This window comes from Polaribacter sp. Q13, assembly GCF_016858305.2.
Classification (GTDB): domain Bacteria; phylum Bacteroidota; class Bacteroidia; order Flavobacteriales; family Flavobacteriaceae; genus Polaribacter.
Genome location: NZ_CP074436.1, coordinates 1,115,761 through 1,231,103, shown reverse-complemented (window position 1 = coordinate 1,231,103; position 115,343 = coordinate 1,115,761). Strand labels below are relative to the sequence as shown.

The window sequence follows — 115,343 nt, the reverse complement described above, 5'->3', positions numbered from 1 at the left end:
CTTAAAATACATCGTTCTTATATTATCAATATTAAAAAAATTATAGATATTGAAGACAATAGTGTCTTAATAAAGAAAGACGTTATTCCTGTTAGTAGGTCTAAACGACCAGAATTAATGAAAAGATTAGATTTACTTTAATTATTTATCTAAACAAGCCTTACCACTCATCTATAGTTAAAGTGTAAGTGGCTAAAATTTAATAATTTTACTTTAGTTAGTGCTTATTTTTGTGGTATAATGAAATATATCATAAAAAATTTATTGCTAATTTCTACTTTTATAGTAGCTACAAACTTAAACGCTCAAACAAACAAAGCCGATGGATTTGGTGTTGGAGAAGGCGTAAGGTTTAATAAGAGTCAATTATCTAAAAGTAATATAACAAATGCTTTAATAGATTATTTACCAGAAACAGGAAGTAATCATACAGAAACGGCATTTGTTTTTAAACCTAAAGGACTCTCTAAAAATTTAAATATTAAAGAGACTTTTTCCGTAAGTTATTATCAGGGTAAAAATAAAGTATCTTCTGTTATAGCAACCAAATCGGATGGAGTTGTTTATGATCATTCAAAAATTATTTATGACAGATTAAATAATGATCGTTTAGATAGTATTAGTACTATACTTGTAAATGAGCATCAAGTAATTAAATCTAAAATAAGTAGTGTTTCTGGTCAAACTAAATATACATTACGCTTTTCTATTAGAGTTGATACAAAAGAAAATGAATTATTTAGTTTCTGGAATATAGACCAATACCCAACTGGTAATTATCATAACTATATAATTTTTGGAACATCCTTTTCTCAAGTTTTATCAATAGCAAATTTTATTATAGACAAACATTCATCTAAAGATGGATTAAAAAGTACCTTAGAAACAAGTGTTTTACCAAATGTTTTTGTTAAATCTGGTAGTTATGTTAATGGTATTCTAAACCTAAATATTGTAAATAGAACACAAGAAAAGTCAGTTAATTTTGTTGGTAATATTGCCGAAACAGAATTAACAGCACATATTAAAGCAGCCAATGTTTTTTCACTTTCAGGAAACTATAATGAAGTATTATCTATAGAAACAGGTGTTTTATTTGATATTGGTTTTTATTTAGAAACAACTTCTTCTAAGCAAAAAGATGCTTTATACGTGGCAGATGGACCTTGGGGTTTAGATTATTTGAAAGAGTATGTAACGGTTTCTAATTTTGAAGTAAACTTATCTGAAAGAGAAGAAGATGATGCTATTTATGAAGTGGATAGGAGCGTAAAGGTAATAGGAGAAGTAAAAGGAAATATTAATTTATTTAGACACCTTTTACCTAGAAATGAAAGTTTAAGTGTTGAGGGGTATAATTTTATAAATTTCAATATTAAAAATAATGAACCGGTAGAAGTCGTTATTATGACGAATGAAAATAGAGACTGGGAGCATAGGTTACGATATACGATTCCTGCAAATTCAGCAGAGAAAACATATACCATTTCATTGTTAGATTTTGTAGATGATGCGGGGAAGAAGGTTATGGTTTCAAGTATTAAAACAATAGTATTTTCAGTAATAGGTGATTACACATATTATAAGCCTTTTAGTTTAGATATAAATAAGATAGCATTTACTCTAAACAATAATTTAAATGAGGAAAGTTTTACAGAAGAGCTTAGCGAAAAATTATTAAACTATCCAAATCCTTTTACAAATTCTACAACAATACAGTTACCTAAAGTAGCTAAATATATTCAAATTAATGTATATAATTTAATGGGTAGAATTGTAGATGCTCAGAAAATTAATACAAATTCTTCTTCTTCTAAAAAAGTACAATACAATGCTCCTCAATTAAAAAAAGGAGTTTATAAATACAGGCTTATTGACGATGAAAATAATCAACATTCTGGAACCTTTATCGTCAACTAGTCCCCCAAAACAAAGTAGGAATGTAGTTGGGCAAAAGAGAAATCTTTTGCCCTTATTTTTTATACAAAGGTTTTTTTAAGAAGATCCATTTAAAACGTAACCCAAATTCTGTGTACGTAAAACTTGCTGAGGTTGTTGCAGATGCAGCAGTAGAAGCTATATTACTTTGCAAACCATAGATGTTTATTAATGCACGTTCAGAAAATTTATATCCTAATTTAGCCTGAACTCTATACGTGCTTTGAGCGTCATCATTTTCTATATATTGTAGACCAGTGGCTGCAGTTAAACCATAAAACCATTCTTTTTTCTTAGCGGCAGCTTCATCTTTTATTAGATCAACAAAAATCTCTACGGCATTAAATTTACTAGGACTAAAATAATTATCTTTAGAGTCTTTAAAAGAAATATTTTGATAATTAAGACCTGCTTTTATAGATGGTTTCGCAAAGATATTATAGTAAAGAGACGTAAATAAGAGGTTTCTAACGTTTTCATCACTTTGCCATGTATAATAATACTGCGTAAACCAACCGAGGTTAAAGTTTGTATTTAAACTATAATTTAAAATAAGATTATTTTGTACAATTTCATCATTTAATAACGCGGCATTAAAATTCTGAACATCTCTTTTGTAACCTAAATCTAAGCTTTGAAGCTTAAATGGTTTTATATTAACAGAAATATCTGTTAATAATTGAGTGTACTTTTCAGCTTCTGAATCGGAAGACGTAACACCAAAACTACCTTTTAAGGTAACATTATTTAATATTTGATAAGAAACACCTAATAATAAATTATTGGTAGTAGCTTTTAATGAGTCAATTTGATTATTAAGGGTTGTTCTATAATTATAATTGGCTGAAATTTTAAACTTTGTAGAAAAAGGAATTTCCGCTTTTACATCGTAAGCATTTGCTTCGTTATCTCCATTATCATAAGAATAAGAAAATTTGGTTTCTACAAAAGGGGTAAAGCTTACATCTAATTGTTTTATAAAGTTAGAAGCATCTTTCTGTTTTTCATAAAAAGTAAGTGTGTTTTCTGCACTTTTATAAGCATTGTTATAGTAACCAGAGGCTTTCAGGGCATTTGCTTTTCCAAGATTACCATCAAACGAAGCGCTGTCTTTTTTTAAGATTAAATTATAATCTGCTATACTCTTCTTAAAATCACTTTTATAAATATTAAGAGTAGCTCTTAAAGAAAGCATCCAGTTTTCTGGTTTTTCATTGTTGTCTAATAATTTATCAATTTCAGTTTCGGCAGGTGTATATTTTTTATTCCAAATTAATGCTTGAATATATCTTTCTGTGGTTTGATTTTTTAAGGTTTCAGAGGTGTTTTTATCAATGCTTTTTAGTGCTGTTTTACTTATAGTTAATGCCGTTTTATCATCAGTATCTAGGTGATAAGCTAAAGAAATTCCGTTTAAAGAGGTTAGTTTATCTTCTGGTTTTTTACCTATAATTTCATAAGTGCTTTTCGCTTTTTCTATTTGTTTAGAAATTAAATACAAATTAGCAAGGTTTAGTAATGTTTCCTTATCGTCTTTGAAAGAAGTGAAATTTTCTTTTAAAATTGTTTCTGCTTCCTCATATTTTTGATCCGTTACTTTTTTACTCGCCAATCCTAATCTCATATATTTCTTAGAAACCAATGCATTAGGGTTTCCAGGGAGTACTTCTAAAGCTTTATCTACGTAGATTAAAGCGTCTTCAAATTCTTTTAAATTAGATAAAGTATTCGCATAACCTAACAATGCAGGAAAGCTTTTATCATTTTCTTTTAGTAAAGTTTGATAAAAAGATTTTGCATCAGGATAATTTTTATTCCAAAGTAAAGATTCTGCATAATTCAGTTTCACTTCAAAATCTGTGGGATAATCTTTTAGTAAATTTGTAAAAAGTGTTACCGCAGCTGTTGCCTTTCCATTTAAACCAATGGCTCTTCCGTAACAAAGTCTTGCCGTTTTGTTTGTAGGGTATTCTTTTAGGATATCTTTAAAAAAAACTTCAGCTTCTTGGTATTTACCTGTTTCTAAGTAGGTAAAACCTTCTTGCATATCTTGACTAAAGCTTTGTATACTTAAGAAAAGAAAGAAGAAAAGAGTAGAATATATTATTTTCATAGGTTTAAATTTAGCTTTGGCAAGTTAAGCAATAGTAATTAATCTTTTATCGATATAAAAGTGTTTTTCAACGTGAAAAGGAATTATTTTTGAAGAAACTAGGTGATATTTGTTTTTAGTAAGATTTTGGGTTATCTAGAAAATAGTAATAGAATATTGATGATTGTAAAGAAATTTATGATTAATTTGAGAACGTAAAAATAGCTCAATAAAAAGAGGAATAATATGCAAGCAATTATGCGATTTGTGAAAAACGGAATTAAACCGGAACAGTTATTTATGTTAAGTGTTCTTCTTGTAAATGGAGGAAACTATTTATACAATTTGGTTTTAGGACGTGTTTTAGGGCCAGAAAAATTTGCAGATGCAGCTATCTTAATTACATTTTTATTGGTATTGTCTTTTGTGGCAATGACTTTTCAATTGGTAACAGCTAAATTTTCTGTACTTTTTGAAGATACTATTTTTACCGGCTTTATTTCTAAAATTTATAAAAATGCTTTATTTACCGGAATCTTTTTAGGGATTGCTATTATTGTTTTTTCAACGCAATTGCAGCATTTCTTTAAAACAACTTCTTCTACAATGTTTGTTATTTTTGGATTTGGAGTTCCGTTTTATTTTTTAATGAGTGTAAATAGAGGCGTTTTTCAAGGAAAACAAGAATTAAAATCTTTATCAATTACGTATCAATCAGAAATGATTAGTCGTTTAATATTAACCTTCGCATTATTATATTTTTTAGATATTGATTCTTCTTTAATTATAGCAATCGGTATTTTTTGTTCTTTTGTTTTTGGATTAATTCCGTTTAAAAGCAGCCATATTTCTTTACTTAAACCTTTTAGTTTAGAGGCAGATAATAAAAAGTTGGTAAAGAACTTCTTTGTTATTACAGCTTTTTACGAGTTAACACAAATCATTATTAACAACAGTGATATTTTATTAGTAAAACATTATTTTGAATCTTATGAGGCTGGTTTATACGCTTCATTAGCTCTTATTGGTAGAGTTGTCTATTTTATTGCTTGGATGTTTGTAATGTTACTTTTACCAAAAGTTGTTCAATTAAAAAAAGAAGGCAAAGATACGTTACCAATCTTGTTAAAATATGTTGTTTATATTGGTTTTATTGCTGCTGTAATTGTTATTAGTTGCTTTTTATTTCCTGATGAAATAATTAAAATTTTATTTGGTAGTGAATACTTATCAGTTGCATCATTATTATGGAAATATGCTTCTGCGACAGGAATTTTTGCCATCTCAAATATATTTGCATATTATTATTTGTCGTTAGATAAATATGTACCTGTTGTACTTTCTGGAATTTTTGGAATGTTACAAATAGTTTTGGTTGTGCTGTATCATGAAACATTAGAGCAAGTTGTTCATGTGCAAATTATAGCAATGGTTTTACTTTTAATAGTGCAACTTAGTTTCTTCTTTTTTAAAGATTCTAAAGCTACAAAAGCCATTAAAGAAACTAAAGAATAATAATATCTAAACCTATTTTCCAATCATCTATATATAATGGTATTTGAGCCGTTTTAGTATAAAAAATAAAAGTAAAAACCTGAAATTTGAATCATAATTAAAAATTCACAATATGAAATTAGCCCTCGTAACTGCATATCCACCAAGTAAAGTAACTTTAAACGAATACGCATATCACTTAGTAAAAAGTTTTAGGCAAAGTAAAAAAGTAACAGAATTAATTCTTTTAACGGATGAAACTCCAGAAGGAAAAGATATTAATTTTACGGAGAAAGGATGTAAAATTACGGTGAAAGAATGTTGGAAATTTAATAGCTACGGTAATACAAATAATGTTATAAAAGCAATTAATGAAACCAAACCAGATGCTGTTTTATTCAACTTGCAATTTATGAAGTTTGGAGATAAGAAAGTTGTTGCTGCATTAGGGTTAACATTGCCTTTAATTTGTAAAATGAAAGGAATTCCTACCATCGTTTTATTACATAATATTTTAGAACAAGTAGATTTAGATAGTGCTGGATTTACTTCTAATAAATTGGCTCAAAAAATATATAATTTTATTGGTACATCCTTAACCAGATTGATTTTAAAAGCAGATTTAGTTACGGTAACCATGGATAAATATGTTACTACCTTAGAAGATAAATATAAGGTTGATAATGTAAAAATGATTCCTCATGGAACTTTTGAAATTCCTGATAATCCATCACAAAAATTGCCAGAAGGTCCTTTAAAAATTATGGCTTTTGGTAAATTCGGAACCTACAAAAAAGTAGAAGCGATGATTGAAGCTGTAGAAATTGTAAGAAAAGAAACTGGCTTAGATTTAGAAATTGTAATTGCCGGAACAGACAACCCAAACGTACCCGGTTATTTAGAAAATGCTAAAGAAACGTATAAACATGTACCACAACTTACGTTTACTGGGTATGTAGAAGAAAATGAAGTAGAACCGTTGTTTACAGAAAGTGCTGTAGTTGTTTTTCCTTATACGTCTACAACAGGCAGTTCTGGAGTGTTACACCAAGCAGGTAGTTATGGTAGAGCAGTAGTAATGCCAAATTTAGGAGATTTAGCCACTTTAATTGAAGATGAAGGATATAGAGGAGAGTTTTTTGAACCAGAAAGTGTAACAAGTTTAGCAAACGCCATTAAAGCGATTGTAACTAATGATGCCTATAGAATTGAATTAGGTGAAGCTAATTATAAAGCTGCAACTGCTTTTCCTATGGAAAGAATTACGAATATGTATTTAGAAGAATTTGATAAAATTATAGCTAAAAAGAAGTAATCATTATTCTTTAGAAATATATTTATAAGATAATTTCTTTGCACCAGAACTGGTGATAAAACCAAATTTTTTCTGAGGGTTTGTTCTCCAAGGAAGACTTCCTAAAACTTCTTTGGGGACAACATCAAAATCATATAAAGTCCATGACATAAAAGGAATTGAGTTTTTTGTCATGATGCTTTGTATTTCTTTATAATAGTTTGCTTGTTTTTCTTCAGAGCCCACAAAAGGTCTCCAAAAACCACCATAAGAAGATAAACCAAACTCTTGTAAAACGATTGGTTTGTCTTTTATTTCTTCTTTTAATTTTAGGTATTCGCTTTCAAGTTGCTCTATATCTTCATAATAATGAAAAGAGACTACATCTACCTTATCTTTTAAAATAGTGGCACTTTTTGTATTAGACCAACCAATAGTTACAGGATGTTTTTTATCTATTTTTTTTATTAAGATAATCATAAAATCTAACCAAGCGGTTACATTTACTTCGCCTCTAGAAGCAAAATCTAAGTTCGGTTCATTTTTAACATCCCAGGCTAAAATAGCGGGATGATCTTTAAATGTTTCTACAATTTTTTCGGCATGTCTTTGGTTCAATGTCCAATCTAAAACATCATAATTTCCGTAAAAATCAAACAAAGTAACTACAACTTTTAAGTCTTCTGCGAACGCCGTATCTAAAACTTTTTTTAGTTTTTCTAACTTCTCAAATTTTACATTTGCTTTTCCAAAATCTTCGTAAGGCACAAATATTCTTATAGAATTTAAACCGGCTTTTTTAATAATTCTAAAATCGTTTTTAATAATATTGATGTCAAATGCATCCCCATACATATTCCAAGGAGTCGCTTGCGGATAGTAGTTAATCCCTTTTATATTTGTAAAATTTAATGGATTTTTTTGAGAGGTATCCTTAAATTTAGCAGTACTTTCTTTTACCATATGTCTTACCCGCCAAAAACCATCTTCTAGTAATAAAACGTATCTATAAGTGGAGACTTCAGTAGATTCTAAAATTAATTTTTTGTCTTTTAAAATTTTTTTATACTCTAAAGCATTAGAATCTTTTAAAACAATTAATTGCCCATCTTCACTAAAAAACTCGAGATCTAAGTTGTGTTCTAAGGTAGTAGACTCTATAGACGTTTTATGTAATTTATTGTAATCTAATATGTTGTATATGTTTTTTCGAGAGCTTTTAGTAAAATAGTCTTCAATTCCTACTCTAGTATTGGTTTTATAGGCAACTTGTTTTACGTACCAAGCGTCTAAATAATCATTCTGAACAGCAATTATTTTTTCTTGACTTATTTTTCTTCCTTTGTTTCCATCATTTTTCCAAGTAACTTTAGGTAAATATTGTTCTACTTGTTTTACCTCTGTGTGCAACATTTTACTTCTGTCTGCACCTGTATTTAAAAAACTGTACAAAGAGCTTACTAAGAATAAAAGAATTCCTATTATAAATAAATAAGTAAGCATTAAAACACCTCTAAGAATTCGTTTGTTCGTTTTTACCATAATTTAAAACTTTTAAATTCTTTTTTAATTCCAGCAGTTTCAATAACAATTTTATACAAATTATTTTCGAAAATATTGGGATCTAAATAAAACGTAGCAAACCCATTTAAAGATTCTTTAAAAAGCTCTTTAGTAAGAGTGTTATTTTTATAAATAGATAATTTTACAGAGAGTCCATCTGGAATTATTTGTTTCATAAAACTTTTTAAGGGTCCTATTTTTATGCTTCTATTATGTGCTGTAAAAGAAACAGTATAATCTTCAATTACTTTTTTGTACTTAATTGTTATGGCGTTACTTTCTGAAATACCTATAAAATATGCTTTCACTTTCCATACTTCTTCAAAATCTGGATGGATAATTTTTGCATGAGCAACACCATTTATTGTAGTACCAGTGGTTTTTAAAATATCTCCCTTTTTATTGGTGATATAAAATTCTATATAACTCCCATCACTTACAATATTTCTGTTTTTGTCTTTTATGATGGATGTGTAAAAGGTTGTAATTTGATTACCATCTGCATATTCATGATTTCTGCTTGCAAAAAGTTTAAAATTGGTAGCAATAGCAGGCATAATATTTACATCAAATTCTTTAGAATTTAAACCATAAGATTCTGATGAAATAATCATTCTTCCACTTTTTTTAGGAGAAAAGATGTTTTTATAGCCTATTAATTTATCGGTTAAAATAGGTTGAGATTTTTCTGATTTCAAAAATTGATACTTTACATCAACTTTACTATGATCTAAAATAGGGTTGTCTAAACTATCTGTGGGTATTACCACTAACATGGTGTAATCTAAACCACCGGCATCTATACTTGGTGGCCCTACATAGGTTTCTATAGTGGTTGGTTGCTGTTGCGAAAGAATGGATATATTACCAGAAATTTCTTCCGAAGAATTTATAATGCTCCAAGATAATACCCCTCTTTTTTTTGACATAAAAGAGGGGATTTTAAACGTGTTTTTTTTGGCTATAACTTTAGGTGTTAAAACGGTAGCACCATAACTATTAGCGCAATATAATTGAATAATCGAGTCATTTTTTACAAGAAACTCGAGCGTAATTTTATCACCCACAATAAAAGTTTTTTTTGTAGATATTAAAGAAATACCAGAATGCGTCGCAGTTGTTTCTTGTGCAAGAAAAGAAATCACTACGAACTGAAACAGTATCAGAAAAAAAACTTGTTTTAACTTCATTATTTTGGATTACCGATATACATACTTAATTCTATTCTTACATAACTAAAAAGTGGATGTGTTACTTTTTGTAAGTTACCAATGGTTTGATTTTTTATTCTTTTTGGCATTATTTTAAAGGCAATATCTTTATTTGGCAAACCGTTTACAAAACAAAAACTCATGTCATCATTAATGGTTTTTATAACTGGGTTTAGCGGTATTGGATAGTTAAAACGCAGTTTTCTTTCTTGTCGTATTCCTTCTTTTAAAAACAGGTTGTCTACCCAAATCATTTCTTTTTTCTCATTGTAAAATGTAATAATTAATTGAGGAACTGTAATTTCTTGAATTCCACTATTAAATAAAGTTCCGCTAATAACATTAGGTGTAATATTCATTTCACTTAAAACAATGTCTTTAAAAAGATCAGAATTTGTGGTGTTTCCTGCAGCTTGTAAATTAAATTTTGTGGGTTGTTCACTTAATTCTACAGGCGTAAATTCATCTGGATTAAATGTTTTTGGAATAGAATCTTTTGTTTTAGACCAGGCAATACCTTCAAAATTAATTCTAAAAGCACTAATTTCTTTAGGCATTAACTTGTGTTTTAAAATGTGTTTTGCATTGTAGGTTGCCAGCTCTTTATTATCATCATTATAAAGCGTTCCTTTTAAGACTACGTCTGATGGAACATTGTCTATATTTTGTACTTCACCAATAATAGCATACCGTTTGTTAAATTTTATCAGTTTAGCAGATACAATTTCTAATACAGGTTGTTTTAACACATCTTCATGATGGGTTTGTTCTGTGGTAATTCTTCTTCTTCCTTGGTTAAAATAACCCGTAGAATTCTTAGAGTATAATTGATCTGGCGGTAAATCTATCGATTTTCTTGTAGGTTTTAAATACCACTTACTGTTTCTTTTAACCGCTGTTTTAAATTCTGTTTTCGATAATTTTTCAAGAGGAGTAATCCATTTTGTTTCTACTTTTAAAGTAGCCATACTATCTGTTTGTTTTATAATTTCTGTAGTAATAGCATCTAATTTTGCATAAGAACTTAATAAACCATCTGTAACCGATATTTCTAATAAATATTGAGCACGTGTAAGTTGATCTTCTGGGTCTATATAGGTAAAACTTTTATTCAATTCTTTAAAATCGACAGCGTCATAATACGCTTTTACCACATTTTCTGGAGACCTTTGGGTATCATTTTTAATGTAAAACATATAGCAAGCATACGCAATAACAAGTATTAATACTACTGCCCAAATATGAAGTGCTTTTAAAACAATTCTAGGAAATTTATTATATTCTACTTTAAATTTAAAGTAAACCGGTACCGCTTTTATTTTTGTTTTTAAACTGTTTACAAATAAGGATTGTACATTTAAAATAAAGGCAATAAGCACGGTTAAAAAAGGAATAATTCCCCAAATTATTTTCACCCATGCAGGTACATCTTCTTTTGGTAAAATAGAAGAAATAGGAGGTACGTTTAGTTTTTCCCAAACCATAATACCATTTTCTAACTGAGATAAACGCTGCCATCCGCAGAAAAATAATACCGGATCATAAAATTTATCATTCGAAAAAATATATTTTAAATTGTATTTCTCTGGAGTTGTTAAAAACTGTTGCAAAGAACCAATACCAGCAACTCCTTTAAATTTAGAATTTTCTAAACGCTCTATGGGTCTTGTGGTTAATTCTGGTAATCGTCTTGCAGAGTGGTAATTACCATCTACACTTAAAGCATTTGTTTGTGCAGCTAACCATGCCATTTGATCTCCAAAACCTAACGTTAAATACCGCCATTGATCATGAGAATCTTGACTCAAAAAATTAACAATAGGCAACATTTTTATTTTTTGAGGTTGTGACGGTCTAAAGTATCCTAAGCTCATAGTAAAAATGACCATAGAAACGTAAGCGCCTGCTAAAAGGCCTCCTATTAATCTATGATAAACGGCGCCAAACCGATCTTGTATTAACGTTTTTAAATCACCTTCTACAAACCTATAAATAAATTCGCCAAAAATAGGAATAGACATAATGGTAGCCCAAAGTGTAAATCTATCTAGCGTTAAAATATTAAAGGCATTTTCACCTAAAAGTATTTTGGGTATTGGGGTTGTTCCTCCTGTACCTAAAATAACCAACATGGTAAAAGAGATACCAAAACAGATATATCTTTTACTAAAATATCTGTAGAATAAATAAGGAAGCACAAACAATAAAAGTCCCCATGGAATTGTAAAAAACACCAAACCAGATGAGGTTACTTCTATAAAACTATCTCTAGAACCATGCGGAATTGGTACTTGAGTAATTGGATTTAATTTAGAGTTCATCCAATAAGGAAAAATGCAAAATATAATAAGTAGTAAAGCAGAAAAACCAAATGTTAAGTTTCGTTTTAATTGTTTCATAAACGTTTTTAGAAACAATAAGAATGTAACATTTTTATAAGAACCTGCTTCTTCTTTAGCAACATCCATAATTACAGTACCAATTAGAGGAAAAATAAAAAATAACATTCCAAAAATGGGGGTAACATGATGAGAGGTTACGGTAACGGCAATTAAAGAAAGCGATGTAAAGAAAAATTTATATTTACCTGTTTTAAGCCATAAATAAATTTCTGGTAAGGAATGCATTAAAACGGAAACTCCAATAATACTGGGCAATTGCCCAAAAATATGCAAGGTTTCTACAAAAGAGGAAGAAAATACGGCTAAAATAGCCGCATAACCAGCAACAGTTCTATTTGCTGTTATTAGTAAAGAATATCTATAAGCACCCGTAACAAAGAGTAAAATAGCAATTAGGGCAACCGTAAACATTCCAAATTTTAGCCCTCCTATTAAAGATAATGCGCCAATTGTTTGATGTACTAAAGGCGGATAACTTTGTACCGTAAAACCAGTGTACCACTTATAGTTCCAAGGTTCAAACCAATGATGTGCATAATGATCTGCAAAAAATAAATGAATTAAAGCATCATAAGTAGTTTCTAGTGTAAAGAAAATAGTAGATCCATGAAAAAGTACTGCCAAAAGAATTGCAGTAATTAAGTATTTATTAGATTTTTCTTTCATTAACAGAAGTCGGGCTTATAATGATGTAAAGATAAATATTTTTAAGGATAATTTTTTATATTAGTCTAAAGTAAACTACCTTTCAACTGAGTTAAACTACCTTTAATAACTAATTTAAAAGTAAGGTAATAAAACTAAAGTATTTTTGCAGTGTAATTAATTAATAAAAAAACCCCAGACATGAAAATATTAGCAATAGATGATCAGAAATTAGTTTTAATTCCATTAGAAGTTAGATTAAAAGAAATGGGCTATGAAGTAATTACGGAAACTGATGGTGTAAAAGGAATTGAATTATTTAATTCTTTTCAGCCAGATTTAGTTATTGTTGATATTAATATGCCTACCATTTCTGGGTTAGAAGTTGTAAGACATATTAGAGAAGTAAAAAAATCTGACACCCCAATTATGATTTTATCTGGTAATACAGATGATGAAATGATTACCAAAGGTTTTGAGCTAGGAGTAAATGATTACATGAAAAAGCCATTAAGTTTAACAGAGGTTGGCTTAAGAACAAAAAGATTAATTGGTGCTCCAGAAAATATGGATAGCACAAAAAAATACTCAAACACCATTATTCAAGAAAGATGTGTAGGTGTTGTAATTCCTTGTTATAACGAAGAAGAAAGATTGTTAAGTAAAGAGTTTACAGATTATATAGATAAAAACTCTGGCTATCATTTGTGTTTTGTAAACGATGGAAGTAAAGATAAAACATTAGAAGTTTTAAATACACTAAGAAAAGGTAGAGAAGATTTTATTACCGTGTACGATTGTGAAAAAAATGGAGGTAAAGCAGAAGCCGTAAGACAAGGAATGTTATACATGGCTAAACAAGAAGATTTAGACTTTATAGGATTTTTAGATGCCGATTTATCTACAGATTTAGCCGATTTTGACGATTTAGTTACCACTATTGAAGGGAATGAAAAGTATAAAATAGTAAGTGGTTCTAGAATTAGTAGAATGGGGGCGAATATTACTAAAGAATCTGCAAGGAAAATTATTAGTATGACGATTAATTTTATCATCAGAAAAATACTTTCTATGGACTTTAAGGATACACAATGTGGAGCAAAAATATTTCATAAAGATGTTATTGATATTTCTTTTGGTGATAAATTTGTAACACAATGGATTTTTGATATAGAAATTTTTAGAAGAATAACACTTCATTATGGATTGGATAAAGCAAAAGAAATGTTATGTGAGCAACCCTTAAAAAGATGGATTCATGCAGATGGTTCTAAACTATCTATGAAAGATTCTGTAAAAATAGTGGGGCAATTAGGTCAAATAGCTTGGTTTTATAGAAAAGGAAAGAAAAAATAGTTTGTTAAAAATAAAGGAATTGTTGGTCTAAAATGCATTAACAGTGCTTAAAATTATAAAAAAAAGGAAATATGAAGAAAGGGATCATCGTTGTTTTTGGTAAGAACGATATGGATGTTTTAGAAAATTTCTATTTAAAATCATTCTTTAATAAACAATATAAAATATGTCTTGTAAATAATGGCAATGATAATAAAATATTAAAATTTCTTTTTAAGTTAAAAGAATCTTCTAAATTTGATATTTCTATTTTAAATTTACGAAAAGAAAAGACATCCATGTCTGCAGTAAAAGCGGGTGTACGATTTTTGTCTAAAACAGAAGATATTAATTTGATTGTTCACACATCACCAAAAAATATTTTCAACAAAACGCTAATGAAGAAAATGAGGAAGATATCTGCGGAAGATTTGGTTCATAAAATAGATGAAAGAGTACTATTAAGAAAAGTCTATGATCTTAAAGAATTAATAAACGGCTAATAAAAAAATATGGGGAATTTGGATACAAAAGACAATAGACTATTTAGAATTGAAGGACAAGTGCAAAATTATGATTGGGGGGGAGAAAGCTTCATTCCTAATTTAGTTTCACAACCGATAGTACCAAACACCACGTATGCAGAATATTGGTTAGGGGCGCATTTAAAAGCACCATCAAAAGTAATTACAGATAAAGGCAGCGTTTCTTTAGAGCAGTTTTTAGATCAAAATAGAACAGAGAACTTAGGGGCAGAGGTGGCAACCGACTTTGGTAAATTACCCTATTTGTTTAAAGTTTTAGATGTTAGTAAAATGCTTTCTATACAAGTACACCCTAGTATTGCTGCGGCTAAAATAGGGTATAAAAAAGAAAACGAACAAGGAATTCCTTTAACAGCAAGTAATAGAAATTTTAAAGACGAAAATCACAAGCCAGAAATAATGGTGGCTTTAACAGATTTTTGGTTGTTACATGGTTTTTTAGAACAAGAAAAATTAGTAAAAAACTTAAAAGAAACGGTAGAATTAAGTTTCTTATTAAACACTTTTTTAGAAGAAGGGTATTTAGGACTTTATAAAAAGGTAATGGAATATAGCCAAGAAGAGGTAAATACAATTTTAAGACCTTTGGTAAAAAGAATTCTACCTAAATATAGAAAGAATGAGTTAGCGAAATCTTCGCCAGCATTTTGGGCAGCAAAATCATTAAACAATAAAGATACTGAAGATATTGATAAAGGAATCTTTTCTATTTACTTTTTTAATATTTTAAATTTAAGCAGGGGAGAAGCTATTTTTCAGGATGCAGGTGTGCCACATGCGTATTTAGAAGGTGTAAATATGGAGTTAATGGCAAATTCAGACAATGTTTTAAGAGCTGGATTAACAAGCAAGCATATAGATGTTGCCGAATTGATTAAAAACACAAAATTCGAAGAAACGATTCCGAATATTTTACTTGGTGATGAAAATAAAGCAAACGGAGAAGTTGTTTTTAAAACCAAGGCTAAAGATTTTGAACTAAGTAAAATTGAATTGACAAAAACGGTCACTCATACTGCTACTTCAAATTCTGTAGAAATATTAATGGCTTTAAAAGGAGCTGCCACTGTTACCCAAAATAACGAGTCTATTTCCTTAGATAAAGGGCAGTCTGTACTTATAAAAGCGAATACAACTTATCAGATTACAACAACCTCTGAGGTAGAAATTTACAAGGCAAGTGTGCCAAAATAAAATTAGAATCTAATTTAAAATTGTTTTAGCGTTTTTTACTCTAAAACAATTTTCTGATCCTAAGAATTTCGGGTTTCCTGCTTCTTCAGACCAAAAACCTTCTAAAATATCTTTGTTTAAACATTTATAAACCACCACTCCTTTATATATTTTATCTTCAAAGCCTACATATGTAAAGTTGATCACAAGAATGTTATTTTTAAAAAATCCTGTACCAGATTGTTCTTGAGATTCACTAATATTCCATTTGGCAACAATTCTTTCATTTTCATCTAAAGATAAATGAAGTTCTCCTTTATACGTGTTTTTATCAGCATCTTGATTGCTGCCAATAATAGAAAAAGTGCCTACTACATCTTGAATTGTCATTTTTTAGAAAGATTAACCCTTTAAGGTAATTGGTTTATAGTAATAGAAGATCATTGCTATCACAATCTTGATAACTAACAGGAACTTCTTTATAATTATCATCGAATGCTACAGGATAGATATCCCATGTACCTAATACATCATTACTAGAAACAGATGTATTTACATTTGCATAAAGATGAGTGTCAAGGTCAAATTTAGAGTCTTCATTAGTGCAAGAAGTACATAAAAGATACGCTAAGAAGAATACATGGTAAAACCTAAATTTCATGTTTTTTTTAATTTTTTATAAATATAAAACTACTTTTTAAAAGAATAGATTCTTTTTCTGTATTTAGTGATAATTTAGGATCTAGAGCGAATGTTGCGTTAGTAGATGCTTTATTTGTTCTAAAAATTAGAACTGTTTGCAGATGTAAACATATTTCTACCTTTTTAAAAAATTGTTCTTGATGGGGAGCATTATAAATAAGGTGTTATCTAGATTTATTATAAGAAACCTGCTTTACGGCTAGTGTAAAGTGCTGCTAATTAAAAGAGTATTTTTGTTGTTATAATTGAGCTTTATTAGAAAAAGGTGAGGACAATTTTTAAAAATGAGTAGTAAATAAGTAGTTTTTTAAGTTAAATAATTAGCTTTTTATGTTAAAAATTCTATATTTGCGAAGAAAGAAAAAGGATTGCTACCCCCCTAAAGGTTCTATATAAGAGTTATATTACTGTAAATCTTATGGTTAACCAATTATCCAACTTTTTATTGAAAATGAGACTTTTTGTTATTAAAGAGTTTCTAATAACGTTGTCATTTTTAAGTATTAAATTTTAATTTACTACTGAAGTGTGATTTTCGGCGGCGAAGCCATATTTTTTGGGATAATTACTTCCAATTTTGGCTTTTAAATTTGCTAAAATTAACAGTAGCATACGTAGTTTAAAATTTAGAAATATCTTAGTTGTAATAGGTTCGGCTTGTTTTAAAAAAAAAAGATCCTCTGCTATAATCAATTTGTATTCTTTTATTTAAAAAAGATGCTTTAAGGTTGTTTTTAAGGTATTAATAGCTAAAACGATACGTTTTAGTGTTATAATTAAGCTTCATTAGAAGAAAATGAGGATAATTGAAAAAAAGAAGAAGTAAGTTAATAATTTACGGTAGTTAAAATAATTACTTTTTAGGTTAAAATAATTGCTATTTAAGTTTAAAGTTTTACATTTCTTTGTCTCGAATAAGGATTGCCACCCCCCTAAGGTTCCATTTAAGAATTATATTATTGTAAGTCTTTTGGTTAACCAATTTCCTATCTTTTTATTGAAAATGAGACTTTTTATTACCTAAAAAGTTCCTGTAAACGTTGTCGTTTTTATGTATTAAATTTTTATTTACTACTAAAATGTGATTTTCGATGGCGAAGCCATAATTATTTGGGAAAAGTGTTTCCAATTTTGTTTTTTGAATTTATTAAAATTAACAATAAAATAAATAGCTTAAAAATTAAAAGTAGCGAAGTCATAATATGTTAGGCTTGTTTTTAAAAAACAATGATTAAAATAAGATAGTATGAATTTACCAAAAAAAACAACAAAAGATAAGCAGTGGTTTGCCGTATTTACTAGACCTAAAGCAGAAAAAAAAGTAGAAGAAAGACTTTCTAAGGCTGGCTTCGAAGTTTTTTTACCTTTACAAACCGTAGTAAAACAATGGAGTGATCGTAAAAAGAAAATGCAAGTGCCCTTAATCAATTCTTATGTGTTTGTGCAAGCAACTCAAAAAGAATTATTAGCAGTTTATCCCATAATAGGTGTTGTTTCTATTTTAAAGTATTTGGGTACATACGCGGTTGTTAAGGATACCGAGATTGAAAATTTAAGAATTCTATCTAACAACACAAATCTTGTTTCAACTATTTGTACCAGAAGAAATAGAATGGCAAAAGGAACAAAAATTACCGTTTTAGAAGGCCCTTTTAAAGGATTACATGGTACCTATTTAACCCATGCAGGAAAAAACATGGTAATTATAGAAATGGAGACTTTAGGTACTTGTGTAGAAGTTACGTTACCTATACAGAGTCTAGAAAAGAATTTAATAAAGCAAGAGAATGCCGTAGTTTTAGATGGCAGAAACTAATACAATGCGTTTCATTTAGAAACATAATTTTTTGAATATTTTTAAATGGTAAATAAAAGAAAAGTATTATTTCTAAATAATTTAGGCAACTAAAACGATACATGAAAGAAGCAAAACGCGTAGCAAAAAATACTGGAATTTTATACGCTCAAATGGCCATCACAGTGTTGATGTCTTTGTACACAACACGTTTAATTCTAGCCGCCTTAGGTGCCGAAGATTTTGGAATCTTTAATGTAGTAGGTGGTGCAATTGTAATGTTAACCTTTTTAAATGCAGCAATGGCAGGAGCTTCACAGCGGTTTATGTCTTTTGCGCAAGGAGAAGGTAATTTTAAAAAACAAAAAAATATTTTTAATATTAGCCTGGTATTACATTTTTTTATTGCCATTATTGTGGTTGTTTTATTAGAAGTAGTGGGCTATTTTCTGTTTGATGGTATTTTAAAAATTGATATAGAACGGATAGGTGTTGCCAAACTTATCTATCAATTTTTAATTGTAAGTACGTTTTTTACCATAATATCCGTACCGTATGATGCAATTATTAATGCGCACGAAAACATGTTATTTGTAGCTATTTTACGCATAGCGGAAACGATATTTAAGTTAGGCATCGCCTTATTTATTACTTATACGAGTTTCGATAGATTATATATGTATGGGCTTTTAATGGCTTCACTATCTGTCTTGTTATTAATTATACGCCAAATTTATTGTCATAAAAAATACGAAGAAGTAGACATCAATATTAAAAAATATTTTAACAAGCCACTGTTTAAAGAAATGACTAGTTTTGCTGGCTGGAGTTTTTTAGGTTCTTCTAGTAGTTTAATTGCCAATTATGGGCAAGGTATAGTAGTTAATATGTTTTTTGGTACTGCGGTAAATGCTGCTCAAGGGGTTTCTAGTCAAGTAAGTGGGCAATTGGGGGCTTTTGCGAGCACTATGATGAAGGCATTAAATCCTTTAATAGCAAAAAGTGAAGGTGCTGGAGATAGAAGCTTAATGTTAAAAGCGTCTTTTATAGGAAGTAAAGTATCCTTTTTTCTGTTAACCATTTTTTATATACCAGTACTAATAGAAATGCCTTATATTTTTGGGTTTTGGTTGAAAAAAGTTCCTGAATACACCGTTATATTTTGTCAATTATTGTTAGTAAGAAATTTAATAGAACAGCTTTTTCTTACCTTAACATCTTCCATTGCCGCTGTGGGGAATATTAGAAAGTATCAAATATATAAGGCTATCATAACTTTTATGCCTTTAATAATAAGTTACATACTATTTTCTTTCGGCTATCAACCATACACCTTATATATCGTTTTTATTATATATGCCGTTTGTAATGCTGGTATTATTTTATATTTCGCAAAAAAAGAGTGTGGTTTATCTGTCACTAAATATTTAAAAGATGTGGTGTTTAAAAGTGTGTTTACTTTTATAATTTTAATTTTATTAACAGCCATTCCTAATTATTTCTTAGAAGAAAGTTTTATGAGGTTTGCAGTAGTCTTAACTGTAAGTACTTGTTTCTTTTTTGTCGTTGTTTGGTCTATTGGATTAACGATATCTGAAAAAAGTATGGTTGAGAACATATTTAACAATCTTCTTTCAAAATATAAAACAAAATAATAAATGAAAGAGTATTCGATTTTTATTAGTTCCTCAGATGCCTATGCTGATTTATGGCCGGTTTTTTTTGATCTATTCCACAAGTATTGGCCACAATATAAAGGGGATATTTATTTAAATACAGAAAGTAAAACCTATCAACACACTAAATTAAACATAATTTGTACGAATGTTGGGCAACATAACAGCTTTGGAAAAACTTTTAAAAAAGGGCTTGATAGAGTTGAAACTGATTACGTATTACTAATGATGATTGATCATATCTTTATGGCAGATGTAAACCATGCTAAAATGATAGAATATTTTAACTATTTTAAAGATCAAAATATAGACGCTATGTATTTAACACAGCAGGGTTATAGAGAATTAGAAAAAACTAATTTTAAGGATATTGATATTATAGTACCACCTACACAGTTTATGTTCTCTTTTCAAATTTCTTTTTTCAAAAAAAGAGTTCTTAAAAAAATGGTATTACCACATGAAAATCCATGGACTTCTGAAATCTACGGATCAAAACGAGTGAATAAAATGAAATTAAAATTCACTTGTATTTCTAAAACTGCACAATTACCTATAATTTATGATTTATCAGGATGTTTAAATAAAGGAAAGTGGTTAGCAAATGCTAAAGAACACTTAGACAGTATTAATTACTATGTTGATTATAGTAAAAGAGGATTTTATACCAAAACTCAAAGCCCCTTAAAACTTAGAATTAAAATAAGCCTAATTTATAAATTACACTATTTAAAAGGTCGTTATTGGGCTTTATTTCATCAATAGTTATGAAATAAAAAACGGATAAATACTCTATTTAATAAATTAGATCGTGATACAAAAAATAAAAAATAAATTATGGCTAAAGCTTGTAAGCTACGCCAAAAGCAAGAAATGGTATAATTATTTATACAGAGCATATTGGAATAATAATAATAATAATAATAATCCAGCTAGTGTTGAACAATATTTCACAGCGATACCAAATCCAGGAGCAGGCATAGGGCATCAAATGGCCAATTGGATTGCTGGTTATTGGTTTGCGCAACAATTTAACTTAAAATTTACTCACATTCCTTTTTCTTCAATTAAATGGGAAGAATTTTTAGGTTTTGGCGCAGGAGAAATAGCAATTGACGAATTAATAAAACAAGGGTATAAAAAAGTTCGTTTACCACTATTTAATGAAAATAATGTAAAAGAAATTTCTTTAATCAAAAATATTGTTAAGGCATACGCAAATAAAAAAGTTGTTTTTGTTTGTGAACAAGACCAGTTTTATAGAGATCAGTTTGGTGTACAAGAAAGTATTCAAGATAAATTTTTGGCATCAAAAGTTAGAAAAAGTGAAAAAATAATCTATTCAAAGGATAGCTATAATATTGCTATTCATGTGAGGAGAGGAGATATTGTGATTGGCCAAAAAAATAACAATCCCAATTTAGTAATGCGTTGGCAAAACAACGATTATTTTGTAAACGTATTAAGTAATGTTTTAAAGCAGTTAGAAACGAAGATGCCTATTGCTATTTATTTGTTTTCTCAAGGATCTGAAGCAGACTTCCCTGAGTTTAAAAATTTTAAGAATATTACTTTTTGTTTAGATATGAATGCGCAAGATTCTTTTGCTCATATGGTTTTTGCAGATGTATTAATTACCAGTAAAAGTTCCTTTTCTTATAACCCCGCTTTATTAAATAAGGGAATAAAATTAGTGCCAGCTAATTTTTGGCATGGTTATCCAAAGACAAAAGATTGGATTGTGGCCAAAGAAGATGGGACAATTAATAATAACTTAATGGTTGTAGAATGACTAAAATCTTAATTTTGTTTTTGAAATCTCTCCGTAAAATTTATGGAAAATTATGGAAAAAAGAACCACAAAAACCATTATCTGAACAAGACCCAAACAAAGCTTCACAAATCATTTATGATGCTTTAATAGCTGATAAACCTTGTATGATTGCTCGCTTTGGAAGTACTGAGTTAACAACATTGGTGAATTATTTGGGCGTTAAGCAAACTGATAAAAATATATTTAAATATGTTCAAGGGAAAACGTTGCCTTGGTGGTGGAATGAGGGCGTGTTAGAACAGATGCAACGATGGAGTGGTTTTTTCCCTCCAACAGTAAGTAAAATTGAACAGTTTTGTGAGTTAATGATTGCTGATATACCTCAAGTAGATGTTTTAGGTTCTTGGTTGGTGAACGAAAAATATTTTGATAATCTGTTATCTAATGCAGAAAAGATAGACCTCTTAACATTAGATCCTTTTTGGAGTGACTATTCTTGGACAAGGGGTTTAGAAGGAAAAAAAATTTTGGTTATACATCCTTTTACTGAAACAATTGTAAAACAATATCAAAAACGAGAATTGTTGTTTGAAAATAATTTGTTACCAGAATTTGAATTAAAAACGATTAAAGCAGTGCAGAGTATAGCTGGTGAAAAAACACAATTTCAGGATTGGTTTGAGGCCTTGAATTATATGAAGTCTGAAATTGACAAACAAGATTATGATATTTGTTTGATTGGAGCAGGTGCTTATGGTTTTCCATTAGCTGCTCACATAAAGCGAAATGGGAAAAAGGTGATTCATATAGGGGGAAGTCTGCAACTATTATTTGGAATTCGAGGTAAAAGATGGGAGAATTGGGATGAAACTACTAGGAATGGGAAAATTCTGGATTACAAAAAATTAATGAATAAACATTGGGTTTATCCGGGAATGAAAGAAACACCTAAAAATAGTAAAGAGGTAGAAAGTAGTTGTTATTGGTAAAAATAAGAATATAAATGAGAGTTTTGAGTAAAATTATATTAGTTCTATTCCAAATCAAATTGAAGTATCTTTTTTCGTATTCAATTGTGCGAGTAGAGAAAGGTGCAAAATTTGATATTGGGAGCAATGTGAAAATTAAAAACTCATTTATTTTAGTTAAAGCTAATTCTTTATTTAAAATGGAGAATAATGCGAGTTGTAGGAATTCAAATGTTATAGTTGATAGTAACAGCGTTTTTATGCAAGGAGAGTTCGCTATAATTAATCATGTTGATATTAAATTAACTGGGCAATTTGATATAGGTAGAGCATCTATAATTCAAAAAGGAAATGCTATTAAAGCTCTGCAAATTATAATATCAAATTCTAGCTTTACTATTGGTAAATGCAATATGATCAGATGTGAGCGCATTCTAGTCCGATTTGGTGGTCAAATAGTAATTGGTGATTACACCAATATAAATGAAGGGTCAGAGCTTAGGGCTGATGAAAAGATTCAAATAGGAAGTTATAATCAAATTTCTTTTAATTGCATGATTTGGGATACAAATACCCATAATATTTACCCTTATCAGAAACGTCGCTCTTTAACAGAAGAAAAGTTTCCTAATTTTGGGTATGAATACGAGAAGCCTAAAACGAGACCTATAACAATAGGGGATGACTGTTGGATAGGAAGGGAAGCAGCTTTATTAAAAGGGGCTGTATTAGGTGATAAATGTATTGTGGGATTCCGAACAGTAGTTTTGGGTAATACTGTTCCCGATAATCATACAATCGTTTCTGATACTACTAGTAGATTATTACTCAATAAGATATGATGTATGAAAATATCTAAATTTCCAAATGATCGTTCATATTGGGTATCTCAAATGACTCGGATTGCAGACCCTGTTTTAAAAAACTTGGCAAATGACACGCTAAAGCAAAATATGCCCTATGATTTTATTTTGGATCCTAAAGAAAAACGTAGAAAATTTTCTTATTTAGAGGCTATTGGTAGAGTTATTTGCGGAATAGCCCCTTGGTTTGAGTTAGAATCTGATAATACTGATGAAGGAAAATTACGGTCAAAATATTTAAAATTAGCAGTAAAAGGCTTATCAAACTTAGTGAATCCACAAGCTATGGATTATGTAGATTTTGGAAACGGCCAACAGTCATTAGTTGATGCGGCATATTTATCACAAGGCTTATTACGTGCCCCAAAACAACTATGGGGGCAGTTAGATAAATTAACTCAGCAACGTATTATCTATGAACTGAAGAAAACAAGAGTAATAAAACCCAATGATAATAATTGGTTATTATTTGCATCAATGATTGAGGCTGCTTTGTATAGATTTACAGAGCAATGCAATAAGAAAAGATTATTGTATGGCGTTAAAAAATTTATAAAAAAATTTTACAAAGGAGATGGAATATATGGTGATGGAAATATTTTAAATGTAGATTATTACAATAGTTTTGTAATACACCCAATGTTGACAGATATTTTAATGGTTATGAAACGATATAATTTGTCAGGTTCTAAATATTTGAATATTCAGTTAGCTAGACATATTAGATTTGCTGAGATTCAGGAACGTCTCATATCTCCCGAAGGAACTTATCCAATTATTGGTAGAACAATAACTTGTAGATTTGGAGTTTTTCATGCCTTATCACAAGTCGCTTTAATGGGAAGCTTACCAAATTCAATTTCACCAGAACAGGTAAGATCTGGATTAACAGCAATCATCAAGAGGCAATTAAAAAACCCTTTAAATTTTGACCAGAATAATTGGTTAGAGATAGGTTTAACTAGTATTCAACATTCATTGGCAGAGGAATATGTTAATCGTGGTAGTTCTTATCACTGCCTTACTATATTTCTACCATTAGGGTTGCCGAAAGAAGATGTATTTTGGTCTCAACCCTATAAAGAATGGACTAATTTGCAGTTGTGGAATGGAAAGGATGTGAAAGGAGATTATGCATTAATTGAAATAAATAAGATTTCATTTAAAAATTTACTTTTAAAAAATAGTCTTGTAAGGCGTATAATATTATTAAAAAATAAGTTTCATATATGAAAGAGTCAATTGATTTTTCAATAATTATTCCCCATAAGAATGATCCAGTATCACTACAAAGATGCCTTGATTCAATTCCACATCTAAATAATATACAGATAATTATTGTAGATGATAATAGTGATTCAAATATTGTAGATTTTGATTTATTTCCAGGTATTAATGGAAAAGATATAGAAGTATATTTTAATAAAGAAGGAAAAGGAGCTGGTTATGCAAGAAATGTTGGAATGTCTAAAGCTAAAGGTAAATGGTTAATATTTGCTGATGCTGATGATTATTTTACAAGTTCTTTTTACTCAACTATTTTAAAATATGTTAACTCAAATTCAGAAGTGATTTTTTTTAATATAGATTGTGATAAAGTAATGAGTAAGCAAGGAAATGCGTATCAACAAAAAATTGATGCTTACAATCCAAATATACAAGCTAGTATTGACAATCTAAAATATGGAGTATGGGTGCCATGGAGTAAAATGTATAAAAAATCTTTTATTGATTTTTTAGAATTATCTTTTGAAGAAAGAATAGTTGGTAATGATTGTTTTTTTGTATTGATAGCAAATTATAATACCAAAGTAATTGAAGTTGACAGAAATATGATTTACTATCATACCTTCAATAAAACGAGTTTATCACATGGGCATAATAATGATTGGGTTTATGATATTGAAAGGATGAAACTATTTATTTGGCGTGCACGATTCTATTCTAGCATAGGTCATTCAGATTGGCTAAAAGGTGCAGGGATTTATACCTTTCTCATAAATATTAAGGAAAAGTATGGCTTTTATATTTTCCTAAAATCTTTTGTTATCTCAATAAAACAACGTGCTAATTTTTTTCAACCTATTTTTTGGAAATTAAAAAATTATGCTTCACCAATAAAGAGTTAATAATTATGAAAGTTCTTTGGATAACTAATACTTTGTTTCCTGATGTTTGTAAAGAGTTGGGGATCTCTTCACCAGTTGTTGGTGGTTGGATGTACGCTGGAGCAAAAAGTATGTTAGAGGAAAATAAAAAAATAAAATTAAGTGTAGCAACATTGTATAATGGCTCAGATCTTAAGATATTGAACAGAGGTAATATTACTTATTTTTTATTACCCAATAAAGAATTAGAAAAATATTGGCGTTTAGTAAAAGAAAATTTTTTACCAGATATTATTCATATACACGGAACAGAATACCCACATGGTTTAGCGTATGTTAAAGAATGTGGCAATGATGGAGTAGTTGTTTCTATTCAGGGGTTGGTGAGTATATACGAACGTTACTATTTTGGAGGTATTGCAGAAAAAATATTAAGAAAAATGATTACACTTCGGGATAGAATCCGTTTTGATAGTATTTTTACACAGCAAAAGAATATGCGATTGCGAGGATTAAAGGAAAAACTATTAATTAAATCTGTAAATCATATTATTGGCCGTACACAGTGGGATCGGACTCACGCTTGGGCATTAAACCCTAAAATTAGCTATCATTTTTGTAATGAAACACTTCGAGAATCATTTTATGGGCAAAATTGGGCATTAACCACATGTCAGAAGCATTCAATTTTCTTAAGTCAAGCACATTATCCAATTAAGGGCTTGCAGCAAATGATTATAGCTTTACCATTAATCTTAAATCATTATCCAGATACGAAGGTATATGTAGCAGGAAATAATTTTATAACTAATAAAACTTGGCGTTTAAATGGTTTCGCAAAATACATAACCACTTTGATAAAAGAAAATGACCTAACGGATCATATCATTTTTACCGGACTACTATCTGAAGCTGAAATGTGTAAAAGATATCTAAAGTCGAATGTTTTTGTTTGTCCTTCTTCCATCGAAAATAGTCCCAATTCAGTAGGTGAAGCCCAATTATTAGGTGTTCCTTGTGTAGCTTCTTACGTTGGAGGTACTCCAGATATGATTACCCATGGAGAATCGGGCTTACTGTATCGTTTTGAAGAAGTGGAAATGTTGGCAAAGTCAGTATGTGATATATTTTCGGATGATGAATTTACAAGCAAACTATCAGTCAACGGAAAAAAAGCTGCTGTATTACGTCACAATGGAAAGCACAATGCTCAAAGGTTAAATGCAATATATCAAACAGTATGCAAAAAATTATAACTCTTCTATTTAAGTTATTCCGAAACCTATACGGTTCAGTAAGGAAGTGTGCTAATACTATTTGCACAAGGTTGCTACTTTATTGTAATAACGTGAAGTTTGGCAAAATAGATTCTAATGGAATTCCTTTTATAAGTGTTGCAAGGGGGGCATCTTGTAGTATTGGGGATAATTTTAAAATGAATAACGGTCTTTTAGGTAATCCTATTGGTCGGCCACAAAAATGTGTTCTTTTTGTAGATCGAAATGCATCAATTGTAATTGGTAATCATGTAGGTATAAGCTCTACTGCACTTGTAGCTCATAAAAGTATTACTATTGGTAACTATGTAAAAATAGGTGGTGGTGTTTGCATTTACGATACCGATTTCCATTCATTAGAAGCAAGTATTCGACAAAATGCAGCTATGGATACTAAAAACACAGCCAATGTAGCTGTAGAAATAAAAGATCATGTTTTTATTGGAGCTCATACTACTATTTTGAAGGGGGTAATTATTGGAAAAAATTCTATTGTAGGAGCATGTTCTGTGGTGACTAAAAGTATTCCTGCTAATGAAATATGGGCAGGTAATCCAGCTAAATTCATTAAAAAAGTGATTAATAATGAATAAAGCTACCATACTTAAACTTTTACCAATTAGTATAATTTTTATTGCTGTTCTTTCATTAGAACCATATACTTCATTACCAATAAAGAATACCACCATTTGGTGGCTTATTAAGTCATTAATATTGTATTTATTTTGGCGTTTCAAATATTATTTCTTTAAGCCAAGAAATGCAAAAGCCATGATAATTGTTATGGTTTATCTTTGGTGGAATATCTTTAGTTCTTTTCGAGGTGTATTTATAGCTGAAACCTATTGGGATTTTAAAGGTTTGTTTGGAAATGCATTGGCATTACTTCTACCTCTGCTGGCATTTGTAGCAACAGATAAACATATAGTACAATCTATTTTAAGGTTTTATATTATATACGGACTGCCCATTTTTATTTTATTTATACCTTTTATACCAACAGGGGCTTATGGGCAGTATCTGGTAGTTGTAAGTTTATTTCTTCTATTTTTACCAGTTTTGACAAAAAAGTGGCAAATCGGGATACTTACTCTTTCAATATTGGTAATTCTAATTAATCTAGGTGCAAGAAGTTATGTGATAAAATTTGTTGTAGCATTGTTTCTTATGCTTATTTATTATTTTCGATTATTTATTTCTAAATGGATTATAGATTCAGTACGTTTAGTCTTTTTATTCGCTCCTATAATTTTGTTTGTTTTTGCAACTATGGGAACCTTTAATGTTTTTAAAATGGGTGATTACATTGAGGGAGATTATATGGAAGTAAGCAGGAATTCGGAAGGTGAAATTGAGGAAGCTAATTTAAAAACGGATACGCGGTCTTTTTTGTATGTAGAGGTTTTACAATCTGCGCAAAACCATAATTCTTGGTTAATTGGGCGAAGTCCTGCACGAGGAAATGATACAGAAGCTTTTTCTGAAATAGCAGAGGTTACTGGTCGCAAGGAGCGATTGGGTAATGAAGTAGGTATTTTGAATATCTTTACATGGACAGGAGTTGTTGGAGTGATTCTGTATTTCTTAGTTTTCTGGAAAGCGAGCTATGTAGCCATAAATCAATCGAAAAATATTTTTAGCAAAATGCTTGGGCTATTTGTAGCATTTCGTTGGGCCTTTTCCTGGGTAGAAGATATTAATAATTTTACTTTAAATTATGTGCTTTTATGGTTGATGATCGGCATGTGCTTTTCAAAATCATTCCGTAAAATGTCAGACATAGAAGTTAAAATTTGGGTTCGTGGTATTTTTGAAAAGCGTTATCGTAAGCTAGAATACTTTATTAATAAAAGAAAATGAAATGGTTGTTAAACAAATAGCAATACTACTCGCTTGTTATAACCGGAAGGAAAAAACAATAGAATGCTTAAAAGGACTTTATTTAAATAAAATACCCGTAGGGTATATATTTACAGTTTTTCTGGTTGATGATGACTCTACAGATGGCACTAGAGAAGCAGTAAAAAATCAATTTCCAGAAGTTATTATTATTCATGGAAGTGGAAGTTTATTTTGGAATAGAGGTATGTATTTGGCTTGGTCTACAGCTGTAAAATCTAACGATTTTGATTTTTACCTTTGGTTAAATGATGACACAGAACTTAACAAAGATGTTTTAGAAGCATTAGCATCAACTTCTAAACAAAAGGATAACCAAGCCATTATTGTTGGAGCTACCAGTGCTTTAGATGGCAAACAAAAAGTAACTACTTATGGTGGGCGTAGTCTAATTGATGGATTGATAACTCCAAAAGAACAAGCAATAGCTTGTGATTATTTTAATGGAAATATAGTATGGATTCCAAAAGAGGTTTATCAAAAAGTAGGGTATAACGACCCTGTTTTCCACCATGCCCTAGGAGATTTTGATTATGGCTTACGTGCTTCTAAACTAGGAATTAAAATGTATGTGGCACCAGGCTTTTTAGGAAAATGCGATGTCCATGAAAGCTTAGCTACTTGGTGCAATCCTAAAAAAACTCTTAAACAAAGGTGGAAAGCTTTTCGATCTCCTTTAGGAAACAACCCCGAAGAGTTTTTTATTTTTGAGAAACGACATAAAGGTATAACCAATGCCATTTGGCATTATGGGACCAATCACTTAAGAGTTATTTTCCCATTTATATGGAGTTTAAAAAAATAAAATATTATGACTTTTAAGGAATGTAGACAAGATATAAAGTCTGATTTAGGGAGACTTACAATAGCAAACAAAAAGAACGCATTAAGATACTTACTTTTTAATGCCTCTTTTAAGATTACCTTTTGGTTTAGGTTAGATACGTATTTAGGGGCGAAAAAAAATATAATATTTAAAACCCTTTATGGGTTAACATATGTGATACATAAAAGGAATCAGTTAAAAACAGGTATACAAATAGATTTTATGACTACCTGTGGTAAAGGATTAAACTTTCCGCATTTTTCTTGTATAGTAATAAACGGGGGGGCACTTATAGGGGCTAATTGCACTATATTTCAAGGAGTCACTATTGGAAGCGTTAGAGGTAAAGGCACACCTATTATAGGAGACAATGTGGTACTAGCTCCCGGTTGTAAAATTGTAGGTAATATAAAAATAGGTGATAATGTTTTTATAGCGCCTAATACTGTAGTTATAAAAGATGTTCCTGAAGGTGCCACTGTTGCTGGTGTTCCTGCAAAAGTAATAAACTTAGATGGGGCCAAAAATGTATTAATGTATTTATAATTATGCAAAAAAAAGTTTGTTGTATTTTCAATTATCCACCTCATTATAGAAAATCTATATACGAATTGATGGACAAAGAGTTAGGATGTGATTTTTATTTTGGAAAAAACGTACCAGGCACATTAAAAGCTATGGATGTAAGTAGCCTTAATGGGTTTAGAAAAAAGTTCAGAAACATTGTTGTTAAAAAACGTATCATTTGGCAAACAGGGGTCTTAAAACTTTTGTTTAAAAATTACAAAAATTATATTTTAACAGTAGATACAGCTTGTTTGAGTAGTTGGATTTTTATTTATACAGCAAAATTACTTGGTAAAAACGTATTCTTCTGGACTCACGGTTGTAATGGCAAAGAATCTAGTTTACATCGCATAAAGAATAAACTTTATTTTGGGCCATCTAAAGGGTTATTATTATATGGCGAATACGCGAAAAGTATTTTAATGGAGATAGGGTATAAACCTGAAAAATTATATGTTATAGCTAATTCTTTGGATTATGAAAACCAATTAAAAATCAGAAAATCTCTTTCTAAAAATGAAACTTACAAAAAATATTTTAAGAATGATTTTCCTGTACTATTATTTATTGGTCGTTTAGAGAAAAAGAAAAAGTTATCGATGATTTTAGAGGTAATGAAAGTATTAGGAGAAGAAAACCTGAATGTTAATTGTATCTATATTGGAGAAGGGAATGAAAAAGACATTTTAGTAAATAAAGCAAAAAAAGATGGCTTAGAACAGTATAGTTGGTTTTATGGCGCTTGTTATGATGAGTATGAGGTTGGTAATCTTATTTATAATGCAGACATTTGTTTGTCTCCTGGTAATGTTGGTTTAACAGCTATACATTCTTTATCTTTTGGAACGCCCGTAATAACCCATTCAAATTTTAGTAATCAAATGCCAGAATATGAATCTATAACGAAAGGAGTTAGTGGTGCATTTTTTGAAGAAAATAATTTGGAGTCTTTAAAGAATTCAATTAAAGATTGGTTGAAAAAACACCCTACTAAAAATAATGAATTGGTTGATAATTGTTTTCAAATAATTGATGAGAAGTACAATCCATATTATCAGCTTAAAGTTTTAAAAAAAGCTATTTTTAATGAAGAGTAAAGTATTTCATATAATTACTCATTTTGATATGGGAGGAGCAGAGCGAGTAGCTATTAATATTGCTAAGTCTAAATCTGTGAATTTTGAGTATCATTTATTTGAAATTGTGCGTGCAAATTCTGAATTTTCTGATAAATTTATAGAAGAATGTAAGGCCAATAACATTCACTACCACCGTTCCAATATTTCATCTAAAAAATTAGCTATTTTATTTTTTCCTATAACTTTTCTGTTAAAATGTTTTAAAATAAGGCCTAATATTATTCATACTCATACAGAAATACCCGATTTAAGTGTTTTTTTGTTTTCAAAATTAGCTGGTTTATTTATGTTAAAACATAAATATGTTAGAACAATACACAACACCCAATTATGGAATGAATGGGGCAAAATAGGTGCTATTGTAGAACCTTTTTTTATAAAAAAAAATAGTAATGTGGCCATTTCAACTTCTACAAAACATAGTTATAAAGAACAAAATAAAGTAGAAAAACTCCCAATTATTTTTAATGGTGTAGAGAAATCAATCCAAAAAATATTTCCAGACATAAAAAATAATAAAATTAATATTTTATTTGCAGGGAGATTAGAATATCAAAAAGGTGTTGCTGAATTAATTTCGGTTATAAATGCTTTAAAAAATGATAATCGTTTTCATTTTCATATTATTGGGGAAGGTTCTTTAGAGGTTACATTGCTAAATGCCACTGAATCATTAAAACATGTTAGTAAATATGATAAAATATTTAATTTATCACAATATTTAGAATCCTTTGATTACTTATTTATGCCATCAAATTTTGAAGGCCTAGGTTTAATGTGTGTAGAAGCCAATATGAATAGGTTGCTATGTATTATAAATAACTGTTTAGGTCTAAAAGAAACCTTGCCTAATGATTGGCTTTTAAAAGTAGAAAATAATTCAATTGAAGCATATTTAAATATTTTTAATGAAAAAATTCAAAATATTGATAAGGAAAAAATGATAGATCAAGCCAGCAAGTTTGCAAATGAAAATTTTAGTTTGACGCAAATGCAAGAAAAATATGAGGCTTTATATATTCAAAAATTAAAATGATTTTAAAAAAAAAAAATATTCTATTTCTTTTACATCTTCCACCTCCAGTTCATGGTTCATCTATGGTGGGGAAATTTATAAAAGATAGCAAATATATTAATGAGCAAGTTAATGGCGATTATTTAAATTTATTAGCTTCTAACAATGTAAGTGAAACAGGTAAAATAAGTTTAAATAAAGTAATGGGCTTTGTTAACGTGTGGTTCGCGTTGTTTTTTAAGCTATTAAAAAAGAAACCTGCGCTTTGTTATTTTGCCATTACAGCAACTGGCGCTGCTTTTTTTAGAGATGTATTATTAATTAGTTTATTAAAAATTTTTAGAGTAAAATGCATGTATCATATGCATAACAAAGGCGTAAGTAAGTATCAAAATAGTAAGATTTATAACAGCTGTTATAAATTTATTTTTAAAAATGCAGAAGTCATTTTGTTATCTAAACATTTATATAAAGACATAAAAAAATATGTACCGTTAACAAAAATACATATCTGCCCAAACGGCATTCCAGAAATCGAATTGGATGAAAAAAAGAATGATGATGTTGATAAAAAAACTGTCAAAATTTTATTTCTTTCAAATTTAATAAAATCTAAAGGCGTATTTATTTTAGTAGAAGCTTGTAAGTTATTAAAAGAAAGAGGGATTGGCTTTAAATGCAACTTTATTGGTGGAGAAGGAGATATAACAGCGGAAATATTAAAGAATAAAGTGGATAGCTTAAATTTAAATAATGAGATTAATTATTTAGGCAAGAAATATGGTGATGATAAAACTGCTTTTCTAAATGAAGCCGATCTTTTTGTTTTTCCTACGTATTATTCAAATGAATGCTTTCCATTAGTTTTATTAGAAGCCATGCAATTTAATTTGCCAATAATATCAACTTTCGAAGGTGGAATTGCTGATATAGTAGAAGATGGTGTAACTGGTATTTTAGTGTCGCAAAATGATGTTGTTTCCTTAGCAGAAAAACTAGAATATTTAATTAATAATGCAGAAGTTAGAGTAGACATGGGGCTTAAGGGGAAAGCAAAATTCGATAAAGAATTTACATTAGAAGTATTCGAAAAGAAAATGCTTTCAATTTTATTAAATAGTATAGATACATAATAATTTCAAAATCTAAAGTCTTCAAATTAATTCACAAACAAAGTTCTTTCACATATGAATTTAACACATATTGTTAAAAATACCATTTTTAGTCAAGCGTTGTCAGACATAAAAACGGATAGCAGATGTTGTATAAACACCATTAATGCGTATTCTTTTTGTATGGCAAAAAAAGACAAGCGCTTTGCAGCGGTATTAAAATCTAGCGATGTTTTACTGCCAGATGGTTCTAGTATTGTATTAGCCTCTAAGTTGTTGGGGGGTAAGAAAATTCAGAAAATTGCGGGTTGGGACATACACCAACATTTACTTACGGAAGCCAATTTAAAAGGTCAGAAAGTGTTTTATTTGGGAGCTTCTGAAAGCACATTAAACCTTATTAAAAATAGAATTGCAAAAGAATTTTCTGCCATAAAAGTAGCTAGTTATTCACCTCCTTATAAAACCACATTTACCAAACAAGATACTGATGAAATGATAGCGCAGGTAAATGCTTTTTCTCCAGATATTCTTTTTGTGGGCATGACAGCCCCAAAGCAAGAAAAATGGGGGCATGAACATAAAGAAGTGCTAAACACTTCTGTAATTTGTTCTATAGGTGCGGTGTTCGATTTTTATGCAGGTACTGTAAATAGAGCTCCAAAATGGATGATTCATCTAGGTTTAGAATGGTTATATAGATTGGTAAAAGAACCAAAACGCATGTGGCGTAGGTATTTAATTGGGAATTCTCAATTTATATATTATGTGTTTTATGAAAAACTACAATTGCTACTTAAATAAAATAATTTATTATTACGACTTAAATTAATTAATATGCCGAAAGGAAGAATTAAATATTTACCCATTCCAGCTTTTTTTATAGATGGTTTATTATTTTTTGTATCATTTTTTACAGCGAATTATATTGTTTTTGATGGCGTATTTCCAGAAATAATATTATATAGATCTATCTTTTTATTTGGATTATTACTTTGGTTGGGGATTACTTTTCGATTAAAAATGTACGATATACCCAGAATTATTTACACGGATAAGGTGGTCTCTAAAAGTCTGCACGGGTTAACTCTTTTTACCTTAATTGGAGCAACCTTTTTATATTTGTTAATAGAATATAAATTTTCTAGAGATTTTTTTATCATTACTATATTGTTGTTTGGTGTTATGCATGCTATCTTTCAGATACTATTAATGTATGTATTTAAAAGGTATCGTAAAAGAGGACATAATATTAGAAAGGTAATTGTTTTAGGTTTCGATTCAAAAATAGAAAAATTAATAAAAAGTGTCTTAATGGTACCCGAAAATGGGTATGAGCTTCATAGTATTTTTTCAGATAATGAAGTACCCGAATCATTACAAACATTTTATAAAGGAAAAGAGTCAGAATTAATTCCTTATTTAGATAAAAGTAAAGAAGTAAATGCCTTATTTATCTCTTTACCTCCAGAGAAATCTGCTATAATTAACAAATATATTAGTTATGCAGATAATCATTTAATAAGGGTGTATATACTTCCTAATTTTTCTGAATATTTATTTCAGCACTTTAGAATGACCTATATAAATAAGGTGGCTACTTTGTATTTACGAGCAGAACCTTTAGAAAGTTTAACGAGTAGAATGACCAAACGTGCATGTGATTTTGTATTTTCGTTATTGGTGCTTATAGGTATAGGAGTCTGGTTGTACCCTTTGTTAGCAATTATTATAAAGTTAAATAGTAAAGGTCCGGTGTTGTTTAGTCAAATGCGCTCGGGTAAAGATGATAAACCTTTTAAATGTTACAAATTTAGAAGCATGACGGTAAATACGGAATCGGATTCTTTACAAGCAACTAAAAATGATAGTAGAGTTACTTCTATTGGAAGAATTTTACGTAAAACCAGTTTAGATGAATTACCACAATTTTATAATGTCTTAATAGGAAATATGTCTGTAGTAGGACCAAGACCACATATGTTGGTGCATACCGAATCGTATAGAAAATCTGTACAGAAATTTATGGTGCGTCATTTTGTAAAACCAGGCATTACAGGTTGGGCACAGGTTACGGGGTTTAGAGGAGAAACCAAAACAGTACAAGACATGAAGAATAGGGCACAAGCTGATATTTGGTATATAGAAAATTGGAACTTGATATTAGATGTAAAGATTCTATTTTTAACTATTTGGCAGGTAGTATTTAAAAAAGACAGCAATGCTTTTTAAAGTAATAAAAAGAATACAATTATAAAAAATAAAAAGAAAAATAGATAAATAAAAAAGAATGAAATACACAAATATTATTATAGTGCTATTTTTAGTACTAGCATCGTCTTGCGTTTCTAAACAAAAAATGGTCTATTTTGGAGACAAAGAAGGTTTTATTATGAAAAAAACCTTACGAGAGTATGAATCTACCATTCAAAAAGATGATTTATTAAACATAAATGTTTCTGCAACAAACGGAGAAGCTGTTATGCCTTTTAATATCTATGAAACTCCTATTTTAGGAACAGGTATGGGCACCACAGTAAAACCCTTGCCCTACCTAGTAAATGCTGAAGGAGAAATTAACTTTCCTGTATTAGGTAAACTAAAAGTTACGGGGATTACCACGGATGCTTTAAGTGTATTATTGGTTCAAAAACTATCAGAATACATCACCAAACCAATTGTAAATATTACAACGACTAATTTTAAAATTACGGTATTGGGAGAAGTAAATAGACCAGGTACTTATAGCATTGAAAATAAACGAATCACTATGTTAGAGGCATTGGGTTTGGCAGGAGATTTAACAATTAATGGAAATAGAGTTAATATAACGTTGATTAGAGAAAATGATGGTCGTCGCGTTTTTATTCCGATAGATATTACTAGTAAAGAATTGTTTAATTCGAGATTTTATTACTTAGCACAAAATGATGTTATTTATGTAGAGCCTAACAAGTCTAAAATAAATTCATCTGCGGTAGGACCAAATACAAGTATTATTTTTACGTCTATCGCCACATTAATATCCATTATTGCCATATTAAGATAGTAAAATTTAAAAAATTATGCAAGAAGAGAATCTGTTAAACCAATTGTTAGAGGAAGATAAACCGATTAATATACGTGAACAATTAGAAAAATATTTGTTTTATTGGAAATGGTTTGTAGTATGTGTTTTGGTTGCATTAGGCTTGGCCTATGCCATAGCATATTATACGCCTAACCAATATTTGGTAGCCACCACTATTTTAATTGATGATGAAAGTGGTGGTGGTTTACCAAGTGAACTTTCTGCCTTTGAAGACTTAGGCTTAATGGGAGGTGGTAAAAAATCGATAGACAATGAAATTGGGATCTTAAAATCTTACATGCTTATGGAGCGTGTTGTAAAAGATTTAGGTTTACAGACCACTTTTCATAAAGAAGGAAGAGTTCGAAATACAGAAATCTATAATAAAGAAGTGCCTTTTAAAATAACTTTTTCTGCTATAGAGAAAATTTATTCTTTAAGCACCACATTTAAGGTTCGTGTTATTTCTGATTCTAAATTTGAAATTATTTCAGAGGATGAGAAAGTAACGCCACATATATTTGGAGAAAAGGTAAAGATGGAGTTTGGTAACATTACTTTAACACCTTTGGCTGCCGAAGATATGCTTACAAACGAAGTAATAACGGTTCATATTACCCCCATAAAGAATGTTACACAAAGTTTAAGAGCTGCGGTGGAAGTAGGTTTAATGTTTGAGAAAGCTAGTTTATTAGAGATTAGTTTAATTGGGGAGAATAAAGAAAAGGTTACCGCTATTTTAAATGATTTGGTACATCAATATAATAAAGATGCTGTTGCCGATAAAAATTTAATAGGGAACAATACAAGTACCTTTATAAATGAACGATTGGCAGTGATTGAAAAAGATTTATCTGCTGTAGATAAAGGGGTAGAGGAATTTAAATCTAGCAATAGACTTACAAGTATTCCTGCAGAAGCAGCTATGGTCTTAGAAAGTAATGCCGAATTAGAAAAGAAAATTGTAGGTTTAAACACCCAATTAAGATTGGCTGATTATGTAACAGAATATATCACTGAAAATAAAGAAAATCTAATTCCGGCAAATTTAGGTTTAAGTGATGGTAGTGTGAATGCGAATAGTGCACAATACAATCAATTAATTTTAGAGCGAAATAGAATTTTAAATGGTTCCAGTGATAAGAATCCTGTAATTGTTAATTTAAATTCTCAAATTGCTCAATTACGTGGTAGTATTTCTCAAAGTCTTGTAAATTTAAAATCATCTTTAAGTATTTCTTTAAACGATGCCAAAAAAACAGAAAGTAGAGTAGGTTATAGAATGTCTACCGTTCCAAAACAAGAAAGGGAATTTAGAGATATTGAAAGACAACAGCAAATTATAGAAACGTTATACCTGTATTTATTACAAAAGAGAGAAGAAAATGCTATTTCATTGGCAGTTACCTTACCAAATGCAAAAGTAATTGATACCGCAAGAGGAAGTGACGATCCGATAAGCCCTAATCGTAAAAAAATCTATTTGATAGGTTTAGTGCTAGGTTTACTAATACCTTTTGCTATAATTTATATCTTGTTTTTATTAGATAATAAAGTACATAGTAGTAAAGATATAGAAGCCATTGTAAAGGCTCCTTTAATAGGGGAAATTCCTAAAACAAAGGATGCGAATAAAGTGGTTGTGCACAAAGATGGTAGAAGTGGTGTTTCGGAATCTTTTAGGATGGTACGTACCAATTTAGATTTTATGCTTGCAGGAGTTACGGATGGTGCAAAAACTATTTTTATAACATCTACAGTGCCAGGTGAAGGAAAGACTTTTATTGCCGTAAATTTAGCTTCTGTATTGGCGCTTTCTAATAAAAAAGTATTATTAGTTGGTGCAGATATTAGAAAACCTCGTTTAGCAGAATATTTACAAACGAAACTAGGGAAAGGTATTACAAACTATTTAACAGACAGATCTTTAAAAGTAACAGATGTTATAAAACATATAGACGCTCTAGATATAGATGTGGTACACTCTGGAGTCATTGCTCCTAATCCTTCCGAATTATTAAGTAATGGCCGTTTTGAGGATATATTAGCCTACGGAAAAGAAAACTATGATTTTGTAGTTGTAGATACAGCGCCGGTTAAATTAGTAACAGATACCATGCTATTAGGTAAAAATGCCGACTTGTTTATTTATACCATTAGAGCCAATTATTCCGACAAACGTTTGTTAGAAATACCAGCAAAACTTTATAAAGAAAAGCGTTTGCCAAACATGGCAGTCTTACTAAATGATATAGATATAGAAAGAGGCTATGGATACGGCTATGGCTATGGTTATGGGTACGGTGATACTGAGATTAAAAAGTCTTGGTGGAAAAAAGGGTAAAGGAACTAGGTGTTTTTAGAGATAAAGTGCACGAATTTTAACAGGTTAGACACCTATTTTGAGCAGTAGCTTTTTAGGTTACCATAAAAAAGAATTGGGTTTTTAGGTCCCTTTTTAATTGAAAAAAATCTCCGAGGCGCAGGCTTCGGAGATTTTTTGTTTTATAAAAATAGGAGTTAGAAAAGAAGCTTCCTTTTTCTTTTTTAACGAGTACTGCCAAATGAATTTAACTCATCATTTTGAAGTTTATTTTTACAAGCAAGAAAGTGTATTTAAGTTTGTTAGATGATAAGAGATGTCTAAAAGGGTTTGGTCTTTAGAAATAGATTATAAGATAAAATTGTGGTGTAAAATAAAGTTTAGAATAGAGTAAGAATTTTTTTTTTAACATATATAAACGCATCTAGTATCTCACAGGTAAAAAAAAGGAAACTTTAAAAGTCGAGTTTTTTCCTTCTTTCATGATTTTTGTTAAATAAAATATAAATTATTTTTTCAACATTTTTTTTGTTAAAAAACAGTTAAATGTGTGGTGTTTTAACTTTATTATATGCTTATTTACCTAGGTATAGATAGATGTAGCGCTGTATTAAGATCTATTTTTAATTTGTTTTTTGTAGTTTTTTGTTTTTTAAAAATGATAATATGTTTCTTGATAAAGATTATTTGTACTCCTAAAAAGTGAATGTTTAGTTGATATTTGAAAAATCTATAGTTAGATAAAAAAGCGTTTAACAATTAATCAATAATTAAAATGAAAAAAATGAAAAAAAAATTATTTTTGACTTTATGTCTATGCCTTATTGGGGCTTTTAATTTATCTGCCACAGATTACTATGTGAAGGCAGATGGTAGTAATTCAAATGATGGGCTAACAGCTGCAACACCTTTTTTAACAATTGGTAAAGCTCATAATACTGCTTCTGATGGAGATACAATTTATATAGTTGGAACCGTTGTGTCTGACGAAAATAAATCGTTAAATAAAAGTTTATCATTTGTTGGTACTTCTAGTGGAACAATAATTGCTGATAATACAGATGCAACTACATTGAAAAGAGGTTTTTTTGGCCTGTTTGCAGCTAAAGATATTACATTTACAGATTTAACATTTTCTGGAGTAACTGGTAGAACGGCTCCTGGAGGAGTCATAAATGCTAATAATTTAAATGTTGGTAATGTAACATTTACAAATTGTGCATTTACTAATAATACAGTTGCAGGTAATGCTAAAAATGGTGGCGCAATTAATTTTGTAGGATCTACTTCTGGTAATACTTTAACGGTTACTAACTGTACTTTTACTAGCAATTCTTCAGACAATGGAGGTGGAGCAATTTATGTGGCTGGAAATCAAAATTTAAATCTTACTAATTCAACTTTTATTACTAATAGTTCTATAGGAGCTGGAGGTGGAGGAGCTGTTGCTGTTTTGAATTCTGGTACCTCAATTATTTCAGGATGTCTTTTTGATGGAAATAGTACTACAGCTACTAATGGACATGGTGGAGCTTTGAATTATAATAGCAATAGTGCTGCGTCTCTTTTAACATTAACAAATTCAACTTTTGTTAACAATACTACACTAAATAGAGGTGGCGCAATCATATTTAATGGTGCTGATGGAAATGCTAATCTTACCAATGTAACGGTTTATAACAACTCTACAACCGGAGTAGTAAATAACGGAGGCGGTATCCGTACGCAAGGAGCTGCTACAAAGATTCTTAATTATACAAACTGTCTTTTTTATGGCAATACAGCAACTGGTGGAGCTGTATCAAATATTGCTGGTAATTCGAGTAATACCTCAACTTTTACAAATAGTTTAACTGATGCTGGTAATATTTTTGATACAGAAGTAGCATCAAACCGTTCTGCAGATTTAACAAATTCTAATTTATCTTTTGTTACACCAAATGTAACTTTTACTGCTCCTGCAACTTTAACAGATGCTACTCCAATTGATTTTGGAAGTGATATGAGTGATGTTGGTGCTTGGGATTCTAAAATAAATTTATTTAATCAAGGAGCAGATGCTTTTTGGGGCAATCCAGCAAATTGGTCTAATGGTGCTTTACCAACAGCAACAGACAATGTTTCTATACTTTCAAATAATGGCAATGTAAATATTAAAGCAGATGTTGCTGCTGTGGTTAATAATTTAGTAGTAACGGCACCAGGAACGTTAACCATTAAAAAAGGAGGTTCTCTAATAGTAAGTGGTTCTTCTACTGGATTAGTTAACTATAAAAGACAAGTACAAGACGCAGGGGCTGATGCGGCAAAAGGTTGGTATTTAGTATCTGCGCCTGTTGCAGCAGTAACTTATGATGATACTTTTGCTGGTATGGCATCAGGAACAGGAAATAATAGAGGCTTAGCTACCTATGATACTGCAAATGATAATTGGGAATATTTACAAGCAGGTGGTTCTGGTACTTTTATGCCAGGTCAAGGGTATTCTTTAAAAGTTGTTAATGGAGGAGCAAAAGCAGAATTTGGTTTTTTAGGAACTATTAATACCGATGATGCGGGAGTTAATATTCCTGTTGCAGCTACTGGAAATCGTTTAAATTTATTAGGAAATCCATACACATCTTACATTAGTAGTGCTACTGTATTAGACAATGCAGCACTTGAAAGTACTCAAATTTGGGTTTTTAATCGCTCAGTAGGTACTAATGGAGAATATGTTCCAAAAACGTATGATAGTAATTTCACATTAGCTCCAGGGCAAGGTTTCTTTGCACAAGCTGTTGTTTCTGCAACGGGTGATATAAACTTTGCAGAGTCTAATCAAATTGGTATTGGTGAAAATGGTACTACTGATACATTTCAAAAAACGGCGAAAACAGAAGTGAAACTTCAGATTTCTGTAGATGGTTACTATAACTACGCAGAGGTTTATTATTCAAACAATGCAACAAATGGTTTTGATGCTGGTTATGAAGGGTTAATGTTTCCAAAATCTAATGATAGTTTTTCTATTTACACAGAGTTATTATCTAATAATAAAGGAGAGAAATATAAAATTCAATCTTTGTCTAACTCAGATTTAGAATCAAAAGTAATTCCTGTTGGTGTAAAAGCAGCTGCGAATAAAGAAATTACTTTTTCTGCAGAATCTTTAAACCTACCTTCTGGTCTTAATGTGTTTTTAGAAGATAGAATAGCAAAAACATTTACTCGTTTAGATGAAGCAAATAGTACTTATAAAGTTACGTTAACAGAGGCTTTAGATGGAGTTGGAAGGTTTTATGTACACACAACAGCGCAACAAGCTTTAAGTGTAGATAACTTTAATACAGAAAACATAAGCGTTTATCAAGCTAATGCTTCTACTTTAAGAGTTGTTGGTTTAGAACAAGGTAATGCAACTATTAGTCTATATAATGTTTTAGGAAAACAAGTATTAAATAATTCATTTACTACAAATGGAGTTAAAGATATTAGTGTACCTAAATTAGCGAAAGGTTTATATATAGTTCAGATTAAGTCTGCAACAGGTAAATTAAACAAGAAAATTATTTTAGAATAAACCAAATTATAAAAGCGATATAAAATGAAAAAACAAATAAATAATACACCAGAAGATATTTCTCGTAAAGACGCTCTTAAAAAGATAGGAAACTACGGTAAATATGCAGCATTAACTGCGTTAGGTACTTACTTGATCTTAAATCCACAGAAAGCGCAAGCGCAATCTCCTGTAGCTCCAGGTACTGGGTTCTAAAGGTTTTTTAATTTATTGAAAAAGCCCTCTGAAAAGAGGGTTTTTTTTTGTTTAAATTCTAATATTGTAAAACAAGAGATAATTGTTTTTATTATAGTATATGTATTTTAAGTAAGGAGATTTCTACTCTAAGAAATAAAGAAGGATTGCGTAGTCTTATTGTTATTTTTATTGAAGTAAAGAGTGAATTTTTAACTGTAAAAAAGTTGGTTTTAAAGAGGTTTTATTTTCATAAATACGTCTAATTTTAGTAAAAATGTGGGGCTAGTTTTAGTCCTTTTTTTATGCTTTTTATTTTTTTAGATGTCTTAAAAAAGATGAATTTAAAGTTTTAAAAAAAATACAGAAAATAAGAGAAAGTAGCATTTTAAGGGATAATTTCTGCCGTTATCGCTTAATTACTCTAAAAACGAGTTGTTGTAAATCATTAATGATTCTATTTAGACCATATGTTATTCTATTGTGTTTTTGGTTGCAGTAATTTTAACGAGAAATAAAAACCAATCAAAAATGAATAAATTCTTAAGAGGCATTATAGCTGTTTTTTTAACGTGTATGAGTCTGCAAAATACGGCAGCTCAAAATAGAGAAACGGATTTTAATTTCGATTGGAAATTTACTTTGGTAAAAGAAACTAAAAAACCAACAAAATTTCCGATAAATGATACGAATTGGACACCTGTTCGTCTACCACATGATTGGAGTATTGAAGCTTCTTTTGATGAAAAATTAGATGGAGCAACAGGTTATTTACCAGGTGGAGTTGGTGTGTATCAAAAACATTTTGAAACACCTGCGAATCCTAAAAATAAAAGTACCTATGTTTTGTTTGACGGCGTTTATAACAATGCTACTTTTTGGTTAAACGGAAAATTGTTAGGCGAAAATCCGTATGGATATTCACCAACATACTTCGACTTAACAAAAGCATTAAAAACAGATGGCTCTAAAAATATCTTAACGGTTCATGTAGATCATTCTCGTTTTGTAGACAGTCGTTGGTATACAGGAAGCGGAATTTATAGAAACGTAAAATTAATAACGGTAGATAAATTACACATTCCTATTTGGGGAAGTTTTGTAACCACACCTAATATTACTAAAGAAGAAGCCCAAGTTAATGTTCAAGTAAAAGTGGTAAATCAAAATAGAAGTAAAGCTTCTTTTATTTTATCAACAAAAATAGAAAACCTTGCAGGAGAAGTTGTTGCAGAGGTTACGAGCAATACGAAGGTAAATGGAGGAAAAGAAAGTGAATTCAATCAAAAACTAACCATTAAAAATCCTAAACTTTGGGATATTGCAAAACCAAATCTTTACAAAGCTGTTACAAGTATTATTAAAAAAGGAAAAGTTGTAGACACGTATATAGCAACTTTTGGGGTTCGCTCTTTAAGACATGATAAAGACCAAGGTTTCTTTTTAAACGGAAAATCAACCTTTGTAAAAGGAGTTTGTATACACCATGATGGTGGTTTAGTAGGTGCTGCTGTGCCAAAAGGAGTTTGGAGACGTCGTTTGCAATTAATGAGAGATGCAGGTGTAAATGCAATTAGAACTTCTCATAATCCTTTTTCTGCAGAATTTTATGATTTGTGTGATGAAATGGGGTTTTTAGTGCAAGCAGAAATTTTTGATGAGTTTGACAATCCGAAAGACAAGCGCCAAAACATGCACGAAAGACATGATGATTATGTTTCTCGTGGTTATACAGAACATTTTCAAAAATGGGCAGAAAGCGATTTAAAGAGATCTATTTTAAGAGATCGTAATCATCCTTCAATTTTTGAGTGGAGTATTGGAAATGAAATTGAGTGGACTTATGAAAACTACAAACATGTAAGTGGTTTGTGGGACCCAGGAGCAGGGAATTATTGGAATAGAATTCCGAATATTTCTGCTAAAGAAATGCAAGATCGCTACAAAGCATTGCCAAATAGAAAACATAAATTAACAGAAACGGCTAAGAAATTAGTAAAGTGGACGAAAGAGATGGATTTAAGTCGTCCGGTAACGGCAAATCTAATTATCCCCGTAGCAAGTTTATCTTCTGGTTATGCAGAAGCATTAGATATTGTAGGGTTTAGTTATCAAACAAATCAATATAATTGGTCTAAAAAGAATTATCCGAACATGCATTTTACAGGAAATGAAAATGCTGGTAATTGGACGGAATGGAACTCTATTATAGAAGATCCGATGGTGTATAGTATGTATATGTGGACCGGAATTGATTATTTAGGGGAAGCACATAATAAATGGCCACAAAAAGGATGGGATGGAGATATCTTAGATTTTGGCGGATTTAAAAAAACGGGATTTGATCATTTTAAATCTATTTGGGTAAACAAACCACATATAGCACTAGGAACTTACAAGGTAAAAGACTCTTTAGTGGTAGATCCGCTAAGCGGAAAAGTAATAACAACCAGTAAAAAGATTTTAAACTGGAATAATATAAGAGCGCAAAAAAGCTGGAATTATAAAAAAGGAGACATGATTATTGTTGAGGTTCCTACCAACTTGCACAAAGCAGAATTATTATTAAACGGAAAATCTTTAGGTTGGAGGTCTTTAAGCGGAAGTGTAGATAGAATATTACGTTGGGCAGTTCCTTTTGAAGAAGGCGTTTTAACAGCAAGAGGTGGTTTTGATGGTGATGAAAAAGAAGTTGTTTTAAAAACGACTACAAAACCAACATCTATAAAATTAACGGTAGATAAAACCACACTTTCTGCAGATGGTTATGATGTTGCGCATGTAATTGCTCAATTGGTTGATGAAAGCGGAAATGATGTAACAACCGAAGAGGCAAAAATAACTTTTTCTGTAGATGGAAATATCAGACAATTAGGAGTAGATAACGGATCTAACAGAAGTGCACAAAAGTATCAATCGGATACGGTTATTACAAGTAACGGACATGCACTTTTATTATTACAATCTTTAAAAAAATCAGGAAAAACAACAATTAAGGTGAATGGTAAAGGTTTAAAAGGAAATACCATTAGCATTGATGTTCAGTAAATTGTAAGTATTAGGTTTTGTTAAAATGATATAAATTTTACGGATGATTAAAAAAGTAATTATTTTATTAGGTATCTTATTTTTTGTAAACGTTAGTGTTGCACAAATACAGGTATGGAAAAAACCTAAGAAAAATAAGGCCATAGAAACGGTGCAATGGCAAGTGAATGATATTGTTTACAAAGTAAAAAAAGAAGTAAAAGATCCTTTTAGCAAAAATGCTTTTGCCATTGTAAAAAGCAATAACACAGAACAAAAAATCCCTTTATTTTATAATGGTGATAAAACTTGGGTGCTTCGTTATTCGAGTGCATCTATTGGAAATAAATCTTTTGTGATAGCTTCTGAAATTAAAGAATTAAATGGTAAAAAAGGTAAGATTGTAGTTGCTAAAAATGAAAAGAAAAATAGACATGGTGGCGTAGTTTTATCAAAAGAAGATACCCAACATTTTTATTATGAAGATGGTTCTCATTATTTCAATTTAGCATTTGAATGCGATTGGTTGTTTGCGTTAGATTACAATCAAAAGGAAATTCCGAAAACAGCACATTTACTGTCTTTAATCGAAAAATATGGTTTCAATCAGGTTGTAATGAATGTCTATTCTTATGATGTAAAGTGGCCAAAAGACAAACGATTAAAAGACTTTCCAGAGCATGAATACGGAAGTCGTGAAGATATTTTTCCTTTTTTAGGATCCAATTCAAAACCAGACTTTAGCGCATTAAATGTAGATTTTTTTAAGCATTTTGATAGAGTTATATCACAAATGCATGACAAAGAAATTGTGAGTCATTTAATGATTTATGTTTGGAACAAATTGGTTTCATGGCCAGATATGGAAACCAAGGCAGATAATATGTATTACGATTATGTTGTAAAAAGATATCAAGGTTTTCCAAATATTATTTGGGATGTTTCTAAGGAAGCGTTGCATTATACAAGAGCTACAAAAGAGTATATTTCTGAACGCATAGCACGTACGCGAAAGTTAGATTCTTATAACAGATTGGTTTCTGTGCACGATTACGGTTTTTGTAGAAATCATAAAGATGAAGTAGATTTTATTTCTACCCAAGATTGGAAACATACGTTGTATCAAAATATGTTAAAAGCAAGAAATGATTTTCCGAACAAACCTATTTTTAATATTGAACATGGAGGTTATGAAGATTCTCCTTATGTAGTTTTCCCTGGTGCTTATGACAATGCAGAAGCTTGTTTAAGAAGAAATTACATGTGTTTATTTGCTGGTGCTTATTCAACGTATTATTGGCAAGGAGCTTCTTGGAATGCCGTTATTCACAATCCGTTTGAACAACCAGAAAATTTTAAGAAACCTCATTTCGAATATTTTAAACACATGAGAACCTTGTTTAAAGATTTACATTTCGAAAACTTTAAACCGATGCCAAATTATAACAATGCTGGTTACAATTTAACCAATGAAAAAGATGGTGTTATTTTAGTGTACAATCCTAAAGAAAATAATTGGGCTGGAGGAACATCTAAAGCATTAAAAGAAAAATTTAACCATAAAAATGCGACCAAACAATGGTTTAATACACTAACAGGAGAATTTACTGAAGAAGTAAAATATGTAAAAAAACCATTAGAATTTTGGGACGCTAGACCTTGGAAAGGTGAAGCAGATACGATATTGATTCTTAGAAACCTTCAGCCTAAGAAAAAGTAGATGTAACTAGAAAAGGAAAGATATAATTGTAACAGAAATGAACTTAAAGAAAAAGATGTCAAAATTTATATTCGTAGTAATAATGTTTTCATACTTCTTTGTGTATTCACAAAGTGAAATTACTATTGATCATAAAACCCAAAGATTTATAAATGGAGTTTCTGAGTTTAATCGTAATAAATTTATAACGGGTCATTTTTTGTATAATTCTAATGATACCGATTTTGAGTCTTTTAAAAATGAATATAATATTGATTCTGATTATAAAGGTTCTCGTCAGTTTTGGAATCCTTTTGGAAAAGTAAAAAACGGCGTGATTCCTAATGTTCAAAATAAATATTCGGGCATCAGAAATGTGGAGCCACTTTTAGTAGCTACAGGTACAGCAGGTCAACTTTTTTATGATGATAGTAAAGATTATTCTATTGAAGATGTTTCTGTTTTTAGTAAAAATGTAGCCAATTATGTAGCGAATAGTTACAAAAAAGATTGGGCATTAGTTCCGGAGTTTATAGAACCTTTTAATGAGCCTATGGTACATGCTGTAGATTATTACCCAGAAGGGAAAGATGGAAAATACATCACCAGTAAAATAGATAATGTCATTACAAAAATGTGTCAATATCTAAAAGATCTTGGACAATCTATTCACGCAGTTCCAGAATTACAAAACATGAAAGTGGTGGGGTATGCATCTGCGTATCCAGAATTTGAAAATAACGATTTTGATTTATGGAACAAACGTTTTAAAAAGTTTATAGATATTGCTGGTAATGATGTAGATGTTTTTTCTGTGCATTTGTATGATGGTAGTGGATTAAATAATTCTGGAGGTAGACGTTCTGGTGCTAATTCTGAAGCAATTTTAGATTTAATAGAAACGTATAGTAGTATAAAACTGCAAACGGTAAAACCAATTGCTGTAACAGAATATGGTCGTTTGGTAGCTAATCAACCAGGTTTTCCTAGTGTTTCTAATTACGAGCCTATTACAAATTCGCAAGCAGTGCGTTCTCAAATGCATTTGGTGATGAATTTTATAGAAAGAGGAAATGATATGTTGGTTGCTATTCCTTTTAATGTAAACACAAGAAATAGAAATTCGCAATATTCAAAATCTAGTGTTTGGATAAAAGATGAAAACGGAAAAGTAGAACTTACCCAAAGAAAGCTATTCTACGAAATTTGGAAAGATGTAAAAGGGAAAAGGGTATTTACAAAATCTAATAATTTAGATGTACAAACGCAAGCTTTTGTAGATGATAACAAAGTACATGTAGTATTAAATAATTTAAATGATGCTGTGCAAACTGTAGATTTGAATTTATTAAATAAAGAAGGATTACAAAATGTAGATATTAAAAGGGTCAATATTTTTTTAGATAAATTGCCGGAAATAACAGAAACCTCTCAAAATACTGCCCCAGAAACTCTGAGTTTGAATTATGGAGAAACGGTTGTTTTAACGTATAAATTTAATAGTGTTATTGCATTCAATAATACTATTGATAGTAAAAAATATTACGCAACAGAATATTTAAAAACGATTAATGCAAATACAAATAATACATTCACATTTAACAATGTAGCTACTGGAAATGGTTTAGCAACTTTACGTTTAAGTATTGGACGTGCTCATAATTTATCATTAAAACCAACGCTATTTATCAATGGAAACGAGATAAATACTGATGGTGATATTATAAGAGGATACAATCAAAGTACTAGAAAACAGTTTTTTGGAACGCTAGAGATTCCTGTAGAAATTGGGCAACTTAAACAAGGTACAAATACCTTAACTGTAAAATTTGCAGATAATGGAGGACGGATTAGTTCTGCAATTCTTCAAGTTCAGCAATCTCAAAACCCATTGTCTTTAGCATCCAATATTCAACAAAAAAATAAATTCCGGCTCGTACCTAATTATGCTAAAAAAGGTGATTTAGTTACGCTAAATTCTAGTATAGAAAATGAAGAATTTACCATTTATACATTATCTGGAGTTCGAATTTATAAAGGAACTGAAAACAAAATAGATACTTCTAAATTAAATTCAGGTATGTATATCGTAAAAACAACAAAAGAAAATTTAACCGAAAAACTCTTAATATATTAAATAATGAAAAACGTATTAAAATACTTATTGATTGCACTATTTGTATTTTCCGCTTGTAAAGAAGCTAAAAAGGAAAATGTAACATCAGAAACTAAAAAACCAAATGTAGTTGTCATTTATATGGACGACTTAGGTTACGGAGATTTAAGCGCTTATGGTGCTACAGAATTAAAGACATCAAATATAGATGTTTTGGCAAATGACGGAATTAAATTTACCAACGGATACGCAACTTCTGCAACGTGTACACCAAGTAGATATGGATTGTTAACAGGTGTTTATCCTTGGAGAAACCCTAAGGCAAAAATATTACCAGGGTCTGCTCCATTAATTATTACTACCGAGCAAGAAACATTGCCCAAAATGTTTAAAAGAGCAGGGTATCAAACTGGTATTGTTGGTAAATGGCATTTAGGTTTAGGTGCAGGAAATTTAAATTGGAATGAACATATTTCTCCAGGACCCAATGAAGTTGGTTTTGAAGATGCATATATTTTAGCAGCAACACAAGATCGTGTACCAACAGTTTATATTAACAATGGTTTTGTAGATGGTTTAGATCCTAAAGATCCAATTTCAGTAAGTTATAAAAAGAATTTTGAAGGAGAACCTACAGGTTTAGATAATCCTGAATTAACAACTATGAAATGGCACCATGGTCATAACAATAGTATTGTAAACGGTATTCCAAGAATTGGATATATGAAAGGTGGAGATGCTGCAAAATGGGTAGACACAGAAATGGCAGATCACTTTTTAAAGAAAGCGCAGAATTATGTAAAAACCCATAAAGAAAAGCCATTCTTTTTATATTATGCTTTGCAACAACCACATGTGCCAAGAACTCCACATCCTCGTTTTGTAGGTAAATCTGGATTAGGACCAAGAGGAGATGTTATTTTAGAGGCAGATTATATGGTGGGTGAATTTATGAAAACCTTAAAAGAAGAAGGTGTTTTAGAAAATACAATCATTGTTTTTTCTAGTGATAATGGCCCTGTTTTACAAGATGGTTATTTTGATGATGCAATAGAAAAATTAGGAAAACATACACCAGCAGGTAAATTAAGAGGAGGAAAGTATAGTTTATTTGATGCAGGTACAAGAGTTCCTTTTATGGTGTATTGGAAAGGTAAAATTAAGCCACAAGTATCAGAAGCTTTGGTTTGTCAGGTAGATTTATTAGCCTCTTTTGCAAGTTTATTAGATGTGAAAGCAGAGGTAAATGATAGTCAAAATATGATGTCTGAATTTTTAGGAAAAAGCGATAAAGGAAGAGATAATATTGTTTTAGAAGCAGGTTCAAAAACTTCTTTTAGATCAGGAGATTGGGTAATGATTCCGCCATACAAAGGAGCTGCAATGAGCTGGCATTCTTTTGTTGAAACAGGGGTTAAAACTGAATTTCAATTATACAATTTAAAAGAGGATGTAGGTCAGAAAAATAATTTAGCGGTTAAGAATCCAGAAAAATTGAAAGAATTATTAGCAGAATTTGTGAAAATTAGAGGAGAAAAGTATTCTAATATTAAAAAGTAATAATGAAGAAGGAAATAGTTTTTTTAGTTTTATTGATGAGTTCAGTTTTCCTTGTTGCTCAGGGAAAATTGAACTCATCATTCAGTACTCCTGAAATAGATTCTCAAGTAGAATCGATATTGTCTAAAATGACAATGGATGAGAAAATTGCTCAAATAACAGGAACTCGTATTAGAGAGTTAATGGTAGATGGAAAATTGTCATTAGATAAATGTAGAGAAGTAATTCCAAACGGAATAGGGCATTTTTGTCAGTTTTCTACGGGTCAAGCATTAAATCCTGAAGAATTAAGAGATCTAGTTAGAGAAATTCAGCATTATTTAACAACAGAAACAAGGTTGAAAATTCCTGCTATTTTTCATGAAGAAGCAATTACAGGATTTGCAACGATGGGAGCCACCACTTTTCCGCAACAAATTGGTATTGGATGTTCTTGGAATCCAGGATTGGTAGAAAGAAATACAAATTCTACAAGACAAAACATGAGAGCTGCTGGAGCAACGTTTGCATTATCGCCAATGTTAGATTTAAGTAGAACTGCACATTGGAACCGTCATCAAGAAAGTTATGGAGAAGATGCGTATTTAACATCTCGTTTAGGTGTTGCTTTTGTTGAAGGTTTACAAGGAGATGATTTAAAAACGGGTGTTGCTGCAACCGTAAAACATTTTGCGGGTTATGGTACTAAAAACAATGAAGAAAAGGTTTTATATGAAGAGTATTTAATGCCTCATGAAGCTTGTATAAAAATTGCAGGGGCAAAAAGTGTAATGCCTTCTTATGGAAAATATAAATCTTTGGCAGTAACAGCGAACCCTATGATGTTAGACCAAATGTTGCGTAGAGAAATTGGTTTTGATGGGTTAATAGTTAGTGATTATGGCGCCGTGAATTTAATTTACAAAGGACATAAGCAAGCAAAATCCTCTTCTATGGCTGGTGCAATGGCGATAAATGCTGGTGTTGATGTAGAATTGGCAACACCAATTGCATTTCCATTATTACCGGAAGCTATTAAAGATGGATTGATTACTGAAAAAGAAATTAACATTGCCGTAAAAAGGTCTTTAATAATGAAAGCTAGATTAGGATTGTTAGAAGAGAATCCTCAAATAGGTAAAGATGGTGTATTAGATTTTGATCCGCCAGAATTTAGAAAACTAGCCTATGAAGCTGCAGCTCAATCTATTGTTTTGTTAAAAAATAATGGAATTTTACCTTTAAAAAGCGATGTTAAAAAAATAGCTTTAGTAGGTCCAAATGCAGCTACAACACAAGGTTTGTTAGGCGATTATACGTACCAAGCCATGAGAGCTTTTTGGAAAAGTGAAGAGTACGATCCTTTAAATCCGAAATTAGTAACCCTTAAAGAAGGATTGGAAAATGCATTGGGTAATACAGTAGAAATTGAGCACGAACGTGGTTGTGATTGGAGTGCTGGTTTAGAAGCAAAAATTGATAAAAGTGGTTTTGGAGATAGTCGATTAGGTAAGTTAAAACTGTTAACTGTAAAAGGCTTGCCACAACCAGATTTAAATAATGCTCTAAAAATCGCGAACGAAAGTGATGTAATTATAGCGGCAGTAGGAGAGAATATTGCCTTGAATGGAGAAGGTAGAAAAAGAAAGGGAATAGGACTTCCTGGAGAACAAGAAGCTTTTGTAGAGAAATTATTGGCTACTGGAAAGCCTGTTATTTTAGTTTTATTTGGAGGAAGACAGCAAGTAATAGATAAATTAGAAGGCAGATGTGCAGCAATTATAAATGCTTGGTTGCCGGGTGAAGAAGGCGGAAATGCAATTGCAGATATTTTAACGGGTAAAGTAAATCCTTCTGCAAAATTAAATGTGACGTATCCTAATTCTCAGAAAAAAGAAGAAGTAAATTATCAAAATGGTTATGCTGTAAATAATCAACCTTTATATCCTTTTGGTTATGGTTTGTCTTATACCAATTATACCTACAGTAATTTTAAAATGAAATCGAAAGTAAAATTGACTGACGATCGTTTTTCAATTTCATTTACGCTAAAAAATTCAGGTAAAAAAGAGGGAACAGAAATAGTACAATTATATGTTTCTCCGGTTGATAAATCATCAACAATGAAACCAATTCAATTAAAAGGTTTTCAAAGAGTTTCTTTAAAATCGGGAGAAAGTAAAAAAGTAACATTTAACGTTTCTCCACAACAATTAGTTCAATATAAAAAAGGGAAATGGATTATTGAAGGTGGTACCTATGAATTTAAAATAGCTGCTTCATCAACAGACATTCGTTTAAAAGGAAAAGTAACATTAAAAGGAGAAGATTTAATACTCAGTAATGGTAGAGAAGTATTCTTTTCAAAAAGTGAAATAAACTAAAAATAGAGATATGGCATTCAATAATATTGACAAGAAGCTATTATTAATTATAATAATAGCCAGTACTATTTTCTTTAACATAACAGAAACATCAGCTCAAAAAAAGAACATTATTTTTCTTTTGGCAGATGATGCAGGTTATCATGATTTTGGTTTTCATGGAAGTAAATATTTTAAGACTCCAAACTTAGATAAATTAGCTAAACAAGGAGTTCTTTTTAAAGAAGCATATACTACAGCTGCTGTTTGTGGCCCTTCTAGAGCAGGCTTTATTACAGGAATGTATCAACAAAGATATGGTATAGAAGATAATAATGTGCCTGGTTATATGAGTCAGTCTTCAAAATTATTGGGAGATGATATGGGGCTTCCATTGCATATTAAAACAATTGCGAATTATTTAAAACCACAGGGTTATAAATCTGTGATTTTTGGGAAATGGCATTTGGGAGGAAATGACGAGTATAACCCTTTATATAGAGGTTTCGATGAGTTTTATGGCTTTAGAGGTGGAGCAAGAAGTTTTTATGCATTATCACAAAAAGAAGCAGCAGAAAAGCGATTAGACAGATGGGAAAAAGGATTAGGAGTATTTGAAGAACCTAAAAAATATTTAACAGATGAAATTGCAGATGAAGCTTGTGATTTTATAGATAGAAATAAGAAGAATCCTTTTTTTATGTATGTTTCTTTTAATGCAGTTCACACACCTCTTGAGGCAGAACAACAAGATTTAGATCAATTTCCAAATTTGAAAGGGAAACGTAAAAAATTAGCAGCCATGACATTTGCTATGGATAGAGCCTGCGGGAGAATTTTAGACAAACTAAAAGAATTAGGTTTGGATGAAAATACGTTGGTTGTTTTTGCTAATGATAATGGTGGTCCAGATGGTTCAAACACTTCTAATTATCCTTTAAGCGGATGTAAATCTAATCATTTAGAAGGCGGAATTAGAGTTCCATGTATTATAAAACTACCAAATGTAGTTACACCAAATACAGTTTACGAAGAACCTATTAGTATGTTAGATATGTTGCCAACTTTTGTAAACGTTGCTCAAGGAGATGCATCAAAAATTAAAGGATTAGATGGAGTAGATTTAATTCCTTTTATTACAGGGAAGAATAAAAAGGTACCGCATGAAATGTTGTTTTGGAAAAAAGAAAATAGAGGTGTTGTTAGAAAAGGTGATTGGAAAATGCTACGTTTTCCTGATAGACCAGCAGAATTATATAACATTAAAAAAGACATTACAGAAAACAACAATTTAGCCTATAAATATCCCGATAAAGTAAGAGAAATGTTTAAAGATTTATGGAATTGGGAAAGTGAGTTAGAAAGACCTCTTTGGCAATTAAAACGTGTTTATGAAGTAAATGCTATGAAACGTATGGACGTAAAAAGAGACCCAATCTTAGATAAATAATAAACTAATAATGAAAATTCACAAACTGTTTTATTTTGTAATAGTAACTTTTTTGATGGCATCCTGCGGTAATAAGCAAAAGGAAGCCAAAGTGTCTAATAAATTAAGTAATCAAGCGATTAGTGTAGATGTAATTGTGCCAGAACATGGTATGGCAGATCCACATGCTTGGGTAGAAAATGGTCGTGTTTATATTATTTGTGGTCATGATGAATCTTGGGATGCAACTTCTTCTTTTCCTATGGATAGATGGGAAGTTTGGTCTACCGATGATTTAATAAATTGGAAACATCATCGTAATATTTTGCCTTCAGATACGTATATCGGTGATAAACCCAACTGTTGGGCGGGAGATGTTTGCGAAAGAGATGGCAAGTATTATTGGTTCTTTTCAAACAGAAATATAGATACAGGCGTCATGGTTGCCGACTCAATTACCGGGGAATATAAAGACTTGTTGGGTAAACCATTATTGCCAAAAGGCATTGTACCTGTACATCCGTATGATCCAGAAATTTTTATTGAAGATGATGTATACACCATTTGTTTTGGTGTAGGTACTTATTATATGTCCACTTTAGCAAAGGATATGAAATCTTTAGATACCAATCCAAAGAAAATTATTGTTAAAGATAAAAAAGGAAATATTTCTAGAACAGATGATAAACCTACTTTATTTAAGCGAAACGATTGGTATTATTTGGTATATGGAAGTAGATATTCAATGTCTAAAAACTTATATGGACCTTATGAACTTCAAGGTGCTTTTTTAAGTGGTGGACACACTAGTTTCTTTGATTGGAAAGGGCAAAAATATGTGCTGCAAGAAAATCATGATATTTCTGCATTTTATAGAGGAGCAAGTTTAAAACCAGTTAATTTTAATGCTGATGGAACCATAATAATTCCTAAGACAGATAGAATGTATCCAGCTCCGGGAAGACCCTTTGAATTTAAAAACAGTACCATGGGATGGAAAGCTTTAAGCGGTACAGATCTTTCTTTTAAAGACGGAAAATTAGTAGGTAATCTGTCAGAAAAGAATGCCCTTATTAGAAGTGCACCTTGGTTGTATACGGATACAAGATTGTGTTCTGAAGTTATTTTTAACATCAAAAATAATAGTAATGCCAAAGAATTAAAATTTTCAATTTATACACGTAATGAAAAGGAAGATGGTTTTTGGGCTGTTGGCACAGATCCTGTAGATTGGTCTCAGCAACAATGGATTACTATTCCTATTTCTTCTAATGATACCGATTTTAAAACGTATAAAGTCCAGTTATCAGAATTTAAGAATATAGAAAATAGGTTAATGCAAATAGCGATGCAACCAGCATCAGATAGTAATTCTGGTTATTGGGAGTTAAATGAAGTTATAATCAAATAACAAAATGAGAAACAGAAAATATTTTTCAAAAAAAATAATCGTTGCTGTAATAACAGTGTTTTCGTGTGCTCTAAATGTAGCTGCTCAAAATAGTGGAACTCCTTTTTTTGAAAAAATAAGAACAGAACGTGTTGTGTCAGATCAAAGCGTAACTTGGGTAAACTTTGCGCCTGGAACTTCTGGTTATTGCGAAGAGTTTTGGTGTCATCCAACGGATACAAATGTGATGTTTAGTGGCCCAGATATGCATGCGGCTTTTGGTACTTGGGATAACGGAGTAACCTGGCAAACGCTAAAAGACAGCGATGGTACAGGTGTAGATATGCGTCGTGTAATTGATATCAAATTCTCCTTACAAAACCCTGATTTTGGAATTGCTTTTGCAAACGATCAAACGGGAAGAAGCACTAGCGGTAAAATTTATGAAACTAATGACAGAGGTAGAACTTGGAATCTTAATTCTACAATGGGTAAATCTCATTCAAAATTAGCAATTCATCCTACCAACGATAATATATGGTTTTTAGGAGCTGGAGATTTTTGGAATGCAAAAGAGAATAGCAGAAGTTTAGCAAAGCCTAATGGCGAAAAAACTTCTAGGTCTGTTTATGGTTACGTATGGAAAACAACAGATCGTGGTGTTTCATGGAAAAAAGTTGCTAAAGGTTTATCGAATGATTTAGATGTAGGTCGAATTATTTTCAATCCTGGTAGTCCAGAAAATATGATTATGGCCACTAATTATGGTATATATACAAGTGCTGATACAGGCGAGACTTGGACGGATAACGCTACGGGACTTCCAAATAATTTACCCAGAGATTTAACATCGCATTATGATGCCAGTACTGGAGATTTTACACTTTATTTAGTGGAACAATCTGTATATACAGAAAATGGAAGTAACTCTATTGATACAAGCGGAGGTGTTTATAAAAGTATAAATAACGGGTTAACGTGGACTAATATTACCGGAGATTTGGGTATTGATTTTCAAGTTGTAACAGATTGGACTTCTCGTGACAAGTATAAAAGGTCGGTTTCACACTGGCTTGGTATTCCAAAAAACAACTTAGATAGTATAGCATATGCTTCAAATATTATACCTGTTTTTAGTATGATTGTTGTAAATCCGCTTAATAAAAATGAAATTTATATCGCACAGAAAACAAAGCACGGTTATGGTTTTGGTCCTGGAGATTTATGGAAAACTACAAACGGAGGATCTACTTGGTTTCCTTGTGCAAGACAGGGTAAATATTGGGTAGCCAAAGAAGATCAAACCTATTGGAATAATAAAACTGGATTGAGTACAACTGCAGATAATATCGATTTTGCTCATTTGCAGAATTATATGAACGATCAAAGATCTATTTCAGGTACTAGAATGCTTGCAATTAATGCCAACGGAGATGTTTTTACAGGTATAGATCAGCAAACCTTGCGTTCTAATAATAATGGTACTAGTTGGACACAGATTGATGACGAAGAGGTTGCACCAGACGTATGGAAAGGTAGAGGTAATACAGCACTTCCTGGTCGATTTATGTTACATGAAACAGGTGTTACAGGAAGAAGACTTTTATGTAGTGGCGAGCATGGTTTATTTCAAACTACTGGTACAGATATTGCAAATTGGACAAATACAGGAGCCGTAAATATAGCGCAAATTGAAGGACAGCATTTTGATTTTGGAGGTTATAAATCTGCACATTCGGTAGCCTCGGTTGCTGTTCATCCCAATAATCCAAATACTATTTTTGCGTTAATGGATCGTCAAACACATAGAGGTATGTTACGAAAATCTACCGATGCCGGACAAACGTGGACTAATATTGCTACAATTTTTGAAGGTACTAGTAACGTGTCTTCAACGGTAGCTCCGCAGCATTCGCTAATGATAGATCCGGTAAATCCAAGCAATATGTATTTTACGGCTATCTATAAGCAAATAGCTGGAGTTGGAGGCGGTACAAGTCCTGCTTTAACAAAAGGAAAATATGGCGTTAATAGATCTAATGATGGAGGTCTTACCTGGAATGTTAGTAATGCTGGTTTGCCAGCTGGAGCAAGTGTAAATAGAATTGCCATGCATCCAGATAATTCAGAAACTATTTTTGCAGCTTTAAGTCAGTGGAGTAATTCGGATCCTGGTGGATTATACAAATCTACAGATGGAGCAGTAAATTGGACGAAAGTTGTAATTCCTTCAGTAATAAAATCTGTTAATAATATCTTTATTGATAGAAATACAAAACATATGTTTATTTCTACGGGTTCTAGATCTGGAGCAATGAATTCTGGTGGGGTTTGGAGAAGTATTGACAACGGTGTTAATTGGGAACTAATATTCGAAGCGCCATATGTATGGCAAACAGAAACGTCTCCAATCAACTCAAATATAATAACAATATCAGTAGCGTCTCAAATACCAAACATGGCAGATAATTTTAAAAACCCAGGCGCTTATATATCTGTTGATGCTGGTGCAACTTGGACTAAGATAAATAAAGGTTTGGCACATTCTGATAGAATTACAGATATAAAACCAGATCCGTATAACGAAAACATTATTTGGTCTGCCGGTTGGGGTAGTGGTTGGTACAAAGCAGTTATAGATGTAAATACTTTAGCTGTTAATGATATTCGTGAAAATAGCAAAACAATAAAATTATTTCCAAATCCTACAACACAAGGTATTCTAAATATTCATGGTTTTACAGCTGAAGAAGATGTAAACTATACGATTGTAGATGCTTTAGGGAAAACACATACAACTGGTTTTTTAAATCAAAATAAAGTAAATGTTTCTGTCCTTAAAAAGGGAATGTATATAATATCTCTGTCCAATAAGGTGAAAAATGTTTCGTATAAATTTATAAAGAATTAGTTAAAAAGCGAATAGAATTATCATAACAATTTTAGCAGTAACGTTGTTTAGAGTAATAATAAGATAAGCACTAAATTAGCGCGTTAATAGCTGAATTTAGTGCTTTTTTTGTTGATAATATTGGTGCTTAAGAACTTCCTTTCTAAATTTTTATACTTCAATTAAAATGACACAAATAGTAATCTTTTAAAACGTTCAATAAAGGTAGGTTTTGTACCAAATAAACATCAAAATGACTGATTAAATTCGTTTCTATTTCAACATAAAAACGGTAATTATTAATCATAGAAAGAGTGTATAGTGTTTATGTTATCATTGATGAAATATTATTCAACTACTTTAAATTCTATAGCTTGTCCGCCACCTGCTGCTAAAATAATTTCTAATACATCTTTAGAAGAAACTTCTCTTTTAGAAATTGTAAATACTTCTGGGTTTGTTAGCCAATGAGCATTTTTAGCATCTGCATAAATAGTTGCTATGTAAGTTTTGTTTTTCTTTAAAAATGATAAATCGACCTTAAATTTCCTTGGATTTTCATCAGTAATACTTCCTAAATACCAATTGTCTGCATTTCTTTCTTTACGAACTACAGTATAATAATCTCCAATTTTACCATTAATAACTTTACTTTCAGACCAATTTGTAGGTACATCTTTTATAAATTGAAAAGCAGCATTGCCTTCATAATTTTCTGGCAAATCTGCAGCTATTTGTATAGGGCTGTACATGGTTAAATAGTATGCCAATTGTTTACATATAGTAGATTTTACTCTAAAATCTAAAGGACTCCAATCACGATCAGGTACATCCATTTTAAATATTCCAGGAGTATAATCCATGGGCCCACCTAATAATCTTGTAAATGGTAAAACGACCCCATGCTCCGGAGAGTTGCCTTCACTCCAAGCATTGTATTCTTGACCTCTAGCACCTTCTCTTGCCATTAAATTAGGATATGTTCTTTGTTCACCTGTAAATTTAATTGGTTCATGATTTACAATTAACAAACCATATTTTGCAGCTGTTTGAGCCATTTTTTTATAATGGCGCACCATATATTGCCCATGATGATGTTGTTTGTATGTTTTCTTTTTACTATCGTAATTTACATCACCTGTATACCTTACTTTTATTGTCTTTATACCAAGATTTTTGCACATTTTATACAATGAATCCATGGCAGGTTCATAATGGTCTATATCAGAAATAGTTTCATGGTACATCATCATTCTTACCCCTTTTTTCTTACCATAATCTGTTACTTCTTTAATATCAAAATCGTCTGTTGATGTCTTCCAATCAAAAATATTATAACCTGTCCAAGAACCTTCCATATTATCCCAACCTTTATCCCATCCTTCTATTAATACATCAGGGATACCATGTTTAGCAGCAAAATCTATATGATATTTTGCATTTTTAGTATTGGCTCCATGGGGTTTTGTTATAGGCTTACCAAATTGTGTTTTTTCTGCCCAAGCAGTTTTTCCAATATGTAATTCCCACTAAATACCAATATATTTATAGGTTTCAATAAAACTTGTATCTTCATAAGCACATTCTGGATTTAAGTTCATTAGAATGTCAGATTCTACTAAATCACCAGGATTTTTGCCAATTTGAATAGTTCTCCAAGGCGACTGAAAAGGTGTTGAAGCTCTTACTAAATCTCCATTCAGCCAAGGAGTTAAATGTGCTTTAAATTTAAACCCATTTAAAGTGTTTAACAAATTCATGCCTGCGTAATCTGTTAAATCTGCTTCGTGAATGCTTACAACCAAATTATCATTTACCTCAATAGTAGTTGGTGTATTTGCCATATTAGAACGTTCTTCTTTTTCTGGTCTTCTTTTAAACTTGATAGAATCTCCAACTTGACTAATAGGAGAGTTGTAATATACTTTTTCATAGTTATCATAGTCAGCAAAATTCCACCAAGTTTTGTAATCTTCTTTAAAATTAAACTCAGTCAATTCATCTATAATTACAAAATCGCTTAAGTTATTTTGTTTTGGAAATACATATCTAAAAGCTATACCATCATCAAAAGATTTTGCAATTATATCTATTAAAATATTTGTTTCTTTTTGCTGAAGATGTAAGGTTAATTGATTATTATAATCTTTAACCGTTTTACGCGGGCCCCAAACAGTTTCCCAAGTTGAGTTATTGGTTTTTACTTCTGAAGAAAGCATCTTAAAGTTATTTTTTAAAGACTTGTTTTTTAACTCAAAACCTAAAGCTGAAGGTTGTAAGAACTCCAAGTTATTAGAGCTTATGCTATAAAATAATTGTCCCGCATCATTCAATTCAAAAACAATTTTATTTTTTAAATTAGGAGAGGCTACTTCCTTAACAATATTATTTTGGTTAGAACATGCCATAAAAAGTGGCAATAGAAGTAGTAAGATATGTTTCATTGTTTCAAATTTTAATAGTAATTAGTGGTGTATGATTTTAAAGGTTTTAATAACAGGCAAGGCTTTTCATGCATGGTCCTTGCTTGCAGGGAAATAGTCTTATACTATTATTTTGAACTAGATGCAATTTTTGAAATAGCAAAAGGCTCTTTATTTACTTTAGGAATGACTAAACTCTCTGCGTTTTTCTACATTGTTTGCCACGAATAGTGAAATCTTTTTTACGGCTTTCATAATTTCTATTGATTTTCTTTTAATTAAAAGTTATTCTGCACCTTGATACATAAACCAATCAAAAAGAGCTATTTTCTTGCTTTTTTTTCCTAATGACGTAGCATACATACCCACGTATACACCATTAAATTTTTGTGCAATCTCGTCAGATAAAATCGTATAATCTTGTGCTTTGCCTATGGGGTTCAGTTCAAACTTATTTTCACCGTAATAGAATTGAGCATTAATGCCATCAATTTTTACCTTAAAAACAACACTTTCTTTTTTATATGGAATACTTACTACTACTTGCGGTTCAAACTCGCCCTTATTTTCTTTTTGCAATGTTTTTAAAAGTACAAGTTTATCCTTCGTTTTCAATAGTTGATAATGATTTCCATGACGGCGATAAATTACCAACCCAGCTTTTTCATTTTCTTTTTTAGTTTTAAACGAAAGTGATGTGCTGGCTTCATAATTTAAATGACGGGTACGTTGGGCAATAAAGGAAGGGTTAACAAATTCAGCAACCGTTTCTGGTCGTAACTGTATCTGCATTTGTCCATCTTTTTGCTCGTACCAGGTTTCTTTGGGAGATCGTAAGAAGTTCCATTCAAGTCCCAATTCTTCACCTTCAAACTCATCCAACTCATTAATTTTAGCCACTGGATGCCAAGGTAATTCAGGTCGCTTTTGTTCAAATTGCAATAAACCCTTTCCGGGATTAAAAATAGGAGTTACACCAGATTCTTGATTTGACATTTCTACTTGTGCTAAAAAAGTTTCACGAGCAAGAGTAGTGTATCCATCAATTTTTCTTTTAGCAAGCATTACACTCCACCAATCTCCATTTTGAGTTTGTAATAAATCTGCATGTCCTGTCTGTTGTATAGGATAATCTTTTCCCAAATGACGATGTGTCATTACTGGATTAGCATGATTGGGTATGTAAGGTCCCCAAATATTTTTGCTATTAAAAACTGTTACAGCATGATATTCTCCTGTTCCACCTTCACCAATTAGTAATAAATATTCATTATTTATTTTATATAAATGTGGGCCTTCTGCCCAACGTGCATTTGATGCATGTCCATAAGTAAGTTGTTTTTTCTCTCCAATTAGCTCGCCTTTATCTGGATTTATTTCTTGCATCCAAACACCATTTTTTCCTTGCCATTCTTTTTGTGAGTTGTCAATAATTCCAGCTCCAGTATAATAACATTTACCATCATCATCCCAAAACAGAGAAGGGTCTATTCCAGGAGCATCATCTATCCATATTGGATCTGACCAAGAATTGGAAGGGTCTTTTGCTGTGATTATAAAATTCCCATTGTCACCTACCATTGTGCAGATAATATAAAATGTTCCATTGTGATGTCTAATTGTTGGCGCAAAAATACCTTGAGAATTACCTAATCCATCAGGATAATTAATTTGAGTAGATTTTGATAATCCGTAACCAATTAACTCCCAATTAACCAAATCTTTACTTTTATGAATTGGCAGACCTGGAAACCACTCGAAGCTAGAATTAACCATATAGTACGTATCTCCTACACGACAAATAGAAGGGTCTGGATAAAAACCAGACAAGATTGGGTTCTTAAAATTGTCGGGAGCTGTTTGTCCTGAAACATTAAAACAAATTAATGCAAGAAATAAAATCTTAAGTATCCTTAATTTCATTTTAACTAAAATTTAATTCTTTCTGGTTTTACCTTTGATTGAAAAGGCACCAAATAAAATGAATAATTATAACTTCCTGGTTTAATTAAATATTCTTCATGAGGCTGAGCACTTGCAGTCCACGTATCATCTCCGCCAACTCCTTGCTGTTTTAAATCTACATTTACTGTTAAAACATCACGCTCTATCAATTCGTTTATATGATTTGCATCTTGAAGATTATTTGTACTATAAGGAATAACACTGAAACTTAATAGATTATCACCTTTGATTAAAACTCCGTTTGATTTATTATTTTGAATCTTAAACCATCTTGTTGCTGTATGATTTCCATATTCTTCAGGATAAGCGTACATATAACTCATTGTTTTAGCATTGCCTGAATATAAACCTACGTGCGAACCATAATTTCTATCTGCATAATTAGGATGTGGTCCTTTTCCAAAATAAGAAAGGGTTTTATATGCATCTGAAATATCAAACTGCATACCTAATCGTGGTACATTAGGTGCTTTTTTATAAATATCAACTTGATAATTTACTTTTACTTCTCCTGATGCCAATACAATATAGGAGAGATTTACTTGAGTTTTAGGATTGATAATTTCTCCTTTAACGTTTACAATAACTTTTCCTTTTTCATCTGAATTAATTGAAACATTATTTGCTACAAATCGATCTCCAGCTTTCATCCAGTCTAATTCTTTTTCTAAACGTAATGCTTCGCGATAAGCTTCATCATTTTCTGTTTCTGCACGCCAAAAATTTAATTTTAATGGAGAACTTAAAACATTTACACCTTTAGATTTATATGAAGTAATATAGCCTGTTTTCTTATTGATGTTAAGGCTTACAGATTTGTTATAAACTGTAACTTCATCATTTTTATCAGTAACATCCAAACTCAAATTACTTGAATTTGGCACAATTGATTTTGTTTTATAGTTAAGTTTGAATTGCTCTTCAAAAACCACATATCCTTTATGCTCCCAAATGGTGTTCTCTTTTAAACTTCCTTTAATAGTTATGAAGTATTCCGAACCAGGTTTTGCTTTTGGGTTTTTAAATTTTATAGTTAGTTTATCTGTTTGATAAGGCTTAGTATTTAACGATTCTAAATTGCCATTTTGAATAACAGCACCATTCTCTGTTAGCTCCCAATTAAGATTATATATAGACAAATTTATTGCATGATGACGATTTAAAATTTCGAAATCTCCTTTTAGAGCATCATCAGTAGTAATAACGACGGGTTGATTTACTTTTTTACACTCGTAAGTAGCAGGTTTTGGAGTTCTGTCTGAAGCAATAATACCATTTAAACAAAAAGTACCTGCATTAGGTTTGTCACCAAAATCGCCTCCATAGGCCAAAAATTCTTTTCCATTTTCATCTTTTTGTAAAATGCCTTGATCAATCCAATCCCAAATAAAACCTCCTAAAGCTCTATCATTTTTATAAATAACATCCCAATAAGCTTTCATGTTACCTGTAGAATTCCCCATAGAATGTGCATACTCACACATTACAACAGGTCGCTTATCAAAACTTGTATTATCTATTAAATCCTGTAATTCTTGCGGTGTAGTATACATTCTACTTAACATATCTACCCAACTTAGATCGGTTGGATTACCTTGATCTTGAGTGAAAAAACTAGTTTTATATCGTTTGTCTGTTGGAACTCCTTGAGCACCTTCATAATGAATAAACCTAGTTGGATCAAAGTCTTTTATCCATCCTGCCATTGCCGCATGATTAGCACCAGTTCCAGATTCATTACCTAAACTCCAAAATACAATACTAGGATGGTTTTTATCGCGTTGTACTATTCTTATGGCACGTTGCAAATATGAAGTTCCCCATTCTGGTACATTGGTAAGTTGTCCTCTAACACCATGTGTTTCAAGATTAGCTTCGTCCATAACATACAGTCCATATTTATCGCATAAGTCGTAGAAATAAGGATCGTTTGGATAATGTGATGTTCTTACTGCATTAAAATTAAACTGTTTTAAGAGTTTTACATCTTTTTCCATATCTTTTCTAGACAAGGTTTTTCCGTTAGTTTGATGATGATCATGACGATTTACACCAATCATTTTTACTGGATTCCCATTTACTAAAAAGCGACCTCTATCATCAAATTTCACTTCTCTAAAACCAACTTTAGTACTTGTATATTGAATTGAATTTCCATTTTCATCTTTAACTTCAAAAAGTAAAGTATACAAGTAAGGAGTATCTGAAGACCATTTTTTAGGTTTTTCAATTTTAGATTCTATTAATCCGAAGTAAACGTTATCTCTTTGAGGATAAACCTCTCCTAAAATCTTTTTAAATTCTGTAACTGATTTATCTCCAATTGTATTTCCTTCTTGATCTATAAGCGTTGTTGTGAGTGTCCAATCATCAACAGTTGTTTTGAGGTTTGTGTTTCCAAATTCACCAACTTTAGCAACATATTTATCTTTAATATTTGTAATGATGTTTGGTCTAATTTGTAACAAAGCGTCTTTATAATCTTCATCAAAAGCGGTTCTAACTGTAAAGTCAGACAAACGTACTTTAGGATTTGCATGTAAATACACTTCACGCTCTATTCCGCTCATTCTCCAATGATCTTGCCCTTCTAAATAACTTCCATCGGACCACCTATATACTTTAACAGCGATTTTATTTTCGCCTTCTTTTATTAGTTTTGTAATATCAAATTCTGATGGTAATCTTGTGTCTTCACTATAGCCTACAAATTCACCATTTACCCAAACATAATAAGCGGAAGAAACGCCTCCAAAATGTAAAATAATATCTCTTTTACTCCAAGATTTATCAACATTAAAAGTTCTAATATAATGCCCAACAGGATTATCATGATGATTTATATTAGGAAAATCATTGTAAAAAGGATAAATTGTATTTGTATAAATAGGTGTTCCATAACCTCTCATTTCCCAATTAGAAGGCACATCTATTTTATCCCAAGAAGAACTATTAAAATCTACTTTTTGAAAATCGTTAGAAGCTTCTGCAGGTTTTGCAACATATTTAAATTGCCAATCTCCATTTAACGTTTTGTAATATTTAGATTGTTCTCTATCTCCAGTAATTGCTTGTTCTGCATTTTCAAAATTATAAAAAGTGGCATGGGCTGGAAGCCTGTTAATTTGATTTACTTGCGGATTTTCCCAATCATTTTTTTGTTGGGCTGTTGCAGCAATTGTTAAACATGTTAAGATGAGAGAAAAAATAAATTTCATAAATTTTTAATTTGTAGTTATTTTAATGACTCCATATGCTCCTCTTGAGTCATAAAAATATTTTGGAGGCATACAAATATCAAACTTTTGTGTTTAAAGTTTAAAACATATGGGCTATTATACAAAACATATGATTTTTCTTCAATACCGTCCAAAACGTTTTAAAAATACGAGGATAGAGTCAAGTTTCTCAAATATCTTTGAGTTGCATAAAAAACACCTTACACATATGGTAAGTGTAACTTTACTTTCTCAGAGAATATGAAAACTTTATAGTTCTAGGTTTAAAAAACTTGTCAAAACACATTAAACCAATACGCATCAAAAAGGCTTTAATAGTTGGTAACATTTAGTTTCTATGCGCTTCTATCAATTTGCAAAGAGTCAGTCTATTCGAGATATCAGTAATGGTTTACGTTCTGCAACTGGCAACTTTAATCATTTAGGAATGCTTAAATCGTCTTCAAAATCTACAATCAGTTATCAGAATAAAAATAGAAACTGGGAGTTTTTTAGAGACTATTATTATGTTTTATTGGAGAGTTTAGGACAGCAGGCAGCTATGAAGCGGGTTAAGTTTAAAATAAAATCAAAAATATTCAAGTTAGATATCACTACTATTAGCCTTTGTTTAAGTTTATTTGATTGGGTAAAACACAAAACAAAAAAAGGTGCTGTAAAAATGTAAACACTGCTTGATTATGATGGTCATTTACCATCTTATTTGAATATTACAGATGGAAAAACAGCCTCCTCCAAATCTAACAATACAAGGGAGTTTTTTTTGAACATAGTAGTAATCAAAGGTTAAAACTAGTAAAATGGTTTAAAATTGTGTGCCTTAAGTTTATTTAGTACAGTATTGGTTTTGTACCAAATAAACATCAAAATGACTGATTAAATTCGTTTCTATTTCAACATAAAATTCAAAGCAACTAAGGCTAATAGTAGATTTTCTATTTTATATCAAGAAAAAATAATTATTCAAAATTAATATTAATCATTTTAAAATTTATTTGGTACTCATTATTTTTATAGTTTGATAAACTTGCTAGTTCTTGTAGTATTATCAGTAATTATTTTTAGTAAATAAGTACCAGATGATAGATTGTTTACATCAACAACTAACTCGCTACTAGTTGCATTGTCTATTTTTACCGTTTTGACTAATTGTCCCATTAAAGTATAAATATTTATTGAGGCTTTGTTTATTGCATGAGTTACTTTAATATTTAAGCTGTTATTTGTTGGATTAGGAAAGAGTTTAAGACTTTTATCTATTACAATATCAGCAATACTTAGGGCATTACCAGTATCTTCAATAGCATTAATACCGGCAGTCCATTGTGTGCCTCCAAATTCGTAAGCGCCAATATCAGGAGCACTTCCTTTATAAGGTTTTGTAAAGCCCGAAATAGTCATGGCTTGGTTTACAACAGCACTTCCTTCTTTGGGCATAAAATTTTGATTATTAACATTTTCAAAAGGAGAAGCAGCTGTTATTAAATTACTTTGAATATCGAAAGCTGACGCATCTGCTTCACTAAACCAATCTCCAGTGCTAGAAAAATTATTGTAAACTTTATTATTTTCTTGTGTGTAGCCATTAATCCATGTTCCAGTAGCATTTTGTGCATTCCAAATGGTGTTGTGAAAGAAGTCTAAATGAGTATTATTCCAATTTACTTGGTATCCGGTCCAAGACACATTCCAAACTACATTGTGGTGTACAGTGTATCCTTTACTGTTGTTATCTAAATAAATACCAGCAGCTTTACCAGGGTTACCAACCTCATGTGAATAACTTGGCGCAGTAGCATCATGAAACCAATTATGATGTAAAACAATATTTTTAAGATTAGCATTTCCAACTGTATAAAATATACCAGAATCACTATTTATAAGTTGAGAATTAGAGACATCATTGTAGGCAATTTCACTTCCTGTTCCACCAACCGTCATACCATCTCTACCGGCATTTATAATGGTGTTTTTTAATACTTTTACATTATTAGCAGAAGAGCTAATTGGTTTAGAATGAATACCTAGGTAATCTATATTACTTATATAATTGCCTTCTATTATTGTATTATGAGCTCCTGACCAATTGGCAACTGTAATACCATTTGCAGAGCTATGGTTTATAGTGCAGCCTTTAACTATGGTATTTGCTCCTAAAATTTCTAAAGCAGCTTCTCCAACTTGTGCAGAATTATTAGTTAAATCATCATGACCTTCGCTACCGTGTATTATTTGGCAATTAAGAATTTGATTATTATCTGCGTTGTTATGAATTTTTGCACTTCCCCCAAAAAAGTTAAGTCCTTCAATTTTAATATAATCACCTTTTAATTCTAAGGTAAATTTGTTTACAGCATACTCAACAGTGCCATCAATAGGCATAATACCATCTGCTGGTTGAAAATAGAGCATATTATTAGCCTTGTCATAATACCACTCTCTGGCATAATCAAGCGCTTCTAACTTATTAAATAGAAATAATTGACCTCTATTGTTATTAGGGTAATTTCTCCAAACGGTTGGGTTGTGTGGGTTAAAAGGCCATTGGTTAATGTTTACACCAGTATGGTTAATAGTTGTACTTGTACTGCTAGTAATAGTTCGTGTCCAGCTTGCTCCAGAATGAGCGCCTAAGTAATACACATAACCATCTGTCCAATCTATATTAGGTACATTATTTACCACGAAATGAGACCCGTCTCCATTAGTAACAGGTGTGGAGTTTATAGTCCAACGGTTGTTATCTGTATTGTTTGGCCATCGAGCTAAATCCATATACTCGTTATTATGATAAATAGCACGAAACCTTTTGTCAATTGTCATGTTAACATTTGCCTTATAAATGTTGCCGGTGTGTAATTGCCAACCGTTAACGCTATTTGTAGCTTTAATTTCTACAGTTTCTCCATCAGCAGCTTTAATAGTTATATAATTACTGCTAGTTCCGTTTTTGTTTATTATAAGAGGTTCGGTATAAACTCCACCTCTAATAATGCAAACATCTCCAGCAAACATTTCAGACACTGCTTTTTGAAATGTTTTATAAGGATTAGTTATAGATCCGTTATTACTGTCATTTCCATCAGAAGCAACATATATAGTTTTAGCATTTATCAATTCTATAGAAAAGAAAAGGATGATAATTAAAAGGATATTTTTATACATATTAATAGTTGTTTTTATTCATTACAAAATTAAAAGTTTAGTTTTTTTTATGTTTATGAAACAAATTATTTACTACAACATATGGTTAATATTGATGATAATAGTAGTTTTTTTTTCGTTTTATATTTAGAATTAAAAAAAAAGAAAGTAAAAACAAGAAGGGCAAGTTTGTATTTTTTTATAGAATGCGCTTTTTTTTAAATTTTTCACGTATACCATTGGTTTTTATTTGTTTATGTGTTTTTTGATTAAAAAAAGGGGATATGTAGATAAACGTTTTTTCTTTACGAATCTTAAAAAGAACATCCCTTGCTCTATAATGAACATATCATATTCTAATAAAAAGGAATTTTATGTAAAATAGCATGTTAAAACTACGCACATAACAATTAAGTGAATTGTGGTAATAACACGATGTAATTTACAAGAGCAAATTATTAAAAATAGGACAAAATAATAATGTTGTTTTATTCTAATAATTAAATATAAAGATGAAAATTTATGATGTATAAAATGATTTTAAAAAACGTACTGCTAACGTTATCTCTGTCCTTTTTTATTAATAAAAATAATGCTCAGTCTAACAAACCAAATATTGTAATTCTTTTTGCTGATGATATAAGTGCTAGAGAATTCCCTTTTTATAATTCTTCTACATGGAGTAAACCACCTCAAGGAGGCGATACATCTGATCTTAAATATAGGGCTAAAACCCCCGTATTAAATAAATTAGCAGAAGAAGGAATGTATATAAAAACGGTTTGGGCATCTACTATATGCGGACCAAGTAGAGCAATGATGATGACAGGGCGTTATGCACACAAACACAAATGGTGGCACAACAGCGATAAAGGAACTTATATTAACGAAAAAGGGAAGGAAAAAAAGAATGTACCGCTTTATGAAACCTCTCCACATACCATTTCTCATGTTGCAAAAGCTGGAGGTTACGCTACCTTTTGGGCAGGGAAAACTCAAATGGATGTTGAAGGTTTTGAATTTGACGAAGCTTGTTTTACACCCGGAAGTGGTATTGGTAGCGCAAATACATCAAATAAATACACAGATTTTAAAATAGTAAGTACCAAAGTACCTGGGAAAAAGAAACGTGTATTAATTAATGAAGATACAGGTGTAGAAGTAGAGTATTATCAACAATTTGGTTGGTATTGGAAACCTCAAGTAGAGTTGATGAATCATCCAAGTTCAAAAAAGAAATTAGAATGGTGGCCAAATACTAAGGAATCTAAAAAGGAATATGGTTTACATACCTATGGGCCAGATGTTGAGTTGGAGTTTATTTTCGATTTTATGACAAGAAAGAAAAAAGAAGACAAGCCTTTTTTCATTTATCACACGTCTCACTTAGGACATGATGGTTGGGATTTCTTTAGTAGTGATATCAACAAGGAAACAAGAAACAAATGGCCTGGAACTCCAAAAATTAAATGGGAAAATGGAAAATATGTAAGAACAGACCCAAAAATTACTGGGGATGCCGGAGTATATGATACTCATAATACAGTTACAGAAGGAGGTATTCATAACCATATTAATTATTTAGATTATCAGGTTTGGCAGTACATGAATAAATTTAAAGAGTTAGGAATAGAGAAGAATACCATTTTTATTTTTTGTGCAGATAATGGAACAAGTGGGTACGGAAAAGGAAGTATTAAACAACAAAGAGGAACCCATGTGCCTTTTCTTATTTATGCTCCGTATTTAAAAATGACTAAAAAAGGAGAGCAAGATATTTTAGCAAATTTATCGGATGTTTTACCAACAATTGCAGATGTAGCAGGAGTTAAAATACCTGATAGTTATGAGATAAATGGAAAAAGTTTAATTCCTTATTTAACAACAGGTACAAATGATTTTAGAGATTGGGTGTATTCTTATCATAAAGATAAACAATTAATTAGAGGACAAAAGGTATTGATAGACGGAACAGGAAAAGCGTATGATGTAACTAAAAATCCTGATGATTTAATTAGTTTTCCTGTGATAAATAACTGGGACAATATGACAAAAGGTTTTGTAAAAGAAAATACGATGTTAAACAATGTATTACCAAAATACAATTTGCACGATACGGAACATGATGCTCCAAAAGTTAAGGAAAAAGTAGAACCGCTAACCCTAAAAACAAACTAAAATTGAAAAACACAAAACTTAATTTTTACAACTATTTATTAATTTTAATGTTTACAGTTGTTGTGTTTAGCTGTAAATCAAATAAAGAAATTGTTAATAAAACAGCTAATGCAGAAGAATGGATTTCATTATTCAATGGAAAAGATTTAACGGGTTGGGATATGAAGTTTACAGGAGAAGAACTCAATAAAAACTACAAGAATACGGTTGTTGCAGAAGATAATATGATTCGAATTAAGTATGATGAATATAAAGAGTTCAACGATAATTTTGGGCATATTTACTATAACAAACCTTTTTCATATTATAAATTAAGTTTCGATTATCGATTTACGGGAGAACAACTTAAAGGCGGAGCAACTTCTAATCATAGAAACAGCGGAATTATGTTACACTCTCAATCTGCAGAGAGTAATGAGTTTAATCAAAAGTTTCCAGTGTCTGTAGAATTGCAACTTTTAGGTGGATTAGAAGATAAAAAAGCAAGACCAACAGCCAATGTTTGTACGCCAGGTACGGTTGTGGTTATGGGTAATAAAGTGAATTATAAACACTGTATACCTTCTAGTTCTAAAACGTATTATGGAGATCAGTGGGTACATGCAGAAGCGATTGTTTTAGGTGGAGAATCTATGGTTTTTATTGTAGAAAATGACACGGTTTTAAAATTTGAAAAGCCTCAAATTGGTAGTTTAGAGAAAAATAAAAACTACCGAGGAGAAAATTGGAAAAACTGGGGCATCAATAAAAAAGCATGGAGCTCAAAAACGGGAGATGTTTTAAAGGAAGGTTATATCGCCTTGCAAGCGGAAAGTCATCCAGTAGATTTTAAAAATTTAAAGGTTTTAGATTTATGTGGATGCAAAGACCCAAAAGCTAAAAACTATAAATCTTATTATGTAAAGAGTAAACCCGAATCTTGTAAATATTAAATCTGATGAAAAACTACATTTTATATTTTTTACTTGCTTTTAATTTATTTGGATTCGCACAAAACCCGATTGTGCCTGCTGGAGTTTATATTGCAGATCCAGAAGCGCATGTTTGGGAAGATGGTAAATTATATGTTTACGGTTCTAGAGATGAAAGTGATGCATATTGGTGCTCTCACAGTCATCATGTTTTATCTACAGATAATTTAATAGATTGGAATTTAGATGAAAATGTTTTTTCATCCGAAGGAAAAAATGACCAAGTTTCTTATAACGATAAATTATTGTTTGCACCCGATTGTGTGTTTAAAGAGGGTAAATATTACTTGTATTACTGTTCTCCTAAAGGAACTGCTAAAACCAAAGAAACAGGTGTAGCCATTAGTAATTTCCCTAACGGACCATTTAAAAACGGAAAAAGAATTGAGAGTGTGAATTCTATAGATCCTGCGGTTTTTATAGATGATGATGGACAAGGGTATTTATATTGGGGACAAGGAAATCCTAAAGTTGCTCAATTAAAATCGAATCTTTTAGAAATTGATAAAGCTACCATTGTAAAACCTTTAGACAGTTTAGGAAATAAATATTTTCATGAAGGTTCATCCATCAGAAAAATAGGAGAGAAATATTATTTTGTTTTTGCTGATGAAAGCAGAAGAGATAGACCAACATGCTTAGGATATGCAATTAGTGATTCTCCTCTAGGACCTTTTACATACAAGGGAGTCATTATTGATAATTACGGATCTGACCCGAGTGTCTGGAACAATCATGGATCTATAGAAAAGTTTAAGGGAGATTGGTATGTTTTCTACCATAGAGCTACAAACAATTCTCAAAAATTTAGAAAAGCCTGTATAGAACCCATTAAGATTAATGCTGATGGTACAATTGATGAAGTAGAAATGACGAGTCAAGGGGCAAGTAAACCTTTAAAAGCAACAAGAATTATTGAAGCAGAATGGGCTTGTGGATTATCTGGAAATACACATATTACTGCAAATAAAGAATTAGATATTCCAATAGAGCAGTTATCAGCAATTAAAAATAATGATACAGCTGTTTATAAATATTTAGATTTTAATACTGATTTAAAGAAAATTAAAATCAAAACTTTCAACTCAAGTGGAGGTATTGTTGAGGTTAGAATTGACAAACCAAATGGAAAAATAATTGCTGAAGTAAACATTAATAAACAAGATGAAAATTCATCTTTTCAAATTGATGAAGCTCATATTAAATCAATAAAAGGGAAGCATGCTGTGTATTTTATTTTCAAAGGAAAACCGAATTCTATTTTATTCAATATAGATTGGTTTACGTTTTATTAAATATAAATAGCATAAAAAATCATTTTAAAAGCATATAAATAAGAGTAAAAAGCAATCGTAAAAAACATATAAATAATTTACTGTAATTCGCCTCTTTTTTGAAAGAAAAGCGAATGACTTTTTATGTGTTTTGTTTTGCTTTAATAATAGTCGAGTGCTTAACTTTAAAGGGTTTTTTCTGGTTTTTGTATTAAACCTTTTGGTGTGTTTTTAGTCTAAAAAATGATTGACATTGTAACGGCTGAAAATGACAATTAAATAAAATAAAAATCAGATAAAACGAACTTTATCTATTAAGATTTTTTTACCAAAAAACATATTCATTAAAAAGAGATTATTAAAAAAAAGTATATGAAATTATTAAAATTATATTCAATATTAAGTTTAGGAATTCTAATTTTTCCTTTAAAATCCAACGCTCAAAAAACGAAACCCAATTTAATTATAATTCATACAGATGAACATAATTTTAGAACTTTAGGTTGTTATAGAGATATTTTAAGTGAAGATCAGGCATTTGTTTGGGGTAAAGGAGTTGAAGTAAAAACACCAAATATAGATCGTATTGCAAATGAAGGCGCTATTTGTAATAATTTTTATGCTTCATCACCCGTTTGTACACCTTCTAGAGCATCGTTTGTGTCTGGTAATTACCCTATTAAAACCGGTTCTTACAGAAATGATATACCTATGAAAGATGAGGTTGTCACTTTTGCGGAAGTGTTAAGCAAAGAAGGGTATGCGACTTCGTATCTAGGAAAATGGCATTTAGATGGAGATGCAAAACCAGGGTTTGCTCCAAAAAGAAAATTTGGATTTAATGACAATACCTATATGTTTAATCGTGGTCATTGGAAAGGTTTAGATGATGTTGAAGGGAAACCAGCTATTTATGGGAAATACGATCCTAAAACTCAAAAGCAAACCTTAAGTGTTAAAAAAGTAACCGAAGAGAATTTTACAACGGATTATTTGACAACAAAAACATTAGAAATTTTAGAAAGAGACAAGAATAAACCTTTCTGTATTATGGTTTCCATTCCAGATCCTCATACGCCAAATACAGTGCGTGCTCCTTACGATACTATGTTTTCTAATCTACATTTCGAAAAACCGAAAACACTAAAAACACCATTAAATGAAATGCCTTCTTGGGCAGGTGCAAAAGGAAAAAGTTTGATAAATGAATTAGATCAAGCTAAAATGCAACGCTATTTTGGAATGGTAAAATGTATTGATGACAATGTGGGTAGAATCCTTGATTTTTTAGATAAAAACAATTTAACGGATAATACTATTGTTGTTTTTACTTCAGATCATGGAGATTTATTGGGAGAACATCACAAAAATGATAAATCGAATCCTTATGAAGCTTCTGCAAAAATTCCTTTTGTGTTGCGTTTTCCAAGTAAAGTAAAAGCAGGTAAAGTACTACGCAAAGCTTTTACTACTGCCGATTTTACGCCAACAATTTTAGGCTTAATGAATGCGCCTTCTATTAAAAATACAGACGGAGTGGATGCTTCAACAGATTTTAGTTCTTCTAAAAAAGAAGTTGTAGATGGTAGAATTACCTACATGACTGCTTCTAATCAAAATTGGATTGCTTCAGTTTCAAATAGATACAAATTAGTATTGTCTACAAAAGATAAACCTTGGTTAATCGATTTAGAAAAAAATCCAGATGAGGATATTAATTTCTATAAGAATCCAGCTTATAAGTTGATTGCTAATGAAATGCAAACCGAATTATTAAAACAAGCAAAACAATATAATGACCCTGCTTTTTCTAAGAAAAAAGTAAGATTTATATCAAAATAGAAAGAGAAAATATTTTACAATATTAATTAGAAATAACACAGAACATGAAAAATAAGATAGTTGTAGCTTGGTTGCTTTTGGTAACAGTTATTAAGTTTGGTTATGCACAACAGCAACCAAATGTACTTTGGCTTTTAACCGATGATCAACGTTATGATTCTGTTGGCGCTTTTAATGAAATGCTTACGGGTAAACAAGAAAGCGAATTGGGCTATGTAGAGTCTCCTAACGTAGATCGCTTAGCTAAAATGGGAACTACTTTTATAAATACCTATTGTCAAGCTGCGGGTTGTGCACCTTCTCGTGCCTCTATGATTTCTGGTAGATATCCATTTAAATCTGGTGTTTATGAGTTTGAATATTTTAATAATAATGCAGCACATAGCAAACCTACTTTACCAGAACAAATGGAAAAATTAGGGTATCAAACGTTGCATATTGGTAAATTAGGAGTACGTCTTAAAACGATTAAAGACAACAAAGTAAGACCAGCTAAAATTTTCCAAACAGATATCGATTTTAAACAATTAAGAAGAGACGGTTTAACAGATTGGGGTAAAGATTGGTTTTATGAAATTGATGGTAAAAAACTAGATAAACCTTATAAAAGTTTAGAGTTTTTTGTAACTCCAGAAGGTAAGTTTGAGTACATATCAGAAGCTTTTGAAAAGGACTTTCCACAGCATAAAGGAACAGGAGAAAGTACCATGAAAAAGTACGATTTACTAAGAGAATATAATAAAAAGAAAGGGCCAATGACGCCTTTTTCAGCAGGTATTTTATCAGGTGTTAGTCCACAACCCGCAGGAAAAACTAGAGATGGTTATTATGCTTCTATTTTTGGAGATTTTTTAGAGAATCAGAATAAGAAATTTGTAGTTGGTTCTAGAACTTTTAAAGGAATAAATACGTCTAAACCATTGTTTTGTCAGATAGGTTTCGATTTTCCTCATACACCAGTTTTACCACCTGCAGATTATAGAGCACGTTTTCAAAAACATGATTACAAAATTCCTGAATTTGATAAAAAAGAGTTAGAAACCATGTCTGCTCAGATGAAAAAGCAGGTTAAAAGTAGTTATTCTGATGATTTTACAAAAAAGGAAAAATTAGCTATGATTCAAGATTATTATGCTTTTTGCGCCTATGGCGATGCCTTAATCGGACAAACAGCAGACGATTTTATAGCTTATAGTGAAAGTAAAAATCAGCCTTGGGTAATCGTTTACGTTTGCGGAGATCATGGTTGGAAATTAAATGACCATGGAGCAGTATCAAAATTTACTCCTTGGGAGATTGATACGCACAATCCTATTATTGTAGTTTCTTCGGATAAAAAAGCATTTCCGGCAAACAAAGTAGTTCGAGATTATACCGAGTTTGTAGACATTGCACCGACAGTATTATCTGCCGCAGGAGCAAATTTAAATGATGATACTTTTAGTTATTTAGATGGTTTTGATATGAAAAAAGTAGCGTCTAAAGAAGCTATTTCTAGAGATTATATTGTAGGAGAAAATCATGCTGTTACAGGACCAAGAGCATTTATTAGAACAAAAGAATACGTGTTTTCTATGCAATCTCGTCCTAGTAAAAAAAGAGGAGAAAATATGGAATGGGCAAGAACGGCTTCTTACAAAGATTTAGATCCTTGTTTATATGAAACAAAATCGGATCCTAATGAAGTTAAAAATTTAGCTTTTGATAAGAAATACCAAAAGATAGCTCTAAAAATGAAAGAGAAACTAATCAATGTAGTTTTAGGAGATGGAAGAGTAGAAGTTGCTTGGGGTAAAAAAGCAGATGGTACAAAAGTATTCCGATCAAATTTTGCTCCTGGAGCTCATGATTATAAATTGAAACTGGAAAAATAATTCTTAAATAAAAAAAATGAAAAAATTCATCTTATTTTTGGGATTAACAGCACTGTTTTACGCTTGTAAAACGGATACCATAACTTTAAAGGAGGTTGATAATATCATTACTTATAATGAACCTTTAACTTCAGATTTTTCTAAAATTAAAATAGAAACACCTCGTAATATTCATGGTATGTCTGCTGTTTCACCAAAAGGTGATAAGATTACAGTTAACAGCCAATATGTAACTTTAAACGATACTCCTTGGATTCCTACGTATGGAGAATTTCATTACCAACGTTACCCAGCAGAATATTGGGAAGATGCGCTGTTAAAAATGAAAGCGCAAGGATTTGATGGTGTATCTGCATATGTTTTATGGATACTACACGAAGAAATTGAAGGAGAATGGGATTTTACAGGAAGTAATGATTTAAGACGTTTTATTAAATTATGTAAAAAACACGATCTAAAGTTTTTTGCACGAATAGGCCCTTGGGTAAATGGTGAATGTAGAAACGGTGGTCATCCAGATTGGTTGGTACAAAGATTAGGAGATCCAAAAAATCCATTTGGGAATAGTGGAAGAGGAGGAAAATTACGTACAATGGATCCAGAATATTTAGTCTCGGTTGATAAACTATTCCAAAAACTGGGAGAACAAATGGAAGGTTTGTATTGGAAAGACGGAGGTCCTATTTATGCCATTCAATTAGATAATGAGTTTTCGCATCACGTTTCAAAAGGCAATCCAGCATTAATGGATTGGGAAAAAGAAACGGCTATTAAATACGGAATGGAAGTTCCGCTATATTCTATAACAGGATGGGCAGATGCTCCTTTTACACAAGATAATACCATACCAATGTATGGCTCTTATGCAGATTATTTTTGGATTCCTGCTGATGCTAAACATGTTCCTGAGGCTTTTAGTTTTAGTATTTACAGAGCGTCAAATGATGTTGATACAGAATTAAATGATGGAGCAAAAGAATCGGAAGGGGTTCAGACATCTTACAATGCAAATCCTTATATGACTTGTGAAACAGGGATTGGAATGGACATGGCTTATCATAGAAGAACAAATTTAACTTATTTAGACAACGGAGCGCTATCTTTAGTAGAACTTGGAAGTGGCGCAAATGGTATTGGATATTTTATGAATGTTGGTGGGAACAATCCGAAAGGAAAGTTAACATACATGAATCGTGATATTGAGCAAGGTGCAAATGATAATGGTGTTATTAGTCGTGATTTTCAAGCTGCTATTGGAGAATTTGGACAAGTACGTAAAAGCTTTCACGAATACCCAGTTCAATTAAATTTCATGGCAGACTTTGGACAATATGTAGCGCCTTGTAAAACTTTTGTTCCTTCTGAATTAGATGAACTTAAAGGGTTTAAATTAGGACAAACAAGTAAGTTGCAAAGAGCAATTAGAACAGATGGTAACACAGGTTTTATTTTTGTAAATAACCACGTAAAATTAGATACAACGTATCAATTTAATAACATTCAATTTAAAATAAAGTTGAAGAATGAAACATTAACTATTCCAGAAAAGGCTGTAACGATTCCTGTAGACTCCTATTTTTATTGGCCTTTTAATTTAACACTTCAAGAAACAACAATTAAATATGCTTCGGCGCAACCTGTTCTTTCCTTAAAAGAAAGTAAGACCTATGTTTTCTTTGAAAATGAAGGAATTAATGCAGAGTTCTTATTAGATAATACTACTATTGAAACAGTAACAGCCAATAACGCTAAAGTTTCAAAATTGAAAGAAACCACTAAAATCAGGGTTTCTAAAGCTGGATTGAATTGTTATTTTGATGTAAAACAAAAAAATGGAGAAACAATTCGTTTTTTAGTATTGTCGCAAAAACAAGCAAAACAATTATATAAAAATGAAGATAAATTATACTTATCAGATGCAGAAGTAATTACGTTTGATAATGTTAAAAATACGCTTCAGGTTATAAGTGAAAACACTACAAATGCGGTTTGGACATATCCATCAAATACTGTGGCGGGTGTAAATGCATCTAAAGATGGTTTATTCGATAAGTTTGAAGTGAATTTTAATAAAGTAGAAGTTCCTATTTCAATCAAAGAAACCCAAGATGGTAAAAATTTGAGTTTTAAAAACCGTTCAAACAATAGAAAAGTAAATAATAAAATAGCGCGTCCTTTAGACGATGTTTGGCATAAAGGAACAGTTGTTGAATTTGCTTTTCCAAAAGGCATACCTTCAAACTTAAATGATGTAAGAGTTGTTGTGGATTATGAAGCAAGTGCCTTACGTTTTTATAAAAACGGAGAATTTATATACGATAATTACTTCAATGGAAACGTATGGGATTTAAGTACAAAGCACCTTTTATCAGATTATAAAAATGGTATGAAACTTGAATTAAAGTTTTTACCACTTCAACCTAAAGATGAAATATACATTGATGGAGTTTACTGGCCAAATTTGAATAAAACGGAAAATGTATTAAAAATAAAAAGTATAAAAACAATTCCTTTATATAGTAAAAATTTAAAATTACAATAATGAATAAGTTAAAATATATTGCCTTAATTTTTGCAATTGCACTAGTTTCAAACAAAACACTTTTCGCACAAAAACAACAACCAAATGTTCTTTGGGTATTAACAGACGACCAACGTTTAGATGCAATTTCAGCATTTAATAAAATACTAACGGGTAAAGAAGAAAGTGCATTAGGTTATGTAGAGTCTCCAAATGTAGATCGCCTATCAGATATGGGTACAACATTTATCAATACCTATTGTCAGGCTCAAGGTTGTGCGCCATCCAGAGCATCAATGCATACAGGTCGTTATCCTTTTCGTTCAGGAATTTATCAGTTTGAATATTTTAATAATAATACAGATAATTCATATCCATTGTTGCCAGAAGAAATGGCAAAATTAGGATATCAAACAATGCATGCTGGTAAATTGGGTGTTCGTTTAAGAACTATAAAAAATGAGAAAGCAGTTAGTTATTCTCTTTATCAAACGGATGTTGATTCTAAAATTGTAGAAAATGAAGGATTACCAGAATGGGGAAAACAAAGTATTGTAAAAGAAATAAATGGAGTAAAGCTGAAAAAGCCATTAAGGAATGTTACTTTTTTTAAAGATGCAGATGGAAATATGTATTATAAATCTGAACAGTTAGAAAAAGAGAATCCTCAGTTTGCAGGTATGGCAAAAAAGGCTTTTGAAAAATTTGATCTTTTTTACAAGTATAATGTTGCAAAGGGAGATCCACAAAGTGTTTTTAACAAAGGTGTGTTGTCTGGTGTAAGTCCGCAACCAGCTGGTAAAACTCGTGATGGAAATTACACAACTGCATTTATTGATTTTCTGAAAAATGAAAATAAAAATTTTAATGTAGGAAAGACTACTTTTAATGGTGTTAATACTTCAAAACCTCTGTTTGCTCATATTGGTTACGATTTTCCACATACGCCAGTTTTACCTCCAGCAGATTATAGAGCGCGTTTTCAAAAGCATGCCTATAAAATTCCTGAATTAACAAAAGAGGAATTCAAAAAAATGGCGAAAGCTTTTCAAAAGAGAGTAAAAAATAGTTATTCTGATGATTTTACAGATTTAGAAAAACAAAAAATGGTGCAAGATTATTATGCGTTTTGTGCCTATGGAGATGCTTTAATTGGAGATGCTGTTGATGAATTTATTCAGTATAGTAAAAAGAACAAACAACCTTATATGATTGTTTATGTTTGTGGAGACCATGGTTGGAAACTAAATGAACACGGTTCAATTGCTAAAAATACACCTTGGGAAATTGACAGTCATAATCCGATTATTGTGATTTCTTCTGATAAAAAGAAATTCCCAGCAGGAAAGGTAGTAACCGATTTTACTGAATTTGTTGATATTGCTCCAACTATTTTAAATGCAGCAGGAGCAAATATTCAAAATAAAGAATTTAGTTATTTAGACGGATTGGATTTAGAAAAAATTGCTTCTGGTTCAATTCAAGCTCGTGATTATGTAATTGGCGAAAGTCACCACGCTATTGGCCCAAGAGCTTATATTAGAACCAAAGATTATATGTTTTCTGTAAAAACGAGACCAAATTCAAAAAGGGGCGAAAATATGGATTGGGCTATGAATGCAACTTATAAAGAGTTGGACCCAGCTTTATATAATACAAAAAACGATCCTAACGAGATTAATAATCTTGCTTTTGATTCAGATTACCAAAAAGTTGCAGAGCAATTAAAAAAGAAATTACTAGATATTGTAATTGGTGATGGTAGAGCAGAAGTAAATTGGGGAGGAGATAATTTCGGAAAAAACACCAAAGCGATCGGAACAAAAGTTTACAGAAGCAATTTTGCACCGGGTGCTCATGATTATAAATTAAAATTGGAATAGACTTTGCTTTAAAAGAAAGTGAATAGTAACATATTATTTAATAATCATCAATTAAAATTAATGAAAACATCAAAAAAAATATTTCTAGGAACCTTATTAATGATGCTGTCGTTTTCAATGGAAGCTCAGAAAAAACCAAATATCATTTTGTTATATGCAGATGATATTAGCGCAAGAGAATTGCCAATTTACGGTTCAGATACTTGGAGTTTACCAAAAGGAGGGAAGCTTAAAGGTGGAGATACTCAAGATGTACAATACAGGGCAAAAACGCCCAATCTTAATCGATTGGCACAAGAAGGTGTTTTTGTAAAAACAACTTGGGCAGCAACAGTTTGTAGTCCTAGTAGAGCAATGATGATGACGGGTAGATATGCGCATTTACATAAATGGTGGCATAATAGTGACAAAGGAAAAGCACCAAGAGGTAAAGGTTCTTGGAATTTGTATGATAGTTCTCCACACTCAATTGCAAATGTTGCTAAGGCAGGAGGTTATGCTACCTATTGGGCAGGGAAAACACAAATGAATATTAGTGGTTTTAAGTTTGATGAAGGTTGTTTTACGCCTGGTGAAGGTTCTTATAACAAGGCAATTCATACGACAGATTTTAGATTAGAAACAAGAAAAGAAACTGGGAAAAAGAAAATATACAACGCAGATACAGGGAAACCATTAACGCAAAAAAGTTACGTGCAATCTGGTTGGTATTGGAAACCTCATGTGCAATTAATGAATCAACCAGGTTCTAAAAAACATTTAGATTGGTGGCCAAATGATAAAGCTTCTAAAAAAGAATTTGGTTTGAACACGTTTGGACCTGATGTAGAATTAGAATACATATTTGATTTTATGGAAAGAAAGAAAAAAGAAGACGAACCTTTCTTTGTGTATCATACAAGTCATTTAGGGCATGACGCTTTTGATTTTTTGCATCCAGATTCTGGAAATAAATGGCCAGGGACTCCAAAAATTAGTTGGGATGGAAAAAAATATACAAGAACAGCACCCAATGTAACAGGAGATAATGGTGTGTATGATACCCATGGAACTATTACGGAAGACGGAATTCACAACCATGTAAATTATTTAGATTATCAAGTTTGGTTGTATATGAACAAACTAAAGGAAATGGGAATTGAAGACAATACAATTTTTATTTTCTGTGCAGATAACGGAACCAGTGGTTATGGGAAATCGAGTCCAATTTCTCAAAGAGGAACGCATGTGCCATTAATTATATACGCTCCAGGATTACATATGACTAAAAAAGGAGCGCAAGATATTTTGGTAAATATTTCTGATATGTTACCGACTATCGCTGAAATTGCAGGAGTAAAAATTCCAGATAGTTATGAAATAAACGGAGAAAGTTTAATTCCGTTTTTAACAACAAAGAAGAAAAAACATAGAGAATGGATTTATGCATATCATAAAGAAACTCAAATTGTTCGTGGAGATTTGGTGATGAAGGATGGTAATAATGTTTGGTATGATGTAAGTGCAAATCCAACTGATTTAATAAGTTTTCCAAAAATTAAAGATTGGAGTACCGTTTCTGAAGCACATAGAAAAGAAAGAGATGAATTGTTAGGGATAATTCCTCAATTTAATTTACATGAAACAGCACATGATGCTCCAAAGGGAGGTTATGGAAAAGTAGCACCATTAGAAAAAAAATAATATTGATTATGAAAATAAATTATAAAGTATTCGTACTGTTATCAGTAGTGTTATTGACTAGTAAATTAGTGATAGCTCAAAAACAACAACAGCCAAATGTACTATGGGTGTTAACGGATGATCATCGTTATGATGCAATTAGTTCGTTTAATAAAATACTAACCGGAAAAGAAGAAAGTGAATTAGGGTATGTAGAATCTCCAAATATAGATCGTTTAGGCACCATGGGAACTACGTTTATAAACACCTATTGTCAAGCTTCTGGTTGTGCGCCTTCAAGAGCATCTATGCATTATGGTCGTTACCCTTTTCGTTCTGGAGTGTATGAGTTTGAGTATCACAATAACAATACAGAAAACTCTTATCCGCATTTGCCAGAACAAATGGAAAAAATGGGATATCAAACAGTACATGTTGGTAAACTAGGTGTAAGATTAAGAACCATTAAAAATGGTAAAGCGGTTGCTCCTAAAATGTATCAAACAGATATGGATTCTAAAACGTTGAGCAATGAAGGAATGGCAGAATGGGGAAAAATGTCTTTATTAAAAGAAATTGATGGTCAGAAATTAGTAAAGCCTTTTAAAAATATTAAATACTTAAAAACAGAAGACGGTAAATATCATTTTTTTAGCAAAGAATTAGAAGAACAAAATCCACAATTTGCGGGAATGGCGAAAAATATTTATGATAAATTAGATTTACTTAGAAAGCATACGAATAAAAAAGCTGAAACTGAATTTAGTGATGGTATCTTGGGAGGAATAAGTCCAAGACCCGCTGGTAAAACGCGTGATGGATTTTATAATTCCTCTTTTATAGAATTTTTATCAAACGAAAACAAGGAATTTAAATTAGGGAAAACAGCATACAAAGGTATTGATACTTCTAAACCATTATTTTGCCATATTGGTTATGATTTTCCTCACACTCCAGTTTTACCTCCAAAAGAATATAGAGAGCGTTTTCAAAAACATACCTATAAATTACCAAAATTAACCAAGGAAGAATGGGCTAAAATGCCAAAACAGCTTAAAAAGCAAGTAAATAATGCTTATTCTAATGAGTTTACAGATGATCAGAAGCAACAAATGATTCAAGATTACTATGCCTTTTGTGCCTATGGCGATGATTTGGTGGGTGAATCTGTAGATGTTTTTATTAAATATAGTGAAGACAAAAAGCAACCTTGGTTAGTGGTGTATGTAAATGGAGATCATGGTTGGAAATTGAATGAACACGGTGCATATTCTAAATTTACACCTTGGGAAATAGATGCTCACAACCCAATTATTGTGGTTTCTTCTGATAAAAAAGCCTTTCCAGCAGGAAAAGTGGTTACAGATTATACAGAGTTTGTAGACATTGCGCCAACAATTATTGCTGCTGGTGGTGCTAATATTGATGCAAAAGAGTTTAAGTATTTAGACGGAATGAATTTGACCAATGTAGCTTCTGGTAAGGCTATTCATAGAGATTATGTTGTAGGAGAAAGTCATGCTGTTACCGGTCCAAGAGCTTATATAAGAACTAAAGAATATGCCTTTTCTATGCAAACTAGACCAAATAAAAAACGTGGAGAAGATATGAATTGGGCTGTAAATACTCCGTATAAAGATTTAGATCCTGCGTTGTTTGATATGACAAATGATCCTCAAGAAATAAACAATTTGGCTTTTGATAAAAAGTATCAAAAAATAGCGAAGCAATTAAAAGAGAAACTTACAAATATTGTACTTGGAGACAATAGAGCAGAGGTAAATTGGGGTAAAGGAATGAAAGCTACGGGAACAAAAGTTTATAAAAACAATTTTGCTCCTGGTGCTCATGATTATAAATTAAAGTTAGAAAAATAATTAGATTCCGCATTGGTTTCTACAATGAAATGTTTCATCAATCATCAAATTTAAATGAATAAAATAAAATTATTAATTGTTGTTTTTGTGTTTAGTTTAACTGCAAATGCACAAATATCTAAGAGCGGTAAAAAGTTCTTTAAGGAGATAAAGAATGAAAGAGTAGTTTCTGATCAATCTGTTGAATGGAAAAATTTTGGCCCAGGAATGTCCGGTTATAATGAAGAGTTTTGGTGTCATCCAACGGATACAAACGTAATGTTTATGGGGCCAGATATGCATGTGAGTTACGGAACTTGGGATGGCGGAATATCTTGGCAAACCATTAAAGATTCTGATGGAGACGGTACAGATATGGAACGTGTGCATGATATTGCTTTTTCTGCTCAAAACCCAGATTTTGGTGTGGCAATAGAACGTGCTGGAGATGTTTATACCTCAAATGACAGAGGTAGAACTTGGCAAGTTGTATATAGTATTCCAAGAGAAAAAGGGAAACACACTAGCAATGCACATACTAAAATTGCCATCAATCCTAAAAATGATAAAGAATGGATGATTGGAGCTGGAGATTTTTGGAATGTAAAAAACAATCACAGAAGCTTAAAAAATATTCATGGTAAACTTGATAAAAGAGCAAGTTATGGGTATGTGTTAAAAACAACCAATGGCGGAAAATCGTTTTCAAAAATTGCAACAGATATTTCTGAAGATTTGGACGTTGGGAGAATTATTTATCATCCTAAAAATCCATCAACTGTTTTTATAGCGACTAATTATGGTGTTTTTGTAAGTTATAATGGTGGAGATAAATGGGAAGCAGCTAACAAAGGATTGCCTAACAATTTACCACGTGATTTAACATCATACTATAATCCTAAAACAGGAGATTTTGTTTTGTATTTAGTAGAACAAACTATTTATGAGAAAGCAGGAAAAACTACTACCGCTAAAGGAGGTGTTTATAAAAGTACCAATAACGGAAAATCTTGGACAAATATTACGGGTAATTTAGCGATTGATTTAACTAAAATTAGTTTTTCTTCGGAAGCAGATCGTTACTACAATACTATTGGAAATTGGTTTGGAATCAATAAAAAAGAGATAAGAAAAACGCTTAAAGATTTACCTACAGAAACATTACCAGTATTCAACCATTTGGTTGTAAACCCGATAAACGAGAATGAGTTATATGTAAATTTCAATAAAAAACACGATAAAACGTTTGGTGCAGGAGATTTATGGAAAACGGAAGATGGAGGGTTAACATGGTTTGCTTGTGCTCGTGATGGTCTGTATTGGAAAAGCGGAAAAGACAAAGCATATTGGACAAGTAGAAACAATCCGATGGGAGCAAATGTTGAGTTTGCACATTTACAAACCAATATAGATAATTCGCCTGCTCGTTCTGGAAATAGAATGTTGGCAATTAATCCTAAAGGAGAAGTATTTATTGGGATAGATCAGCAAACTTTAAAATCTTCTGATCATGGTAATTCTTGGCAACAAGTAGATGATTTTGAAACATCACCAGGTAGTGAAAAATGGATTGGTCGTGGAACCAGTGATTTACCAGGTAGATTTATGTTACACGAAACCGGAATTAAAGGAAGACGATTATTAGCAAGTGGAGAGCATGGTTTATGGCAAACTACAGATTTAGAAGGTTGGCCAGATAAACAAGCGGTGGCTGTACAACAAATTGATGGTCAGGTTCACGATCATCATGGAAATCATGGCCAACATTCAACATCAACAATGGCAGTTCATCCTAACGATCCGAATACTATTTATTCTTTGGCTTGGAGACAAGAACATAGAGGAAAGTTGCGTAGAACGAAAGATGGCGGAAAAACATGGGAAGATATTTCTACCATTTTTGAAGGAAATAATCCTTCTTATCAAGGTTTATTAACACAATATTCGTTGACGATTGATCCTAAAGAACCTAAAAACATGTATTTCTGTACGGTTAGAAAACCTATTGCAGAAGTAGGAAATGGGTCTGCAAAATTGACCAAAGGAGGATTTGGTTTTTATCGCTCTACGGATGGAGGATATACTTGGGAGTTAAGTAACAAAGGGTTTCATGAAAAAGCAAGTGTAAGAAGAATAAAACTAGATCCTAATAATACCAATGTTTTGTACGCTGCTACAAATGATAATAATGGAGGTTTGTATAAAACTACAAACAAAGGGACTTCTTGGGAAAAGATGGATATTCCATCAGAAATAGAAGCAGTAAATAATGTTTTTATTGATAGAAATAGCAACAACCTATACATTGCTGCAGGAAGAAAAACTGGAAGTTATGAAGAAGGTGGTGTTTGGAGAAGTAAGAACAAAGGTAAATCTTGGGAGAAAATATTTATAGCTCCGTATGTTTGGCAAGTAGAAACTTCTCCTTTAGATGAAAATATTATAGTAATTAGTGTAGCAGGACAAGCAGGAAAAGCCAAAGATCAATTTAAAAACCCAGGAATTTATGTGTCTCAAAATGGAGCAAAAACTTGGACAAAAATAAACAAAGGCTTGGGGCAACCAAACAAAATGGTTGACGTAAAACCAGATCCATATAATAAAAATGTATTGTGGAGTGCTGCTTGGGGATCAGGTTGGTTTGTTACATATTTAAATGGTTCAACGGATGGTTGGTTAAAAGAATAATAAAATACATTATGAGAAAACTAGATTTAATATTGGTGCTTTTGGTATGCAGTACGCTTGCGCTTCAGGGGCAAGATGTAGAGCGACCTGCTCCGGATGATTGGAAGGGAATTGTCTTTGGAGGAAGATTGATGGATCGTTTTTTGCCAATGCCAGAAACAGGTGAAAAAACTGCAAATACTTGGGGTGCTAAAAATGTTAAACCTAGATATATTGATAATGGTTTAGAAGATAATGAATGGTCTTATTGGGGAGGAAATATTCAAATAGATGACAACGGTACATATCATTTGTTTGTCTGTAGATGGAGAGAAGATGACCCTAAAGGTCATATGGCGTGGCCAAGGTCTGAGGTGGTGCATGCTATTTCAGAGAATTCTATTGGACCTTATAAAGTAAGTCAGGTTATTGGACCAGGACACAATCCGGAGATTCAAAAATTAAAAAGTGGAGGTTATTTTTTATATGCATTTAAGTTTTCTAATGCTTATTCTTACTATTCTGAAACTTTAGATGGTCCTTGGGAAAAACTTGAATTTACGTATGATACACGTCAGCGTGAATTAGAAGATCATTTTTCAAACAACACCTTTGCAAAACGTGAAGATGGTTCTATGTTGATGGTTGGTCGTGGTGGCGGTATTTGGTTAAGTGAAACTGGTTTGCCTCCCTATAAAAAAATTACGGAAGGCACTGTTTATCCTCCGTACGATGGCAGATATGAAGATCCTGTTGTTTGGAGAACGGACATTCAATACCATTTAGTTGTAAATGATTGGTTAGGAAGATTAGCGTATTATATGCGTTCTAAAAATGGAGTTGACTGGAAATTGGACAAAGGAGAAGCGTATTTACCAGGAATTGCAAAACATAAAGATGGAACAATAGAAGATTGGTATAAGTTTGAGCGGATTAAAGTGTTACAAGATAAATACGGACGTGCGTTTCAAGCAAATTTTGCGGTTTTAGATATTATCAAAAAACAAGATAAAGGTAGCGATAATCATAGTTCTAAAAATATTAGCATTCCTATGACAGTGGGGAAGAGGATAGCGCTAGTTAATACTGAGAAAATAGATAAAAACACTTCAGAAATTAAAGTATTGATAAAGGCAGAACCCGGCTTTAATCCGCATAAAGACATTGATTTAAAATCGTTGCATTTTGGGGCATCCGAAGAGGTCGATTTTGGTAGAGGAAGTAAGTTCTTGAGAAAAGAAAAAGTTGGAAAAGACTTGTTCTTATATTTTGAAGGAAAAAATAATGGATTAACAGATGATAATTTTGTAACAAAATTGTTGGGGAGCACTAAAAAGAAATCCCTTTTATTTGGATTTGCAAGATTGCCTTGGGTAACCTATGTAACACCCATTTTATCTAGTAAATTTCCAGAGTTTTCTTTGAATGGAAAAAGTTTGAAAGCAGAGATTGAGGTAGAGAATTTTGGACAAGTAAAGTCAGATGTTTCAGAATTAACCATAGAATATTTAGAGAATGGCTCTTGGCGTATTTTCAAAAAAGAAAAAATTCCTGCTTTAAAACCGTATAAAAAAACAATATTGACGCTATGGGGAAAGAAAATGATAGAAAGAAATAAGGCTATAGAAGTTAGAGTAACTATTAAAGGAAAAAATCAAAAAACAACCGTATTACAAGGATTAGTTGTCGTTAGATAATTAAGGCTAATTTGTAATAAATCATAAACAAAACACATAATTCTACATTTACATATGAAAAAAGCCCTCTTACTATTTATTGCTTTTTTATTGAGTTTCCCTTCTGTGGCGCAGCTAGATAAAAAGTATTTCAAAGATTTACAGAAAAAAGAAATGCCATCAACAGATTTGGTAGCCTGGCGACAAGTAGGTCCAGGTATGTCTGGTTATTGTGAAGAATTTTGGTGTCATCCAACAGATAAAAATGTAATGATGATGTCTCCAGATATGTATAATACATATGGTTCTTGGGATGCTGGTAAAAGTTGGAAAACTATTAAAAATGCAAGTGGAGATGGTAAGGATTTGGCTAGAATGCGAAACTTTGCTTTTTCCTATCAGAATGCAGATTTTGGAATGTCAATTTCTGGTGGAGGAAAACTTTATAAAACAGAAGATACCGGAAGAAGTTGGACAGAAATAGCATCTTTTAAAGGACGTCATTCTGTAGTTGTGGTAGATCCATCAAACGATAGAAATTGGTATATAGGTCCTGGAGATTTTTGGAATGTAAAAAAGAATTGGCGTCATATAAATGGACAAGTTGGTAAAACCAATAAAAACGCAATTTATAGAAGTAGAGACAAAGGAAAAACGTGGGAAAATTTTAAAGTTGGAGATTCTGATAAAATAGATGTTGGTAGAATTATTGTAAACCCGAATAACTCAAAAATTATTTTGGCAGCTACAAATGAAGGGATGTTTAGAAGTGAAGATCAAGGGGAAACGTGGAAGTTAAGTGGAAAAGGTTTATCGGTAAATCGACCAAGAGATCTTGATTTTTACTATGATAAAAAGACAAAAGAGTTTGTAGTCTATTTGGTAGATCAAACAGCATTTGTGCCTAACGGAAAAACAGTTTCTTCTAAAGGCGGAGTTTATAAAAGTACAGACAGCGGAAAAACTTGGCAAAATATTACTGGGAACTTGGCTGTAGATATGAATCAGATTTCAAGTAGAACGTTGCAAGGTAAATATTATAATTCTATAGCATTTTGGTTTCAGAAAAGTTCAAAAGAAATGAAAACGATGTATCCAAAATTACCAACAAACGTTTTAGATATTTGGCATCGAATACAGGTAAACCCTAAAAATAAAAACGAGATTTATTTATCGCATAATAGTAAACACGACAAAGCTTTTTTACCAGGTGGTGCTTGGAAATCGATCGATGGAGGAAAAACTTGGAAAGCTGTTGCTAGAGAAGGTAAGTATTGGATAGACGGAAAAGACAAAGCGTATTGGAAATCTAGAAATAATTTGGTAAATATGAATACCACTTTTGCTCATATGCAACCAGAAATGGACAGAAGAGAGGAGTCTTGGGGAAATCGTTTTTTAGAATTAGATGCAGAAGGAACACCTTTTATCTGTTTAGATCAACAGGTATTATCATCCGATAACGGAGGAGAAACTTGGCAACAAATTGATGATTATGAAACTGCACCTGGAAGTAAACATTGGGTTGGACGTGGTGGAAGTAATTTACCTGGTAGAACGATATTGTTAGAAACAGGCATAAAAGACCGATACTTATTTTGCAGTGGAGAACACGGAATTTGGCAAACGGTACCTTTGGGGGATTATCCGAATAAAATGGATGTGGCTGTAGAGCAGCTAGATGGACAAATTTATCATGGTGGTTCGCACTCTGCGGGTACAGTTGCTGTGCATCCAAAAGATCCAAATATTATTTATTTTATGTCTTATAGACAGAATAATAGAGGAATGGTTCGTAAATCTATTGATGGAGGAAAAACATGGGAAAACATTGCACATATTTTTGATGCCGATGTACCAACTCACATGAGATTGGTGTTTGTAAACTCGTTAACCATAGATCCTGTAAATCCAGATAATATGTATTTCTGTGCAACGCGTAAACCAATTTCGCAAGTTCATGGGCCATATGCGAAAACTTTAACAAAAGGAGATTATGGTTTTTACCGTTCTTTTGATGGAGGTTATACATGGGAATTAAGTACTAAAGGTTTGCATAAAAAAGCAAGTTTTAGACGTGTGGTTTTAGATCCCGAGAATCCAGAAACCTTATTTTCGGCTGTTAATGATGAAAATGGTGGTTTGTATAAATCTACCAATAAAGGTGGAGATTGGAAAAAGGTAACAATACCAGAAAAAATACAATTTGTAAATAACATTTTCATTGATAGAAATACAAAACACATGTTTATCTCTTGTGGGAATGAGAAAGCAACAGATGCAGGAAGTGGAGTTTGGAGAAGTAAGGATAAAGGAAAATCTTGGGAGAAAATATTTGATATGCCTTATGTTTGGCAATGTGAAACTTCGCCCGTAAATCCTGATATAATTACTGTTTCGGTGCCATTACCTCCAAGAACAAAAGATAAGAAAGCGATGTTAAATCCAGGTGCTTATGTTTCGTTTGATGCTGGTAAAACATGGAGTAAAATAAATAATGGCTTAGGTCAACAAGATCGTATTGTAGATATTAAACCAGATCCATACAGAGAAGATGTTTTTTGGTGTTCGCAAAAAGGAAGCGGTTGGGCTATTGGTTATTTAAAAGGTACTAAAAAAGGTTGGTCTAAAAATTAAAGGTCTACATATGAAAACATTTTTTAAAATAGTTTTAGTATTATTTCTAGGAGTTAATTCACTTCAGGCTAAAACAATTAAAGTTTCTTCTCAAACAGGAAACTCGGTAGAAAAGTTAAAAAAAGCATATAATAAAGCCAAAGCTGGAGATACTGTTTTAATCGATATTGATGTTGTTTTTAGGAATACTGATAAACATTTTTTAATAGAAAAATCAGGAATTACTTTTAAAGGTGAAAAAAGAGCAGATGGTAAAAAGTTTGAAGTTCGAAAAGAACATCAAAAATTGAACTTGTTTTTATTAAAAGTAGGTTTTACAACTTTTGAAAATATCTCGTTCAAAAATGCTACTAATTTGTTGCGAATTGAAGCAAAAGATAAAACGTTGTCTACTATTACTATTAAAGATTGCAATTTTTCTAATGGCGGATATACAGGAATAGATTTTAGAGGTGATTTTACAAATATTCTGGTAGAAAATACCTTTTTTGACGATTGTAAATTCAGTTTACAAACGATGGATTCTGAGATTTTAAAGAATTTTTTAGTCACAAAATGTACTTTTAAAAGAGGAGATCATCAAATAAGTATAGACAATGCTTTTGCTAAAACGGATGCTATTGATCATGCGAATATTGTAATTGATGATTGTGTTTTTTATGTTGCCGCAAGATTTAATATCGCTTTGGCAAATACAAGAAATGTAATTATTCAGAATAATTCTAGAATGGATGGCGGTTTGCAAGGGTATTCTCAAGCAATTCATATCGAGCATGATACTAGAGATGTGCTGATAAAGAATAATACTATGAAAAATGATGTTGGTAACGCCATTATCATCTTTTCTACAGGATATACAGGACATGGAAATGGTCGTAAAATTCCGGATGAAGAAAAAATTGACTTCGGTTCTAGCAACATCACTTTAGATGGAAATACGATTACTTCAAGCAAAAAAAATGCAATAGCTATTGGTTATGGTAGAGGTTTTTTAAAAATAAAAGACAACAATATTATTAATTCAGAAGAAAAAATAATAGGAGGTTATCAAACAAAAAACACGATGACTTTTGATATTGATGAAAATGTGTTGATGAATGGAATAAAGTTTAAAGATATTTCAAAGGATAAATTAAAGGATTTTATTTTTATCAAAAATTAAACAAATCTCAAATAAATTAGAACCATGAGCATTTTTAAGAACAACACTTTTCTTTTACTATTAGTCCTAATAAGCGCCTTTCAAATTCAAGGGCAAACCGAAAAACAAAAAGAGATTAAGGAACTATTAGCAAAAAATGCGGATTGGCAAATAGAACATTTTAAAGATACTTATAGCAGAAAGAAAAAACATCATCCAAATCATTGGACTAATGGTGCTTTGTATTCTGGAATGGTAAAATGGGCAGCATTGTCTGAGGATGATAAATATTATGATTGGTTAAAAAATGATATTGGAAATCAACAAAAATGGTCATATCAACATGCGCATGGTTATCACGCAGATCCTCATGCAGTAGGGCAGTTATATGTGGATTTGTACAAAAAGTATAAGGAAGATAAAATGTTAGCTCCTACCATTGAGTTATTAGATTTTATCATAAAAAACCCTTCAAATACATCATTGGCATGGGAATCTCCAAATCATCAAAATAGATGGAATTGGTGCGATGCTTTATTTATGTCTCCTCCGCTTTGGGCAAAGTTATATAATGTAACAGGAGATAAAAAGTATTTAGATTTTATGGTTTCAGAATTTAAAGCCACAACAGACTTTTTGTTTGATAAAAAAGAAAGCCTTTACTACAGAGATGAAAGATTTATTAAACAAAGAGATCATGATCAAAAAATATTTTGGGCACGTGGTAATGGTTGGGTATTTGCTGGTTTGGTAAATATAATGAACGAATTAAATCCTAAAAGTAAAGAGTACAAATATTTCTTAAAAATTTACAAATCAATGGCTAAGAAATTGGTAAAAATTCAAACAGAAAAAGGACATTGGGCTATGAGTTTGTTAGGTGATGAATTTTATCCAACGCCAGAAACAAGTGGTTCTTCGTTCTTTGTTTATGGTTTGGCTTGGGGCGTTAATAATAAAATACTTCATAAATCAAAATATAAAAAAGCAGCCATAAAAGGTTGGAATGCGATGGCTGGTTATGTGCACGAAAACGGAATGTTGGGCTATGTACAGCCTATTGGCGCAGCACCTGGAGTTGCTTCTGAAAATGTTACAGAAGTCTATGGAACCGGAGCTTTTTTAAGTGCGGGTACAGAAATGTATAAAATGTATCATAAATAGTATTCATAAATTTTCCATAATAAAAAAGAATTTTGAAGTTAATTCACAACCATTTATAAAATGAAAAATCACCATAAAATTTTAAAAAGCATGTTGGTTGCTTTTTTAGTAGTAGGAAGTTTAACGGCTCAAAACAAGAAGTATTTTAAAACCTTACAAACTAAAAAAGTTACAAGTGATCCGAGTTTAAAATGGACGGTAATTGGACCAGGAACTTCAGGTTATAGCGAAGATTTAAATATCCATCCGTATGATAGTGATGTAATGTTTTTAAGTTATGATATGGGAAATGGTTATGGAACATGGAATAAAGGAGATTCTTGGACAACTTTGAATGATTATGACGGTTTAGGAAGTAAAATAAAACCTTTTAGAACAGCCTTTTCAGCAACCAATCATGATTTCGGAATTATGAAAGGAAATCAAGGAACTCTTTTTACTACCAATAATAGAGGTAGAACTTGGGAGGAAATTGAAAATTTTCCGAGTACTAAAAAATTCAATGCCGTAGCTATAGATCCTAAGGATGATAATATTTGGTATGTAGGCGCAGGACAGCACTGGAAAATAAAAGGAGTTCATAGAAGTTTAAAAGAGCCACATGGTTCCAAATATAGAAATACAGAGTACGGTTTTATCTACAAAACTACAGATGCGGGTAAAACTTGGAACAAAATAATGAACACTATTTCTAAAGATTTAGATGTGTTAAGAATTATTGTAGATCCTAGAAATTCTGATCAATTATATGTTTTAACCAATTTCGGATTTTATACATCAAAAGATCAAGGAAATTCTTGGGTAGAAAAGAAAAATGGTTTGCCGTATAATGACGCCAGAGATATCCAAAGTTATTATAATGAAAAATCAGGGAAGTTTAACTTATATCTGTTGTTACAAACACATTATGAGCCTAATGGGAAATCGGTAAAATCTGATGGCGGTGTTTATAAAAGCGAAAATAATGGAGATACTTGGAAATCAATCACCGGTAATTTACCCTTTGATATGAGTCAGATTGCTGATTATTCTTCAAGAAATTATTACCTAAAAACGATCGCTTATTGGTTTGGTATTTCGGTGAAAGAAGCGAAGAAAAAATATTCAGAATACCCGAATTCAATATTACCTGTTTATAATAGGTTGGTAGTAAATCCTCTAAATCCGGATGAAGTTTATATTTCTAGCAACATAAAACATGATAAAAGTTTTCCGCCTGCGGAAGTAATGAAAACTGAAGATGGAGGTAAAACTTGGTTTGCTTGTGCTAGAGCAGGGGATTATTGGAAAAAAGGAAATGATAATGCCTATTGGGATTCTAGAAACAATCCGTCAGGAGGAAATATGACTTTTTCGCATTTAGAAGCGGCAGCAAATACGTATGGAAATTCGAAAGGTTATAGAGATTTGCAAATCAATAATAAAGGGGAAGTTTTTACGGTGTACGATCAGCAATTATTTATCAGTACAGATCACGGAAAAACTTGGCAACAAAGAGATGATATTGAAACCTCAAAAGGAAGTGGAAATTGGGTAGGTAGAGGAAATAGTAATCTACCTGGTTTTGGATTGAATGTAAATACAGGAACAAAAGGAAAGTATTTATTTGCCTCTGAAGAACACGGAATATGGAAATCTACTACGGACGGAGATAAAGTATATAAAGGAGCTGTCGCCTTAAAGCAAATTGAAGGTCAAACACAAGAATTAACAGCAAAAGATCATAGAGCAACCAGTGCACCAGAAATTTCTATTGATCCTAACAATGCTAATATTTATTATATTTTACCAAACAGACAGCATTTTGCAGGCGAGTTACGTAAATCTACGGATGCTGGTAAAACATGGTTTACAGTTTCAGAAAAACCAATGGTAAAATTTAATGCCAATGGAGTCTTGTTTTCATTCAGTCATATTATTGATAAAAAGGATTCAAATAGAATGTTGTTTACCATTCCAACGCACACACAAAGAGGGTGGCATACCAGTAAATGGATGGTAAATGGCTATTTAAGAATGACAGATTTTAAAGAATTTGGTGTTCATTTAAGTACTGATGGCGGAAAAACGTGGGAATTAAGTAATGATGGTTTGCCAAACCGCGCAAATGTGATGCAGATGACGTATGATAATAACTATAAAAATATTTACGCAGCTTTAGGAAGAAGCTTTGAGAAATCTGTTGGAGGCTTGTATAAAAGTAAAAACAACGGTACATCTTGGGGTAAAGTAAAAATACCAAACGAAATAAAAAGTGTCAATTTTGTTGAAGTTGATAAAAAAGGAACTCTTTATTTAGCTTGCGGAGAAGGTGCTGCAAATATAAAAGAAGGAGGGGTTTATAGAAGTACTAACAAAGGAAAATCTTGGGATAAAATTTTTGAAATGCCACATATTAAAATGGTAAAAGTTTCTCCGTTAGATAACAAAACAATTGCGGTAGTAGTTGCTCCTGGAAAAAAGGTAAAAGAAATAAATAGTGGTATTTATATTTCTAAGGATGCTGGAAAAACTTGGACAAAATACAATTATGGTTTAGGTCAGGTTGATAAAATGACGGGTTTTGAATTTGATCCTTATGATGAAAATGTATTTTGGAGTTCTTGCCACGGTAGTGGATTTGCAAAAGGAGTATTGACTGAAAAATAGTAAATGTAAGTTTGTAGATGTCATCTACTCTAAGTTTAATTAACTAATTAGAGGTCAGTATTTAAATTCATATCTTTAAAATCAATAAATAGGTAATATTATGAATATATTTCAAGGACAAAATCTTCTAGAGTTTGCTGATCGGTTTAAAACAGATGAAGATTGCAAGAAATATTAGGCAGATATTAAATGGAAAGATGGTTTTGTATGTGTAAAATGGGGTCATAAAAAGGCTCAAATAAGAAAAGATTTTTCACGTACTTGTAATATATGTTCTCATCAAGAATCCTCAACATCAAACACACTTTTTCATAAAGTAAAGTTTGGTATTAGAAAAGCCTTTTTTATCGTTTTTGAAATGAGTACAAGTACTAAAAGTCTTTCTGCTAGTTATGTTGCAGTTCGCTTTAGTGTCACAGAAAAGACTGCTCGTTTATTCATGCTTAAAATTAGAGAAGCTATGGAAAGTAGTGGGAATAATCCAATGACTGGTATTGTTCCTGTGGATGAATTTGTCCTAGGAGGACGAGAAAAAGATAAAGTAGGTAGAAGTTATAATACAAAGAAAAAGAAGGCTATAACTGCTGTTGAATTAACAGAAGATGTAAAAGTTAAAAGAATGTATGCAATGAGAATCGAAGATTTTTCAGCTAGTTCTTTGCAATATATTTTTGTGAACCATATCAGTAGAAAGGCTAAAGTGATAACCGATAAATGGAGAGGTTACAGACCAATAGCCAAAGCTTATAATATTACTCAAATAGAAAGTAATGGGGGATGAATTTTAAAGTACTTCATACAATGATTCATCAAGTGAAATCTTGGATAAGAACAACTTATTCTTGGGTAAGTGACTTTAATTTAAATAGATATTTTAATGAATTTTGTTTCAGAATTAATCGTTCACAAAGTAAAACAACAATTTTCAATAACTTAATAACAAAAATGGTTGAAAAGGATAAAGTAGGTCATAAGCAAATTATATGCAACTAACTACTGACCTCTATCTTATTATATAAAAGACAAACCTAAATCTTGTAATTATTAAATTAATTATTACAGCTAATTTTTAAAAGAGATACAAATTATTATACTACGGAAAATTGTAATGTTTTCCTTAATTATAAATTTTTAGGTGTCTTTTTTTACATTGTGAGTTACTTGTACTTATAATGAAAGACAAAAGAAAAAGAAAAGAATCTATTCGCTAATTATAAATTTATGATGAAATATCCACCCTTTTATTTATTTGATAAAGGCAAGTAAAGTATGTTAAAATCAAATAAACATAAACTTGAAACTTTAGCGAATCATTTTTGGAACTTAAATTTTTATAATATTGGGCTAACAGTTAAAATTTAGTTAGAAAAAGCATTTTTTTTTTAAAATATTGTAAAACAACCTTTTTTTTAAAAAATTCCCCCTAATAGCACCTTAATAAAATCTTAACAAAACCTTAATACTTAAGTTTAACAAAATAATTACTACAACCATTTCGTAATTTTTTGTTTTTTTTTGAAATTGTAGAATCTATAGCGTGTTGTTTTTAATAGTCTGTTTATTAGTTGTTTGTGTTTTTTAAATAGAGTTAAATGAATGTAACTTAAAATACTTTGTTAAGTTCTGTATAGTTTGTTTTTATTCTAAAATGGTAATACTCAAGTATCTTTATGAATATAAATATCATAAAAACACATTAAATCATGAAAATTATTAGAAAACTATCTGTATTATCCTTTGCAGTTGTATCAAGTACTTTATTACTTACAAGTTGTGATCAAAATGAAAATGAGTTAACTCCTCTTGAAGGTAAATCTGCAATAGCTCAAGTATTAGCTAAGACTACAATAAACAGTGCCAGTTTATCAGGCTGTAGTCCTACAAACAATATCCTTTTTGATTCCCCTATAAATAACCTTATTAGCCCCACTAATAAAAATCAAAATGGAATGAGTGGTTGGAAAAAAGTTAATTCTCTATCTGATGAATTTAATTATACAAGTAAACAGACTTTATTAAACAAATGGAAATATGGTTTTGTTAACAATTATACTGGACCTCCTCCAACGTTATGGTCAGGAGATCAAGTTTCTCTTGGGGGCGGAGAATTAACGTTAACTGCACAAGAAACAGGGTCGGGTAAAAATAGAAGGCTTAAATGTGGTATGATTACTAGTAAAGCTTCAAGTAGTTACCCATTATATCAAGAAGCTAGAGTAAAAGTAAGTAATTCTTCTTTAGCGAATGCTGTTTGGATGCTTAGTGACAACCCTGGAACAACAGAAGAAATTGATAACCTTGAAGCTTATGGACCTAGATTACGTCCAGACGGAACTCAAGTTAGCAAACCTTTTTTTGCTGATCGTTTACACCTAAGTCATCATACTTTTCAGTCATCTCCAAGGTTAGATTATCAACCAAAAATTCAAACATGGATGTCTCAAAAGAAAAGCAATGGTAATTGTAACAGAACTAATGACGTAGTATGGAGTCAAAAATACCATATTTACGGAGTTAAATGGGTAAGCGCTACTAAACTTGAGTATTATGTTGATGGAAAAAAAGTAAAGACTGTAGATGGGTTAAATATTACTGATGGTATCGATCCTCAGGGTTATACAAAATGTAATGGTCTTAAAAGAGAAATGCGTATGCTAATTAGTCAAGCTGCTCAACATTGGAGATATGGAAGTATTGATAATTTTTGGAATAGTCCTGATATTAAATCTGGAAATGCTACAAAAATGAGAATTGACTGGATTCGCGTTTTTACTCCAACTGGTACAGAAAATAGAAGAAGCTGTAATTAAGCTTTCTATTTTTTAAGTCTTTAAAATTTTAAAATAAACCATCTAATTTTTAGATGGTTTTTTTGTGGTTCTTTTTTTGTAGTGAATTAGCTGAGGAATTTTATTAACATTTAATTGGTTGCGCATAGATAAAACAATAAATGTAGGTTTTGTATCAATTCTTTAATAGTTTTTAGTGATTGGAAATAAAAAATTTCAAGTTTACCCAAAACCCTATTTGTACATTGTTTTATTGAAAATAAAGAGTTTATCACAATTAAAACCAGTAATTCTACAGCTTATAAAGTTGAGGTTTATAACTTAGTAGGGCAATTAAGAAAGCAGGTTTCTGTACAAGAAGGAAACGGTAAGTTTACCTTAAGCTTAAAGGAATTCAAAAATGGAATTTACCTTTTAAAATTTGTTAATGATACAGGTACAGTTGTAAAAAAAATGATTTTAAGCGAATAAAAATTCAAACTAATTTTTATGTTTAAAACGTTCTAGATTAATGAGACGTATACTAACTGTAATTATTTTGTATAGATAATTTGTATAAAATTTAAATAAGATAAACACTTGCCTTAAAAAAAACATATGTTTTATAGTTTATCTGTTTAATGTGGTAACATTGAATATAAATTAAAGTGCTTTGGTTTTATTATTTTATATTGTTTAAAAATTCAATTAAATTAGTATCGGTATTTAGTGATAGTTTTTTTCTAATTCTATAGCGTGCCATATGAACACTTTTTTCTGTAACGCCTAACAATTTAGAAATTTCCTTTCCTTTTAAGTTTAATTTTAGAAGCGCACAATATTTTAGATCGATAATTGTTAAATCAGTAAATTCTTGTTTTAGATTTTCATAAAAACCTTTGTTAACACTAACAAATCGTTTTTCAAATTCTTCCCAGGTATCTGTAATCAATCGTTTTCTTGAAATCATTAAAGATTTGGCTTCTTTAGATTCATCAGTATTGTCAAGATAATCAACAAATTGGTCTAAAAGATCATCTCGTTCCATTAACTGTAAAGCGTAAGAGGTTAGTTCTTTGTTTTTTAGTTCTAATTGTAAAAGAGACAATCTTTCTTTTTTCTTTGAAGATTCTTTAATTAGTCTTTGTTCCGTTTTGTGTTTTATTTTTTGCTTTCTATTCCTATAGAATAAACCACTAGCTATAAAAATAAAAAGGATTAATAACGATATGATTCTAAATCGTAAAATTGTACTTTCTTTTTCTGCAATTTTTTTTTCTTGGTTTTCAAGCATTTCCTGGTAGCTATCTCGTATTTTTAAAACACTCTTGTTTCTTTTACTTGTTGCTTTTAGGTGTTTATCTGTATACTCGCTAGCTTCTAGTAAGTAGGTATAGGCTTTTTCATTGTCTCCTAATTCTTTGTATATCTCAGCAATTTTACTTTTTACAAATGCTTGATGATCATTTTTTATATTCAGTTTTTCTATAAGAGCTAAACTTTTTAGATAATGAGAAAGAGCAGATGTATAGTCTTTTTTAGACATATAAATACGTGCAATACCTGAAGAAACCAGTATCTGTGAACCTACTTCATTTTCTGTTGTATTTTTTAAATCTTCTATATTACCTTGAATTTCTAAGGGTAATAATATTTTTAAGGCTGTGTCAGAACTACCTATAGCCATATAGATACCAGCCTTAATTCTATAAAGACTAGTTTTGTTTATGGTTGAAAATTTTAAAGAATCTGTGATGGTAAAACAAGAATCTAAATAGGATAATGCCCGCTCATTATTTAATTTGTGTCGCTCAAGCTCTACCATGTTTTGATAATAAGGTATCAGTTTTGAATACGCTATTTTTTCTTCAAGCTGTAGTTGTTTTGCAATTAGTAGTGCTCTATGTAAATAGGTTTCTCCTATCTCGTAATCTCCAAATTTACAATATAGACTTCCTAGTTGTTTTAGGTTTTCGGCTGTTTCTTTTTGTAGTCCTTTTTGCTCTGATAAAAACAAAGCTTTAGAAAAATAGTTAAGGGCCTCTGTGAAATTCATTTGATTATAATGATAATTTCCAATTTTTTGAAGATAAAAAACTTCTCGCTTACTATTTTTATTCTTCTTAGCCTCTTTGTGTTTTTTTATATAAAAGTTTATGTCAAAATTTGAATTTCTAACAGAAATAGAATCTATTTTCTTTGTTGCAGGTTGTTGTTGATGTTTGGAACTATGAATTACTTGAATAGAAGTAGTATATAAGATGTATATAATTATAAAGTATCTGTAGAGCTCCTTGTTCATGGTTATAAGTAATTAAAGAACAATGATATAATAAAATATTCTATTATAAATGATAAATGTATTTAAAAACGAAATAGATGTTTAATATCGCTCAAATAGAGGTTAAATAGAGTCGTTAAATTTTAAATATAGCTATTTGAGTTGTAGTTTTGGGAATACGTGAAACAGTGAATTTAACTTCATTTATGCAATACGAATAGAACTCTTATTTTAGTAATTCTTTCAGGACTAATGGTTTTGTTTTCCTTAAATGCTCAAAATAAGGATTATAAGACACAAGACAAACCAAACATAGTTTTGGTTCTTATCGACGATATGGGCTGGAAAGATATGGGCTGCTCGGGAAGTAAATATTATGAAACTCCAAATATGGATGCTTTAGCAGCGTCCGGAATGCGTTTCGAAAACGGATATTCTTCATCTCCTGTTTGTGCTCCTTCTCGTGGTGCAATATATACAGGTAAAAGTCCAGGACGAACAAAATATTCTACGGTTTATAATGGTGGTGCCGCAGCTGATGAACGATTGTTTGAAAGAAGTAAGTTTAGAGATGGTAAAAACCTAATAAAAATTATGAAGCTTTGCACAGACATAATATTCCAAAGTCGGAAGTGTTTTTTGCTGAAGCCCTAAATAATGGCGGATATGCTACTGGATTTTTCGGAAAATGGCATTGTGGAGTGGATAAAGAATATACGCCTAATACACTCGGTTTTCAGGTTGCAAAAGGCTATAGAAATGAACATGTTGGAACAGGAACTTCAGGTCATTGGGGAAAAAAATTTAAAAAATATGGTGTAGGATTAAAAGATATTAAAGGAGATACCTACATAGCAGATGCTTTAACAGATGAATGCATTCAATTTATAAATGAGAAGAAAGAAGAGCCTTTTTTAGCCGTACTTTCTCATTATTTGATGCACATGCCAGTACAAGCAAAACCTGAATTGGTAGAACGATTTAAAAATAAGGCAACCACAGATCATGATAATCCAGAGTATGCAGCAATGTTGTTGTCGGTTGATGAAAGTTTAGGAAGAGTTGTTGCTGAATTAAAAAGATTAGGTTTAGATAAGAATACACTTGTAGTTTTTACGTCTGATAATGGTGGGTTAAATAATAATACATCTAATTATCCATTACTTGGAGGTAAAAGTTATGCTTTTGAAGCTGCCATGTGAGTTCCTTTTATTGCAAAATGGCCAGCTGTAATTAAGCCGAAACAGCTAGTTAAAAATCGTGCTATTGGTATGGATCTTTATCCAACTTTTTTAGACGCTGCAGGTTTAAAATTAACTCCCGATCAACATGCTGATGGACAAAGTCTTTTGCCTGTTTTTAAAGGAACTCAAAAAAATAAAAAAAGACGTTTAGTATTTCATTATCCACATTATACAAGTAATTCGAGTCCTTATTCATCCATTATTGATGGAGATTTTAAATTGATACACTTTTATAATGACGAAGAAGGCGCTTATTTATTATTTGATTTAAGTAAAGACTTGTCTGAGCAAAATAATTTGTCAATAAAGGAACCAAAAATCACGCAAAAACTCGCAATGCTTTTAGAGATGGAGTTGAAAAAAATGGATGCAGAATTACCTATTCCAAATCCTAATTATCAAGCTGATGCAAAAAACTTTAGTAATCTAAAGTCAAATTATAGTAGAGCTAATAGAGATAGAGAGAAACAAAAGAAGAAAATTGACAATTCAAAAATCTAACAATACACTTTCAAATGTGTAGCTTTTTGTTGTTGAGAGCTAGGCTTGTGCTAAATATTTTTAGATTCATATTGAGCTAAAGAGGATAATAATATTGTTATTAAATTAAAATAAAGCGATGAATAAATTTTTTGCTACAATCATTTACATAGGGATACTTAGCATGTGCTCTTTGAATGCTCAAAATAAAGAATATAACGCACCAAAAGGAATGGTGAATGGAGGTCAGTTTATTGATCGATTTTTGCCTGTTGAATTAAATGGACCTTTGCATTCTGATGTTTGGGGATCCAAAAGTGTTCTTCCTCGTGATGTTTTGAATGGTATTGAAGATGAAACGTACTCTTATTGGGGCGGGAATATTATGTTAGGGGATGATGGCAAATACCATATGTTTCCTTGCAGGTGGAAAGAAGGAAATGTCATAGGAAGTAGGAGTGGACATATGACTTGGGTAGTTCTGATGTTGTACATGCAGTTAGTAAAAATGTTACTGGGCCGTATAAGGTTGAAAGTAGTATTGGAGCGTGTCATAATCCTGAAGTTTATAAACGGAAAGACGATACCTATATTCTCGGATGCTTGGGGTATAAACACTATCGCTCAACATCTTTAAATGGTCCTTGGATAAAACACGAGACTAAATTTCAATGGTTAAAAAGACCAAATAATACTTCGAACAGAACGTATGTAATGCGCGATGATGATTCTTCTATTGTGATGAATCAAAACGGGTTTCTTTATTTTAGTGAGAAATCTGATGAAGATTTTATTGAGTTAAAAGACGAATCGGCTTTCACAATATTTCCTATTGTAGGAGCAGAAGATCCAGTTATTTGGAGAGATGAAGTTCAATATCATTGTGTATATAATGGGCCAAAAGGGAAAATTGCATTTTATATGCGTTCCAAAGATGGTATTCATTGGAAATGGATGGAAGGAGTTGCTTATCTACCTAATGTAATAAAGCATGTGGGAGGAACTTCTGAAGGTTGGTATAAATTGGAACGCCCTAAAGTAGTTCAGGATACCTATGGTCGCGCAACACATATGAACATGGCCGTAATGGATACTATTAAATGGGGTGATTTGGCGAATGACAGGTACAGCTCTAAAAATTTAGTGATGCCATTACGTGTTTCGAAAAGAATTCAAATTTTAAACAAGGAACGACTTCATAAAAACACGAATCGAATAAAAGTTAAAATATTGGCTGAAGATGGGTTTGATCCTATAAAGGATATAGATATTAAATCATTAAAGTTTGGAGCACCAGAGTTAGTCAATTTTGGTAAAGGTGTAAAAGTGATAAGTTCTCAAAAAGAAGGGAAAAATCTTATCGTAGTTTTCAAAGGGAAAGGTAACGGTTTTGAAGATCATAATTTTGCGGGTAAGTTAATTGGGAAGGATAAAAATGGAGCATTGATTTTTGGGTACGCTAAGATGAAACGAAGTACTTCTTCATTTAAAGATGAAATTATTTTCAATACTGTTTTAGATGAAATTGAGTACTCTGGAAAGATGAAGTTTGCAGTCAATTTTAAAACGAAAGAAGAACGAAATCTTTGTGTAGATTTAATAAATATAACTACTGGGGAAAAAGAGAATTCTGTTTCTTTAAAGAAAGTGAATGGAGAAGATTTAAAAGTGATTCATTTCTTACCTAAAAAAGGTGCTGAATTAAATAGAAAGCATCGTTACAGGTTTGATATTTATTTAACTGATATAAACGATCGTAAAGAAGTAGTCTCAAAAGTTGTAAGCAAGGAAGTTGTAGTGCTTCCACCAAATGCGGGTATCGATAAATTACAATGGGTAAAAGTACCAAAGGGAATTCCAGTAACCGGAAAAATGATATTGCCTATTAAATATGAGACTAAAGGAAAAAGAGATATTCAAATTGATTTTACACGTGCCAATCCTAGAGGGCGAATAAGAACTATTTCTACGGTAACGGTGGAAGGAAAAGGAACTGCAAATGTTGAGTTTTCTCTAAAACCTTCTGACAAACTTAAAGTTAAAGATGAATGTGTTTTCTTAATCTATTTAACCAAACATAAAGAAGGAGATAAAGGACGTGTTTCTGATTTTATTAGAGGAAGGAGTCCTGTTATAGAGGTTGAATAGTCTTTTTAAAAACATAAGTACTATTTACTCACCTATTTTTTTAGACAAAGCTAGTTACTTGTATTAAAATGAACATTTGTTTTATAGTTTAACAGTTGAATGTGGTAACATTGAACTTAAATTAAGAATACATATGAGAAATTTATATCTAATGATTTTATGCTTGTTTGTGTATACTACAAATGCGCAAACACAATTAGCCAATATTTTTAATGACCATATGGTATTACAACGTAATACTAATGTCCATATTTGGGGTACAGATACTCCTAAATCTACCATTGAAATTATTGGAAGTTGGGGAGAAAAAGCTAGCGTCACAACAGATGCTAATGGGAAATGGAAGACAACAATTAAAACGTTAGAAGCTGGTGGACCTTATGCTCTAGAGGTAAAAGGATCTAAAAGTATCACGTTAAAAGATGTGCTTTTGGGTGAAGTTTGGTTGTGTGGCGGTCAATCTAATATGGCTATGGCTTTAAGGGGGAATGTTGGTCAGCATATAGAAGGAAGCAATCGTGCCATTTTAAATAGTACAAATTCTAACTTAAGGTTTTTTACAGTTCCAACAACCGTAAGCGAAGTTCCTTTAGATGATTTAAAAGGGAATTGGGAAGTATCAAGCCCCAAAACAGCGGCAGCATTTAGTGCTGTAGGTTATTTCTTCGGAAAAATGATTCAAGAACATTTAGGTGTTCCTGTTGGATTAATTTCTAGTAATGTGGGCGGAACCCCAGCACAAGCATGGACTTCAAAAGAAATTATTTCTTCAGAATTTCCAGAATTTAATAAAGATTTTTCTAAAAAGATAAACACAAAAACGGCAACAGTTTTATATAACGGAATGATAAACCCTTTAATCCCGTATGGAATAAAAGGCGCTATTTGGTATCAAGGAGAAGCAAATAGATGGAATGCAGAACAATACTCTAGATTGTTTCCTGCAATGATTAAAAATTGGAGAGACCAATTTAAACAAGGAGATTTTCCATTCTATTTTGTGCAATTAGCACCTTATGGGTATAAAGATTTAGAAGGTTGGGCACAATTGCAGCAATCGCAATTAAAAACAATGTTAACGGTACCAAATACAGGTATGGCAGTAATTAATGATATTGGATATAAAACACGAATTCATCCACCAAAAAAGAGAGAAGTAGGAGAGCGTTTGGCTTTTTGGGCGCTTGCAAAAGATTATAATGTTGAGGGAATAACCTATTCCGGACCAACATATAAAGCTATGAAAATAGAAAAAAACAAGGCACTTATTAGTTTTGATCATGCTGCTTTAGGAATTACAAGTTTGGGAAAACCATTAACAAATTTTGAGATTTCGGGAGAAGACGGTGTATTTCATCCAGCGGAAGCTAAAATTATTATGAAAGAAAAATTGCTGCAAGTTTGGAGTGATAAAGTGGCAAAACCTAAAAATGTTCGCTATGGTTTTAGTAGTTATATAGACGGATGTTTATTTAATACTGCAGGTCTTCCTGCTTCAGCTTTTAGTACAGAAGATTGGAATGTTATATTAAAATTAAATTAAAGAAATTATAATGTCATACAATAAATATTTTATCATTTTTTCATGTTTTTTTATTAGCACTTTGTCGAATGCTCAAAATGTGGATTTCTCTTTTCAAAATAATCAATTACCAATTGATGTAAGAGCAAAATTATTAGTTTCTCAGATGACTTTAGATGAGAAAATAGGTCAAATGACTTCTAATGCAGCAGCAATTCCTAGATTTAAAATACCAAAATACAACTGGTGGAGTGAAGCTTTACATGGTGTTGCAAGAAATGGGAAAGCTACTATTTTTCCACAAGCTATTGGTTTAGGAGCAACTTTTGATCCTGAATTGGTTAAAGAAATGGCTGATGCAATTTCAACTGAAGCAAGAGCTAAATTTACCATTGCTCAAAAAAAGGGAAATTACGGAAAGTTTGCGGGATTAACTTTTTGGTCGCCAACGGTAAACTTATTTAGAGACCCTAGATATGGTCGTGGACAAGAATGTTATGGAGAAGATCCGCTCTTAATGTCTAAAATTGGGGTTGCTTTTGTAAATGGTTTACAAGGTGATGATCCAAATATGTTAAAAACAGCAGCTTGTGCAAAACACTTTGTTATGCACTCAGGTCCTGAACACGGTAAATTGACTTTTAATGTAGAGGTTTCCAAGCAAGATTTAAACGAAACCTATTTCCCTGCTTTTAAAGCCTTAGTTGAAGATGCTAAAGTAGAAGGTGTAATGACTGCCTACAATATGGTTTACGGAAAACCTTCAGTTACTAGTGAGTTTTTAATTAAGGAAACTTTACGTGAAAATTGGAATTTTGATGGATATGTAACTTCAGATTGTGGAGCTATTGGCGGTGTTTCAGGAAAACAAGGATACGCAAAATCAAGTCTTGAAGGAGCCTCTCTTGCTATAAAAGCAGGAGCTAATTTAAACTGTGGAAGTGCATATAAGCAATTGAAAACGGCAGTAGAAAAAGGAATGGTTACCGAAGAATTGATTAATGAAAGAGTGATTCAGTTATTTAAAACTCGTTTCCGTTTAGGTTTGTTTGATAAGAATAGTGATCATCCCTATACTAAAATTGGACCAGAACATATTCACAGTCAAAAACATGTTCAATTGGCAAGAAACATTGCGCAAAAATCTATTGTTTTGTTGAAGAACAAAAATAATACACTTCCTTTATCGCCAGATATTAAGGTTCCTTATCTTACAGGACCCTTTGCAAATTCTAATGATGTGTTAATGGGGAGTTACTATGGGGTTAGTCCTTCAATGGTTTCTATTTTAGAGGGAGTTACGGATGCACTTTCATTAGGTACTTCTTTAAATTATAGAACAGGTGCTTTACCATTTCAAATAAACCCGAATCCTAAAAATTGGGCACCAAATGTAGCAGCAGAGTCAGATGCTATTATTTGTGTTGTTGGTACAACTCGTTATTTAGAAGGAGAATCAGTTGATGCTATTGCTTCAACTTGGGGTGGTGATAAAGAATTTTTAAAATTACCAGAAAACCAAATTAAATACATTCATCAATTAATTGAAAAGAAAAAGGATGCACCATTAATTTTAGTAATTGCAAGTGGAGGTCCAGTTTCTTTAGAAGGGATTGAAGAACATTGTGAAGCTATTATGCAAATTTGGTATCCAGGTGAACAAGGTGGAAACGCAGTGGCAGATATTTTATTTGGAAAAGTATCTCCTTCTGGAAAATTACCAGTTACATTTCCTAAAAACACAGCTCAATTACCTGCGTATGATAGGTATTCTATGAAAGGAAGAACTTACAAATATATGACTAAAGAGCCTATGTTTCCTTTTGGATTTGGTTTAACATATTCTGAAGCTGAATATAAAAACATGAGTTTAAATGCTCAAAAATTGAAGAAAAAAGAATCACTTGAAGTTAACCTAGAAGTTGCCAATAAAGGTGATTTTAATATTGATGAAGTTGTTCAATTATATATTTGTCCTGAAGATACTTCTGGCGGAATTCCATTGAAAAGTTTAAAAGCATTTAAACGTATTTCTTTGAAAAAAGGAGAAAGTAAAAAGGTTTCTTTTTCTATAAGCCCTGAAGAGTTAAAAGTAATTAACGAAGTAGGTGAAAAGGTCTGGCGAAAAGGAAAATATAAAGTTGTAGTAGGTAACTCATCACCAGGGAAATTAAGCACTAAACTTGGTGCTGCAATACCTCAAGAAGCTATTTTTCAGTTGAGATAAAGTATCAAAACCAAAAAATGTTTGTTATGGTTTTAGTAGTTATATAGACGAATATTTATTTAATAATGCAGGTTTTCCTGCTTCAGCTTTTAGAAAATAAGATTGGAAAACAATTCTTAAAAATTAAATTATAAACATGAATTATTTTAAGACATTATTGGTTGTTATACTATTATCAACTGCATCAAAAGTAACTGCACAAGTTACTTTGCCAAACTTTTTTAGTGATCATATGGTTTTACAAAGAAATCATAAAAATCCTATTTGGGGAAATGCAGATAAAAATGAGAAAATAACAGTTTCTATAAACGGACAAGAGCATACTACAAAAGCTAACAAAAATGGCTATTGGAAAGTAATTTTAAATTCAATGAAAGCTGGAGGACCCTATAATTTATTGGTAAAAGGTAAAAATACAGTTGAAATTAAAGACATATTAATTGGTGAAGTTTGGTTATGTTCTGGGCAATCTAATATGGGATGGAAAGTCGCAGGAACTACTTTTGCAGATTTAGAAATAGCATCAGCAAAGTATCCGAAGATTCGATTTTTAAAAGTTCCTTTAGTAGGGAATTTAGAAAAACAAGATAATTTTGATGCTTCTTGGGAAGTTTGTTCCCCAGAAACTGTGGGAACTTTTTCTGCCAATGGATATTTCTTCGGACGAAAATTACATCAAACTTTAGGTGTGCCAATAGGTTTAATTAATGTAGCTTGGGGAGCTTCTGCAATTGAAACTTGGATACCTAGAGATGCTATGGATGCTTCAGGAGAATATACAGAAATGCTGGCGCAATGGGATGAAAAAATGGCGAATTATACGCAGTCTACTTTTGATAAAGAAACAAAAGCATACAAAGCTTGGGAAAAAGGAGGTAAAAAAGGAAAGAAATTAAACCCAGCGAGAGATCATAGAATTGGTCAGAATACACCTGCTAATGGTTTTAATGGTTTGGTAAATCCTATTGTAGGTTACGGTATTAAAGGTGCTATTTGGTGTCAGGGAGAAACAAATTTAGGTCGTGCGTATCAATACCGTACTTTGTTTCCGCTATTAATTAATAGTTGGAGAAAATTATGGAATCAAGGTGATTTTCCTTTTTATTGGGTACAAGTTGCTGGTTTAAAAGAAAAAACTTTAGAAATAGGAAAAGGAAATATGTGGGCAGAAATGCGAGAAGCACAAAGTATGACGTTGTCTTTGCCAAATACAGGTGAAGCTATTGTGTATGATTTATCAGAAAGTAATAATATTCATTTTAAAGACAAACAAACTTCTGCAAACCGATTGGTTTTACATGCTTTAAATAATGATTATGGCGTTAAATTGAAAGCAAAAAGTCCGAGTTATCAATCTATGAAAGTTGAAGGGAATAAAATAACAATTACATTTAAAGATGTAGCTCAAAGTTTATACGCTTTCGATGAGAATACGGTAAAAGGATTTATGATTTCGGGAAAAGATCAAAAGTTTGTGTGGGCAAAAGCGAATATTGTTGGTAAAAACAAAGTAGTTGTTTTTGCTGATGAAATTAGCAAACCAATAGCAGTAAGATTTGCGTGGGCTAATAACCCGTATGCGAATTTATATGACAAAGCTAATTTACCCGTGACTGCTTTTAGAACAGATAATTGGCCAACAATTACTTTACATAACAAAAAAGCGAATAGATAAAATATATTGTAAAATGAGAGATTTTTTAGTACTTAAATTAGTAATTGTATTTCTGTTTTTTAGTTTTTATTCATTTTCACAAAACAATTCTTCGGGTCCACCAAAACCACCAGTTGGAAAAAGGTGGGTAATGAATCCAGATTTTTCAGATGAGTTTAACGGTACTCAATTAGACGCTACAAAATGGCTAGATAATCATCCTACTTGGAAAGGTAGAGAACCGGGTTTATTTATGTCGTCACAGGTTTCTGTAAAAGATGGATATCTTCAAATTAAAGGAGAAAAAATGGAAAAAGACACCATCATTCACGCTTATAATAGAGACTTAACTTTTAATATAAAAGGAGGTGCTGTAGTTTCTAAAAAGGCTGTTTTTCTTGGATATTATGAAACAAGAATGAAAGCATCTGCAACAACCATGTCCGCAACATTTTGGTTTTCATCAGGAGGAAGTAATGTTGGTCCAAATGAGTGCGATAAGTATGGTTTGGAATGGGATATACAAGAATGTATAGGAAGAACAGGCGGATTTAAAGGCGATTATTTTGCAAAAGGAATGCATTCTAATGCACATTTTTGGTATACAGATTGTGAAAAAAAGCGTCATGATCATAGAGCGTCACAAGTTAGATTTGAAGAAGAAGAACTTGCATCAGAGAGTTTTCACACCTACGGTGGATGGTGGCGCGATGAAAGTTCTGCTAGTTATTATTATGATAATAGAGCACCTAAACATCAGTCTTTTTATGATGAGGTAAAGAAAAAACCTTTTGATAAACCGATGTATATGCGTTTGGTTTGTGAAACCTATCCGTTTCCTTGGATTGAGCTTCCGAATGAAAAAGAATTATCAGATCCTTCAAAAAATACGGTGTATTATGATTGGGTTAGAGGTTATGAATTGGTAGATGTTTTGGATGAAAAAGTGAATCAAGAATATGAAGTTGGTGTAAAATTATACGATGAAAGTGTAATTTTTTCTGAAATAGAAATGGAATTAGCAATGTTAAAAGCAAATGAAATAAAAATTCCAATAAGCTTTAAAGCAAATGAAAAGCGCGTGCTGTATTTAAAAATTTCAGAAAAAATAAATAAATCAAAAGAGAAAAAGAACATAAAAGTAGCAGAAACCACCATTACTATTTCTCCTGGTTATGGGAATTTAGAAGCTCTTGTAAAATTAAAAAAGAAACTTTCTAGTAATATTACGTATAAAGTTGAGGCAAGTTTACTTCCTATAAATGGTACTAATAAAGCAAAAGATGCTTTAGATAAAAGTATTTTATTTTTCACATTGAAGAAGTAAGAAAATTTTTTAAGAACATCACTAAATAAGTTTTTATAAAAACCTAAGAAACCCACAAAGGATTTGTCTTAGGTTTTTGTGTTTATAGTAACTAAACCCATGAATATAGACCATGTATTCTGTTGTTCCGTTTATTTGTTCTAATCAAACTAGTCATATTTATTTACTTTTATTATCTAGAAAATATAGATTCATGAAAAAAAATATAAACATAAGATTCGTTATCGCTTTTGCCTTATTTAGCATTTGTTCTTTTGCTCAAAAAAATGAAAAACCAAATATTGTTTGGGTCATTACAGACGAACATAATTTTAGAACCTTAGGTTGTTATCGAGATTTAATGGAAGCTTCTCAGGCGAAACAATGGGGAGATAAAGTGGTAGAAACGCCAAATTTAGATTGGTTAGCAAACAACGGAGCTTTATTTACAAGTATGTATGCTTCGTCTCCAGTTTGTTCACCTTCTAGATCCAGTATGTTTACTGGCCAATATCCGCAGACTGTAAATATGCAAATTAACAACAGAGTGTTAGATAAAAGCTATCCTACAATTGCAAATGTTTTAAATAAAGAAGGCTACAACACAGGTTATATTGGGAAATGGCATTTGGATGGTGATGCAAAACCAGGTTGGGCACCAGAGGCTAGTCATGGTTTTAAGAATAATAAATACATGTTTAATAGAGGGCATTGGAAAGTTTTTGGAACCAAAACAGATGGTACGCCGTTTATTCCAACAAAAGATAAAAAAGGAGTTCCGAATTATGGAATGAAAGGGGCTAATGAAAAAACATATTCTACAGATTGGTTAATGGATAGAGCAATAGATTTTATTGCAGAACAGAAAAAAGACCCTTTCTTTTGTGTAGTTAGTTTGCCAGAACCTCATGGGCCAGATGCTGTAAGAGCGCCTTATGACACCATGTTTATGGCTAATGAATTTAACTTACCAAAAACATTTACAGAAGGACGAACAGCGCATTCACCAAAATGGAGAAAACCATTAGGGAAAAACTTTACAGAAGAAAAGTTACATGAAATGGTGGCTACGTATTTTGGATCGGTTAAATGTATAGATGATAATATGGGGAAATTGATAAAATCATTAAAAGACCAAGGTATTTTAGAAAATACAATTGTTATGTTTTCTTCGGATCATGGAGATTTATTAGGTGAGCATAATCAAATAAATAAAGGGGCGCCTTTTGAAGGATCTGCATTAATTCCGTTTATTATGTATCACGGAAAATCTATAAAACCAGGTACAATTGTAAATAAAGCGGTAAATAATACAGATTGGATGCCTACATTTTTAAATATGGTTGGTGCTAAAAACATACCAAAATCAGCAGGAAAAGATTTATCGGAACTGATTAAAAATCCAAAATTAAGCACTTTTGAAGGCGTTACTTTTAGTAGAATTCATAAAAGTTGGGTAGCAGTTATTACAGATAGATATAAACTTGCGATTGATGTTTCTAATAAATCTAAACCTTGGTTAATTGATACAGAAAAAGATCCGGATGAATTGATCAATTTTTATGGTGATAAAAACTATAAAGAGATTACAATTCAGTTGGCTAAAAAATTACAGAATTATGTAAAGGAGCAAAAAGATCCTTTTAAAGACAATGCTGAATTTAATAAAAAGTTAAAGCAAGTATTAGCTTATGGTAATAATTAGTAGAAAAAGGATAACATAAATCATAAATGAAAAAACTACATATATTATTAGCAATACTTTCTTTAGGAATTCTTGGATGTGAGCAGAAAGAAGAAAAATCAGAAGTAAATTCTGAAAATAATCAAAGTGCATCATACAAGCGTTTTAAAGAAAATAAGCTTCGTTATGAGAAATTTAATGAGTTTGAAACTAAATTCAAGTTTACGAAGATTACAGGTATTGGCTTTGAAGAAGGTGTTACACGAAG

Annotated in this window: 77 protein-coding genes and 1 pseudogene (2 of these 78 only partly in view); 67 read left to right on the top strand and 11 right to left on the bottom strand. The window is 31.3% G+C overall.

What is annotated here, in order from left to right:
* Both JOP69_RS04995 and JOP69_RS04990 read left to right on the top strand, forming a co-directional pair.
* Positions 1–141 carry the end of a LytTR family DNA-binding domain-containing protein gene (locus JOP69_RS04995; protein ID WP_203392193.1) on the top strand. It extends 570 nt beyond the left edge of the window, so the window shows 141 of its 711 coding nt (coding positions 571–711); the start codon falls outside the window, past its left edge; it ends in the stop codon at positions 139–141.
* A gap of 99 nt (positions 142–240) precedes the next feature.
* The gene (locus JOP69_RS04990; protein WP_203392194.1) at positions 241–1,920 is read left to right on the top strand and encodes a T9SS type A sorting domain-containing protein; all 1,680 of its coding nucleotides are present in this window, start codon (positions 241–243) and stop codon (positions 1,918–1,920) included.
* A gap of 52 nt (positions 1,921–1,972) precedes the next feature.
* Here JOP69_RS04990 and JOP69_RS04985 read toward each other — a convergent pair whose 3' ends face one another.
* Positions 1,973–4,051, bottom strand: a complete 2,079-nt coding sequence (locus JOP69_RS04985; RefSeq protein ID WP_203392195.1) for a tetratricopeptide repeat protein — start codon at positions 4,049–4,051, stop codon at positions 1,973–1,975.
* A gap of 225 nt (positions 4,052–4,276) precedes the next feature.
* Here JOP69_RS04985 and JOP69_RS04980 point away from each other — a divergent pair, with 225 nt between their 5' ends.
* Positions 4,277–5,545 (top strand): oligosaccharide flippase family protein, encoded by a 1,269-nt coding sequence (locus JOP69_RS04980; RefSeq protein ID WP_203392196.1) that lies wholly within the window; start codon positions 4,277–4,279, stop codon positions 5,543–5,545.
* Between the two features lie 112 nt (positions 5,546–5,657).
* Complete coding sequence (locus tag JOP69_RS04975) at positions 5,658–6,839, top strand: glycosyltransferase (protein WP_203392197.1); 1,182 nt, start codon at positions 5,658–5,660, stop codon at positions 6,837–6,839.
* Between the two features lie 3 nt (positions 6,840–6,842).
* Here JOP69_RS04975 and JOP69_RS04970 read toward each other — a convergent pair whose 3' ends face one another.
* The 3 genes from JOP69_RS04970 to JOP69_RS04960 all read right to left on the bottom strand — a co-directional run bounded on the left by JOP69_RS04970 (position 6,843) and on the right by JOP69_RS04960 (position 12,660).
* Entirely contained in the window at positions 6,843–8,360 is a 1,518-nt protein-coding gene (locus tag JOP69_RS04970; RefSeq protein ID WP_203392198.1) for a glycoside hydrolase family 2 TIM barrel-domain containing protein, read from the bottom strand.
* Positions 8,354–9,310, bottom strand: coding sequence for a hypothetical protein (locus tag JOP69_RS04965; RefSeq protein ID WP_252191194.1), 957 nt, complete (start codon positions 9,308–9,310; stop codon positions 8,354–8,356). The genes JOP69_RS04970 and JOP69_RS04965 overlap by 7 nt, the downstream gene beginning before the upstream one ends.
* A gap of 260 nt (positions 9,311–9,570) precedes the next feature.
* Positions 9,571–12,660, bottom strand: a complete 3,090-nt coding sequence (locus tag JOP69_RS04960; RefSeq protein ID WP_203392200.1) for a hypothetical protein — start codon at positions 12,658–12,660, stop codon at positions 9,571–9,573.
* Positions 12,661–12,840: 180 nt separating this feature from the next.
* Between JOP69_RS04960 and JOP69_RS04955 the strand changes: the two genes are divergently transcribed.
* The 3 genes from JOP69_RS04955 to manA all read left to right on the top strand — a co-directional run bounded on the left by JOP69_RS04955 (position 12,841) and on the right by manA (position 15,713).
* A complete protein-coding gene (locus JOP69_RS04955) occupies positions 12,841–13,995 on the top strand; it encodes a response regulator (protein ID WP_203392201.1) in 1,155 nt (384 codons plus the stop codon).
* 71 nt (positions 13,996–14,066) lie between these two features.
* Positions 14,067–14,477 carry a hypothetical protein gene (locus JOP69_RS04950; protein WP_203392202.1) on the top strand — a complete coding sequence of 137 codons (411 nt, stop codon included), beginning with the start codon at positions 14,067–14,069 and terminating at the stop codon, positions 14,475–14,477.
* A 9-nt stretch (positions 14,478–14,486) separates the two neighbouring features.
* Positions 14,487–15,713 (top strand): mannose-6-phosphate isomerase, class I, encoded by a 1,227-nt coding sequence (manA, locus tag JOP69_RS04945; RefSeq protein ID WP_203392203.1) that lies wholly within the window; start codon positions 14,487–14,489, stop codon positions 15,711–15,713.
* Positions 15,714–15,722: 9 nt separating this feature from the next.
* On the opposite strand, the gene JOP69_RS04940 is transcribed toward manA, so the two are convergent.
* Positions 15,723–16,082 (bottom strand): hypothetical protein, encoded by a 360-nt coding sequence (locus JOP69_RS04940; protein WP_203392204.1) that lies wholly within the window; start codon positions 16,080–16,082, stop codon positions 15,723–15,725.
* A gap of 1,558 nt (positions 16,083–17,640) precedes the next feature.
* On the opposite strand from JOP69_RS04940, the gene JOP69_RS04935 reads away from it, so the two are divergent.
* The 30 genes from JOP69_RS04935 to JOP69_RS04790 all read left to right on the top strand — a co-directional run bounded on the left by JOP69_RS04935 (position 17,641) and on the right by JOP69_RS04790 (position 59,016).
* Positions 17,641–18,210: a UpxY family transcription antiterminator gene (locus JOP69_RS04935; protein ID WP_203392205.1), complete on the top strand. Its 570-nt coding sequence runs from the start codon at positions 17,641–17,643 to the stop codon at positions 18,208–18,210.
* Positions 18,211–18,311: 101 nt separating this feature from the next.
* Complete coding sequence (locus JOP69_RS04930; RefSeq protein WP_203392206.1) at positions 18,312–19,844, top strand: hypothetical protein; 1,533 nt, start codon at positions 18,312–18,314, stop codon at positions 19,842–19,844.
* A gap of 3 nt (positions 19,845–19,847) precedes the next feature.
* Positions 19,848–20,630: a hypothetical protein gene (locus tag JOP69_RS04925; protein WP_203392207.1), complete on the top strand. Its 783-nt coding sequence runs from the start codon at positions 19,848–19,850 to the stop codon at positions 20,628–20,630.
* Between the two features lie 46 nt (positions 20,631–20,676).
* Positions 20,677–21,657 carry a hypothetical protein gene (locus JOP69_RS04920; protein WP_203392208.1) on the top strand — a complete coding sequence of 327 codons (981 nt, stop codon included), beginning with the start codon at positions 20,677–20,679 and terminating at the stop codon, positions 21,655–21,657.
* A complete protein-coding gene (locus JOP69_RS04915; RefSeq protein WP_203392209.1) occupies positions 21,654–22,628 on the top strand; it encodes a hypothetical protein in 975 nt (324 codons plus the stop codon). Before JOP69_RS04920 ends, JOP69_RS04915 begins: the two co-directional genes overlap by 4 nt.
* A gap of 23 nt (positions 22,629–22,651) precedes the next feature.
* Entirely contained in the window at positions 22,652–23,449 is a 798-nt protein-coding gene (locus JOP69_RS04910; protein ID WP_203392210.1) for an acyltransferase, read from the top strand.
* A gap of 3 nt (positions 23,450–23,452) precedes the next feature.
* Complete coding sequence (locus tag JOP69_RS04905; RefSeq protein ID WP_203392211.1) at positions 23,453–24,703, top strand: DUF2264 domain-containing protein; 1,251 nt, start codon at positions 23,453–23,455, stop codon at positions 24,701–24,703.
* Positions 24,700–25,599 (top strand): glycosyltransferase family 2 protein, encoded by a 900-nt coding sequence (locus tag JOP69_RS04900; protein ID WP_203392212.1) that lies wholly within the window; start codon positions 24,700–24,702, stop codon positions 25,597–25,599. Before JOP69_RS04905 ends, JOP69_RS04900 begins: the two co-directional genes overlap by 4 nt.
* Positions 25,600–25,604: 5 nt before the next feature.
* A complete protein-coding gene (locus tag JOP69_RS04895) occupies positions 25,605–26,834 on the top strand; it encodes a glycosyltransferase family 4 protein (RefSeq protein ID WP_203392213.1) in 1,230 nt (409 codons plus the stop codon).
* 92 nt (positions 26,835–26,926) lie between these two features.
* Positions 26,927–27,448: an acyltransferase gene (locus JOP69_RS04890; protein WP_252191193.1), complete on the top strand. Its 522-nt coding sequence runs from the start codon at positions 26,927–26,929 to the stop codon at positions 27,446–27,448.
* Positions 27,441–28,715: a hypothetical protein gene (locus JOP69_RS04885; protein WP_203392214.1), complete on the top strand. Its 1,275-nt coding sequence runs from the start codon at positions 27,441–27,443 to the stop codon at positions 28,713–28,715. Before JOP69_RS04890 ends, JOP69_RS04885 begins: the two co-directional genes overlap by 8 nt.
* Before the next feature lies 1 nt (position 28,716).
* Complete coding sequence (locus JOP69_RS04880; RefSeq protein WP_203392215.1) at positions 28,717–29,559, top strand: glycosyltransferase family 2 protein; 843 nt, start codon at positions 28,717–28,719, stop codon at positions 29,557–29,559.
* A gap of 6 nt (positions 29,560–29,565) precedes the next feature.
* Positions 29,566–30,126: a serine O-acetyltransferase gene (locus JOP69_RS04875; protein WP_252191192.1), complete on the top strand. Its 561-nt coding sequence runs from the start codon at positions 29,566–29,568 to the stop codon at positions 30,124–30,126.
* Positions 30,127–30,128: 2 nt separating this feature from the next.
* Positions 30,129–31,244, top strand: a complete 1,116-nt coding sequence (locus JOP69_RS04870) for a glycosyltransferase (RefSeq protein WP_203392216.1) — start codon at positions 30,129–30,131, stop codon at positions 31,242–31,244.
* Complete coding sequence (locus JOP69_RS04865; protein WP_203392217.1) at positions 31,234–32,322, top strand: glycosyltransferase family 4 protein; 1,089 nt, start codon at positions 31,234–31,236, stop codon at positions 32,320–32,322. Before JOP69_RS04870 ends, JOP69_RS04865 begins: the two co-directional genes overlap by 11 nt.
* On the top strand, positions 32,319–33,434 hold the full coding sequence (locus JOP69_RS04860; protein WP_203392218.1) for a glycosyltransferase family 4 protein: 1,116 nt from the start codon (positions 32,319–32,321) through the stop codon (positions 33,432–33,434). Before JOP69_RS04865 ends, JOP69_RS04860 begins: the two co-directional genes overlap by 4 nt.
* A gap of 54 nt (positions 33,435–33,488) precedes the next feature.
* On the top strand, positions 33,489–34,217 hold the full coding sequence (locus JOP69_RS04855; protein ID WP_203392219.1) for a WecB/TagA/CpsF family glycosyltransferase: 729 nt from the start codon (positions 33,489–33,491) through the stop codon (positions 34,215–34,217).
* 33 nt (positions 34,218–34,250) lie between these two features.
* Positions 34,251–35,645: an undecaprenyl-phosphate glucose phosphotransferase gene (locus JOP69_RS04850; protein ID WP_203392220.1), complete on the top strand. Its 1,395-nt coding sequence runs from the start codon at positions 34,251–34,253 to the stop codon at positions 35,643–35,645.
* 58 nt (positions 35,646–35,703) lie between these two features.
* Positions 35,704–36,462 carry a polysaccharide biosynthesis/export family protein gene (locus JOP69_RS04845; protein ID WP_203392221.1) on the top strand — a complete coding sequence of 253 codons (759 nt, stop codon included), beginning with the start codon at positions 35,704–35,706 and terminating at the stop codon, positions 36,460–36,462.
* A gap of 16 nt (positions 36,463–36,478) precedes the next feature.
* A complete protein-coding gene (locus JOP69_RS04840) occupies positions 36,479–38,827 on the top strand; it encodes a polysaccharide biosynthesis tyrosine autokinase (protein WP_203392222.1) in 2,349 nt (782 codons plus the stop codon).
* 763 nt (positions 38,828–39,590) lie between these two features.
* Positions 39,591–42,368: a T9SS type A sorting domain-containing protein gene (locus JOP69_RS04835; protein ID WP_203392223.1), complete on the top strand. Its 2,778-nt coding sequence runs from the start codon at positions 39,591–39,593 to the stop codon at positions 42,366–42,368.
* Between the two features lie 24 nt (positions 42,369–42,392).
* Entirely contained in the window at positions 42,393–42,563 is a 171-nt protein-coding gene (locus JOP69_RS04830) for a hypothetical protein (protein ID WP_203392224.1), read from the top strand.
* Positions 42,564–43,073: 510 nt separating this feature from the next.
* Complete coding sequence (locus JOP69_RS04825) at positions 43,074–45,590, top strand: glycoside hydrolase family 2 TIM barrel-domain containing protein (protein WP_203392225.1); 2,517 nt, start codon at positions 43,074–43,076, stop codon at positions 45,588–45,590.
* Positions 45,591–45,633: 43 nt separating this feature from the next.
* Positions 45,634–47,289: a DUF4038 domain-containing protein gene (locus tag JOP69_RS04820; RefSeq protein ID WP_203392226.1), complete on the top strand. Its 1,656-nt coding sequence runs from the start codon at positions 45,634–45,636 to the stop codon at positions 47,287–47,289.
* Positions 47,290–47,344: 55 nt separating this feature from the next.
* Positions 47,345–49,405: a T9SS type A sorting domain-containing protein gene (locus JOP69_RS04815; RefSeq protein ID WP_203392227.1), complete on the top strand. Its 2,061-nt coding sequence runs from the start codon at positions 47,345–47,347 to the stop codon at positions 49,403–49,405.
* A gap of 3 nt (positions 49,406–49,408) precedes the next feature.
* Complete coding sequence (locus JOP69_RS04810) at positions 49,409–50,944, top strand: arylsulfatase (protein WP_203392228.1); 1,536 nt, start codon at positions 49,409–49,411, stop codon at positions 50,942–50,944.
* A gap of 2 nt (positions 50,945–50,946) precedes the next feature.
* Complete coding sequence (locus JOP69_RS04805; protein ID WP_203392229.1) at positions 50,947–53,307, top strand: glycoside hydrolase family 3 N-terminal domain-containing protein; 2,361 nt, start codon at positions 50,947–50,949, stop codon at positions 53,305–53,307.
* 10 nt (positions 53,308–53,317) lie between these two features.
* Entirely contained in the window at positions 53,318–54,736 is a 1,419-nt protein-coding gene (locus JOP69_RS04800) for a sulfatase (protein WP_203392230.1), read from the top strand.
* A gap of 10 nt (positions 54,737–54,746) precedes the next feature.
* Positions 54,747–56,126 (top strand): family 43 glycosylhydrolase, encoded by a 1,380-nt coding sequence (locus tag JOP69_RS04795; RefSeq protein WP_203392231.1) that lies wholly within the window; start codon positions 54,747–54,749, stop codon positions 56,124–56,126.
* A 4-nt stretch (positions 56,127–56,130) separates the two neighbouring features.
* On the top strand, positions 56,131–59,016 hold the full coding sequence (locus JOP69_RS04790; protein WP_203392232.1) for a T9SS type A sorting domain-containing protein: 2,886 nt from the start codon (positions 56,131–56,133) through the stop codon (positions 59,014–59,016).
* 326 nt (positions 59,017–59,342) lie between these two features.
* Here the strand turns inward: JOP69_RS04790 and JOP69_RS04785 are convergent, their stop codons facing one another.
* The 4 genes from JOP69_RS04785 to JOP69_RS04770 form a co-directional block, all read right to left on the bottom strand.
* Positions 59,343–60,467 (bottom strand): glycoside hydrolase family 97 catalytic domain-containing protein, encoded by a 1,125-nt coding sequence (locus JOP69_RS04785; protein WP_302850205.1) that lies wholly within the window; start codon positions 60,465–60,467, stop codon positions 59,343–59,345.
* 57 nt (positions 60,468–60,524) lie between these two features.
* A complete protein-coding gene (locus JOP69_RS04780; protein ID WP_203392234.1) occupies positions 60,525–61,439 on the bottom strand; it encodes a glycoside hydrolase family 97 N-terminal domain-containing protein in 915 nt (304 codons plus the stop codon).
* A gap of 264 nt (positions 61,440–61,703) precedes the next feature.
* Positions 61,704–63,341, bottom strand: a complete 1,638-nt coding sequence (locus tag JOP69_RS04775; protein WP_203392235.1) for a glycoside hydrolase family 43 protein — start codon at positions 63,339–63,341, stop codon at positions 61,704–61,706.
* A 5-nt stretch (positions 63,342–63,346) separates the two neighbouring features.
* Entirely contained in the window at positions 63,347–66,601 is a 3,255-nt protein-coding gene (locus JOP69_RS04770) for a glycoside hydrolase family 2 TIM barrel-domain containing protein (RefSeq protein WP_203392236.1), read from the bottom strand.
* A gap of 358 nt (positions 66,602–66,959) precedes the next feature.
* Here JOP69_RS04770 and JOP69_RS04765 point away from each other — a divergent pair, with 358 nt between their 5' ends.
* On the top strand, positions 66,960–67,289 hold the full coding sequence (locus tag JOP69_RS04765) for a hypothetical protein (RefSeq protein ID WP_203392237.1): 330 nt from the start codon (positions 66,960–66,962) through the stop codon (positions 67,287–67,289).
* Between the two features lie 344 nt (positions 67,290–67,633).
* Here the strand turns inward: JOP69_RS04765 and JOP69_RS04760 are convergent, their stop codons facing one another.
* Complete coding sequence (locus JOP69_RS04760) at positions 67,634–69,787, bottom strand: T9SS type A sorting domain-containing protein (RefSeq protein ID WP_203392238.1); 2,154 nt, start codon at positions 69,785–69,787, stop codon at positions 67,634–67,636.
* Positions 69,788–70,300: 513 nt separating this feature from the next.
* Between JOP69_RS04760 and JOP69_RS04755 the strand changes: the two genes are divergently transcribed.
* The 18 genes and pseudogenes from JOP69_RS04755 (at position 70,301) to JOP69_RS18790 (ending at position 101,021) form a co-directional block, all read left to right on the top strand.
* Entirely contained in the window at positions 70,301–71,944 is a 1,644-nt protein-coding gene (locus tag JOP69_RS04755) for a sulfatase-like hydrolase/transferase (RefSeq protein WP_203392518.1), read from the top strand.
* Positions 71,945–71,946: 2 nt separating this feature from the next.
* Positions 71,947–72,876, top strand: a complete 930-nt coding sequence (locus JOP69_RS04750; RefSeq protein ID WP_203392239.1) for a DUF1080 domain-containing protein — start codon at positions 71,947–71,949, stop codon at positions 72,874–72,876.
* A 5-nt stretch (positions 72,877–72,881) separates the two neighbouring features.
* On the top strand, positions 72,882–74,210 hold the full coding sequence (locus JOP69_RS04745) for a family 43 glycosylhydrolase (RefSeq protein ID WP_203392240.1): 1,329 nt from the start codon (positions 72,882–72,884) through the stop codon (positions 74,208–74,210).
* Between the two features lie 351 nt (positions 74,211–74,561).
* Positions 74,562–76,031 (top strand): sulfatase-like hydrolase/transferase, encoded by a 1,470-nt coding sequence (locus JOP69_RS04740; protein WP_203392241.1) that lies wholly within the window; start codon positions 74,562–74,564, stop codon positions 76,029–76,031.
* Positions 76,032–76,075: 44 nt separating this feature from the next.
* Complete coding sequence (locus tag JOP69_RS04735; protein WP_203392242.1) at positions 76,076–77,905, top strand: sulfatase-like hydrolase/transferase; 1,830 nt, start codon at positions 76,076–76,078, stop codon at positions 77,903–77,905.
* Positions 77,906–77,921: 16 nt separating this feature from the next.
* The gene (locus JOP69_RS04730; protein WP_203392243.1) at positions 77,922–80,447 is read left to right on the top strand and encodes a beta-galactosidase; all 2,526 of its coding nucleotides are present in this window, start codon (positions 77,922–77,924) and stop codon (positions 80,445–80,447) included.
* Positions 80,447–82,309 carry a sulfatase-like hydrolase/transferase gene (locus JOP69_RS04725; RefSeq protein ID WP_203392244.1) on the top strand — a complete coding sequence of 621 codons (1,863 nt, stop codon included), beginning with the start codon at positions 80,447–80,449 and terminating at the stop codon, positions 82,307–82,309. Before JOP69_RS04730 ends, JOP69_RS04725 begins: the two co-directional genes overlap by 1 nt.
* Positions 82,310–82,369: 60 nt before the next feature.
* Positions 82,370–83,992 carry a sulfatase-like hydrolase/transferase gene (locus tag JOP69_RS04720; protein ID WP_252191191.1) on the top strand — a complete coding sequence of 541 codons (1,623 nt, stop codon included), beginning with the start codon at positions 82,370–82,372 and terminating at the stop codon, positions 83,990–83,992.
* An 8-nt stretch (positions 83,993–84,000) separates the two neighbouring features.
* Positions 84,001–85,848 (top strand): sulfatase-like hydrolase/transferase, encoded by a 1,848-nt coding sequence (locus JOP69_RS04715; protein WP_203392245.1) that lies wholly within the window; start codon positions 84,001–84,003, stop codon positions 85,846–85,848.
* Between the two features lie 54 nt (positions 85,849–85,902).
* Positions 85,903–88,515, top strand: coding sequence for a hypothetical protein (locus JOP69_RS04710; protein ID WP_203392246.1), 2,613 nt, complete (start codon positions 85,903–85,905; stop codon positions 88,513–88,515).
* A gap of 11 nt (positions 88,516–88,526) precedes the next feature.
* The gene (locus JOP69_RS04705) at positions 88,527–90,191 is read left to right on the top strand and encodes a glycoside hydrolase family protein (RefSeq protein ID WP_203392247.1); all 1,665 of its coding nucleotides are present in this window, start codon (positions 88,527–88,529) and stop codon (positions 90,189–90,191) included.
* Positions 90,192–90,245: 54 nt separating this feature from the next.
* Positions 90,246–92,807, top strand: coding sequence for a hypothetical protein (locus JOP69_RS04700; protein WP_203392248.1), 2,562 nt, complete (start codon positions 90,246–90,248; stop codon positions 92,805–92,807).
* A 10-nt stretch (positions 92,808–92,817) separates the two neighbouring features.
* Positions 92,818–93,969, top strand: coding sequence for a right-handed parallel beta-helix repeat-containing protein (locus JOP69_RS04695; RefSeq protein ID WP_203392249.1), 1,152 nt, complete (start codon positions 92,818–92,820; stop codon positions 93,967–93,969).
* Positions 93,970–93,993: 24 nt separating this feature from the next.
* Entirely contained in the window at positions 93,994–95,112 is a 1,119-nt protein-coding gene (locus JOP69_RS04690; RefSeq protein WP_203392250.1) for a glycoside hydrolase family 105 protein, read from the top strand.
* 60 nt (positions 95,113–95,172) lie between these two features.
* Entirely contained in the window at positions 95,173–97,761 is a 2,589-nt protein-coding gene (locus JOP69_RS04685; RefSeq protein ID WP_203392251.1) for a sialidase family protein, read from the top strand.
* Between the two features lie 100 nt (positions 97,762–97,861).
* Positions 97,862–98,754 (top strand): annotated as a pseudogene (locus JOP69_RS04680) (IS1595 family transposase).
* Between the two features lie 710 nt (positions 98,755–99,464).
* Entirely contained in the window at positions 99,465–100,571 is a 1,107-nt protein-coding gene (locus JOP69_RS04675; RefSeq protein ID WP_203392252.1) for a hypothetical protein, read from the top strand.
* Between the two features lie 192 nt (positions 100,572–100,763).
* Positions 100,764–101,021, top strand: coding sequence for a T9SS type A sorting domain-containing protein (locus JOP69_RS18790; RefSeq protein ID WP_203392520.1), 258 nt, complete (start codon positions 100,764–100,766; stop codon positions 101,019–101,021).
* A 190-nt stretch (positions 101,022–101,211) separates the two neighbouring features.
* On the opposite strand, the gene JOP69_RS04665 is transcribed toward JOP69_RS18790, so the two are convergent.
* Complete coding sequence (locus tag JOP69_RS04665) at positions 101,212–102,831, bottom strand: tetratricopeptide repeat protein (RefSeq protein ID WP_203392253.1); 1,620 nt, start codon at positions 102,829–102,831, stop codon at positions 101,212–101,214.
* 231 nt (positions 102,832–103,062) lie between these two features.
* Between JOP69_RS04665 and JOP69_RS04660 the strand changes: the two genes are divergently transcribed.
* The 11 genes from JOP69_RS04660 to JOP69_RS04610 form a co-directional block, all read left to right on the top strand.
* Positions 103,063–103,464: a sulfatase-like hydrolase/transferase gene (locus JOP69_RS04660; RefSeq protein WP_215602655.1), complete on the top strand. Its 402-nt coding sequence runs from the start codon at positions 103,063–103,065 to the stop codon at positions 103,462–103,464.
* Positions 103,413–104,012 (top strand): sulfatase-like hydrolase/transferase, encoded by a 600-nt coding sequence (locus JOP69_RS04655; RefSeq protein WP_203392255.1) that lies wholly within the window; start codon positions 103,413–103,415, stop codon positions 104,010–104,012. Before JOP69_RS04660 ends, JOP69_RS04655 begins: the two co-directional genes overlap by 52 nt.
* 9 nt (positions 104,013–104,021) lie before the next feature.
* On the top strand, positions 104,022–104,555 hold the full coding sequence (locus JOP69_RS04650; RefSeq protein ID WP_368378385.1) for a sulfatase/phosphatase domain-containing protein: 534 nt from the start codon (positions 104,022–104,024) through the stop codon (positions 104,553–104,555).
* Positions 104,556–104,673: 118 nt separating this feature from the next.
* The gene (locus tag JOP69_RS04645) at positions 104,674–105,171 is read left to right on the top strand and encodes a hypothetical protein (RefSeq protein WP_203392257.1); all 498 of its coding nucleotides are present in this window, start codon (positions 104,674–104,676) and stop codon (positions 105,169–105,171) included.
* Positions 105,138–106,682, top strand: a complete 1,545-nt coding sequence (locus tag JOP69_RS04640) for a hypothetical protein (protein WP_203392258.1) — start codon at positions 105,138–105,140, stop codon at positions 106,680–106,682. Before JOP69_RS04645 ends, JOP69_RS04640 begins: the two co-directional genes overlap by 34 nt.
* Before the next feature lie 133 nt (positions 106,683–106,815).
* Positions 106,816–108,225 carry a sialate O-acetylesterase gene (locus JOP69_RS04635; RefSeq protein WP_203392259.1) on the top strand — a complete coding sequence of 470 codons (1,410 nt, stop codon included), beginning with the start codon at positions 106,816–106,818 and terminating at the stop codon, positions 108,223–108,225.
* Between the two features lie 10 nt (positions 108,226–108,235).
* Complete coding sequence (locus tag JOP69_RS04630) at positions 108,236–110,431, top strand: glycoside hydrolase family 3 C-terminal domain-containing protein (RefSeq protein ID WP_203392260.1); 2,196 nt, start codon at positions 108,236–108,238, stop codon at positions 110,429–110,431.
* Between the two features lie 136 nt (positions 110,432–110,567).
* Positions 110,568–112,106 (top strand): sialate O-acetylesterase, encoded by a 1,539-nt coding sequence (locus JOP69_RS04625; RefSeq protein WP_203392261.1) that lies wholly within the window; start codon positions 110,568–110,570, stop codon positions 112,104–112,106.
* 13 nt (positions 112,107–112,119) lie between these two features.
* Positions 112,120–113,412, top strand: a complete 1,293-nt coding sequence (locus JOP69_RS04620) for a family 16 glycosylhydrolase (protein ID WP_203392262.1) — start codon at positions 112,120–112,122, stop codon at positions 113,410–113,412.
* A gap of 193 nt (positions 113,413–113,605) precedes the next feature.
* A complete protein-coding gene (locus JOP69_RS04615) occupies positions 113,606–115,096 on the top strand; it encodes a sulfatase (RefSeq protein WP_203392263.1) in 1,491 nt (496 codons plus the stop codon).
* Between the two features lie 26 nt (positions 115,097–115,122).
* Positions 115,123–115,343: the 5' portion of a family 43 glycosylhydrolase gene (locus tag JOP69_RS04610; protein WP_203392264.1), read on the top strand. It continues 1,027 nt past the right edge of the window; the window shows 221 of its 1,248 coding nt (coding positions 1–221); it begins with the start codon at positions 115,123–115,125; its stop codon lies off the right edge, out of view.

What these genes read in the sequence shown, in the direction of transcription:
- JOP69_RS04990 (WP_203392194.1), top strand. Translation starts at nt 241, where the DNA reads ATGAAATATATCATAAAAAATTTATTGCTAATTTCTACTTTTATAGTA.
- JOP69_RS04985 (WP_203392195.1), bottom strand. Translation starts at nt 4,051, where the DNA reads ATGAAAATAATATATTCTACTCTTTTCTTCTTTCTTTTCTTAAGTATA.
- JOP69_RS04980 (WP_203392196.1), top strand. Translation starts at nt 4,277, where the DNA reads ATGCAAGCAATTATGCGATTTGTGAAAAACGGAATTAAACCGGAACAG.
- JOP69_RS04975 (WP_203392197.1), top strand. Translation starts at nt 5,658, where the DNA reads ATGAAATTAGCCCTCGTAACTGCATATCCACCAAGTAAAGTAACTTTA.
- JOP69_RS04970 (WP_203392198.1), bottom strand. Translation starts at nt 8,360, where the DNA reads ATGGTAAAAACGAACAAACGAATTCTTAGAGGTGTTTTAATGCTTACT.
- JOP69_RS04965 (WP_252191194.1), bottom strand. Translation starts at nt 9,310, where the DNA reads ATGTCAAAAAAAAGAGGGGTATTATCTTGGAGCATTATAAATTCTTCG.
- JOP69_RS04960 (WP_203392200.1), bottom strand. Translation starts at nt 12,660, where the DNA reads ATGAAAGAAAAATCTAATAAATACTTAATTACTGCAATTCTTTTGGCA.
- JOP69_RS04955 (WP_203392201.1), top strand. Translation starts at nt 12,841, where the DNA reads ATGAAAATATTAGCAATAGATGATCAGAAATTAGTTTTAATTCCATTA.
- JOP69_RS04950 (WP_203392202.1), top strand. Translation starts at nt 14,067, where the DNA reads ATGAAGAAAGGGATCATCGTTGTTTTTGGTAAGAACGATATGGATGTT.
- manA (WP_203392203.1), top strand. Translation starts at nt 14,487, where the DNA reads ATGGGGAATTTGGATACAAAAGACAATAGACTATTTAGAATTGAAGGA.
- JOP69_RS04940 (WP_203392204.1), bottom strand. Translation starts at nt 16,082, where the DNA reads ATGACAATTCAAGATGTAGTAGGCACTTTTTCTATTATTGGCAGCAAT.
- JOP69_RS04935 (WP_203392205.1), top strand. Translation starts at nt 17,641, where the DNA reads ATGAATTTACCAAAAAAAACAACAAAAGATAAGCAGTGGTTTGCCGTA.
- JOP69_RS04930 (WP_203392206.1), top strand. Translation starts at nt 18,312, where the DNA reads ATGAAAGAAGCAAAACGCGTAGCAAAAAATACTGGAATTTTATACGCT.
- JOP69_RS04925 (WP_203392207.1), top strand. Translation starts at nt 19,848, where the DNA reads ATGAAAGAGTATTCGATTTTTATTAGTTCCTCAGATGCCTATGCTGAT.
- JOP69_RS04915 (WP_203392209.1), top strand. Translation starts at nt 21,654, where the DNA reads ATGACTAAAATCTTAATTTTGTTTTTGAAATCTCTCCGTAAAATTTAT.
- JOP69_RS04905 (WP_203392211.1), top strand. Translation starts at nt 23,453, where the DNA reads ATGAAAATATCTAAATTTCCAAATGATCGTTCATATTGGGTATCTCAA.
- JOP69_RS04900 (WP_203392212.1), top strand. Translation starts at nt 24,700, where the DNA reads ATGAAAGAGTCAATTGATTTTTCAATAATTATTCCCCATAAGAATGAT.
- JOP69_RS04895 (WP_203392213.1), top strand. Translation starts at nt 25,605, where the DNA reads ATGAAAGTTCTTTGGATAACTAATACTTTGTTTCCTGATGTTTGTAAA.
- JOP69_RS04885 (WP_203392214.1), top strand. Translation starts at nt 27,441, where the DNA reads ATGAATAAAGCTACCATACTTAAACTTTTACCAATTAGTATAATTTTT.
- JOP69_RS04880 (WP_203392215.1), top strand. Translation starts at nt 28,717, where the DNA reads ATGGTTGTTAAACAAATAGCAATACTACTCGCTTGTTATAACCGGAAG.
- JOP69_RS04875 (WP_252191192.1), top strand. Translation starts at nt 29,566, where the DNA reads ATGACTTTTAAGGAATGTAGACAAGATATAAAGTCTGATTTAGGGAGA.
- JOP69_RS04870 (WP_203392216.1), top strand. Translation starts at nt 30,129, where the DNA reads ATGCAAAAAAAAGTTTGTTGTATTTTCAATTATCCACCTCATTATAGA.
- JOP69_RS04865 (WP_203392217.1), top strand. Translation starts at nt 31,234, where the DNA reads ATGAAGAGTAAAGTATTTCATATAATTACTCATTTTGATATGGGAGGA.
- JOP69_RS04860 (WP_203392218.1), top strand. Translation starts at nt 32,319, where the DNA reads ATGATTTTAAAAAAAAAAAATATTCTATTTCTTTTACATCTTCCACCT.
- JOP69_RS04855 (WP_203392219.1), top strand. Translation starts at nt 33,489, where the DNA reads ATGAATTTAACACATATTGTTAAAAATACCATTTTTAGTCAAGCGTTG.
- JOP69_RS04850 (WP_203392220.1), top strand. Translation starts at nt 34,251, where the DNA reads ATGCCGAAAGGAAGAATTAAATATTTACCCATTCCAGCTTTTTTTATA.
- JOP69_RS04845 (WP_203392221.1), top strand. Translation starts at nt 35,704, where the DNA reads ATGAAATACACAAATATTATTATAGTGCTATTTTTAGTACTAGCATCG.
- JOP69_RS04840 (WP_203392222.1), top strand. Translation starts at nt 36,479, where the DNA reads ATGCAAGAAGAGAATCTGTTAAACCAATTGTTAGAGGAAGATAAACCG.
- JOP69_RS04835 (WP_203392223.1), top strand. Translation starts at nt 39,591, where the DNA reads ATGAAAAAAAAATTATTTTTGACTTTATGTCTATGCCTTATTGGGGCT.
- JOP69_RS04830 (WP_203392224.1), top strand. Translation starts at nt 42,393, where the DNA reads ATGAAAAAACAAATAAATAATACACCAGAAGATATTTCTCGTAAAGAC.
- JOP69_RS04825 (WP_203392225.1), top strand. Translation starts at nt 43,074, where the DNA reads ATGAATAAATTCTTAAGAGGCATTATAGCTGTTTTTTTAACGTGTATG.
- JOP69_RS04820 (WP_203392226.1), top strand. Translation starts at nt 45,634, where the DNA reads ATGATTAAAAAAGTAATTATTTTATTAGGTATCTTATTTTTTGTAAAC.
- JOP69_RS04815 (WP_203392227.1), top strand. Translation starts at nt 47,345, where the DNA reads ATGTCAAAATTTATATTCGTAGTAATAATGTTTTCATACTTCTTTGTG.
- JOP69_RS04810 (WP_203392228.1), top strand. Translation starts at nt 49,409, where the DNA reads ATGAAAAACGTATTAAAATACTTATTGATTGCACTATTTGTATTTTCC.
- JOP69_RS04805 (WP_203392229.1), top strand. Translation starts at nt 50,947, where the DNA reads ATGAAGAAGGAAATAGTTTTTTTAGTTTTATTGATGAGTTCAGTTTTC.
- JOP69_RS04800 (WP_203392230.1), top strand. Translation starts at nt 53,318, where the DNA reads ATGGCATTCAATAATATTGACAAGAAGCTATTATTAATTATAATAATA.
- JOP69_RS04795 (WP_203392231.1), top strand. Translation starts at nt 54,747, where the DNA reads ATGAAAATTCACAAACTGTTTTATTTTGTAATAGTAACTTTTTTGATG.
- JOP69_RS04790 (WP_203392232.1), top strand. Translation starts at nt 56,131, where the DNA reads ATGAGAAACAGAAAATATTTTTCAAAAAAAATAATCGTTGCTGTAATA.
- JOP69_RS04780 (WP_203392234.1), bottom strand. Translation starts at nt 61,439, where the DNA reads ATGAAACATATCTTACTACTTCTATTGCCACTTTTTATGGCATGTTCT.
- JOP69_RS04775 (WP_203392235.1), bottom strand. Translation starts at nt 63,341, where the DNA reads ATGAAATTAAGGATACTTAAGATTTTATTTCTTGCATTAATTTGTTTT.
- JOP69_RS04770 (WP_203392236.1), bottom strand. Translation starts at nt 66,601, where the DNA reads ATGAAATTTATTTTTTCTCTCATCTTAACATGTTTAACAATTGCTGCA.
- JOP69_RS04765 (WP_203392237.1), top strand. Translation starts at nt 66,960, where the DNA reads ATGCGCTTCTATCAATTTGCAAAGAGTCAGTCTATTCGAGATATCAGT.
- JOP69_RS04760 (WP_203392238.1), bottom strand. Translation starts at nt 69,787, where the DNA reads ATGTATAAAAATATCCTTTTAATTATCATCCTTTTCTTTTCTATAGAA.
- JOP69_RS04755 (WP_203392518.1), top strand. Translation starts at nt 70,301, where the DNA reads ATGATTTTAAAAAACGTACTGCTAACGTTATCTCTGTCCTTTTTTATT.
- JOP69_RS04745 (WP_203392240.1), top strand. Translation starts at nt 72,882, where the DNA reads ATGAAAAACTACATTTTATATTTTTTACTTGCTTTTAATTTATTTGGA.
- JOP69_RS04740 (WP_203392241.1), top strand. Translation starts at nt 74,562, where the DNA reads ATGAAATTATTAAAATTATATTCAATATTAAGTTTAGGAATTCTAATT.
- JOP69_RS04735 (WP_203392242.1), top strand. Translation starts at nt 76,076, where the DNA reads ATGAAAAATAAGATAGTTGTAGCTTGGTTGCTTTTGGTAACAGTTATT.
- JOP69_RS04730 (WP_203392243.1), top strand. Translation starts at nt 77,922, where the DNA reads ATGAAAAAATTCATCTTATTTTTGGGATTAACAGCACTGTTTTACGCT.
- JOP69_RS04725 (WP_203392244.1), top strand. Translation starts at nt 80,447, where the DNA reads ATGAATAAGTTAAAATATATTGCCTTAATTTTTGCAATTGCACTAGTT.
- JOP69_RS04720 (WP_252191191.1), top strand. Translation starts at nt 82,370, where the DNA reads ATGAAAACATCAAAAAAAATATTTCTAGGAACCTTATTAATGATGCTG.
- JOP69_RS04715 (WP_203392245.1), top strand. Translation starts at nt 84,001, where the DNA reads ATGAAAATAAATTATAAAGTATTCGTACTGTTATCAGTAGTGTTATTG.
- JOP69_RS04710 (WP_203392246.1), top strand. Translation starts at nt 85,903, where the DNA reads ATGAATAAAATAAAATTATTAATTGTTGTTTTTGTGTTTAGTTTAACT.
- JOP69_RS04705 (WP_203392247.1), top strand. Translation starts at nt 88,527, where the DNA reads ATGAGAAAACTAGATTTAATATTGGTGCTTTTGGTATGCAGTACGCTT.
- JOP69_RS04700 (WP_203392248.1), top strand. Translation starts at nt 90,246, where the DNA reads ATGAAAAAAGCCCTCTTACTATTTATTGCTTTTTTATTGAGTTTCCCT.
- JOP69_RS04695 (WP_203392249.1), top strand. Translation starts at nt 92,818, where the DNA reads ATGAAAACATTTTTTAAAATAGTTTTAGTATTATTTCTAGGAGTTAAT.
- JOP69_RS04690 (WP_203392250.1), top strand. Translation starts at nt 93,994, where the DNA reads ATGAGCATTTTTAAGAACAACACTTTTCTTTTACTATTAGTCCTAATA.
- JOP69_RS04685 (WP_203392251.1), top strand. Translation starts at nt 95,173, where the DNA reads ATGAAAAATCACCATAAAATTTTAAAAAGCATGTTGGTTGCTTTTTTA.
- JOP69_RS04675 (WP_203392252.1), top strand. Translation starts at nt 99,465, where the DNA reads ATGAAAATTATTAGAAAACTATCTGTATTATCCTTTGCAGTTGTATCA.
- JOP69_RS04665 (WP_203392253.1), bottom strand. Translation starts at nt 102,831, where the DNA reads ATGAACAAGGAGCTCTACAGATACTTTATAATTATATACATCTTATAT.
- JOP69_RS04660 (WP_215602655.1), top strand. Translation starts at nt 103,063, where the DNA reads ATGGTTTTGTTTTCCTTAAATGCTCAAAATAAGGATTATAAGACACAA.
- JOP69_RS04645 (WP_203392257.1), top strand. Translation starts at nt 104,674, where the DNA reads ATGAATAAATTTTTTGCTACAATCATTTACATAGGGATACTTAGCATG.
- JOP69_RS04635 (WP_203392259.1), top strand. Translation starts at nt 106,816, where the DNA reads ATGAGAAATTTATATCTAATGATTTTATGCTTGTTTGTGTATACTACA.
- JOP69_RS04630 (WP_203392260.1), top strand. Translation starts at nt 108,236, where the DNA reads ATGTCATACAATAAATATTTTATCATTTTTTCATGTTTTTTTATTAGC.
- JOP69_RS04625 (WP_203392261.1), top strand. Translation starts at nt 110,568, where the DNA reads ATGAATTATTTTAAGACATTATTGGTTGTTATACTATTATCAACTGCA.
- JOP69_RS04620 (WP_203392262.1), top strand. Translation starts at nt 112,120, where the DNA reads ATGAGAGATTTTTTAGTACTTAAATTAGTAATTGTATTTCTGTTTTTT.
- JOP69_RS04615 (WP_203392263.1), top strand. Translation starts at nt 113,606, where the DNA reads ATGAAAAAAAATATAAACATAAGATTCGTTATCGCTTTTGCCTTATTT.